The following is a 115,343-nucleotide window of genomic DNA, read 5'->3' on the forward strand; positions in this document are numbered from 1 at the left end:
TGCGCACCATCGAAGACACCGGTGCGCGCCGGGTGATCGCCACCCATGGCAATACCGATGCGTTGATCCAGCACCTGCGCGAGCGCGGCGTTGCGGCGGAAGCCTTCCGTACCGATTTTGGAGCCGAGGAATGAACCCGCTCCCCGCCTGCAGCGATGCGTGCACGCGTGCGCGTCTGCGCTTGAGTGGCGCACTGGCGTTTGGCCGGCATGCACTGGCTTGTCGCGCGCATCGCTGGGCTCCGGCTGCGTCAATCGGCCCACTCCGCCTGCTGCGCCGTGTGCGCACGTTAGGCGCATGTGCTCGCCGTGCGCCGGAGCTGCGCGCTGCAACTCCCGACACAACGTCCCAGGCGCGGCCGTGAAGCGTTTTGCCGCGTTGTACCGCACCCTCGACCGCAGCACCGGCACGCTCGACAAGCGCGCTGCGCTGGTGGCGTATTTTCGCCAAGCGCCAGCGCTGGATGCGGCCTGGGCGCTGTATCTGCTGGCCGGCGGCAAGGTCGCCGGCACACGCATGCGCATCGCCAGCAGCGGCGAGCTGCGCGAGTGGATCACCGACACCGCCGGCATTGCCGATTGGTTGGTCGCCGACAGCTACGACCATGTCGGCGATCTGGCCGAAACGCTGGCGTTGTTGCTCGACGACCCGATCACCGAAGCGGCTGATCTGCCGCTGGCGGAATGGATCGAACAGCGCTTGCTGCCGGTCGCCAACCAGGACGTTGCGGTGCGCAAGGCATGCATCGTGCAGGCCTGGCGCAGCCTGGCCTTCGATGAGCGGCTGGTGTTCAACAAACTGTTGACCGGCGCATTGCGCGTGGGCGTTTCGCAGCGGCTGGTGCAACAAGCGCTGGCCGAACTATCGGGCGTGGACATCGCACGCATCGCCCAACGCATGCTCGGCAATTGGCGACCGCATCCGACCTATCTTGCCGATCTGCTGACCAGCGAAGAACTGCCGGGCGATCGTCAGCAGCCCTACCCGTTCTTTCTCGCCTCGCCGCTCGAAGCCGAGGTCGACACACTGGGCGCCATCGACGACTGGCTGCTGGAATGGAAATGGGACGGCATCCGCCTGCAGCTGATTCGACGCGCCGGCGAAGCGGCGCTGTGGTCGCGCGGCGAAGAACGCCTGGATGGCCGTTTCCCGGAAATCGAACATGCCGCGCTGCAGTTGCCCGACGGCACCGTCATCGACGGCGAGCTGCTGGCCTGGCAACCGGAGCAACCGGTGCCGATGCCGTTCACCGCCTTGCAAACGCGCATCCAGCGGCTCAAGCCCGGCCCCAAGACATTGGCGGCCGCGCCCGCGCGCGTGGTGGCCTACGACCTGCTCGAACTGGACGGCGTGGATCTGCGCGAGCGCCCCCTGCACGAGCGGCGTGCGCTGCTGGAGAGCGTGCTCACCGCGCTCGACGATCCGCGCATCGTCGCCTCGCCACGGGTGCAAGCCGGCGATTGGCACGCCGCCGCACAGCTGCGCGTACAAGCACGCGAACGCGGCGTGGAAGGGCTGATGCTCAAGCGCGCCAACTCGGTGTATCAAGCCGGCCGCCGACGGGGCGATTGGTGGAAATGGAAGATCGACCCGCTCACCATCGATGCGGTGCTGCTGTATGCGCAGGCCGGCCATGGCCGCCGCAGCACGCTGTATACCGACTACACCTTCGGGCTGTGGCACGAGGGGCAACTGGTGCCGATCGCCAAGGCGTATTCGGGGCTGGACGACAAGGAGATTTTGCAACTGGACCGCTGGATTCGCGCCAACACCACCGAACGTTTCGGTCCGGTGCGCGCGGTCAGCCCGCAGCATGTGTTCGAGCTGGGCTTTGAAGCGGTCAACCGTAGCGCGCGGCACAAATCCGGCATTGCGGTGCGGTTTCCGCGCATCCTGCGCTGGCGGCACGACAAGCCGTTTGCCGAGGCCGATCACCTGAGCAGTCTGCAGGCATTGGCGCGGTGACGGCGACGCAGCAGGCACGCGGCACGCCATTGCAGCAGTGGCGCGACTGGTTCGCACAGCGCGGCTGGGCGCCGTTGCCGTTTCAACGCGATGTGTGGAAGCGCTATCTCGCTGGCGAATCCGGCTTGCTGCATACGCCGACCGGGAGCGGCAAGACGCTGGCAGCATTCGGCGGCCCATTACTGGACGCCCTGGCCGCGCGTGGCCGCACGCTGCCGGTTACATCGGCCAAGCCTGCCGCTGCCGCACGCCGACAGCAACAACGCAACTTGCAGGTGCTGTGGATCACGCCCTTGCGTGCGCTGGCCGCAGACACCGCACGCGCACTGCGCGAACCGGTGGACGCGCTGGGACTGGATTGGCAGGTGGGTTTGCGCACCGGCGATGCCAGCGCGCGCGACAAGCGGCTGGCACGCAGCGGCAAGCTCGATGTGCTGGTCACCACCCCCGAATCGCTGGCCTTGTTGCTGTCGTATCCGGACACTGCACCGCAGCTATCCGCGCTGCGCTGCGTGATCGTCGACGAGTGGCACGAACTGCTCGGCAACAAACGTGGTGTGCTGCTGCAGCTGTGTCTGGCGCGGCTGCGCGGTTGGGCGCCTGCGCTGCGCATCTGGGGCCTGTCGGCCACGCTGGGCAATCTGGCGCAGGCACGCGATGTGCTGCTGCCGCATCGCCCCGATGCGGCGCTGGTGTCGGGGGTCAAACCGCGCGCCATGACGCTGGAGACGCTGTTACCCGACAGCGGCGAACGCTTTCCGTGGGCCGGCCATCTGGGTTTGGCGCAGTTGGCGCGCGTGCTGCAAAAAGTCATGCAGCAGCGCACCAGCCTGGTCTTCACCAATACGCGCGCACAGGCCGAGTTGTGGCACCAAGCGTTGAGTGCGGTATGGCCGGACGATCTCGCCACGCTTGCGCTGCATCATGGCTCGCTGGACCCCAGCCTGCGCGCCGCCGCCGAACAGGGGCTACGCGACGGCAGCCTGCGTTGCGTGGTCGCCACCTCCAGCCTGGATCTGGGCGTGGATTTCCCGGCGGTGGATCAGGTGCTGCAAGTCGGCAGCCCCAAGGGCATCGCGCGCCTGCTGCAACGCGCCGGCCGCGCGCGGCACCGCCCCGGCGAATCCGGGCATGTGGTGTGCGTGCCCTCGCACGCCTTGGAACTGGTCGAATACGCCGCGGCACGTCGCGCAATCGCGCACGGCCATATCGAAGCGCGGCCGCCACCGCGTTTATCGCTGGATGTGCTGGCCCAGCACTGCGTCACCCTCGCATTGGGCGGCGGCTTCGATGCCGCTGCGTTGTTCGAGGAAGTGCGCGGCACCGATGCCTTCGCTGCGCTGGACACACCCACCTGGAACGCGGTGCTCGACTTCATCGTGCAAGGCGGCAGCGCATTGGCGCATTACCCGGATTTCCACAAGGTGGTGCACGACGAGAACGGCGTGTATCGCGTCACCGATCGCCGCGTTGCGCTGCGCCATCGTTTGTCCATCGGCACCATCAGCAGCGATGGCAGCGTGCGCGTGCAGTTCCTGCGCGGCGGCCGACTCGGTGCGGTGGAAGAACAATTCGTCGGCCGCCTGCGCCGCGGCGATCGCTTTCAATTTGCCGGGCGTTTGCTGGAACTGGTGCGTCTGGAAGACATGACCGCCTACGTGCGCGTGGCAAAGGGTGGCAGCGGTGTGGTGCCCAAATGGATGGGCGGGCGCATGCCGTTGTCGTCGGCATTGGGCCGCGAAGTGGAAGCGCTGTTCGCCGCGCCCGGCGATGCGCCTGAAATGCAGGCGCTGGCGCCATTGCTGCACTTGCAGGCATCGCTCTCGGCGCTGCCCGGCCCGGATCATCTGCTGGTGGAAAGCATCAAGGCGCGCGATGGCCGGCACGTGTTTGTGTATCCATTCGCCGGGCGGCAGGTCAACGAAGGGCTGGCCGCGCTGCTGGCGGCGCGCTGGGGCCGACGTCAGCGCAATACCTTCAGCTTCGCTGCCAACGACTACGGCTTTGTGCTCTCGCCCGCGCAGGATGTGGAGATCGACGCCGACGTGCTACGCGCCTTGCTGTCGCCTGCCGGGTTGTTGGACGATCTGCGCGACAGTCTCAACCTGGGCGAGCTGGCACGCCGGCAGTTCCGCGAAATCGCGCGCGTGGCCGGGTTGCTGTCGCCGTCCCTGCCCGGCCGTGCGCCACGCAGCCTGCGCCAGCTGCAGGCCTCCAGCGGACTGCTCTACGACGTGTTGCAGCGCTTCGATCCGGAGCATCTGTTGCTGGCCCAGGCCGAGCGCGAAGTCTTTGAAGGCCAACTCGAACTGGCACGCCTGGCGCATGCGTTGGAGGACTGCGCACGCCGCGCACTGCGCCTGTGTACGCCACGCAGCCTCACCCCGTTGTCGTTCCCGCTGTGGGCCGAACGCATGCGTGGTCAATTGAGTACCGAGGACTGGAAGGCGCGTGTGTTGCGCGCCGCAGAGCAACTGGAGCGCAAGCATGGGCGATAGCGTGCAGCTGCAGTTGGCCGGCGAAACGGTGGAACTGCTCGGCGAACGTGCGTTGTATCGACCAGCACAGCGCGCCTTGCTGATCGCCGACCTGCATCTGGGCAAGGCCGATGTGTTCCGACGCGCCGGTATCGGCCTGCCCGCAGGCGGCACCGCGCACGATCTCGAGCGCCTCGATGCACTGCTTGCGCAGCGCCAGGTCGAGGCACTGTGGATACTCGGCGACCTGTTGCATGGTCCTGCGCCGCGCGCAGCCTGGCATCGCCGTTGGAGCGCGTGGCGCGAGCAGCATGCCGACCTGCGCGTGATTGCCATCCGCGGCAACCACGACCGCGCCGTGGCCGGTGCCGATCTGCAGATCGAAGCGGCCGGCGAACAGGTCGAAGACGGGCCGTTCGTACTGCGCCACGACCCGTTGCCACATCCCACCGGCCACGTGCTGTGCGGGCATCTGCATCCATTGGCGGCACTGCCGGGCCTGTCGCGGCGCTGGCCGGCGTTCTGGTTGCGCGACCGCGTCACCATCCTGCCGGCGTTCTCGCATTTCACCGCGGGCGTGGTGCCGACACTGCTCGAAGGTGAGCGTCTGGTGGCCTGTGTGGAAGGCGATGCGGTGGCCTTGCCGGTGCGTTAGCCACTGCGCCGCTGGGAGCCGCCAGCAAAAGGACTGCGCACTGCCAGGCGGGCGCAGCCGGCGCTCTGTGCGGTATGGATTCCTCGCGCACTCCTACTCGCGCACTCCGGTGCTGAGTGCGCCGTCTACACCCGGCGACTGCGCGCCAGGCTTTTTAGCTGCTCCTGGCAGCCGTGCGTACACCCGCTACGTTAGCGTTGCTACGACACGTAATGGCATCACGTACACACACAGCCCCGAAGCATCGTCGAGCGGTGTGGCCGATACGCTCGACACCGAAGCATCCAACGATACCTACCCCTTCCAACTACCCGCCACGCGCGGCGAGCACCTGCGTGCGCTCAGCCGCTGTTGGCAACGCTCTGCGGCCGTGGCAGCGCTTGCGGTAATGGTTGCGACAACGCGTCCACGAACTCCGGCGCCAGCGCCAACTTGCCGAACCAGCCGTGCTGGGTGCCGCTGAGTACGCGCAGCATGTGGCCACGACCGCCCGGTACGCGCCCCATCGGCTGCAGCAACAGATCGCGCCCGCGTGCCCATACATCGCGCTCGGATTGAAACAGCGGCGTGAGCCAGCGGCTCCAGCGGTGATAGATCGCCACATGCGCCTGGCGCTCGCGCTGATAGCGCTGCAAGGCGTCATCGATATCCTCGCCCGCGCGCAAGGCATCGCGCATGGCCAATGCGTCCAGCAATGCCATGTTGACGCCCTGGCCCAACTGCGGGCTCATTGCATGTGCGGCGTCGCCGGCCAGCACGAAACGGCCACGGTGCCAGCGCGTCATCACCGCATCGCGGTAGCTGGCGCGTGCCAGCGCGGTGTGCACCTGCACGCTGTCCAGACGCAGATGTGCGTCCGGCCACATCTGCGCCACCTCATCGCGCCACGCGCCGATGCCGCGCTGCTCCCAGGCAGCAAAATCGCTGCATGGCAGGCTCCAGAAAAAACTCAGGCGCGGGGTGTCGTCGCCAGGCCGCGTGCCTACCGGCAGCAGCCCGATCATCTTGCGCGCACCGATATAACGCTGGCGCAGTTCGTCGACAAACGGCCAATCCTCGCGCGGCAACAGACACCACAGCGCGCCCCACGGATACACCCGATCCAGCCGGGTGCCCTGCACCTGCGCGCGCAGCGTGGAAGCCGAGCCATCGGCGGCGATGATCAGATCGTAAGGACCATGCCATTGCCCGCGCTGATCCTGCACGCGCCTGCCATCGTGATCGATGGCGGTGATCTGGGTATCGGTCTGCAGCTGCGCGTACTCGGGCCAGGCATCGCACAACAGCGAGAACAACGCACCGCGCTGCATGCCCAGACCCATCAGGCGGGCATCCAGATCGCGGTATTGCATGTCCATCACCGCGCGCCCGCATGGCGTTTCGCCGTATAGGCGGCGCACCGGCGCGCCATGCATCAGGGCCTGCGACAACAAACCCATCTTCCACAACACCTGCAGGCCGCTGGGCTGCAGCAGGAAGCCGGCACCGACCGGCCCCGGCTTGGCGGCGCGCTCGAAGACGTCCAGTCGATGGCCATCGGCGCCCAGCAAGACCGCCAGCGCCTGCCCTGCCGTTCCATAGCCCACTACCGCAATCCGTAATGCTTGTTGCATCGTCCCTGCTCTGGTTCGCGAACACCGTCCTGCGTGGACCGGTGCAAAAAAAACCCCGCCGTGGCGGGGTTCTTCAACCGCACAATCGAGTCAGATTACTCGACCGGCGTGATGTTCGAAGCCTGGGCACCCTTGGGACCCTGGGTCACGTCATAACTGACGCGCTGGCCTTCCTGCAGGCTGCGGAAGCCCTTGGAATTGATCGCGGAGAAGTGCGCGAAGACATCGGCGCTGCCGTCCTCCGGTGAGATGAAGCCAAATCCCTTGGCGTCGTTGAACCACTTGACGGTACCGTTCGGCATGGTGATGCGAGACCTTTGCAATAATTAATGGGTGGTGTACGGCGGTGCGTACGCGCCGAGTATGCAAAGCTTATTCCCCAATGACAATCACCCGCGTGCAAGTTCGCCAATCAGTTCGGGCAACCCGGACGAGGCGGCATCCACGTTGGCCAACACCTCGGCCATGGTGATTTCCTGCGCGTCGCCGCAACCGGCCGCCCAGTTCGCCACGATCGCCAAACACGCATATTCCAGGCCTTTTTCGCGCGCAAGCCCGGCTTCGGGCATGCCGGTCATGCCGACCAGATCGCAGCCGTCGCGACGCATGCGGGCGATCTCTGCAATCGTTTCCAAACGCGGCCCTTGCGTCGCGCCGTAGCACCCGCCGGCCACCATCGTGACGCCGGTCACCTTGGCCGCAGCGATGACCTTGCTGCGAAACATCGGCGAATACGGATGACCGAAATCCACGTGCTGCACCTCGCTACCCGGCTCCTCGCAGAAGGTGGACACGCGCCCCCAGGTGTAATCGATCAGCTGATCGGGGCATGCCAGCACGCGCGGGCCGAACTTGTCGGTAATGCCGCCGACCGTGTTGAGCGCAAGCACGCGCGAGGCGCCGATTTGCTGCAACGCAGCGATGTTTGCGCGGTAATTGACCTTGTGCGGCGGCAGCGAATGGCCTTCGCCATGCCGGGCCAGGAACGCCACCCGATGGCCGAGCAGCATGCCGACGCGGATCGGCCCCGACGGCGCGCCGTAGGGCGTGTCCAGCTCGTGGGCCTGCACGTCATCGAGCTGCGCGAGCTTGTAGACACCAGTGCCGCCGATGACGGCCAATGCGATGGAATTGGAAGACACAACCGACCTCTGCAACGTAACGGACGTGGAAGCGCGCAAGCGCGCACGAGTGCCCGCGCAGTGGCGGGCCAGTGATTCAAAAGCGACCAGTAAAGCGTAGCGAGCGATCGTCCGGCGGCGATGGGCGCCAAGGCAACACCGGGTGACACAAACCGTGCACACCGATTGCGCGCAGCGGCCGCGTCCGCCTGACGGCTACGCCGCCGCGTTGCTGATCACCGCGCGCGCTTTACTGCTTCATCGCATAGATGGCAGGAATACCGCGCAGCTGTTCGTTGACGTCCATGCCGAAGCCGAACACATAGCGGTCGGCCACTTCGACGCCCACGTAATCGGCGGTGACGCCCGGCACGCAGCGGTCGTGACGCTTGACGGTCAACACTGCCACGCGCACGTCTGTGGCGCCCTGCTCCAGGCACCACTGGCGCACGCCCTGCAGCGTGTAGCCCTCATCGAGGATGTCGTCGACCAGGATCACCCGGCGGCCGAACAGCGCGGTAGCCGGGCGGTGCTTCCAGACCAGCTCGCCGCCAACGGTTTCGCCACGGTAGCGGGTGGCATGCAGGTAATCGAACTGCAGATCCTGCCCACGTGCGCCCAACTCCAGCGCCAATTGGCCGGAGAACGGCAGCGCGCCGTGCATGATGGTGAGATACACCGGCACTTCGCCGGCGTAGTCGCGCGCGATGGCATCGGCAATGGTGCCGACGGCGGCATCGATGGCCGGGCGGTCGACCAGCAGATCGGCTTGGGCCAGGGCCTGGGAAATAGTGAGCGTGGACATCAGGCAATTGATCCGAAAGGGGCGGAAGGAGTGTTGAAAGAGGCATCGGTGCCGGCAAGCAGGCCGTCCCAGCCGAGCGCGCCGCGACCGATCAAGCCGATCAGCGCTGCGGTATTGAGGCTGCGGCCTTGCACGGCCTGCAGCGATTCGTCGACCAGTTCCGGATGGCAGACCAGCACCACGTCGCAGCCGGCATCCAGGTGCGCATGCACCCGGCCCGCCACGCCGCCAGCGCTGAACGAAGCGGCCATGCCGATGTCGTCGGAAAACACCACGCCGCGGAAGCCCATCTGGCCGCGCAGGATCTGCTCGATCCAGCGCTGCGAATAACCAGCCGGTTCCGGCGCGACCTGCGGGTAGACCACGTGCGCCATCATCACTGCGTCGGCACCGGCCTCGATGCCGGCCCCGAATGGCAGCAGATCGTCGGCCTGCAATTGCTCCAGCGAACGCGGGTCGCTGGCGTGATCCACATGGGTGTCTTCGAGCACCGTGCCGTGGCCGGGGAAATGCTTCAGCGTGGCGGCCATGCCGGCGCCGTGCAGCGCCTGCACATAGGCGCGGGTGAAGGTGGCCACGATCTGCGGGTCGTCGCTGAAGGCGCGATCGCCGATCGCGCGGTTGCCGCGGCCCAGGTCCACAACCGGCGCAAAGCTCAGGTCCACGCCGCTGGCGCGCACTTCAGTGGCCATCAGCTGCGCGTGCGCGCGCGCTGCGGCGAGCGCGCCTTGCGGATCCTGCAGATACTGCGTACCGAAGCTTTGCAACGGCGCCAGCGCGCTGAAGCCGTCACGAAACCGCTGCACGCGCCCGCCTTCCTGATCCACGCACAGCAACACCGGGCGCGGCGCGGCAGCGCGGATGGATGCCGACAGCTCGGCCACCTGGGTGCGCGAGGCGAAGTTGCGCTTGAACAGCACCACGCCGGCAACGGCATCGTGCTGCAGCCAGTCGCGTTCCTGTGCGCTGAGTTCGGTACCGGCAACGCCGATCAGAAGCATGTTGGGGGACTCCCGGGCCAGGCGCCACGAGGGCGCAGCGCGGCATTGTCGCAGATGCGCGTTGCAGCGTCAGATCGCGCATTCAGGCCGGGGCTGACGTCCACTGACCGAAGCACCTTGCGGCCAGGCGTTGCGGCGCCCGCGCACCGATACCGCCAAGCCACGTGATCGCCTTGGAGCTCGGGTCCCTGCGCTGGCAGCGCCGGTGCCGTCATTCGCACCGCAAACGCAACAGCCTGCTTCCCCGGGCAGACACCACGGCTGTACTGCCCGGCTCGCCACCGGCGTACGGCATGCGGCGGTCTGCAGCGGAGACGCATGCGGCAGGTTCAAGACCGCGCTGGCCGTCCAGCAGACGACTTCGGTCTTCGCCGCCTCAAAGACGGTCCAGATTCGCCCGCCAATGTGCGGCCTGGATCCGGATGCCCTCCAGCACCTCGGGCGCCATGTCATCGAGCTGCCGATACGGCATCGCCAGGCGTTCGTTCGTGCCCAGCAGCGGGCGCTGCCGTGCAAGGAAATCCCAGTACAGCGCGTTGTACGGGCAGGCCCGCGCACCGATGCGCGCCTTGCGCTGATAGCGGCAGCCGCTGCAGTAATCGCTCATGCGATCGATGTAGGCCGCACCGCTGATATACGGCTTGCTGCCGAGCAGGCCACCGTCGGCAAACTGACTCATGCCCACCGTGTTGGGCAACTCCACCCACTCGAACGCATCGATGTAGACACCCAGATACCAGCGATGCAGCGCCTGCGGGTCCAGCCCCGCCAGCAGCGCAAAATTGCCGATCACCATCAGCCGCTGGATGTGGTGAGCATGCGCATTGGCCAGCGAGTTACCGACGGCGTCGGCCAGGCACCGCATGCCGATCTGCCCGTCCCAGAACCACTGCGGCAGCGGCGCATGCTGATCGAGCTGATTGGACTGCGCATAGCCGGGCATCTGCGACCAGTACACGCCGCGCACGTATTCGCGCCAGCCCAGGATCTGCCGGATAAAACCTTCCACCGAGGCCAGCGGCGCGTGTCCTTGCCGCCACGCCGTTTCGGCACGCGCAATCACTTCGGCCGGGTGCAGCATCTTGACGTTGAGCGCGAACGACAGCAGCGAATGGAATAGCCGCGGGCTGCGCGTGCTCATCGCATCTTCGTAGCGGCCGAAATCCGGCAACGCAGTGGCGATGAAGGCATCCAGATGCTGCAAGGCTTCATCGCGGTCTAGCGGCCATGGCAGCGCCTGCGCATTTGGCATACCGAAACTGCGCACGCCGGCAGCTTCGATGCGTTGCCACAACGCGCCATGGTCGTGCGCGGCACGCCACTCCTGCGGCGCTGGCGGATCGCCGGGCCACGGTGCGCGATTGTCGTGATCGAAATTCCAGCGCCCGCCTTCCGGCTGACCGGAGGCATCGAGCAGGATGCGATGGCGCGTGCGCATCCGTCGATAAAAGACCTCCATGCGCCACTGACTTCCGGCGCGGAAACACGCCGCCACCTCATCGCGTTCGGTCAGGAAATGCTCGCTATCGAACATGTGCGTGGCAAACGCGCAGCCCGCGCTCCACTGGCGCAGCGCCTCATCCAGGCGCCATTCGTCCGGCGCCTGATACTGCAGATGCTCGGCGCGGTAATGCGCCATCAAGGCCTCAAGATTGGCCGGAATGGATTGCCGATTACTGGGGGCATCGATCGCGACATAGCGCACGCGGTGCCCGTGCTGCCGCAAGCGCGCGGCAAACGCGCGCATTGCCGCAAAGATCGCCAGGATCTTCTGCGCGTGATGCAGCACGTAATCGGTTTCCTCGCGCACCTCCATCAGCACGTAGACCACGCCGGGGTCGTGCGTCGCAAACCAGCTGTGCTGCAGGTTGAGCTGATCGCCCAGGATCAGGCGCAGCGTGTGTGCAGGCGTTTGCGAGGCGCTGGTGATCGTATCGGAGTCACGCATTGGTGCTGAGCTCACGCATGCAGACAGGGCGCGCTTGCATCAGTCACGCGCTCGGGCAGGCATTCGGCAGCGCTGCGCACGACATCTGTGCATCTGCGCGTTCTGCAACGCAAAAACCGCTCTGCCATTGCGCGACATTAAGGCTCAAACACCACGACTGCACCACAGGCTTATGCATCCGCATGGTGCGTGACACCGTCGGCACACACCCGCTGCGCCAAGGCGGTTCCGCTTTGCCACGCGCCCTCGACCTTGCCGCCCGCCAGCCAATCGCCGCACAGGCCAAGGCCATGCGGCGCATCCCAGACACAGCCGATCTGCAACGGCGGATCGGTGCTGGCCACCTCCCATCGATAGGCGTCGCAGGCCTGCGGCGGCGGCAGGCCGAGCGCGGCCAATTCAGGCAGCAGCATGGCGATGACGTCCTCGGGCATGGCATCGAAGTGCAGCTGGCTCCAGTCGGCGGTGGCATGCAGCAGCCAGGTCTCGGCGCCGTGCCGTGCCGGTTTGCTGGCGTCACGCGCCACCCAGCGCACTGGTCCTGCATTGACGAACAACGCGTCATAGCCAGGATCGATGCGCGCATCGAACCGCAACACCACCGCCCAGGCGGGTTGCATGCTTGCATCGCGCGCGATGTTTGAAAGTGCAGGCGCGTTCTCTGCCAACAGCGCGGCCGCATCCGGCGCAGCAAGCGCGAGCAACACCGTATCGACCACATGCAGCGCGGGCGCGCCGTGCACGCTCAACGCCCAGCCCTGACCACTGCGTTGCAAGCTGCGGACAGACGCCTGCAACCGGACATCCAGTCCTGCCGCCAGCGCACACGCGGGAGCGGCCATCTCCGGTATGCCCACAAAACGCGTCAGCGCGGTGTGCGAAGCGCGCAGTGCACGTCCATCCCAGCTTGCGATGCGCGCAGGCCAACGCGCCGCGACGCCGGCGGCGACCCAGCTGTTCACCACTGCGGCAAAATCCGGATCGCGTGCGGTGAAATACTGCGCGCCCACATCGCACTGCCAGCCGGCGCCCATGCGAGCACGCATTCGCCCACCCACCGCATCGCTCTGCTCGTACACCGTCACTACCGCGCCGGCCGCCTGCAGCGTTTTGGCACACGCGAGCCCGGCAAGGCCGGCGCCGATCACCGCAACCGTTCGCGGGCGGTGTGGCTGCATCGCCCGGTCAGTCGCCGGCACGGGCATGACGCAGGCGATCTGTCACACCGCACATCCATCGGGCCCGCACGCATCGGCGCCGCCAATCGGCACCGATTCGGCCGCCAATTGCAGCAGCGCCTGCGCAAACGTCTCCGGCGGCTGCGCGCCCTGGATCAGGCTACGCCCGTCGATCACGAAGCTGGGCACTGCACGGATGCCCAGCGCGCTGGCCTGTGCCAACTGTGCCTGTACCTCCACAATGCCTTCGTCGGAGTCGAGCATCGCCTGCACGCGCGAGGCAGCAAGCCCGCCGGCCTCACCCGCACGCAGCAGCGTGTCGGTGGCAGCCACGTTCTGGCCTTGCGCAAAATGCGCATGAAACAAGGCTTCCATCACCGCACCGACATCGCCCTCGTGCGTGGCCAGCCAGAGCAAGCGATGCGCCCGCAACGTGCTGACCTGTACCTGGCCACGCCCGAAGTCGAATGGCAAGCCTTCCGCGCGTGCGGTGTCCTGGGTCTGCGCAAGCATCTGATCCACGCGCGCGGCACCGCCGAACTTGCGCGCCAACGCATCGCGCAATGGCACCGGCTCGGCACCGGCATCCGGGTCGAGCTCAAACGCGTGGTAATGGATGTCCAATGCCGGCAGCTGCGTCCCAAGCGCAGCGACCGCCTGTTCAAAACGGCGCTTGCCGATCCAGCACCAGGGGCAGACCACGTCGGACCAGATGTCGATGCGCATGAGCGGGGATTCGTCGGTGGGGATTTAGGATTCGCAAAGCATAAGCCCAATACCGAGACAGGGATTGGGGAATCGTGATTGGTGATGCGCAAGGCATCGCCCAGGGCCGACGCATCAGCCTTGCTTTCACGAATCCCGAATGCCCAATTCCGACTCCCGGCTCTCCACCCATTGCGAGAACGGATGCGAAGCCAGTGCCAGGTTGTAATAGCGCACGTCGTCGGTGACTTCCGCACCGATCCATTGCGGCTTGGCGAACGCCTCGTCAGCACTGCCAAGCTCGATCTCGGCCACCACCAACCCTGCGTTATCGCCAAGGAATTCATCCACTTCCCACACATGCCCCTGGTGCTCGACCAGATGCCGACGCTTGTGGATCAAGCCGCCCACGCACAACGCCAGCAGCGCGCGCGCATCGGCGAGGGGGACCGGGTACTCGAATTCCTGGCGGGTATGCCCGACCTCGCGCGACTTCAGATTGAGAAACGCACTCTCGCCCTGGATGCGCACGCGCACCGACGCGTTCTGCGCGCCACTGCGCAACGACGCCTGATCGTTGATGTATCCCTGCGCCATCGGGATCACCGCATGCGCAGCGCTACGCCAGCCGTCGCCGGTGACAAGAAACTTGCGTTCGATTTCTAGGGGCATGGGAATCGGGAATCGGGAATCGGGAATCGCAACAGCATACGGCGAACCGCCTTCACCATTCCCGATTCCCTATTCACCATTCATCGCCGTTCAAACACCGCAATGCTTTCCACATGCGCGGTGTGCGGGAACATATCCATCGCACCGGCCGACACCAGCGTAAAGCGCTGCTCGTTGACCAGATAGCCGGCGTCGCGCGCCAGCGAGCCCGGGTGGCAGCTGACATACACGATGCGCTCGAATTTCTTCAGCGGTAGTTGCTGCAGCACTTCCAATGCGCCCGAACGCGGCGGGTCCAGCAGCAGCTTGTCGAAGCCCTGACGCATCCAGGGCGTATTGCGCTGATCCTGGGTCAGATCGGCCGCATAAAACTGCGCGTTGTCCAGGCCATTGCGTTGCGCGTTTTCCTTGGCGCGCGCCACCAAGCCGGCATCGCCTTCCACGCCGACCACCTCACGCACCGTTCTTGCCAGCGGCAGGGTGAAATTGCCCAGACCGCAAAACAGATCCAGCACGCGGTCATCGGGTTTGGCATCGAGCAGCGTCAGCGCGTGCGCAATCATCTTCTGGTTGAGCGAGGCATTGACCTGGATGAAGTCCAGCGGACGGAACGCAAGCTCGACGTCCCATTGCGGCAGGCGGAACGACAGCGGCACGTCCTGTGGCCATAACGGATGCACGCTGTCCACGCCGCCGGGCTGCAAGAAGATCGCAAACCCGTGGGTCTGCGCAAATTCCACCCAGGCCTGCCGATCGCGCTCGCTGAGCGGCTGCATGTGGCGGATGGTCAACGCCACCGCATCGTCGCCGGCGATGAACTCGATCTGCGGGATGTCGCGCTTGCCATCCATGTTTTCGATCAGAGCCGCCAGCAGCGGGATCTTTTCGCCGATTTCCGGGATCACCGTGTAGCAGACCGACAGGTCGGCCACGAAGCGCGGGTCGAGTTCGCGGAAACCGACCAGGGTCTTGTCCTTCTTCTCCACCCGCCGCACCGAGAAGCGACCTTTACGCCGGTAGCCCCAGGTGTCGCCGACCAGCGCCGGCAGCACCGTCTGCGGGCTGACGTGGCCGATGCGCTCCAGGTTGTCCATCAGCACGCGCTGCTTGGCCACGATCTGCTGCGACTCCTCCAGATGCTGCAACACGCACCCGGCGCACACGCCGAAATGCGGGCAGCGCGGGGTGACCCGCTGCGGCGAGGCCTCCAGCACGTCCACCGTCTTGGCTTCATCAAAATGGCGGCTGCGCGCGGTGGGCTCGGCACGCACCAGTTCACCGGGCAAGGCGCCACTGATGAAGGTGACCTTGCCGCCCTCGCCGTCGCGGCGCGCCACCCCGCGGCCGTCATGGCTCAGGTCGGTGATGGCGGTCTGGAAGGGGGTACGGTCGAAACGGTTTCGGGTTCTGGCCACGTGGCGACAAGCTGCGGGCAAAAAGGGTGCGTATTGTCGCAGATGCGATCGACCGAGGCCGCCTTGCGTGGCGTGGCAATTGTCGTGCCCCGCAAACACAGGCAAACTTCGCCTGCGCGCGGCAGCTCAGGACGCGGCATCGCTGACAAGGAGGCAGCAATGAATATGGCGACACGTCAGGAACCCCATCCACGACTCTTGTTGGTGGAAGACGACCCGATCAGCCGCGGCTTTCTGCAGGCTGCCCTGGAAAGCCTTCCGGCCCAGGTGGATTGCGCAGATTCGTTGTCGTCGGCGCTGGACCGCGCGCGCGAACGTCGCCACGACCTGTGGCTGATCGACGTCAACCTCCCCGATGGCACCGGCAGCGGCCTGCTGCGCGCGTTACGTCTGCTGCACCCGGACGTGCCTGCGCTGGCGCATACCGCCGATGGCGACATGGCGATGCAGCGTGGTCTGCAGTCCGATGGCTTTCTGGAAATGCTGGTCAAGCCGCTGACCACCGAACGCCTGCTGCAGGCGGTGCGTCGCGGTCTGGCGCGTGGCCGCTACAGCGTGGCGCCGGTCGGTGTGGTCGACATCGCCGCCAGCGATTGGGACGAGGCGGCAGCGCTGAGCGCGCTCAACGGCCAGCAGCATCACCTCAACGCACTGCGCGAACTGTTCCTGGCAGAGCTGCCGGGCACACGCGACGCGGTCACCTCGGCACTGAACATCAGCGATGAGCAGGCGCTGCGCAATCATCTGCATCGGTTGCAGGCCAGTTGCGGTTTCGTCGGCGCCGCCCGGCTAGCCGGCGCGGTCCGCCTGCTGCGTGGCGACCCGCAATCGCACACCGCACAGACCCAGTTTCATGCGGCGGTGGCGGCGTTATTGCACTGAACTGAGGGTGTCATCGTCGGCGGCGGCGCCGGTGGGATCAGGCGCTGGCTGGGTGTCGACAGGATCGGATACGCGATTCGTCAAATGACACGCGGCACTGCACTTGGTCGCGTCGTGCAGATCAACGCCGCCGCGCCAGATCCTCCAGCATTTCCCAGGATTTCAGTCCGCGTCCGTTCAGATGATGCAACAGCACGCTACGCATGCTGCGGCGCAAGCCGGGCATGTCATCGGTAGCCGGCATAGTGTCCTCCCCCAGCGCCAGCAACGCCGCGCCGGTGACAGTCTCACGCCGATCCTGCGCCAGACGCTCGCTCAGTACCCGCATGGCACCTTCCTGCGGATCGAGTCGATAACGCGCCGCCGGGTCGATCGGCTGCCCGTCGCTGTCGTGCTGCAGATCGAAGGCAAACCCCAGCCCCTCCAGCACATCACGCTCGAACTGGCGCAACCCCCACGCCAGCGACAACTCCGAAGCCAGATGCGCACGTGCCTGCGCGTAGCACGCATAAAGCTCGGGGACCGCATCATTGCGTGGGGCCAGACGCAGCAACAGCTCGCTGATATAGAAGCCGGCGAGCATGCGTTCGCCGACCAATCGCGGCGCGGTATCCAGCGCTTCGGCCTGGCGCAGTTGCGCAAGTTCTCCGCGCTGCACGGCCGTGAACTGAATCAGTTGCAGCGGCTGCAGCGCCGCCCGCAGCGCCTGCTTGCGCGGGCCTTGTACGCCACGCGCCAGCAACCCCACCCGGCCATGCTGCTCGGTCAGCACTTCCACCAGCAAGCTGGTCTCGCGCCAGGCGCGCACATGCAGGACGAAGCCGTGTTCGTGCTCGATCAGCATCTCAGGCTAGCGCTCACCAGCACACTTCCAGCCCAGGCCATGCGGTCATCATGCGTTCGGTAGTGCAGGTCCCAGTGCCCCTTGCGGCATTTTCCGTACGTTCCTGAGGACGACAGACAGGGCACATATAACGCTGCAATCGGCTACGAGGCGCTGCCTGCGGCAATACACCGCCTCAATTCATCTCTGGCCTTGTGGCCGTCGTGCCACTCGATCTCGAATACCTGCTTATTGTCGATGAGTAATCTGTAACGCGCCTTGTCGTCTATCCCGTCAAGCATTGCCTCCGCGCTGGGGACCGCGAAGGCGATCGTGACCAAGTCAGTACCTGGAGTGAGATAGTGAAAGGCGCGTACGGTCGCCGGCTTTCCATCGCCATCATCCAAGGTCACCTTGATCAAGCCGTCTTTCTTGGGCCGCGGCAATCCGGGGCCGGTGAACGCAATCAGCGCACGGCGATAGTCGCCTGCAGGGCCGGCCAGGGTCACAATGCCTTGCAGATTACCGTAGGCCGCAACGCAGTTATCGCCAGGCTTCGCGTCGGCACTAGGGTCGAAGTGTTGCCAGAAGCCCTTGCTGAAACGCTGATAATTTGGATCACTCGCAAGCTTGGCTTTCTCGCTCAGGAGCATCTGCGCCATGCCCAGGGCGGCGGTCGCGCGCGCCTTGAGCGGGTCGTATTCTGGCTGCGCCGCACCAGTGGACGCAGCACCATCACGGACACACAGCGGTGTAGGTGCAAGGCCGGGACCACCGGGCGCCGTCCCTACCATGCGCTCACCTGGTCCGGGTGTATTGGAACATGGGAAGGTCTGCGCACTCACTGCAAATGGCAGCAACCCCAGCACCAGCGCGCTAGCCACCATCCTGCCGACACCACAAGACCTTAGACCACTAAAGTTCGCTTTCTTGAGCCACATCGTGCACCTCCCTGTTGATTCCAAGATTAGTCGCCGTACCCAAATGCCTTGAGCGCGCTCTCGTCATCCGACCAGCCTTCGCGCACGCGCACCCAGGTTTCCAGGAACACTTTTGCACCGAACAACCGTTCCATCTGCAGACGCGCCTTGCCGCCGATTTCCTTCAGACGGGTGCCGCCCTTGCCGATCACGATCGCCTTCTGGCCTTCGCGCTCGACCCAGATCACCGCACCGATCCGCAGCAGCGCGCCGTCTTCGGCAAAGCGCTCGATTTCCACGGTGGTGGCATACGGCAGTTCTTCGCCCAATTGACGCATCAGCTGCTCGCGCACCAGCTCGCCTGCCAGAAAGCGCTGGCTGCGGTCGGTGATTTCGTCTTCGCCGTACATCGCCTCGGCTTCGGGCACCAGCTTGAGCAGATCGCTCACCAACGCTTCCAGCCCCTTGCGCTTAAGCGCGGACACCGGGTGCACGGCAGCAAACGTACGGCCCTCGCTGACCTGCGCTAGAAACGGGAACAACGCAGTCTTGTCCTTGAGCCGGTCGACCTTGTTGACGACTAGCACCACCGGCACCCCCGCGTCGCTGAGCACGCGAAACGCCAGGGTGTCTTCTTCGTCCCAACGGCCCGCCTCGATCACCAGCACCGCGGCGTCCACGCCTTCGAGCGAACCGCGCGCGGCGCGATTCATCACCCGGTTCATCGCGCGCTTTTGCTCGCGGTGCAGCCCGGGCGTATCGACCAGCGCCAGCTGCCCTTCCGGGAAGGTAGCGATACCCAGCAGCCGATGCCGCGTGGTCTGCGGCCGATTGGACACGATGCTGACCTTGGCGCCCACCAGGGCATTGGTCAGAGTGGATTTGCCGACATTCGGCCGGCCGATGATGGCAACGCTGCCGCTACGGTGGGGAGTGGTTTCGCTCACGTGTTTACATCCAGTTGTGCGATGACGGTAGCCGCCGCCTGTTGCTCGGCAAGACGGCGCGACGTGCCCTGGCCCTCGGCGCGGGCGATGGGCTGCTCCAGAATGCAGGCGACGTGGAACTGCTTGGCATGTTCGTCGCCGCTCTCGCTGATCAGAGCGTAATTGGGCAGCGGCAGCTGCCGTGCCTGCAGCCATTCCTGCAGCCGCGTCTTGGGATCTTTTTCGGCCTTGCCGACCGGTAACGCCGCAAGCGATGACTCGAACCACGGAAGCACCACCGCGCGACAGCGCTCGAATCCGCAGTCCAGATAGATGGCCGCAACGATCGCCTCGACCGCATCGGCCAGGATCGAATCGCGCCGATGACCACCGGACTTGAGTTCGCCCGGGCCCAGGGTCAACCGCTCGCCCAGATTGAGCGTGCGTCCAATCACCGCCAGTGCGCCTTCGCGCACCAGCTCGGCGCGCGCGCGCGTCAGCGCGCCTTCGTCGGCCTTGGGCCAGCGCTGATACAACGCCTCGGCGATCAGCAGATTGACGATGCCGTCACCGAGAAACTCCAGCCGCTCGTTATGCGGCGTCCCGGCGCTGCGATGCCGCAGCGCCTGGGCGAGCAGACCCGGATCGGCGAATGCATGACCGATCGGATCGCCACGTTGAAAGGTTCTATTCGACACCGCGTTTCGTCATGTCCTGCGAGGTATCGAACTTGCCGACAATATCCAGATTGCCGATCAGCTCGCGACGCACTTCGTAGTTGACCTTCATCCGCCAGCCGCCTTCAACACGCTCGAACTTGACGTCTTCTTTTTTGACGTTCTCCGAGTAATTGATGTACAGCCGACGAAAGAACAGATCCTGCAGCTTTGACGGATCCATGTCGGCACTGCCGGGCTCATTGGCCAGGCCCTTCATTGCGGTGCGGACGGAGTAATACTCCTGATACATCGGAAACAGCTTCATCCCGATGTACAGGCCAAATCCGACCACCGCCAGCACCACCACGAACGACGTCAACGTCATACCGCTTTGCTTGCGCTTCATTGTGCTATCCCCGGCACGCCGTGCGTGCATTTACTGGATTCCAGTCCCGATCCGCGACGGATCGAAACTCCCCTTACAGAACCACCCTTCGCAATTGAGCCAGATCAGAAACGCCTTGCCGCGCAGATTGGCTTCCGGCAAGAAATGCGTTTGGGTCCAGAACCGACTGTCTTCACTATTGTCGCGATTGTCCCCCATCACGAAATAGCTGTCTGCCGGCACCGTCCAGTCGCCCTGGCCGGCCGGCATGTTGCGGTCCACCCACTCCAGCACGGTATGCGTACGGCCCGGTAGGTCCTCGACCAGCAAGGTGGTGCCGGTCATCTCGGCGCCCTTGCCCTTGCCGATGTACTCGCCTTTGACCGTATAGCGCATCGGCTTGTCGTTGATATACAGCGTGTCGCCGTGGAAGCCGATCTTGTCGCCCGGCAGGCCGACCACGCGCTTGATCCAGTTCTGATCCGGCGCATGCGGCGGCTTGAACACCACCACATCGCCGCGCTTGGGCTCGCTGGTCGGAATGAATTTGGTATTGGTGATCGGCAGGCGGAAACCGTAGGCGAACTTGTTGACCAGGATGAAATCGCCGATCAGCAGGTTGGGCATCATCGAACTGGATGGAATCTTGTACGGCTCGGCCACGAAGCTGCGCAGGATCAGTACCACCGCCAGCACCGGGAAGAACGCGCGCGAGTAATCGATGATCGCCGGCTCACTGTCCAGCAGCCCGGCACGCGCGGCACGGCGCTTGGCCAGGAACAGCTTGTCCAGCAGCCAGATAAAGCCGGTGCCCAGCGTCAGCACAACCAGGATGATTTCAAACCATTTCATTGATGTTCCTTTCGGAAAGGGAATCGAGAATCGAGAATGGGGAATTGGAACAGCGGGAGCACGTGCGCCCTTACGATTCCCGATTCCCGATTTACCATTCCCTGCTACTTATCCATCTGCAGCACGGCCAGGAAGGCCTCCTGCGGAATCTCCACGCGGCCAACCTGCTTCATGCGCTTCTTGCCTTCTTTCTGCTTTTCCAGCAGCTTTTTCTTGCGCGAAACGTCGCCACCATAGCACTTGGCCAACACGTTCTTGCGCATCGCCTTGACCGTGGAACGCGAGATGATCTGCGAGCCGACGGCGGCCTGAATTGCGACGTCGAACATCTGCCGCGGAATCAGTTCCTTCATCTTTTCGCACAGCTCGCGGCCGCGCCGATCGGCATGGCTGCGGTGCACGATCAGCGACAACGCATCGACCTTGTCGCCGTTGATCAGCACGTCCACTCGCACGAACGGGCCGGCATCGAAACGCACGAAGTGATAATCCAGCGAGGCATAGCCACGGCTCACCGACTTGAGCTTGTCGAAAAAGTCCAGCACCACTTCGGCCATCGGCAGCTCATAGCTGATCTGCACCTGGCTGCCCAGATAATTGATGCTGATCTGGGTGCCGCGCTTTTCTTCGCACAACTTGATGATGTTGCCGATGTATTCCTCGGGCGTCAGCACGTTGGCGCGAATGATCGGCTCGCGAATCTCCTCCACCAGGTTCAACTGCGGCAGCTTGGCCGGGTTGTCCATGTTGATGATGGAGCCGTCGGTCTTGAGGACTTCGTACACCACTGTCGGCGCGGTGCTGATCAGGTCCAGGTTGTACTCGCGCTCCAGACGCTCCTGCACGATTTCCATGTGCAGCATGCCCAGGAAGCCGCAACGGAAACCAAAGCCCATCGCTTCGGAGCTTTCCGGCTCGAAACGCAGCGCGGCATCGTTCAGACGCAGCTTGTCCAAAGCCTCGCGCAGATCCGGATAGTCCTCGGCATCCACCGGAAACAGGCCGGCGAACACGCGCGGCTGCATTTCCTGAAAACCCGGCAACGCGTACGGCGCGGGATCGGCAGCCAGGGTCAAGGTGTCGCCGACCGGCGCGCCATGCACGTCCTTGATCGAAGCATTGATCCAGCCCACCTCGCCAGCACCCAGCGAAGGCAGATCCTTGCGCTTGGGGGTGAACACGCCGACCTTGTCGACCAGGTGCGTGCGCCCGGTCGACATCACCAGAATCTTGCTGCCCGGCTTGATCTGGCCCTGCATCACGCGCACCAGCGACACCACGCCCAGGTAATTGTCGAACCAGGAATCGATGATCAGCGCCTGCAGCTTGTCGGTATCGCGCGGCTTGGGCGGCGGGATGCGATGCACGATCGCTTCCAGCACCAGGTCGATGTTGAGACCGGTCTTGGCACTGACCGCCACCGCGTCTTCGGCATCGATGCCGATCACCGCCTCGATCTCGGCCTTGGCACGGGCGATGTCGGCAGTCGGCAGGTCGATCTTGTTGAGCACCGGCACCACTTCCAGCCCCTGCTCCACCGCGGTGTAGCAGTTGGCTACCGACTGAGCTTCCACGCCCTGGGCGGCATCGACCACCAGCAGCGCGCCTTCGCAGGCGGCCAGCGAGCGACTGACTTCATAGGAGAAATCGACATGCCCGGGGGTGTCGATGAAGTTCAGCTGATAGACCTGCCCGTCCTTGGCCGTATACGGCAAGGACACCGACTGTGCCTTGATCGTGATGCCGCGTTCGCGTTCGATCGGGTTGGAGTCGAGAACCTGGGCCTCCATCTCGCGCGCCTGAAGGCCGCCGCACAGCTGGATGATCCGGTCGGCCAGGGTGGATTTCCCGTGATCGACGTGGGCAATGATGGAGAAGTTGCGGATGTACCGCATTGAATCAGAGGACATTGAGGTGGGCGCCGGCGGGGCCGTCGTCAGGGTAACGCAGCATTATCGCACGGCCGGCCCCATTGGGGCCGGGGGAATTGGGAATCGGGAGTAGGGAATCGTGAAAGCCAAGGCAGGCCGCGCTCTTACGATTCCCGATTCCCGATTCCCGGCCTCGATCACCCGCCGGCCTTCAGCGCCACATAGCTGGTGGCCTTGCCGTCGGTGACCAGCAGCATGACCACGTCGCCCTTCTTGTAGCTGGACAGCGCGCGGTTGAGTTCGGCGACGCTGCCGACTTTGGTCCGGCCGACGCGGGCGATGAGCAGGCCCGGCGACAGCGGCGGTTGGGTGCTACGCGCTGCTGCGCCGGTGACTGCGGCAATCCGCACGCCCTCGCCCGCCTCCAGGCCCAGCCGACTGCGCTCGGCGGCGGTCAGGTCGGCTACCTGCAGGCCGAGCAAGGCCACACTGGCCGGAGCCTCCGGCTTGGCGTCAGCCGCTGCGGTGCGCGGCGCGGTGTCCTCGCTGCCATCCTGCAAGGGCGCCAGCACGACCGACACCTGACGCGGCTTGCCATCGCGCAGAATGTCCAGGTTGACCTTGGCGCCCGGCGGCATCAGGCCAATCATCGGCGGCAGATCGCTGGCCACCTCGATCGGCTTGCCATTGACCGCACGGATCACATCGCCCACCTCGACACCGGCCTTTGCGGCCGGGCTGCCAGCGGGAATGTCGTTGACCAGCGCGCCGCGGCTATCCGGCAGGCCCAGCCCTTGCGCCTTGAGCGTATCAATCGCTCCCACCGCTACGCCCAGCATGCCGCGGCTGACCCGGCCGGTGGCCTTGATCTGCTCGGCCGCACTGAAGGCCAAGTCGATCGGGATCGCAAAACTAATCCCCATGTAACCGCCCGACGCGGAGAAGATCTGCGAATTGATGCCGACCACTTCGCCGCGGGTGTTGAGCAGCGGGCCACCGGAGTTGCCCTGGTTGATCGCCACGTCGGTCTGGATGAAGGGCACATAGCGTTGGTCGGCGTACGGATTGCTGCGGCCGGTGGCGCTGACGATGCCGGCGGTGACCGAGTGATCCAGCCCGAACGGCGAGCCGATCGCCACCACCCACTGGCCCGGCTTGAGCGTATTGGAATCGCCCAGACGCACGGTCGGCAGCCCCTTGGCCTCGATCTTCAGCAGCGCCACGTCGAACTGTTCGTCGCTGCCCACCACCTTGGCCTTGAACTCGCGGCGGTCGGTGAGCTTGACGGTGACTTCGCTGGCGCCATCGACCACGTGGTGATTGGTCAGCACATAGCCGTCGGCGGAAATGATGAAGCCCGAGCCCATCGACTTGCCGGCAATGCCGCCATCGTCATCGCCACCACCCTGGCCCGGCCCCTGCCGCGGGCCGCCCGGCATCTGAAAATCCGGGCCGAAGAAGCGCTTGAAGAACTCCGGCATCTGCTCGTCGTCCGGCATCCCACCCTGACCGGGCATCCCACCTTGCCCACCGCGCCCGCCACGCGCCGAACGCGCCATCGCATCCTTGCGGGTGATGGTGGTTTCGATATTGACCACACCCGGGCCGACCTGTTCGACCAGATTGGTGAAGTCCGGCAGGCCGGCGACCAACTGCGGCGCCGGGGTGGTGCTGCGGTTGGCGGCAATCGGCGCACTGGCCTTGGCGGCCGGCGCTGGCGCGGTTTGCTGAGCACAGGCTGCCAGCGGCAACGTCATGGCGATCAGGCCAAACATCTGGGTACGCATGCGGTGATTCATCGAGTTGCCTCCGATGGCAGGGCGACAGGGGCCGTAACCCGCGAGATGACACGGGCCCGGGAAGTTAACGGGAGGGAGCGCGCCGACTGGATGAAGATCGGCGGCCGGATCAGTTCTGCGGGACCTGCACCGGCAGCGGCCGGCTCTGCGCAGGGTTGCCGGTCGCCTGGGGCGCAGGCTCGAACGGATAGAACGCCGGACCCTGGCGGCTCTGGCTGAAACTGGCATTGAGCGGGCTATCGCCGGCGCCGGACAACGCCGCGCGTGGCCACGGGCGCGCCTGCAGTGTCGTGTCCGGATGGGTAAATGGATTGGAAGTTGCTGCCGGACTCACCGCTGCCGCAGGAGCCGGGGTAGCCGACGCCACCATCCGGGCAGGCACCTGTTGCTGCCGTGCCGCTGCACTGCGCGCTACCTGCTGATTGCGGGTAGCGGCACCGCGGCGCGTGGACGCCAGCGCAGCGGCCGGCACCGCCGCGACAAGCGCGCCGCCATCGCCGGGGTTGGCCGGGGCGGGCATTACCGGTGCTTTCGGTGCAACCGGTGGCGAGGCCGCGGGCGGCAGCTGCGCCGCAGTCGCATACACCGGCACAGCGGAGGCTGGCTGTGCCGTGTCCGGCAAGCGCTCGCGCGCCATGAACAAGGCGATTGCGGCAACCGACGCAGCAATCGCTGCACCGCCACCCCAACGCCAGCGTGCGGCCGAGCGCGGTGCCGGCTGCGCCTGCGGCGCTGGCTCATCGGCAATGGCACTGCGCACACGCGCAGCAAAATCCAGTGGCGCCGGCGCGCTGGCCGCACCGCGCAGCACATCGCCGCACAGCTGCCAACGCTCGTGGCAGCCGGCCAGCTCCTCATCGTGCGCCAGACGGCGCAGCAAGAAGCGCGACTCGTCGGCGTTCAACTCTCCGTCAACCAGCGCAGACAACTGCTGCCGGTAGTGACGTTCGAATTTGTCGGTGGTGGACATGGCAGGGTTATCGCTCATACACGGTGTCGCTCACGGGTAGCGCTTTCGGTCTCCAGCAGAGGCCGTAGCTCGATGTCGATGGCCTCGCGCGCCCGGAAGATGCGCGAGCGCACCGTTCCGATCGGGCAATCCATCTTTCGCGCGATGTCCTCGTAACTCAGCCCCTCCACCTCGCGCAGGGTGATGGCCGACCGAAGTTCTTCCGGCAGTGCTTGGACCGCACGCATCACCGTTTGTTCCAGCTCCTGTCGCATCAATTCGCGCTCCGGGGTGTCGTTGTCGCGCAACCGGGTCGCTCCATCGAACTGCTCGGCATCGCTAATCTCGATGTCGTCGGTGGGCGGGCGGCGGTTGTGCGCAACCAGATGGTTCTTGGCAGTGTTGACGGCAATGCGGTGCAGCCATGTGTAGAACTGGGAGTCGCCGCGGAAACTGTTGATCGCGCGGTATGCGCGCACAAACGTATCCTGGGCCACGTCCTGACATTCGCTCCAGTCGGCGATGTAGCGCCCGATCAATGCAACGATCCGGTGCTGGTATTTGCGCACCAGCACGTCGAACGCTGCGCTCTCGCCGCGCTGCACACGCCGGACCAGTTCCAGGTCCAGCTCCTGAGGTGTATCGACTTCGGCCATGTTGGGCCGCACTCCTGTCAGCCCACCGAAGTCGGGCAATGAGACCGCCGTTGAAGAGGAAAGTTCATACCGATCGGTTCGATCGTCACGTAGCAGGGTAGCGGCTCCACTGCGCCGCTGGCGACGCCTCCCGCGAAGCGCATGCCGTCCTGTCGACTGGTATGGGTATTTGACGTGATGGAAACAACCTCTGGATGATAACGGCCTTTCCTTATATCGCCGGACGGCCAGACGCATGCTTCCAGGTTTCGACGGGCTCCGATTCAGCCATTGGCAGGCCGACCTGCGCGAGGACGGCGTGGTCGTCCTCAGCCTTGATCGACAAGGCGCACCGGTCAACGCGTTTTCGCAGGAGGTGCTGCTCGAACTAGGCGCGCTGGTCGAGCGGCTGGCACTGGACCCGCCCAAGGGCGTGGTGCTGCGCTCGGCCAAGGCCAACGGCTTCATTGCCGGCGCCGACCTGAAGGAGTTCCAGGACTTCGACCGCAAGGGCACGGTCAACGATGCGATCCATCGCGGCCAACAGGTGTTCCAGAAACTGGCCGAACTGCCCTGCCCTACGGTGGCGGCGATCCACGGCTTCTGCATGGGCGGCGGCACCGAAATCGCGCTGGCATGCCGGTATCGGGTGGCATCGGACGATGCCAGCACACGCATCGGCCTGCCGGAAACCAAGCTAGGCATCTTCCCCGGATGGGGCGGCAGCGCCCGCTTGCCGCGTCTGATCGGCGCACCGGCGGCGATGGATCTGATGCTGACCGGGCGCACCGTCTCGGCCAAGGCTGCGCGGGCGATGGGGCTGATCGACAAGGTCGCCGCGCCTGCCGTGCTGGTGGATGCCGCCGCCGCATTGGCCTTGAACGGCACCACGCGCCCTTTCAAGCAACGCGCGACCGCCTGGGCCACCAACACGTTGCTGGCACGCAAGCTGCTCGCGCCGCAGATGCGCAAGCAGGTCGCACGCAAGGCGCGCAAGGAGCATTACCCGGCGCCGTATGCCTTGATCAACGTGTGGGAGCGCGCGGGCGGCAGCGGCATCCAGGCGCGGCTTGCGGCCGAGCGCAAGGCGGTGGTCAAGCTCGCCAGCACGCCGACCGCGCGCAACCTGATCCGCATCTTCTTTCTGACCGAGCGTTTGAAGGCGCTGGGCGGCAAGGATGCAGGCGCGGCCGCGTTGCCGCCTATTCGCCATGTGCATGTGATCGGTGCCGGCGTGATGGGCGGCGATATCGCCGCGTGGGCCGCCTACAAGGGCTTCGAGGTCACCCTGCAGGACCGCGAGCAGCGCTTTATCGATACGGCACTGACGCGCGGCGGCGAGCTGTTTACCAAGCGGGTGAAGGATGAGGCCAAGCGGCCGGCGGTGGCAGCGCGCCTGCGTGGCGATTTGGCTGGCGCAGGCGTGGCGCAGGCGGATCTGGTGATCGAGGCGATCATCGAAAATCCGCAGGCCAAGCGCGACCTGTATCAGTCCATCGAGCCGCAACTCAAGCCCGATGCAGTGCTGACCACCAATACTTCGTCGATTCCGCTGACCGAGCTGCGTGGTCACATCCAGCGCCCCGCGCAATTTGCCGGCCTGCACTATTTCAACCCGGTGGCGATGATGCCGCTGGTGGAAATCGTGCAGCACGATGGCCTGGATCCGGCCAACGTGGCGCGCCTGGCGGCGTTCTGCAAGGCACTGGACAAGTTCCCGGTGCCGGTGGCGGGCACGCCCGGATTCCTGGTCAATCGCGTGCTGTTCCCGTATCTGCTCGAAGCGGCCACCGCTTATGCCGAGGGCATTCCGGGACCGGTGCTGGACAAGACTGCGGTGAAGTTCGGCATGCCGATGGGGCCGATCGAGTTGATCGACACGGTGGGGCTGGACGTCGCTGCCGGCGTTGGCGCCGAGCTGGCGCCGTTCCTGCACCTGCCGATTCCTGCCGCGCTTGCCACGGTGGACGCCGGCAAGCGCGGCAAGAAGGACGGCCAGGGCCTGTACAAATGGGAGAACGGCCGCGCGGTCAAACCCGAAGTGGCCAGCGGCTATGCCGTGCCCGCAGATCTGGAAGACCGCCTGATCCTGCCGCTGCTCAACGAAGCGGTCGCCTGCCTGCACGACGGCGTGGTGGCCGATGCGGACCTGCTCGATGCCGGCGTCATCTTCGGTACCGGCTTCGCCCCGTTCCGCGGCGGCCCGATCCAGCACATCCGCAGCGTCGGTGCGGATGCCTTGCTCGAACGTCTGCAGGCACTGCACGCCCGTTATGGCGAACGCTTCGCCCCGCGCCCGGGCTGGGATTCGCCGGTGTTGCGGGAGGCGGTGGCCTAAGCACCGCTACGGTACGACGACAACGCCACCGCAAGGTGGCGTTTTTCTTTGCCTAGCAGCTGCGCGATCGCTTCGTCAGTGGTTCTAGTGCGAGTGCTTGTGCGCGCAATGCCCGTGTGCGTGATCATGTCCATCGTCGGCAGCAACCTGCATGGACGGCGTACCGCAGGGTTCGGTACCGCAATCGCCGCTCTCTACTTGCAAGGTGACGTGGGCGATGTCGAAGCGGTCATGCAGCAAGGTGCCGAGGGCGTCGCGCAGGCGATCGCGGTCGATGGTGTCGCCGACCACCACGTGCGCGGTGAGTGCGGGCGTGCTGGAGGCTAGGGCCCAGACGTGCAGGTCGTGCACGTCGTCGACGCCGGGGTAGCTGGTCAAGGCCTGACGCACCTGCGCCAGGTCGATGCCTTTGGGGACGCCTTCGAGCAGGACGTTGATCGCTTCGCGCAGCAGCACCCAGGTGCGTGGTAATACCCACAGGCCGATCAGCACCGCCAGCACCGGGTCGATCCATTGCCAGTCGGTCCACCGAATCAGCAAGGCGCCGATGATCACCGCCACCGAGCCGAGCATGTCGCTCCAGACTTCCAGATAGGCGCCCTTGACGTTGAGACTTTCGCCGCTGCCGGCATGCAGCAGTTTCATCGCGATCAGGTTGATCACCAGGCCCAGGCCGGCAATCAGCAGCATGCCGTTGGAGGAAATATCCTGCGGCGCGCGGAAGCGTTGCGCGGCTTCCCAGAGGATGTAGGCGCCGACACCGAATAGCAGCGCGCCATTGACCAATGCCCCCAACGCTTCGAGACGGACATAGCCGTAGGTGCGGCGCGCGTCCGCCGGGCGTCGGCTCAAACGTACCGCAAGCAGGGCGATCATCAGACCGAGCGTGTCGGTGGCCATATGCGCCGCATCCGACAATAACGCCAGGCTGTTGGACACGAACGCGCCGATGACTTCGGCCACCAGAAAGGTGGCGGTGAGGCCAAGCGCCCACCACAACGGTGTTTCGTGGCGGATTTCGCTGGGTGCGTGGTTGTGATCGTGTCCCATGGGTGCGGTGGCCTTGTGCGATGCGCGCACCTTAGGCGCGTGCGATGGCGGAGACTATTACACCTGGGCGTGATGACATCACATCACGTGAGCGCGGCGCGACGCCTGATTGTCCAGGCCAAGTAGCGACTCGGAGCGGCTGACAAACGCTCTCGAACGCCACAGCAATAGCGGCAATGTGCCGACCCCACTGCCTTCATTGGCGGGTGGAGTGATGTCGTCTTGGTAGTGACGTTGCTCAGATGGAAAGAAGCCGACCAGACCGCACCTCATCAGACGGCCGCGCTGCTTGCCCTGCTTGCACTGCTTGCACTGCTTGCACTGCTTGCAAGCATGCGTACCGACCCTCCCGACTGGTCCTTGCCCGCTCACCGTCGCGGGACCTTACGCGGCATGGATGCCGCGTAAGAGCCTACACGGACGTACTTGCGGCGTGTCCCGTGATGGTGGGCGGGCAAGGGCCTCGCAGCCAAGCCGCAGATCATTCGCTCTGCACCCGACGAATACCCTGTTCGATCACCTATCAAGACCGATGCGCATTACAACGCCGGCGACGCCCGCGTGGCGGTGGGCGTCGCTTTATTAGTCTTTCTCAAACCTTGGCCACCAGCTTGATCACGCTGGAGAAATCCAGCGCGCCGTTGCCGGCCGTGCTGTTCATCGCGTAGAGGTTGCGGGCCAGTTCGCCCAGCGGGATCGACACGCCGGCCTGCACCGCAGATTCGGCCACCAGGCCCAGGTCCTTGAGCATCAGATCGTTGCCGAAGCCGCCGCTGTAGCCGCGCGAGGCCGGTGCATTGGGCAGCACGCCGGGCCATGGATTGCAGACTTCGGTGGCCCAGCTACGTCCGGTGCTGACCGCCATCATTTGCGACAGCACCGCCGGGTCCAACCCCTGCGCGACGCCAAGCGCCAGCGCTTCGCCGGTGGCGGCCATGATCACGCCCAGCGCCATGTTGTTGCATAACTTGGCGACCTGGCCGGCGCCGTTGTCGCCGACGTGGAAAATGTTCTTGCCCATGGCTTCCAGCACCGGACGGGCGCGTTCCAGCACATTGGCGTCACCACCGACGATAAAGGTCAGCGTGCCGGCGGCGGCACCAGCGGTGCCACCGGACACCGGCGCGTCCAGCATCGCCAGCCCGCGCGCGCGCGCGGCATCGGCCACCTTGCGTGCGGACACCGGCGCAATGGTGCTGCAGTCGATCACCAGCGCACCACCAGGAATCTGCGTCAGAATGCCGCCATCGCCCAGATACAGCCCTTCCACATGCCGGCTGGCCGGCAGCATCGAGATGACGATCTCGGCATCAGCCAGGGTGTCGTGCGCCGAGGTTGCTGCATGGGCGCCAGCGGCCGATGCCGCATCCAGTGCGCCCTGCACCAGATCGAAAACGCGTAGCTGGTGCCCGGCCTTGATCAGGTTGGCGGCCATCGGGCCGCCCATGTTGCCCAGGCCGATAAAAGCGATCTTGCTCATCGTGTCGATCTCCAGAGTGGAGCAGGTATCAAAAGGGTCGGGAGGCGCTCAGCGCGCAATGCCGCGCAGCGCCGCAAACAGCGTTACGCGCGCAGCATTACGCACTAAATCTGCGCGGTGGTTGCATGATTGCGCCAGACCTGCGGGGCACGCGATTGTCATGCCTGGTGCGCGCCGAGATCTGCCAACGGATGCTGCGCGGCCGGCCATGGCGCATTGAAAAAGTCAGCCGCCCATTGCGTATTGGCGTTGCTCAGCGATGCCGGCTGCCACTTCGGCTGGCGATCCTTGTCGATCAGCAACGCACGGATGCCTTCGGCAAAATCGCCGTGGGCGGCGGCGTGCAGCGCCACCACATATTCGGTACGGAAGGTATCGGCCAGCGCCGCAGTGCCGGGATGACGTTGCAGCTCCCATGCCAGCCGTGCCGAGCCGGGCGCGCCAGCGGCCAGGGTCGTGCGCGCGGCTTGCAGCCAGCTGTCCTCGCTTTGCAGGGCCTGGATCGCATCCACCACCTGCTCCAGCGTGTCGCCGGACACCAGTTGCTCGATCAAGGCCGCATGCAGCTGCAGCGGGCCCGGTTCCAGCGGCTGCGCGATTCCATGCAAAAACGCACCGAGTTGCTCACGATCGTTGCCGGCATCGCCGGTCCACGCATGCGCGCTCAAGGCATCCAGCACGGCGCTGTATTGCGCGTGCTCCAACCGCACATCGGCCAGACCGGCGTAGATGGCATCGCTGGCATTGAGCGGTGCGCCGGTCAAGGCGAGAAACACACCAGCGCCGTGCGGCACGCGCCGCAGCAACCAGCTGCCGCCTACATCGGGGAACAAGCCGACGCTGATCTCGGGCATCGCCAGGCGCGAACGCTCGGTGACCACGCGATGGCTGGCGCCGGACATCAGGCCGATTCCGCCCCCCATCACGATGCCATGGCCCCAGCACAGCAGCGGCTTGGCATAGGTATGGATGCGGTAATCCAGCCGATATTCTTCTTCGAAAAATGCGGCGGCATGCGGATTGTCTTGTGGCCGTGCACGGCGCTGGGCCGCGTCGGGTACCGCATCGCGATGCGCGCGCATGCTCTGGTACAACCCATGCAGATCGCCGCCAGCGCACAAGGCTTTGTCGCCGGCACCACGCAGCACTACGCAGGCAATCTGCGCATCGTCGGCCCATGCACTTAGCTGCGCATCCAGCAGCCGGGTCATCTGCAGCGACAGGCCATTGAGCGTCTTGGGCGCATTCAAGGTTGCAATGCCGATGCGATGCCCGTACGCACAATCGCGCTGCTCGAACAGCACCGGCGCCTCGTCGGTTGCGCTGACGTCCGTCATCAGCGGTTGCTCCACTGCGGCGCGCGCTTTTCCAAAAATGCGGCAACCCCTTCGACCTGATCGGCCTGCTCGAACAGGTCGACGAAGGCTTCGCGCTCGGCAACCAAGGCTGCGGCGTGCGTGCCATGGCGGGTGGATTGCACCAGCCGCTTGCAAGCGGCCACGCTCACCGGACTCTGCTTGCCGGCACGCTGCGCCCACGCAATTGCCAGCGCGCGCGACTCGCCCTTGCCCACCACCTCTTCAATCAGACCGATACGGTGTGCGGTGGCGGCATCGATACGCTCGCCCAGCAGGATCATGCGCTTGGCCCAGCCTTCGCCGACCAAACGCGGCAGGTTCTGCGTGCCGCCAGCGCACGGCAGCAACCCGACGCTGGCTTCCGGCAGCGCCAGATGCGCCTGCTGCTCGGCAATGCGCAGGTCGCAGGCCAACGCGCATTCCAGACCGCCGCCCATGGCATAGCCGTTGATCGCGGCGATCGACACGCCGCGGAAAGCGCTCAATGCCTCGAACGCTTCGCCGAAGCGACGCGCGGCTTCGCGTGCAGCGGCCTTGTCGCCGTCGGCAAACTGTTTGAGGTCGGCGCCGGCACTGAAGAACTTTTCGCCTTCGCCGGTGATCACCAGCGCGTACACGCTGCGGTCGGCGTCCAATGCATGCACCAGGTCGCGCAAGGCGGCCAGGCTCTGCACGGTCCAGGTGTTGGCCGGCGGGTTGCTCAAGGTGACGATGGCGACATGCCCATCGCGCTCGACCTGCAGGCCGGTATGCACACGTCCTTCCCACGCGCTCATCGCAGTTCCTCCTCGCCGTTGAGCAGATGCCGCGCAATGATCATGCGCATCACTTCGTTGGTGCCTTCCAGGATGCGATGGACGCGGCTGTCGCGCAGCAGGCGTTCGATCGGGTACTCGCGGATATAGCCGTAACCGCCGTGGATCTGCAGTGCGTCGTCGCAGATGGCAAAGCCGGCATCGGTGGCAAAACGCTTGGCCATTGCGCACCACACGGTGGCGTCGTGGCTGCCGGCATCGAGCTTGCGTGCGGCGGTGTGCACCATCTGCCGCGCGGCCACCAGTTGGGTCGCCATATCGGCCAGCTTGAATTGCAGCGCCTGGAAATCTGCCAATTTTTTGCCGAACTGACGGCGCTCGCCCATGTAGCGACGTGCGGCATCCAGTGCGCCCTGCGCGGCCCCCAGCGAGCAGGCGGCAATATTGATGCGGCCGCCATCCAGCGCCTTCATCGCCATCTTGAAGCCCTCGCCTTCCTTGCCGAGCAGATTGCCGGCCGGGATGCGCACATCGGTGAATGTCACCCCGCGCGTGGGCTGACTGTTCCAGCCCATCTTTTCTTCCTTGCGGCCGTAGCTGATGCCTGGCGCATCGGCCGGCACCGCAAAGGCGCTGATGCCGCGTGCGCCATCGTCGCCGGTGCGTGCCATCACCACCAGCACATCGGTAGCGCCGGCACCTGAAATAAAGGCCTTGCTGCCGTTGAGCACATACGCATCGCCATCGCGCTGGGCGCGGGTTTTCAACGATGCCGCATCCGAGCCGGCACCCGGCTCGGTCAGGCAATACGAGCCCAGCTTGGCGCCGCTGGTCATCGCCTCGCCCCATTGCGCACGCACGCCGTCGTTGCCGTAGCTGGCAATCAACCATGTCGCCATGTTGTGGATGCTGATGAAGGCCGAGGTGGACGGATCGACGGTCGCCAATTCTTCGACCACCACCGCCGCATCGAGCCGACGCATGCCCAGGCCGCCCACGCCTTCGTCGGTGTACAGGCCGCAGAAACCGAGTTCGGCGGCCTTGGCAATCGCCTCGCGCGGGAAGTAGCTTTCTGCGTCCCACTGCGCCGCGTATGGGGCGAGTTCCTTGTCGGCGAAGTCGCGCGCGGCGGCGCGGAACGCTTCCTGCTCGTCGTTCAGATCGGCCGCGTTGGCGTGTAGCTGGATGGCTGCATTCATGGCGTTGGGGTCACTTGAGAGAGATGGTGGTGTTGACGCCATGGCCCAGCGTCTGGTCGTCGAACCAGCGCGCGGTAACGGTCTTGGTCTGGGTGTAGAACATCACCACCTGCTTGCCGTAAGGGCCCAGGTCGCCGAGCTTGGAGGCGCGCGAGCCGGTGAACGAAAACAGCGGCACCGGCACCGGAATCGGCACGTTGATGCCAACCTGGCCCACGTCGATGTCTTCCTGAAAACGCCGCGCGGCGGCGCCGGACTGGGTGAACAACGCGGTGCCGTTACCGTTGGGATTGGCGTTGACCAGCGCGATCGCATCGTCCAGCGTGTCTGCGCCCAGGATCACCAGCACCGGCCCGAAGATTTCTTCGTCGTAGATGCGCATGCCCGGCGTGACGCCGGAGAAGATCGTCGGGCCGACGAAGTTGCCCTGTTCGAACCCGGTCACGGTGGGGCTGCGACCATCCAGTTCCAGCGTGGCGCCCTGCTCCACGCCGGAGGCGATCAAGCCCTCCACACGCTCGCGCGCCGCACAGGAAATCAGCGGACCGACGTCGGTGCCCTGGGCGTTGCCCGCGCCCAGCTTCAAGGTCTTGGCCTTGGCGACCAGGGCGGGGATCCACTGCTGCGCTTCGCCCACCAACACCAGCGTGGAGGCAGCCATGCAGCGCTGGCCGGCCGCACCGAATGCGGCGCCGACCATCGCATTGAGGGTCTGTTCCTGATTGGCGTCCGGCAGCACCACGGCGTGATTCTTGGCGCCCATCATGCATTGCACGCGCTTGCCGGCCAGCGATGCGCGGCGATAGACGTGCGTGCCCACCTTGGTGGAGCCGACGAACGACAGCGCCTTGATGTCCGGGTGGTCGCACAGTGCGTTGACCACGTCTTCGCCGCCATGCACCACGTTGAGCACGCCCTTGGGAATGCCCGCTTCCAGGGCAAGTTCGACCAGCCGCATGGTGACCATCGGGTCCTGCTCGGACGGCTTGAGCACGAAGGTATTGCCAGTGGCAATCGCCATCGGGAACATCCACAACGGAATCATTGCCGGGAAGTTGAACGGCGTAATACCCGCGCACACGCCCAGCGGTTGCAGCAGGCTGTAGGTGTCCACGCCGTTGGCGACGTTGTTGGCCAGCTCGCCCAACTGCAGATTGCCGATCGCCGCAGCGTGCTCCACCACTTCCAGCCCGCGGAACACATCGCCTTCGGCATCGGCCAGGGTCTTGCCCTGCTCGGCGCTGAGCAGCGCGGCCAGCTCGGGCATGTGCTCGCGGATCAGCTGCTGATACTTGAGGAAGACGCGTGCGCGGGTGCCGATCGGCGTCTTGCGCCAGCTGACGAAGGCACGGCTGGCGGCGGCCACTGCGGCGTCGACTTCGGCCGTGGTGGCGAACGGCACCTGGGCCAGCACCGACTGGTCGGCCGGGTTGACCACGTCCTGCCACTGGTCGCTGGCGGAGACCAGCATTTGTCCATCGATCAACAGGGACACGCGGGGGACGGATTCGCTCATCACAGGGTTCGCTCGCAGAAGACATCGGGCCGGCTGGCCCAGTACTTCGCATTGTTCGCAGCCCAACCTGCCATTCCCAGCCCACATCTGCTTAATCGCGCTAAGCTGGCCGCACAATTTTGCGAATATTGCGAATGCCCCAGTCCTCGCCGCTCGTCCTCCGCCATCAGCTCGGCCTGCGCCTGCAGCGGCTGCGGCAGCGCCACGGCCTGACCCAGGCCGAGCTGGCGCGCCGGCTGGCGTTATCGCCCAGCTATCTCAACCAGATCGAGCGCAACCAGCGCCCGCTGACGCTGGCGATCCAGCAACGGCTCAAGGCCACGCTGGGCGATCTGGACGGACTGCTGGATCTGGACGACCCGGCCGCCCTGGCCGACCCGCTGGACGAATCACTGCGCAGCCTGGGCCACACGCTGTCGCCGGCCGAGCTGCGCGCGCTCACCGGCAACCTGCCGCAGGTGGCGCAGGCGCTGCTGGATCTGCACCGCGCCCATCAGCATCTGCTGGAGCGCAATGCCGCGCTGCAAATGCAGATCGGTATTGAGCATGCGGCGATGCCGTCGCTGTCGCCGGGCGAGCAGGTGCGCGATTACTTCAACCGTGCGCACAACTACCTGCCCGAACTGGATGAGCGCGCCGAGGCGTTGTATGCCGAACTCGGCCTGACCCCGGAAAACCTGCCGCTGCGGCTGCGCCAGCGCCTGGCCGATCGCCACGGCCTGCTGGTGCAGGAGGCGCCCGATCTGCACAGCGACAAACGCAGCGTGGACGCGCAGGCACGCGTGTTGTGGCTGCCCGCCCATCTGCGGCCCGGCCAGCAGGCGTTCCAGATGGCCGCGCACCTGGCCCTGCTGGAATGCGCACCGTTGCTGGACGCGCGCATCGCCGATGCCGGGTTCGAAGATGCCGAGCGCATCGCGCTGTCGCGGATCGGGCTGTCGAATTATTTCGCCGGCGCGCTGGTGATGCCGTACAGCGATTTCCTGCACAGCGCGCAGCGCTCGCGCTACGACATCGAATGGCTGGCGGACCGCTTCGGGGTGGGCTTCGAGGCGGTCTGCCATCGTTTGAGCACCCTGCAACGACGCGGTGCCGCCGGGCTGCCGATCTTCTTCATGCGGGTGGATCGCGCCGGCAATGTCTCCAAACGCCACTCGTCCACCGACTTCCACTTTTCGCACGTGGGCGGCGCCTGCCCGTTGTGGATCGTGTACGAGGCGTTCAACCAACCCGACCGCATCCTCACCCAGATCGCGCGCATGCCCGATGGCCGCCGCTATTTCTGGCTGGCCCGCCAGGTCAGCAGCGGCGCCCCCGGTTACGGCCGCCCGCGCAAGACCTTTGCGCTGGCGATGGGCTGCGACCTGCGTCATGCCGACCAGCTGGTCTATGCGCGCGGCTGGGACCTGGGCGCGGTGGACGATGCCGTGCCGATCGGGCCGGGCTGCCTGACCTGCGAGCGCAGCGACTGCGTGCAGCGCGCATTCCCTGCCCTGCCCCGGTTGCCGGTCAGCACGCGCTAGCGAGACCACACCACGCAATTGCGACCTGGGCAACGTTTGATTGCCTGGCACGCACCCACGCCAGACTGTGACGAAGCAAACGCTAGCGCTGCACTGCAGCATTCCAAGCCGAGATAGCTCACGCAAAATGCTTCATTGGAATGGAATGACTCGCGCTTCTACCCTGAAGCGGACACATGCAGGACAGGGGGACGCCAGCGCGATTGTCGATTGTCGATTGTCGATTGTCGATCGTGACAGCGCCGCAGCAACGCACTTACCGCAACCGCACCACCGCACCACGCCATGTCCGCTCGATCGCGCCAGACCTACATCGGTGCCGGCGGGCCGCACCAGCCGCCATCACCTTATTCGGTCACTTAGTCCTGGGAGGGATCAACCGATGCCTGTTCACCACACCGGTCACTCGGCCAGCCGGCGCCTGCGCCGCACGCCGGTCCGCGACGTCCTCTGCACCACCATCGCCTTCGTGCTGGCCACCGCGTTCAGTGCGCAGGCACAGGACACCGCGCCCGCCGCGCCGCCGGCCAACGCCACCAGCAGCAGCGCCGCCAACGCGCAGGCACCGGTGACGCTGGACAACATCACCGTGATCGGCCAGCGCGCCAGCCTGAATCAGGCCGTGCAAGCCAAGCAGATGTCCGATCACGTCATGGAAGTGATCTCCGCAGACAACATGGGCCAGATGCCCAACGTCACCGTGGCCGAAGCGCTGGTGCGCCTGCCCGGCGTCAACGGCACCCGCGACCGCGGCAACGAGAGCCTGGCCACCGTGCGCGGCCTGGGCCCGCGCATGACCATGGGCACCGTCAACGGGCGCGAGATCGCCTCGTCCGAACCCAATCGCGCAGTGCGCTGGGAAGTGTTTCCCACCGAGATCGTCTCCACCGTCAAGGTCTACAAGACCCAGTCGGCCGACCTGGTCGCCGGCGGCCTGGCGGCGACCGTGGACATCTCCACCATCAGCCCGCTGGACTACACCGGCCCCGGCTTTGTCGGCACCGCCGGGCCGGTGTTCTACGACCACGCCAAAGACGTGGATGGCTACACCCCGTGGGGCAGCCGCTTCGGCGCCAGCTGGGTGCACAAGTTCAACGACAATCTGGCCGTGGCCTTCGGCGCCACCTATCAGAAGCAGAAGAACGCCAGCTCGTCGATCGGCAGCTGGGGCTATACCGATGCCACCACCTCGCGCGACGTCGATGGCGATGGCACCGTGGATCCCACCCCATGGGGCGCGGCCGACCAGCTCAAGCTGATCGAGCAGACCCGCACCGGCGCGATGGGCACTGTGCAGTGGCGCTCGGGCAATTTCGAGTTGAAGTTCGACGGCCTGTATTCGCGCATCGAGATCGACGAAGACCAATTGCAGAACTGGTTCAACGGCCTGGCCTTCAGCACCTTTTCCGGCGCGACCAATCCGTACACCACGCCGGGCTCGTCCTACACCATCGTCGATGGCGATGTGGTGGCCGCCACCTTGGCCAATTCCAACCTGCAGGTCGACCATGTGGTCAGCCACTACAACGAGGTCAAGACGCTCACCGCCGGTGGTTTGAACGCCAAGTGGAACGGCGATGTGTGGACCTTGGGCAGCGACCTGTCGTTCTCGCAGGCCAAGCGCGACAACGTTTGGCAGGCAGTGCGCTTCGGCAGCAACCCGGACACGGTGTCGTTCGATTTCCGCCGCAGCGTCACCCCCACCATCAGCACCAGCTCGGACACGCCCGAATATGGCATCGCCGGGCAGACCCAACCGCAGGCACTGCGCGACAAGATCGCCGCGCTGGCGCTCAATGCCAGCCGTGCGGTGGACGCAGGCCCGTTCACCTCGCTGGAATTCGGCGCACGCGCCGCACGCCGCGAAAAGCAGAACCGCAATTTCATCGGCAACCAGTCCGGCTACGACCAGCCGATCTCGGCGTATCAGGGCTTGATCTACCCGGTCACCATGCCGGACTTGAATGTGCCCACGCTCACCGGCGGCAACATGGCCGAGATCGCACGCATTGGCTTTGGCGGCTTCGATCCGGCCGCGCTTAATGAGCAGATGCTCGACCACTGGAACGTCAAGGAAGACGTGCGCGAAGCCTTCGCCAAGGCGGTCTTCAGCTCGCAGCTGTTCGGCACCGATGTCACCGGCAATATCGGCGTGCGCCTGGTCAACACCAAGACCACCAGCGACGGCTTCGATTCGGTCGGCGGCACCGTGCAGGCCAGCAGCGACAGCAAGGAGTACACCGACGTGCTGCCCAGCGCGACGCTCAACTTCCTGATCGACGATCAACGCATCCTGCGCTTTGCGGTGGCCAAGGTCATCGCACGCCCGCCGCTGGACGAGCTGCGCACCGGCCGTCGCCTGGACGACCCCACCGTGACCGTCGGTCAGCTGACCGGCAGCGGCGGCAACCCGCAGCTGGACCCGTTCAAGGCCACCCAGGTCGACGTGTCGTACGAGTGGTACTTCCACAAGGAAGCGCTGGCGGCGTTGGCGGTGTATCGCAAAGAAGTGGATTCCAGCATCGGCTACCGCACCGACCGCGAAGTGATCAACGGCCTGGATTACCTGGTCAGCGCGCCGTTCAATGGCGGCGGCGGCTACATCAATGGTGTGGAACTCACCTTCCAGACGCCGTTCTTCTTTATTCCGCACATGGAAAACTTCGGCGTCTATTCCAACTATTCGTTGGTCGATTCCAACCTCAAGGAATTCTCGCCGGAAAACAACCCGCTGCCGCTGAGCGGCCTGGCCCGCAAGACCGGCACCTTCGACCTGTGGTACAGCAACGGCACCTTCGAAGCGCGCGTGGGCTACAAGTACCACAGCCCCTACACGGTGGTGTACGGCTGGAATGCCGCGCGTCTGGCACGCCTGCAGAGCGAAGGCACCGTGGATCTGAGCTTGAACTGGCAGTACAGCAAGCAGCTGGGCTTCCGCTTCCAGGCCGGCAATCTCACCAACGAGCCGCTGCGTGCCTACACCGACAACAAGCCCAACCGTCTGGCCAATCAGGACGATGGCGGCTACCAGCTGTTCGGCCGTCGCTACCAGCTGGAAGCGACGTACCGCTTCTAAGAGCAGCGAACAAACCTACTGTGCTCACCGCCAGGTGGGCGCGGCCGGCGCTCGGTGCGGCTTGTACCACTCGTACACTCCGACTCCTCCGCGCCGTCCATACCCACCTGACGACTGCCCGCTACGTTTTTTAGCCGCTCCAAGCATGGTGGCGAACGCATGACGCGCTGTCGGCGGCACTGCATGGACGGCACGCAGGAACCGGCAGATACGCGTGGTAGCTGCCAGTTCCATGCAGACCGCTATGCCCCTGGCGCCTGCACCGTCGTGTTCGATCGCCACCCCACAGACACATCCGGCGCCTGCTGCGCCGGGCAGCAGGCGAGTGACGTCGATGCGCGGGAACGCACTGCGACTCTGGTTGCGATTCCGCACACCGCCTGCGCTGCACGATGGCCACATGCAGCATGCTGTTGGCCGCTCCATGGTTGATTTGTCGAGGAATTACATGCGCTCTACACGCCGCTTCTGGACGCCGACGCTGCTGGCGTTGGCATTATCCGTTTCCGCACACGCCGCCCAGCCTCCCGCCACGTTGTATCTCGGCGCGGACCTGTCCTACGTCAACGAGATGGAGGAATGCGGCGTGCAATATCGTGAGAACGGTGTGGTCACCGATCCGTTCGAACTGTTCCATGCGCATGGCGCCAACCTGGTGCGTGTGCGGCTGTGGAACGATGCGCGCTGGACCAAGTACAGCGACCTGACCGACGTCAAAAAGACCATTGCGCGCGCGCGCGCACAAGGCATGCAGGTGCTGCTGGACCTGCACTATTCCGACGATTGGGCCGACGGCGAAAAACAGCTGATTCCCAAAGCCTGGGCCAGCATCACCGATACCGATGAACTGGCACGCACGCTCTACGGCTTCACCTACGACACGCTGAGCGCGCTTGATCGCGCCGGGCTGATGCCGGAGCTGGTGCAGGTGGGCAACGAAAGCAACTCCGACCTGATGGACAGCCAGCCCTGGGACAAGAAGCGCCCCATCGACTGGCAGCGCAACGCCAAACTGTTCAACGCCGGCATCAAGGCGGTGCGCGACATCAGCGCGCGCTCCACGATCAAACCGCGGGTGATGCTGCATATCGCCCAGCCGGAAAATGTGGAGCCGTGGTTCGCCGCCGCCACCAAGGCCGGCGTCACCGACTTCGACCTGATCGGCATCAGCTACTACCGCAAGTGGTCCACCCAGTCGATGGCGCAGTTGGGCAAGACCATCCAGCGCTTGCGTGGCCGCTTTGATGCCGACGTGGTGGTGGTGGAAACCGCCTACCCGTGGACCCTGGAGTCCGGCGACACCTCGCACAATCTGCTCGGCGAAGACTCGCTGATTGCCGGCTACCCGGCCACGCCGCAAGGCCAATCCAAGTACATGATCGATCTCACCCAGCTGGTGATCGATACCGGCGGTGCCGGCGTCGTGTACTGGGAACCGGCATGGACCAGTAGCAGCTGCAAGACGCGCTGGGGCACCGGTTCGTCTTGGGAAAACGCCAGCTTCTTCGATTTCAAGCATGGCAATGACGTGCTGCCGGCGATCGATTTCATGCACCATCCATACACCGGCGCGCCGCCCTCGTACACGCCCGCAGCGCACACGCCTGCACCGGCACACCCAGCAGGCGCCAGCACGAGGACACAACCATGACCGGCATCAATCGTCGCGAGTTGCTGCGCGGCATGCTTGCAAGCAGTGTGAGCGCCGCACTTCCTGTCGGCGCGGGTGCCGCCCTGGTGCCAGGCATTGCCGGCGCCGCATCGGCGACTGCCAAAAACACACCACCGGCTGGCCCATTAGGTGACGCAACGTTGGCGCCACGCGAGCGACTGCTGTTCGACTTCGGCTGGCGCTTTCATCTAGGCCATGCCAGCGACCCGTCGCGCGATTTCGAATTCGGCACCTTCCAGCGCACCTTCGCCAAGGCCGGCAAGGACACCGCCACCGCTGCGCAACTGAGCTTCGACGACAGCAACTGGCAACAGGTAGATCTGCCGCACGACTGGGCCGTGACCCTGCCCTTTCGCCCGGAGCCGATCTCCGCTTCGATGACCGAGGAAGACCCGGCGGCCGCACACGGCTATAAGGCGCTGGGAACGAGCTTTCCCGAAAACAGCGTGGGCTGGTATCGGCGCACGCTGCAGATTCCAGCCAGCGATCTGGGCAAGCGCATCTGCCTGGTGTTCGACGGCGTGTTCCGCGATTGCGTGGTGTTCTGCAATGGTCACATCGTCGGGCGCAATGCCAGCGGCTATTGCGGCTTCGAGGTCGACCTGAGCGAAGTGCTCGACTACGGCAAGCCCAACCTGATTACCGTCCGCGTGGATGCCACGCTGGGCGAAGGCTGGTTTTACGAAGGCGCCGGCATCTATCGCCATCTGTGGCTGCAGAAGACCGACCCCTTGCATCTGCCGCAGCACGGCGTGTTCGTGCGCAGCACCCTGCAGGGCGACAGCGCCACTGCGCAGGTCTCTGCCGAAGTGCGCAACGACGGCACCGCCCCGCGCCAATGCAGCGTGCAGGCCCGCATCACCGCGCCGGATGGACGCGTGGTTGCGCAGGCGGTGAGTGCTTCCATCACGGTGGCGCCAGGCCAGGTGCAACAGCTCGAACACACCCTCCCGCTGGGTCAGGCGGCCTTGTGGTCGATCGACACCCCACAGCTGTACACCCTGACCACCAGCGTGCACAGCGACGGCAAGGCCACCGACGCCGTGGTCACCGCCTTCGGCGTACGCAGCATCGCCTTCGACGCGCAGCGCGGTTTTCTGTTGAACGGCGCGCCACTCAAACTGCACGGCACCAACAATCATCAGGACCATGCCGGCGTCGGCACCGCCATCCCGGACGCCCTGCACGAGTGGCGCCTGCGCCAGCTCAAGTCGATGGGATGCAACGCCTATCGCAGCTCGCACAATCCGGCTACCCCCGAATTGCTCGCCCTGTGCGACCGGCTCGGCATGTTCGTGATCGAAGAAACCCGCCGCATGTCCACCGACCCCGAAGCGATGGGCGAACTGGAGACGATGGTGCGGCGCGGGCGCAATCATCCCAGCGTGATCCTGTGGTCGCTCGGCAATGAAGAACCACAGCAGGTCACCGAGCGCGGTGCGCGCATCGTGTCGCGCATGCAGCAGCGCGTGCGCCAGCTCGATCCCACCCGCCCCACCACCTTTGCCATGGATAAAGGCTTCGGCGACGGCGTGGGCCAGGTGGTGGATGTGGTCGGCTTCAATTACCGCACCAGCCAGATGGACGGCTTCCACGCGCAATACCCCAACATCCCCATCTACGGCAGCGAAACCGGCAGTACCGTGTCGGTGCGCGGCAATTACCAACGCGACGACGCACGCGGCTATACCCGCGCCTACGACCTGGACCACCCCTGGTGGGCGAGCACCGCCGAAGCCTGGTGGAGCTACGTCGCCCAACGCCCCTATATCGCCGGCGGTTTCATCTGGACTGGCTTCGACTACCGCGGCGAACCAACCCCGTACAACCGTTGGCCCAATGTGGCCTCGCAATTCGGCGTACTCGATAGCTGCGGCTTCCCCAAGGACAACTACTGGTACTACCGCGCGCAATGGACCAGCGAACCGGTGCTGCATCTGTTCCCGCACTGGAACTGGGACGGTCTGCTGCAACCCGAAGACAACGGCCACCTCGCCGTCTGGTGCCATAGCAATCTCGACGCGGTGGAGCTGCTGGTCAATGGCGTCAGCCAGGGCCTGCAGCAGGTGCCGGCCTACGGCCATGTCGAATGGCGGGTGAAATACGTCCCCGGCGTCATCGAAGCGCGCGGCTATCGTGGGGGCAAATTGGTGCTCAGCGAACGCCGTGAGACCGTTGGCAAGCCCGCCGCGATCCGCCTGAGTTGCGACCGCAACGCACTACGTGCCGATGCAGAAGATGTGGCAGTCGTGAAAGTGGAGATCGTCGATGCGCAAGGCCGCTTGGTACCCAACGCCAACAACCAGGTGAACTTCGCCCTGCGCGGCCCCGCGCGTCTGATCGGCGTCGGCAACGGCGACCCCAGCAGTCAAGAAGACGACAAGGCGCCGCAGCGCAAGGCCTTCAACGGACTGTGTGCTGCGCTGTTGCAGACCACCAGAAGCAGCGGCGATATCGTGCTGCAGGCCAGCACGCCCGGATTGCGCCCGGCTACGCTGCGCCTGCAGGCTGCCAAATCGCCCTTACGGCCGTCGGTGGGCTAAGCGCGGCTACCAAGACGTCGCGAGCAGTCGTCAGGTGGGCGTGGACGGCGCGGAGGAACCGGCGTGTACGCGTGGTACATGCCGCACCTAGCACCGGCCGTGCCCGCCTGGCGGTGAGCACAGTCCTGTTATCAGCTGCTCTAAACCCCGGCCATCAAGTGCAGTTCGCAGCTGCACAGGCCCGCGCCTCGAATCGGAGCGGGCACTGGAGTGCTAGCTCGCCACGGAAACGATAGGGCACGGCAGTACAGCGTTGCACGGCTTGTGTATGGCTTTCCTGCAAACCGAATGGACTTCCGTGCCGCACGGAAATGCACTCGCCCGACATCCAGCAACCGCGCCTGACCATCGCGCATGAAATTTTCTGCCTGAGTCGGCTGCAATCCTCTCCAGGCACACCACCGGTCATCGCTCCATGCCGGCAGCAGCCCATGCCCGACGGCCAGTCTCGAAGCAATACCGCCGACAGACATACCTGCCGAGAGACAACCCCGCCGCAAAGCGGTATCAGGCCGTTCTTGCTCGTCTCTTCGCTCTGACAACCAACCGAGCAGACGACCGCCGGGTTTCTCTCGCTGAGTTCGCACAAGGTCACGTCTCGCGTTCTGGACGTCAGCGCACATGGCGTTGGCCAGCTCGCGCGTAACGCCGCCAAACCAGCCAAGTCACCTGGTCATTCGAGAACGGGGCGATCCAGTCGTCATTGCGTCTGTCTCCCGGCGTACGGTGGCACTGACGTTACGGAGAGAGGCCGGGCAGAGAGGTGGCCTAGCTTGGCCGAAAGCAAGACGAGAAAAATTTATTTTCTTGACTGCTGCAACTCGCTTGACGCGCCGCCCTATCAACGCCGGATCATCCGCCGCTATTCCACAGCCATACAAAACCCATCCATTTTCATCATGGCAGCGAGAAAACTTGCATCAACCATCAGCTACTGCATCGCTTAAATAAAACCAGCTTCGCAATTTTGCATTATTTTTCAATGCAAAGATTTGGTTATCTTTTGAGATTAACGAACACCTTTTAACACCTGTGAATCCCATGCTTTTCGCTTGAAGTAAATTACCCAAAGATAGTAACCAACTTTATCGCAGCAACTGACGATTCGTGGCAATAACTGACATAGATAACGCTACTTGAACATGTACGTTTATCGAAAGCAGCAATAGTTCGAACCTGATTCGGGAGGTCATAAAGACCCATCCGAATTAGATAAAGTCTCGAAACCGCACTACTGAGATCATGACTTAGAAACAAAAAAAGACCTAGTCACAGACCCCGCGCCGGCAAATGCATACCCCATTAGCCAGAGCAACTAGCATTCACGCATACCGCAATGTTATGCCCCGTCAATTTCAAATTTATTGAATATCCAGCTAATTATACGCCCGAGAAAAATCAATGACTGACAACATTAGATATACCCATACGGGAAAGCCGGCCGCGCCATTCGTCATCGGAGGACTCGTGGCGGTCATTGGAGTGTGCTCATTGGCTTATCTTGGAGTTCAATCAAGCAGCGACAACAACGTTGACGCAAGCCGCGTACCCCAGACGCTCAACCCTGTCGGAGGTCGCCACGCTCCGCAGACGGCGCATGCAAAGATGAGCGGGAGCGAATTCAGCGATTTCATAGATGCTGACAGCGACAAGCCCTTTGGCCCGAGCGAAGTCCAGCACCGCTTACAGGATTTTTTTGATCGTTGGGATCAAGGTCATGCCATGTCCCAGGCGCAACAAAAAATCTTCATGGCCCGCTTACTCAACACAATCGACTCCAGCCCGGAAGCACGCAAGGCGGTGGCTGATTATTATGCAAAAATACCCGCAAAAGACGCTGCCAATCGCGAAATTATTCAAAACATGATTGTTCGCAGCGAGTCCGGCAGAAAAATGATGGTAGACGAGGCGAGTCGCATCTGGAAAAGCAAGGACTCCAGCCTCTACACTGCGATGTACAAAACGTATTCAAACTTTCCTGGCACAGCTTCCAGGGAAACGCTGTCCGAAGCGATGTCCACTCTCAATAGCCACGCCAGCGACGTACCTACATCGGTCGCTGCGTTGAACTTTATTGGCACGATCGAAGAAGACACATCCAAGGATGCGATGTCCCTCAGAAGAAACGCGATTTCCCAGCTGAATTCGGTTGCCACTGGAAACGGCGACGATGTGGTGAAGGCATTGGCGGCCCAGAAGGTTTACCGACTCTCCGCCCCCGATGCCGCAGCAGATGCTGCGGTCGACTACCTGAGAGGCGGTGCAACCGAACCGCTGGTGAGACAGACGCTCAATGCGATCGCAAGTGGAGAGGTTGAACTCACTCCTCCACTAAAGTCGACCCTGCTGACCGCAGTAGCACGCCCCTCTGCGTCGCCTCAAGAACGGGAAATGCTGGAGTCTTTGCTGCAGGGTCACAGCTGAGAGCACTCGTCCAACTCCAACCAGCACGCACATGCATAACCTAGCCAGCTGTGCTGCGGGCCATGCAAGAAATAATCTTAAACACCAAGAAATTACCCGCCGTTTTTTTAAATCACATTGATACGGACCAACCGGATCAATTGATAGAGCAGCAATGCACGTAACGCTTGAAAAAACCCACATACAAAAAATAAAAAACACCCATCACCTATTGCGCACCTGCAGATTATTGATATCCAGCGAAACTTAACCCGCATTGGGCCAAGCCACACCAGAAATACCCCCCCTAAAAATTTAAACAACCGCACAGAGATGATCATGATCAAAAAAATAAGTAAGTACCTATTCCCCGTTCTATTGGCGTTGACTTTGGTGGGAACCGCCCAAGCGGCAAGACCACCGGACAAACACATGTTCACCACCTTCGGAGGATGGATAGGAAAAAATCAAAAGTCTTTCTACGAAGATCACGGAACCCTTTCGGTATGCTACGGGGACGAAGCACATTGCCCGACCTCCACGGAGTCCACAACGCGCGGCGCATGCCGAGACCAAAGCTTCGACATGGGCGGAAGCTGGGAACTGCCGCTCAAGATTCCCGGATTATCCCTTTCGGGGAACTTCAGTAATAGCTGGACAGAATGCAATGAAAAGGCTGAAGAGAACTCCTGCCCTCCGAAAGCGCACTCGGCATACGCTCCAGCGATCTTGGTCGGCGAACGGTGGGGCCGCACCCATGTCACACATGTCAATACCGGGTGGTTCCAGAATGGCAGTTGCGAAGCTGGCTATAAGAAGACCTGGATGGGTGGCGCTAACTTTCGCTGCGAATATGACGGCGCTCCGTACGACAAGGATGGCTACCTCCCTGAATTTCGCTACAAAAGTTGCGAATACATCCCGACCTGACAGAAAATATTGAGCAGCAATCAGCTCGTTCACTCAAAGTAACGGTCGCGTCCGTGTCTGCTCTGTTGAGCAGGCACGGACGTCATAGGAAGCGTGGCAGAAGGCAAACGCCAATGCTTCGCGCCGAGCTGGTGACGGAGCAATTTAACCACTGACTGACTGCAGCGCCGAGGATGGCGAATGATTGCACAGCAAATGCGTCGTTGGCATCTTGCCGCAGAATCATTGCGATGGTCATGCAGGATGCACGCAGATGTGTCATGCAATGATGTCTGCGATCTCGCGAAGATGGTGTAGCCCCCCAGCTGCCCACTATTGACGCATCAGGATCGCGCTAAAAATAGCGGAGAAATCCATATCCCCCCCTGAAATCGCTCCAGCGTGCAGCCATCAAGATGGTCTTCGTTATCGAAATGAAGGCACTACCGCTTCCGGGCTGATTTGGGAAGCCTGCACCTGCCGGCGATGCGAGTTGGCTAACCCGCCAGGCTATCTTCGGGCAACACTCAGCTCGTCAGTACTGTGTTGATTGCTATTGGTCGCGATGCGGCGCTCGATACCACTGACAAACACTGCTCTATTCCGCCGAGTCTGATCCAGCTAGCAACGACGGCACACAATGGCATTGCCGCTGAAAGCCTGGCGCATGCATCCCAGCCACCGACAGTGAATGACAATCGGTGCCTTGCGACGATGCCAGCTCGAATGAGACCCGCAACCGACGTCCTGTACCAGTTGCACACCGTGCTCAGGTCAGGCGATTCAATCTTGCTTATCGCTCATGTCCAGACACCGGGGGAAACAACGATTGAGCGTCTCATCCCATGCCAGGAACTACGCAAGCGTGTGATGTACCCCTCCATGGGACGTGGATCGTCGGCCACCGTTTTTTGCTTGGCCACGTAAGCGATGCGTTGCGACGACAGCTCGTCCCACGCTCTGCGGCGCATGACCGGATCCGGATGCGACACCGGCATCACTTCGAACAACGGTCGTGGCCACGCGCGCGTCCAGCAGATCGCCAGGCGCTTCGGTCGCGGCCTGCATCCGCTCATGCTGTTTCTGTTCCATACCCACCAGGTTGCCTGCGTAATGCGCCACGCACCATCGCGCGTCGTCCGGGAGGCACAGCTTCACCGCCGCTCGCGCCTTCTCACGCCTGTGAAACTGCCTCGCTCCAGCGATGCACTCCCTCGCAGCGCTTGGCCGCGAGGGAGGCAAGCGTTTATCGCAAGCGCGAAAACGCACCGATACCCGCGATCGCCAGCCGCTCGGCGGGCACCGCCGTTTCAGCGAACGACAGCCGCAGGTAGCGGATCTGGCGGACCTCGGGGAAATTCAGGCGCTGGGTCGAGAGCGCGTAGGCGATATTGGATAGCTCGCCGGCGCCGGCCGGCTGCCAGCGTTGACCATCTTCGCTGGTTTCGGCGCGATAGCCCTTCGGTGGCGCCGCACCGTTCATCACCGTGCGCGAGGGCGTGAGGCTGAAACCGGCCACCTGATGCAGCGCACCGAGGTCCATGGTCACCTGCGCGGGATGGCCCGGCGTGGGAGCGGGCGTGATCCAGATCGTGCTGGCATTGTCGTCCAGCAACGTGTCCGCCCCTGGCGCGCTCGCCTCGACGATGCGCCAACCGGCGGTGGACAGCACGTCCGGCGCGTTTGCCGTGGGGCGTGCCACCGGCACCGGCGCCACGGCGCGGAACAGCGCGAATTCGCTGATCGCCGGGCACACCGGCGCCTCAAGCACGACCAGGCGCACCCGGCGCGCGGCAACCGGGCGCTCCAGCCGCACGATGCGCTGTGCACCGATACATTGCGCTTCGGCCAGCCGCTGCCATTGCCCATCGACCTCGGCTTCGACCGCAAAGCGGGTGACGCGCACGCCCAGCGGCAGGTACTCGCGCAACCGGATCAAATCGAAGCTGTGCACCGCCGACAGGTCGAGCGTCAGCGTCGGCGTGGTGACGTAATCCGGTGTGGACCAGTAGCTGTCCGGCTGCCGATCAAGCACGCGCGCCGGCTCGAACCCAGCACCACGCGACGCGCTGGCGCTGGCCTTGGCGCCCTTGGCCAGATCGATGGCGAAGCTGGCGCGGATTGCGTCGCCGAAACTCTGCAGCACCGCCACGTCGTGGTCGGCGATGCGGCCGCGTCGGTCGGGCGGGAGATTGAGGTTCATGTTGGTGCCGCGCGCCACCGAGGTGTCGAAATAGCGCACCAGATTCTCCGGGCTGCGCACCTTGCCGTCTTCATCGGCATGGTAGAACCAGCCCGGGCGGATCGAGGTGTTGGTTTCGGCCGGCCACCACAGCGCCCCTCCGCGCACCCCGGAATTGCCGTTTTCCTGTGTGTAGGGCGCATTGGGCATGGTGGGCCAGGACGGATCGCCGGCGACACCGTCCTCGTTGCCGCCCCACCGGATATCGGCGCCGAGCGGGTCGAAGGTGCAGGCCATCGGCTGGTGCCGATGCACCAGCTCGATCATGCGTGGCCAGTTGTAGTAAGCGGGCGCATCGATCTTGCGCGCTTCGCGCGCTCCACCGTAATAGCCGTCGCCACCATTGGCGCCATCGAACCAGAACTCGAACAGGTCGCCATAGCCCGTGCAGAGTTCGACGATCTGCTTGCGGAAATAGTCGAGATAGCCGGGCCGCCCATACTCGGCGTGGTTGCGATCCCAGGGCGAGAGATAGAGGCCGAACGCCAGGCCAGCGCGTCGACACGCCGCAGCCATCTCACCAACGATGTCGCCTTTGCCGTTCTTGTACGGCGAGTTCCGGATGCAATGCTCAGTCAAGCGCGTCGGCCAGAGACAGAACCCATCGTGGTGCTTGGCCGTAAAAATGAGCCCTTTCAGATTGCCAGCCTTGGCAGCAGCGACGATCTGATCGGCTGAAAAATCGCTGGGATCGAATTTGCGCGGATCCTCGTCGCCGTAGCCCCATTCCTTGTCAGTGAAGGTATTCATCGCAAAATGCACGAAGGCGTATTGCTCCCACCGATGCCACCGTAGCTGTCGCTTGCTGGGCAGCGCACCCCACGGTGCCGGCCCGTTTGCGCGCGGCGTCTGTGTGATCCGCGCCGCCGGGGAACTGAAGCTGGCGGCAGCGGCCACCACACCCGTGGCAAGAAAAGTACGACGATCGATCATTGGCACCTCCGACTTTGCACAAGTTTCGATCTTAGCTTTTCCAAAGGCGAAAGAGTCCTACCCCCGAAGCAACAGGCGGTGATGCAAGGCACCGCGCACAGACCGCTGCGCGGCTGGCCTTGAACCGCGTGCGACGCACGCTGCGCGGAAGTCTGGTTTGGCGGCCGATTGTCTTTCCACACTGCGCTGTTGGCGCTTGCATGGCGACTGATCTTCCGCACGCGAAGCGAGCTGCGTGAACAGCGACAACAATGACTGACTGATGACACCCAACAAAGACCGTACGACAGCCTGGGCGAGCCAACATCTGCCATTTTTTGTCATCACGATTGACCGCAGGCGCCCTATTTTGGCTGCACTGAAGTGCGCGGGCCACAGAGACGTTGCGTCACAGCAGTTGCTTGGGCTGCTTGTGCAGCCCCCTCGATGCCAGGACGCCCTGGTCGTCAGCCGTACGCACTAATGAGGATGCTGCGGATTGATCTGCTGCAGTATTGGGACGCCTTGAGCGACCCGCAGTGGACGAAACGCTGCACGCGCACCAATCCCGCGGCATTGTGCCAAGCTCAAGCCCACGACGCGCGTCATCTCGGCCGTGGCATTTGAACTTCAAGCATCCCGCAGGTTGTGCGGAGCTTTCTGTATCGGGGCAAGCAAGCAGGCGTCACGGAGATACACCGCTCTCCGTCTGTTGCTTTGCGTTTTCTACGGCTGCGAGAACGCTCGACCGCGGATCTATTGCCTATCCACATCGCGCGGAAAATAGCGACGAAACTTTTCTTCCCAGGCCTGGAATTGTTCCAGCGTGTACTCATCCATTGGCCGTTCCACCGAGGCGACTGCCTTGTTCTGTGCAACGATCGCGATCCGCTGAGACGACAGTTCGTCCCAGGCCTTCCGCAAGGCCGCCGGATCGGGATGCGACACCAGCATGGCTTCCAGCAGCGTGGCCTGCGCAACACGCGCGGCCAGCAGGTCGCTGAGCGCATCGGTCACTGCGCGCATCCATTCCTCGTTACGAGTGTCCATTCCAAGCGTACCGCGAGCATTGAGAGTGCCGCAGCGTAGCGCCTGTACGTCAACGGCAATGTGCAGTGCGCCTGATCAGTCACCGGCCGCGCAATGGCATGGGCGATGAACACCAGAAATCCAGCGCATTGTCAGTCGGTTTTTCCCTGACAGCGCGGGGCAAATACCGGCTAAACGCGAGCTCGGCCGCAGGATTTCAGTTCTGTGGTGGTTGGTCGCTAACCCGTTGCCGAGCCATCACGCGTACTTCACGCGCCCGCGGGTCGGTGCCTTCTTTATGGACACCAGGACCACCCACATGACTGCTTATTTGCAACGCTATAACGTCGGCCGCCGCCTAGGCGCTGCATTTGGAATCCTGATCTTGCTGTCGAGCCTGCTCGTGGCGATCGGCCTGGTCACCATGGCCAACGCCAAGCAGCAATTGGACTTTATCGTTCTGGATCGCATGGCCAAGATCCAGATCGGCAACGGCATGCTGGACGCGAACTCCACAATTTTGATCGCGCTGGGCACGTACGCGATGGCAACCAGCGCGGAGCTCGACGCCGAAGCGCTGGCGACCATCAAGGAGCAACGCCAGCGCTACAGCGACCTGCGCGCCAAGCTCGACACGCTGCCCAGCTCGGAGGAAGGCCGCAAGATTCGCGCAGTGCTGGACGAGCGGCGCACGATCTCGGCCAAGATCAACGACGAGGTCATGAAACTGGCGGCCGCAGACGACAATGCACCGGCGCAGGCGCTACTGAGTGCGAAGGCACGCCCTGCCACCATGGCGTGGCAGGACAAGATCCGCGAGCTGGTCACCCGCCAGGAAGATCAGAGCCATCAGGCCTACACCGAAGCGGTTGCGTCGATGAAACGCGGCAAGCTGCTGATCAGCCTGGGCGGCATCGCTGTTGTGGCGATCAGCAGCCTGCTGGCCTGGCTCATCACCCGCAGCCTGACCCAGCCGCTCGCGCGTGCGACCAAGGCAGCCGAGGCCATCGCCAATGGTCAGTTGGATAACAACGTCCAGACCGATGCAAAAGACGAAACCGGCCGCCTGCTGCGCGCCATGAGCGGCATGCAGACACAGCTGCAAGCCTTGCTCAGCGCCCAGGGCGACATGGCCAAGCGCCACAACGATGGGCAGATCAGCTTCCGTATCGATGCCAACGCATTTCCCGGCGACTACGGCCGCATGGCGCAGGACACCAATACCCTGGTTGCCTCGCATCTGGCCGTGCAGACCACGCTCGCGCGCATCATGGGCCGCTATGCCATCGGCGACCTGAGCGAGAGCATGGACGCGCTGCCCGGCGAAAAAGCCGTACTCACCCAGACCATGAACGAGGTCAAGGCCAACCTGTCGGCGATGAATACCGAGATCAAGCAGCTGGCGCAGTCGGCGGCCAACGGCGATTTCAGCGCGCGCGGCGATGCCGACCGCTTCCAGTACGACTTCCACATCATGGTCGACAGCCTCAACCAGCTGATGGCTACCGCCGATGGCAATCTGCAATCGCTGTCGTCGCTGCTGCAATCCATCGCCGCAGGCGATCTGACCGCACGCATGAGCGGCGACTTCAAGGGGGTGTTCGCACAGATGCGCGACGACGCCAACGCTACCGCCACACAGCTGGCCGAAATTGTCGGGCGCATCCAGCACTCGGCGGTGTCGATCAATTCGGCGGCCAGCGAAATTGCCGCCGGCAATCAGGATCTGTCGCAACGTACCGAGCAGCAGGCCGCTAACCTGGAAGAAACCGCCGCATCGATGGAAGAACTCACCTCCACCGTGCGCCAGAACGCCGAACATGCGCGCCAGGCCAATCAGCTGGCGATCGGTGCTGCTAGCGTCGCCTCACAGGGCGGCGACATCGTCAGCAAGGTCGTGGGCACCATGACCGGCATCGAAGCCTCGTCCAAGAAGATCGCCGACATCATCAGCGTCATCGACGGCATCTCCTTCCAGACCAATATCCTGGCACTCAACGCAGCGGTCGAAGCCGCACGCGCCGGCGAACAAGGCCGCGGTTTTGCGGTGGTCGCCAGCGAAGTGCGCACCCTCGCCCAGCGCTCCACCGCTGCGGCCAAGGAGATCAAGAGCCTGATCGACGATTCGGTCGAGCGTGTGGCCGAAGGGTCGGCACTGGTGCACAGCGCCGGCACCACGATGGCCGAGATCGTGGCCAGCGTGCAGCGCGTCACCGACATCATGGGCGAGATTTCCGCCGCCTCGCAGGAGCAGTCGGCCGGTATCGAACAGGTCAACCTCACTGTCACCCAGATGGACGAAACCACGCAGCAAAATGCCGCGCTGGTGGAAGAAGCCACCGCCGCCGCTCGCTCGATGGAAGAGCAGGCCGTGCAGCTCAGGCAGGCGGTGTCGATCTTCAAGATCGAAGCCGAACGCCCGTCGGTTGTGCGCGCAGCTGCACCGACCGTGTTGCATCCCAAGAAGCCGGCCGGCGTTGCCGCAGCAAACCCACGCGTTGCCGCGACATCGATCAAGCGTCCGGCCAGACCGGCGGTGGTCGCCAGCGCGTCCAGCAATGGCGCGGATTGGCAAGAGTTCTAAGCCGGCGTTTTTAGCAAGAAATGGCGCAATACGAAGGCCGGCTGCGTGAGCAGCCGGCCTTCTGCATTGCACCCGATTACCCTCCAATCAATAATGACGAGACAAAGATCAGCTCCATTCGGCCAGCAACTGCGCCATCCGCGCCAGACCCAGCTCCAGTTCCGCAGGCGACACACCGCCCGCCCCCAACCGCAGGTGCTGCGGGCATGCATACGCACCACCGGACATCACAAATGTCTTGAACGGCGGCGCAAGCAACCGGCGACTGAAGGCATCGGCGTCGATCGGCAAGTCGAGATGTGCAAGACCGAGCAGGCCTGCCTGCGGCCGCTGCCATGTCAGTGCCGGCTGCTCGGCGACAAAGCGATCCAGTAGATCGATCCGCGCGCGCCCCATCGCACGCGAGTGCTCGACCGTCGCATCGAAATGTTCCGGTCGCAGCGCGACCTCGGCAATGCGCTCCCCCAGCACGTTCATGATCTCGCTGGTGTTTTCGCGCAGTACCATCGCCGCATTGAGCAAGGCTTGGTCGCGCGTCACCATCCAGCCGGTCCGCAAGCCCTGCAGGCCGAGCAGCTTCGACACGCTGCCGGTACTCACTCCGCGGTCGTAAAGGGTTGCGATGCGTGGGGTCTCTTGCCGATCCCACTCCAGACCGCGATAGACCTCGTCGGAAAGGATGTAGGCCCCCACGCGCTCTGCCGCAGCCACAATGCGCTGCAGCGTCGCCAGGTTCTCCACGCGTCCAGTCGGATTGTTGGGATTGCACAGGAAGATGAGCTTGGTCTTGGGCGTGACCAACGCTTCGAGCTGGTCGATATCCAACGCCCAGTTGGATGCCTCCGAACGCGTCACCAACTTGGGCACCGCACCGATTTGCTGTGCCAGCACCAGCGGTTGCTGCCACCCCGGCGCATCGATGACGAACTCATCGCCAGCAGCGAGCAACTGCGTCAGCACCAAATAATTCGCCTCCTGCGCGCCGGCGGTGATCAGCACATCCTGCAACCCGCACGTGCTGGCATACCCATACTGCGCCAGCACCCGTTCGCGCAGCAGTGGCAAGCCTTGATAGTCCTCGCCGGTCCAATCCAGCGACTGCGCAGGATCCAGCTGCGCCAGATAGCGCTGCAATGGCGGCGAAGGCGACAACGAATAGGTGATGCAGGCATCGGGCTTGGCACGATGCGCGGTGAGCCATTGCTCCCAAAAACTGTTCGACGGCACAGGCATGCGTAAGACTCCCTTATCCCATGACGGCCGGGCACACGCCCAGCCCAAGCGAAGCATCGATCACCGCGCCACGTAAAATGCGTGCCTCATCGCGGCACAGGTAAAAGCACAGGTCGGCAATCTCCCGCGGCGCGATCAACCGCCCGCCGGGCAGCGATGCTTCAAGCGCCTGGCGTTGTTCGGCCGACAATGCATTCAAGGTACTGGCCTGAAACATCGGCGTATCGGTGGCGCCAGGACAGACAGTGAAGACATCGATACCTGTGCAGGCGTAGGTGGCCGCAAGTTGCCGCCCCAGAAACGCCACCGCCGCCTTGCTCATGCCATCGGCAGCGCGAAAGCGCGGAAAGTGCGTGATTCCGCCGTCCACCGAACTCATGAACACGATCTTGCCGTGTCCGCGCGCCAGCATGCTCGGGATAACATCCTCGCTGAGCCACAGCGGCCCCAGCGTATTGACCCGGAAAAACACCTCGTCCTGTTCCTTGTAGCTGGCCGCCGCACGTTCAACGGTCTTGGTGCCGACGCCAGCGTTATGGATCACGATGTCCAGCGGCAAAGACAGTACCTGCATCAGTTGCGCGTGGCTCTGCTGGTCGCCCACATCCAGCTCCAATGCGTGCACGTACTCATCGCCGACCTCATCGAGCAGCGCCTGCGCCCGTTGCCGGCTCTCCTCCCCCGGGCGGTAGGTAAAGCTCACCCTGTAACCGGCCTGCGCAAAAACATGCACCAGCTCGATGCCGATGCCTCCTGCACCGCCGGTAATCAGCACATGTTGACGATCGATCCCGATTACATTCATCGCGCAACTCCCGCAGTGACGGCCTGCATCAGCGCATCTCGTTCGTCCAGCGCAGCAAAGGCGCCTTGCAACGCATCGCCCAGTCGGACCACATCCTCCATCGCGGCATAGACCTGCATGGAAACGCGCAGCACGTAGCTCGCGTTGTCTGGCCACGCGTTCACTGCCACGTCGATGGCATGGGTGTCGTACAGCCAGTCCTGTAGCGCAGCCGCATCGGGATACGCCGCGCAGATGCGAGGTGGCAGCGAGAACGCCACCATGCTCCCCAGGTGTCCGTCGGAGGCCAGGCGTTTCAGCGGCAATCGCGCCGTCAGGTAGTGCGCACAGCGCAGCGCCAACGCATGGTGATGTGCGAACACTGCAGGCAGGCCGCCAGGCAGCACGTTCTGCAGGAAAACGATCGCTTCGGGAATGCACAGCAGCGGCGTCGGGTCGGAGGTACCCAGCCAGTCGAATTCCAGATGAAGGCGCGGGCGAGCGCTGCTGCTGTCGCCGTAGCCGCGACTGATCACCGGCGGATGCACGCCCGCCTGACGATCGCGACGCACATGCAAAAATCCCGCACCACGCGGGCTGCATAGCCATTTATGGCAATCGCCCGCGTAATACGCCGCTCCGATCGCCTGCACATCCAACGGCAACATGCCTGGTGCATGCGCACCATCGACCACTGTATCGATGCCACGTTCGGCCAGCGCCGCGACCAGGGCTTCGATCGGAAATACGATCCCGGTCGGGCTGGTGACGTGATCCAACACGGCAAGCCGCGTGCGCGGCGTGACTCGTTCCAGCACGGCCTGCACGACATGCTGCAAGTCCGACACCGGCACGGCGACCTGCGCAACCACCACGGTGGCCCCGGTGTTGCCGGAGACAAAGTCGAGCAAGTTGCGTGCAGACAAATACGCATGGTTGGTGGTCAGAATCTCGTCGTCGGGCCCAAAAGAACGCGAGCGCAGCACCGCGCTCAATGCGGTGGTCACATTGGGCAGCAACACCAGATCGACTGGATCGGCGCCGATGACCCCAGCCAGCGCCTCGCGTGAGGCATCCAGTAAGCGCGGTAAATCGCGCAGGATGAACACAGACGGCAGCCGCTCGATCTGCGCACGAAACGCCGTCTGGCGTTCCAGTACAGCGTTGGGGCATGCCCCCAGCATGCCGTGATTGAGACAGGCGACGCCTGGATCGAGCGAAAAACGCTGCTTCATCCGCACAGCCGGTGCGTCGGATTCCCACGGTGATTGCATCAGACACGTCCTCTCGGCAACGGCAGATCAGGAAACAAGGGTGGGCTCGGCCGCGACTCGGTGCTGAGCGATCAGCTGCAGCAGCGCCTCTCGCGAAGGTGCGGCCGGCGGTGGCACGGGAGGTGTCGCGGCAAGACTGCGCACCCGCATTACGACGTCATGCCGATTAAAAATTGCAGAAGGGTCTTCAAGCATTCCCGTGCGCCGCGCCAATGCATGCCAGACCACTGCATCATGGCGCGCAGCGGCAGCGATGTGCGGCAAACCGATCGCATCCAGGTGATGAAATGCAGGCGGTTCGCCGGCCCACAGCGCGCTGCGTGTGCGGTCTTGTGCCACGCTATCGACGTACCAGGGCCGCACAAGACGCTCTGCAAGCGCGTCGGCATCGGTGGCAAACCGCAGCGGGTCATCCAGTCCTTCGCGACGCGCAAGATCGGCGACGGCATATGCGTAGCGCATCGCCAAGGACATACCGCGCGTATAGGTCGGATTGGTGGTGCACAACGCATCGCCGACCGCGATGGTCGCAGCCACTGTCGGCGTGCCACTCGCCACCGCAGACCGATAGCGGTTTTCGCACACTGGCCAGCGCAGCACCTCCGATACCGGCTCGCAGACGCCAGCGTCGAGCCAGGGCGCGATACCGGCGTGTGCGCATGCGGCTGCAGTGAACACCGCTGGCTCAACCATGGCATGCCATGCGCTATCGCCATGCGGTGCCATCAGCGTGATGGAGACATAGCCGTTATCGGCGGGACACACGATGCAGCCACTGGACGCGGCATAGCCACCCACCGAAAAACCCGCAGTGAGTTGCACGTTAGGCCGCTGCCGGCAGCGATACCACCGCGTGAAATATGCGAGCCCGCAGTTGTCCACCAAGGTATCGGGCGTCTGCACACCGGCCTGTCGCAACCATTTGCCGAACGCCGAGCCACGACCCAGCGCATCGATGGTCAGCGCCGCGCGCAGCTCACCGCGCGAGCTGCACACCCCTTCCACCAGTGGACTGTCGTCGGCGCGAACCAGCAGCCCGTGAACGCTGGTCGCGTCGTGCAGCGTGATGTTCGGCTCTGCCAGCACCACCGCACGAACGACGTCCTCGATCAACGAGCGGCGCGTCGACAGACCGAACAACTCGGGATCATCGTTGCGAGGCACAGCGCCACCTGGCGCAAGCGTTGCGCCGAACGGCATCTCGACCGCGCCGGCATCCAGCAACGCCTGCCAGATATCCGGCGCGCGTTCGCGCAACACCTGCCGCCCCAGCGCGGCCAGCGCATGCGTATGACGCGCGTGCGGCACGCCTTTGCGCCACCAGCGCTGCGTGGGCAGATGGGCATCGCGCGCCAGCGATGACCCGCCGACGACCCCGTCGCGTTCAAGCACGGTCACTTGGTAGCCGTGTCTGGCAAACGCCAGTGCGCTCATCAAGCCGGCGATGCTGCCGCCGACCACCAGCACCTGCGACGTATCGGTCATGGCGCACACCCTGCGTCCGCATTGATCAGGCATGGCGACAGGTCGTACGCAAACGGCAAACGGGTGGCGACAGCAAATCCCGGCATCATCGGCCGCCCTCCATCGCGAATCCATACCTGTCCGGGTTGTCGAGCACAGGCACGCTGGAGGTGCGCAGCAACAACGAGCGCGCCGTCCACAGTTCGGCAAAAATTCGGTAGCGCAGCGCGGTCTGATCCAGGTAGTCCACACCGGCGGAACCGCCCGTACCAACGCGACGGCCGATGAAGCGCTCCACCATGCGCGCATGCCGCTGCCGCCAGATCAACATCGCCTGTTCCAGCTCGACCACGCTTTCCAGCAGTTCGCGCGGCCACGCAAGCTGCGGCAGCTCACGATGACTTTCGACAAACACCAAGGCCACACGTACTGCACGGTGTGCGTCGTGGGCGGGCGCGTCGAGCTGCGCGTGCTCGTCTGCCAGCAGGAAGGCCTGGGCGCTCTCGTCTTCCGCCGCATGCCGCGCACGCAGCCGCTGCAGCTCTTCCATGCTGCTGCCACGCTCGGCGGCCAGACGCCAGCGACGCTCGCTGTCGGCGCGCATCGCCTGGATGTAGCGACGTGCGAAGCGCTCCTTCGCTGTCGGCGTCGTGGCGCCATCGATCGGTAGCCGAGCCAGCCATGCATACAGACACTGCTTGAGGGATGGGCCGGCCTTGGCGCGTGCTTCGACACGTTGCGCAGCAGTCGAGGGACTGCCATCCGGCAGTTTGAGCGCATCGCGATAGGAGCCCGCGCCGATGGAAATACGTTGTGCATCTTCAAGACCCAACAGGATCTCGATCTCGCGCAGTTGCGCCGATTGAAACCCGCTGGCTGGCGTCAACCGCTCGCGAAACTCCAGAAAGTCGCGCGCCGTCATCGTCTCCATCAGTCGAAAATGCTGATTCGCCTGCTCGAATACCGTGATTGCACGACGGAGCGAACGCACCCCGGCAACCACCTGATGCCCGGCCACGTCCGGTGCATTGAGCATGTCACGGGTCAAGGTCAACTCGCGCAGCACCAGCTTGAACCACAGCTCGTGGACCTGGTGCACGCTGATGAACAAGGCCTCGTCGTTGCTGACCGCCGACTCATCGTCGTCAAGTCCTCCCTGCAGGGCCAGCAGCTGCTCGACCTTGATGTAGTCCCAGTAGTTCGCCGTGACCGCCCGCGCGCCTTTTTGGTGCTGCGATGCCAGGTCGGGCTCTGCACTCAACCGGCCAGCATCATCCAAGCAAATGCTCCCTTTTCAATTGCGTCCACGCGGCGAGATTGGCGTAAGCCATCTTCTCCAGATCGTCCCAGATGGCCGTTTGCGCCACCTCCGGCTTGACGATCAGCTCCAGGCGATGCCCATTCGGGTCGCGGAAGTACCACGACTTGGCCAATTCGGCATGCCGTCCATCTCCGGCCACGTCATGGATCACCGGCCCCTCCACCTCGACGCCGCTGTCGCGCAAGCGGGCGCAGAGTGCGTCGGCCCGCTCGCTGTCGCGTACTTCAAGGGCAAGATGCTGCGCCCAGTCCTCCTCGACCGGCACCAGCGGCAGCGCACTACCAAGCACCTCGAAGAAACAGATATAGCTGCCATCTTCCATTTCAAAGAAGACATTATTGTTGGTGGCCTTCAGACCACTGGAAGGAACGTGGTCAATCAATGCCGCCGCAAACTTCAAACCCAGGGTATCGACATAGAAACCCACTGTTTCTGCCGCATCCCGGCAGCGATAACCTACATGATGAAGTTTACTCAACATACCGCACTCCCATATTCCGCCCATAGAAATTCGACTTCCAATTAAATGAAAGGTCTTCAATACATATTTTCTAGCCAGCGACAACACGCAGCCACGCTTGCGCACAGCTTGATATAGCGACTGCAGCTATCGGACGCAGTTACCCCTTACAGCCCATCCACCGGCGATGCTGGCGAAGAGCCGACTGGCTGCAAGCGTTCTCATCCACAACGAGATGGAACTTAACACTTATAGCGGGAGATTTTTAGTAATACCTAAACGATTTTTCGAAGGCATTTGCAATCGATCGCGAGTTTTTCCGAGGGCGCCGTAGATCGCTACCGATGGGAAAATTCAATTTTTCACGAGAGTTGCAGGTGAGCACGCAGATCCGTCGAGACATGCATCACAAAGTGGTCCTCTGCAGATCTTCCGAAGATCATCGGAGGTACCTGCAAAAACTTCGAGATTTACATCAATTTCTCGAGACAGATCTCATTCCAGCATAATCACCACATGGTTACTTAAGCGGAACCATTATCTATCCCAGATTTCGCGGCAGCCATAAAGAGGCGTGGACTGTCACTGAGATGACATCCTGGAAGCGGATGCATGGCTACTTCACCAGACGACCTCCGCACAAGAATCGACTACGCGTGGCCACGACACCCCGCACGACCATCGCAAGCGGCGCTGGCTCGATTTGCAGCGGATGTCCCACACGGAGCCCGGGCACCCAACCCGCGGCTCTGACCCCATCGGCAACGCTCCGCTTGTGCGTCTGCCCAAGCGTCCAGCGCTGCACCCTGGATCGCGGTTCCGGCCCGCTCGGCTTAAACTTGTCGTCCCCCCGGTCGACCCGACCGCCGCAACCGCCGTACGCGGCGCACCGCAGGCCATTGCCGCACGCCCTGCACGCCATCGCCTGCCCGCCCCTCACCGCGCCCAGATTTCGGAAGACGTTTCTTGCAAAGCACTGACACCAAAGACAAATCCAAGCCCAGCAGCGGGGCTCCCGAGCACACCCCGCTGATGCGCCATCACGGGCGTATGTTTTCATCTATATGTTTTTATAGGGTATTTTCCGAAGAATTACCCACTGAGGGCCAACATCGCTACATCAGCGCTACATGACCCGTTGAACCCTGACGCGACTCAGAAGCCTGGCCTTGGGGTCTTGTCCCGACGTCGTCAGGACACCCAAGTAGCAATCGCTGGACGCGTTAGGGAGTGAATCCGTTTCATGCTGAGCATCCGCTCGGGCTGACCAAGATCCTGACAACGGCGCCGGCGCTCGGCCCCCGGGCACTCTGCCTCGACTCACATCATCGCCCGCCCCTCGATCTTCATGGCCGAGAAGCGCTGCACGCGCTTTTTCCAGTGACCGAACTTCCGATCTCTTTCAATGCGACTCCAAGGACCGACACTACGGCGGCTTTGGTTAGAATCCGGTTCGAGGGGCCGATTGTTGATCGAGCCCTGACGCCAAGAGACAGACGGGTTAGGCAGCCCATACAGGGGAAAACATGGATTTCAGCGTTCCACGAAACCGGCCATTGGCCGAGCTTCTTTCTCAAGCCGGCAGTGAAGATCTGGACGTCCTGGCTGACTTGATCACCGACAAGGGCAAGGGACGGCTAGCGCTCGACTCTGGCATCAAGGCGCTCATCGTCAAGCGAAAGGCCGAAGGGGCCCTTCAGTCGATTGCTGATGTCCTGGAAAAGGAGATCTGCGACTTCGGCGGCAACACCCTGATGAACACCTACCGATCCTCCGGGGTCGAATACCCGGAGCTAGCCAAAGACGTTGCTAAAAAGCTGGGTAGCAAGATCCCAGAGGGCGCCGACGTCTATGCTCTCGAAGAGTTGGCCCTTGCGGGAGCCATCGGGAAATATTCGCCCGAGGATGCAACTGCAGAGGGCGCTGGCGAGACCACGCCAAACTCGGTCATCGACAAGGTGGTGCAACAACTAGTTCAGAACGCAGGGACGGCAGCAGGCTTGGCCTCCGCTGGCGGGGCCGCAGGCTTTGCATCCGCTTTGGGCGCTCGTGCGGCATCGTTTGTCGCGGGCCCTGTCGCTGTTGGGGCCGCGGGATACTCGCTCTATGAAGCAACAGGCCCAGCATTCCGCATCACAGTCCCGGCTGTTCTCCAGATCGCCAAGATTCGTCGCAAGCGGATTGACGCCGATTTCCAACACTATTCTGAGAGGCTGAAAGCATGTCTGTGATCAATGCAGAGCTGGCGCGTGATCTGCCCAAGCTCCAAGACATCCTTGCGCGTGTCGCCTCTGGAGAGCTGAACGTTTTTGGCGGCGTGGTGCGACACGCCGCGGGAACTGGAAAGGGGGGCCAGATCGCCGCGCACCTTGTATTCCCAAGCGACCCGCAGCAGGCCCAACAGAGCATTTCCCAGCTGCAGGCCGCCATGCAACAAAGCATGGGCAACCTTCAAGGCGGCATTGATGCCCTCCAGCAGAGCATGGGTTCACTTCAAGCACTACAGATGGCCAACCTCGCCATGGCTGGCCTGAATCTGGCTGTCACGACCGCTGGCTTCGTCATCGTCTGTAAGAAGCTCAACAAGATCAGCGGCCAGATCGAAGCCCAGTCTGCCGGCATTGCCAAGACACTTCAGTTGGTCAGCGAGGCTCATGAGCGCAGCTTGCTGATGGATGAGGCAAAATTCCGTGGCTTGGTGCTCGCGTGCCAACAGCACTTTGAGGAGGGCGACACCGAGCTGCTCAAGCACAAGCTTCAGGACTTCCATGAGCAATACCAGTTCACCAAGCTAGTGTTGCAACGCCACGCCGTCAAAGCAGCAAGCAACGTGGACCGCCTGATTGACATCCAAGTGCTCCAAGACCGCCTGGTAAACCTTGGCTTATTCCTCGCCCATGTTCAAACCAAGGTGGGTGCTCGTAAGCGCGGCCAAGAAACTCTTCAGAACCTTGCTCAAGACCTGGGTGAGCTCAATGGGAATCGCGTCAAGGCCCTGACCTCTGATCGCGATCTTTCGTTCCGCATCACCGAAGACCAGCTGAGCAACGTGGTTTCGTTCATTAAAAATGGAACGCAGGCCATCCCAGCCCTGACGTATCAAGCCGATCTCCTCGCGATCGAACACTTCGATACCGATGCCGTAAACGAGGCCTCCATGGCAGGCGAGATCGTGGTGATCGCGGCATAACTTCCTGGATTGACTTTCAATCTTTGCATGCTAATGGTTGAGCGAGGCCGGGTTTCTGACTCTTTCCCCGCCTCACTAAGCCCACGGCGACAGGTCTCCTCCCCCGGTTTGCCGGGGGCTTTTTGTATTCAGGCGCTTGCGCTTTCCTGAAAACCCACTACCCCTGAAAGCATCGATTGATCTTTTCTGGGAGGAAAGCATGCGCTTTGGTTTTAGAACCCTTTTCACCTTGGCGGCCCTACTGACATTATTGCTGACCGGTTGTTCAACCATCCAAAGCACTTCTGCCCCACCACCGAATAACCCTCAGACTCGGACCACCCCCACCCACCGCGGCGCCGTTTATCGCTTTTTCCACCCCAAGCAGGAACGGGTCTGGAAAGGGGTTTCGCCATCGTTGCGTGAGAAAGTAGAAGCCGTTCGGGACCAACTGGCGAAGGAAGGATTTGACGTGCGGCCGGTGGAGGGGTATCGAAGCCCCGAGCGCCAAGCCGCTTTGCTGGCCGAGGCCAGCGGTGTGACAAGCGTGGGTGCGTGGTCCTCCTGCCACAACTACGGCCTGGCTTTGGACGCAGCCGTTTTCGTCGACAACGAACCCAGCTGGAACCTTGAAAATCCGCACGTCATGGCCGGCTACTTGCGCTTCGGGGAGCTATCAGAAATCGTGGGGTTGAACTGGGGTGGGCGATGGACCAGCCCCAAGGACTACCCGCACGTGGAACTGAAAGCCGAATGCGGGCAAGCAAAGTGGGCCTATCGCCAGGGCCGAAAGCTTCCCACTTTCGAAGTGGTGGACGAGGAACCCTCTTCGTATCTGCTTGCCCAAGCATTGACACCGAGCTGGTGCCCTCCCGGCGCGGGTTGGGCGTGTGCGGCTTGGGGACTCGACAAGCCTTTGGCATGGAATTGGACCACGCCTGCTCGGGTTTGTCTGGCAACCTTTCCTAACAACTCAAAAAATATCAGCTGATCATCTTGCGCAAATGAAATCGCCTGCTATGGATTTAAGTATTAATCCATAACTCGGGAGGGTTTTCATGCCTGCATGCCGTTTTTCTATTTTAACCGCAGTGGTCAGCGCTGCTTTGTTTGCGTCCTCGCTCTATGCGCAAACCGCCACCGGCTCGGGAGCCACGGCTTCCGGGCCGAACGCTACGGCCACAGGGGAACAATCCCAAGCTTCTGGCCCCAACTCCACCGCGACGGGGGCTTACGCCACCGCAACTGGTAATGGAGCCGTGGCGACCGGTGTCCAAGCCAATACCTCCGGTGACAACGCGCAAGCCTCCGGCACCAATGCCCAGGCTTCGGGCCAGAACTCGGTGGCCATTGGTCAGGCCGCGAATGCGGCGGCAGTGAGCACTATTGCCATCGGCACTTCGAGCTTTGCTGGTGGCGAAGACGCGGTAGCAGTTGGAGCACAAGCCGTCGCGACCGGTGTTAAATCTTTGGCTCAAGGGGTTCAAGCGCAAGCCAGCGGCGACTTATCTATGTCTCTGGGCTACTTCAGCCGATCACGGGGCAATGCATCGATTGCTCAAGGCAGCTCGGCAGAGGCAAATGCTGACCATGCCGTCGCCATTGGCACTTCTGCCGTTGCAGATGCATTTCAGTCGCTAGCATTGGGCGTTGGGGCTGAGGCCCGCGCTCAGGATTGTGTCGCCCTGGGCTCTCATAGCCGTTGCTGGGCGACTGATGAGGTCAGCCTGGGCGACGTCTCGTCGACGGGGCAAAGCACCCGCCGGGTCACCAATCTTCGAGCAGGAACGTCGGACACGGATGCGGCAAACCTGGGCCAGGTGAGGACGGCGGTTCAATCCCTCGGCGGGGGCGCTACCTTCGTTAACGGCAACTTCGTGGCGCCGATCTACCAGTTTCGCAGCGGTGCGACTCACCAAACGGTTGGCGCCGCGCTCGATGATCTCGATGGTCGAGTCACTGCTATTGAACAAACCCCGGGTAGCGGCTCTGGCACTCCCGGGCCACGCGGCGCAGACGGTCTGAGCGCTTACGAGGTCGCGTTGACCAACGGCTTCCAAGGCAACGAAAGCGATTGGCTGGCGAGCCTGAAGGGCGAGTCCGGCGCGCAGGGGCCGGCCGGCAACGATGGCGTGGACGGAACCGCAGGCACCGGTTCCGGCTCGGTGGCCAAGGCGGGCAAAAACGTTGAGGTCACCACCAACGCGGACGGTAGCCAAACCGTTTCAGTCAGCGACAACGTGCAGCTTTCGGACGCTGGATCTGTCCAGGTCGGCGCGACCACGGTCAACGCCCAAGGCGTCTCCATTCAAGGGGGCCCCTCGGTCACCAATGCGGGGATCAATGCAGGCAATCAACGCATGAGCAACGTTCAAGCAGGCCGGGTCGAGCGTGGCTCGACGGACGCGGTCAACGGCGGTCAACTCTGGGACGCGCAGCAAGCCTGGAACGACCGCTGGACGGACACCGACCGCCGCGTGCGTCATCAGGACCGTCGCATCAATGCGTTGGGAGCACAGCTCGGCGCAATGAGCCAAATGGCGACAGCTGCAGCGCAGAACGGCGGAACGGCGGTGGGCCAAGTCAACCTCAACATGGGCGTCGGCTTCTCTGGGGGCGAGGCGGCAGTGAGCATTGGCTGGGGGGCCCGTATCTCCGAGCGCACCAGCGTTTCTGCCGGCCTGTCTTTCGGCTCAGGGAACAAGCCGGTGGCCGGGTTTGGGGTGAGCATCAACTTGGGGCGTTAAAGCATTCCGTAGCAGCGAGAGGAGGTGGTCTGTATCTCGGCAAGGGCCCTTCGGGGCCCTTGTTCGTCGGTGGACCTTGACGAACTGAGTTTCTCTTCTATGGGTATATAGGAATACTCATTTATGGAGGACCCTTGATCTGGAAACGCAATCAAAAATACCTGCCCCGCCCTCGGCACCTCTACGGCCTGTTCTTTAACAATGGGTGTTGCTACGTGGGGCAAACCGTGGACTTGAATCAACGGGAGCAGCAGCACCGGAGCCCCCGTGGGGGATGGCAAGGCAAACCGTTCTCCTTTGTCCCCCTGGGCGTCACGACGGGCACCCAAGCCGACGCCGAGTTGCACGAATACGCGTGGCGCTACAAGGCGTTTCATAAAGGCTGGCGGATCTACGCCAAGCCCCCGGGCGTCCTCATCCGGGATCCCCGTCGGCGGACGACATGGGAAATGAAAAACCTGGCACATGGATTTGTCTGGCCAGCAAACGCTCCAGCGGCTGGAAGGCATGTGGCTACCAACGGCGGCCTCCTCTGGGCTGGATTCAAATGGCTGTTTCTCTACCCAACGTTCGTGATGCTGGTTGTGCTGGCCACGCGATCGTCGCTTTAGGCACCCAGGAGGGCACAACCCGCGTGCCTGATGGAGGAGCCGGCTAACCGGCTCTAGGGACTGCACTTGCGGACTGAGCTGGCGCGGAGTAGGATTTTAAGTAGGCGCCCGCCTAAGCTTTGGACCGCTTGAAGAAGGCAGCTGTTGAGACATGTAGTTCCGCTTTTGATCTCCCTATCCTTCCCGGCATGCCGGCTGCTCGATAGGCGACAAAAGGTCCAGCGCACCGAGCAGTTACGAGAGCATACCGATGAAATCCTTTATCAGTTCTGCCGCTTTTGCGGCTTCCCAGAGCATGTCTCACGCGGGCCACGTGATCAAACGCTCCCACCTCGTGGAAGTGATCTCGGCCATGTTGGGCTACCGTAGCTTTGCCGCGCTTTGCGTCGAAGAGTCGGACAGTTCTCTCGAGAATCACTTGGCCGACGCAGAGCTTTACGTGCTCAACATGCCGTTGGCCGAGGACCGTGCGAACAAGCTGGGTGTGCCGCGGTCGCTGGATGCGTGTAAGGCCGCTGTTATGTCGACCTTCCCCGTTCCCGTCTATGACGGCATCGATGAGTTCTGGGATAGCCACGCACGCGAGCTGCTCGAAGGGGAAATCGCAGATGGCGAAAACACGGCCGCCGCCATGGCCGGTTGCAATGCAGCTTTCCCCGACTCCCCCGACCTTGAACCGCCAGAAGACAGCGGCGACCTTTGGGCAAGCACTGATAGGTGGGCCATCGAGGCGAGTGGCACCATGAGTGGCGAGTATGACCCTGACGGTGACCGGATGTTCAACGGGCACACGTTGGAGGTGTGGGGTGAGCTCTCCTACATAAAAGCGGGTCGATCCGGGCTAATTTTTGAAGAAAGCAAGGAGGACGCAGCGTTGGACGACGATTGGCGTGATGACGATTCTGACGATCTAGACGTGCAGTTCGCCGAGCGTATGGAAAGGAACGCCTAGCCGTTTCACACCAGCTTGGCCGTTCACGGCCAAGCTGGCTATTCGAGTTGGGCTGGTGACTGAGTTGGTGGCGTCGTTAACGCACCATGCCCTGCTGGGAACGTTTGCTTGAATGCACATAGTCCACAGGCAGCGCCCGTGACGTCGCTCGGCGTCCCGCCAGATCCAATACCTCCAGCACTCGGCGTGCCTTTCGCTCGCCGTCACTCTTTGCCCGTCGTGTTTCTGGCCCTTCTTTGTGCTCGTGGAATAGCGCATCGAGCTTGCTTTGAAGCACCCCGACCTGTGCCCCGGGACGCTGGGCTGGCGGGATGGCCGCCGGCCGCTCCTTGACCCCGGCATCGAGCACGGTTGCCTTCAATCGCTCCAACCCCAACCGGGTATTGAGCTGCTCCACGTCGTCGTAGGTGCCATACAGCTTGTAGCTGCCTTTCGTTAGCCTGGTGAAGGCCACCAACGACGACGCGTTGTCCATCATCCCCAGGTTCATGAGGTGGAACACCTCTCGCTTCCCGGCACCCTGCGATTTATGGATGGTCATCGCATAATCGTGGACCAGAGCCTTGTGCTCGTGAGTGTTCCACACCACCTTGCGCCCATTCTCCTTCGGGTTTTCTGACCGCAGCATGCCGGTGATGTCGTAGCCACCCCTTCGTGACGGCTTGATGGACTGAATCGTGGCTTGGGTTCCGTTGACCACCCCCATCTGCTTGCTTTTCGAGGTGAACATGATCCGATCCCCCTTCACCAGGGCCAAGTCGAACTTGCGACCATTGACGCGCCCCTCGACCACCACCTCGTCTGTGCCGATCTCGCCACGCTCCTTCAAGCCTTGGCGAATGCCTGCGTTGAGAGCGCTCACCTCGGCCCGACTGTGCGCCAGCACCAGCTTGTCGTCCGGCGCGGCGGGGTTCTTGAAGAAGTCGTTCACCAGGCGCTCGATGGACTTCTCTTGGGAGTGCGCTTCCACGATGGAGTCCAACAACCGCTCCTTCTGCTTATCGCCCATCTCCAAGGTTTCGCGCCGGCTGCGGGTGCCCTGCTTCAGATCTATCACCTTGCCGTTCTCGTCCCGAGCATAGAATCCCATCGCCGTCTCGCGGTCCTCCTGCCGCGCCTGCCGGCGAATCTCGGTCAACTTCACGTCGCCCACCGCCTGCTTGGTGAGCTGAAAGCCGGACCCGGCCCCGATGGGCTGCAGCTGCTCTGCGTCGCCCTGGAGGATGACCTTGGCCTTCGCTTTCTCGGCATGGGCCAACAAGGCCCGAGTGTCGCGGGTATCCACCATGCCCGCTTCATCGATCACGATCACGTCGTTGGGCTGAAGCAAGCGCTTCCCCTCATCCAAATCGAACAGCATCTGGGCCATAGACGTGGAGGGCATCCCCGATTCCGCCTCAAGCTTCTGGGCGGCCTTGTTCGACACACACACCCCCAGGAGCACCATGCCTTCGGATTCCAGGGCCTCCTTGTAGAGCTCCGAAATCGTGGTCTTGCCCGTGCCTGCCAGGCCGCTCAAGTTCGCTACTCCACCACTGCCGCGGCAGATGTGGTTCACGGCCACTCGCTGCTCTTGCGACAGTTGGAAGCCCTTGGCCTGTTCGTAGTCCGCGATGACACGCTTCACGGTCTCCGGGCTGGCGTGGTGCTGGGTCTCATTGGCACGGCGGTTGGCAATGCCCACCACCGCCTGCTCCGCTTCCAGCATCCGTGGGGCGCAGAACCGATCCTCGGTGTGCTTGCGGGCCAGCGTCAGCCCCCGGTCTTCGTCTGCCAGGCGCTCGGCGTTGACCAGCACCAGGCCATTGTCTTGCTTGAACCGTTCAATGCGGGCATCGAGCCCGGCCGCGTCCAACTTGCCCGCGTATTCCATCCCCAGCACCCGCACCAGATCAATGCCGTTGAACACCGCCTCGTTCTGATGCAGCAGCTCCAGCAACTCGGCGTCGCTCTTGTGCTCCACTGCGTCCAGATTGCCCTGCGCTGCTTTCAACGTTTCCGGGGTCAGCTCAAAGCCCTTCAACGTCTCCTGCCAGTGCTCCACCAGCTCGGCATACGTGGGCTCGTGCTTGTGCTTGCGGGTGGCCTTGTTCGCCTGCTGGTTGGTGACCCCATGCTGTTCTGCGTATTCGAGCAGGGCCTTCCGGCGCTTGCTGAAGTGGTCGATGACGTCCTGGTCGATGCCGGCCAGGCGTGCGTAGGATCGGTTGGTTTCCTTGCCGTCGTCGTCCAGCTCCCGGACGTGCTCGACCTGGTAGCCCAAGTCCTGAAGGTTCTTGTAGAGCTCCAGCTTGTAGATTTCGTCCATGGCCCGGGCATGCCGGTAGATTTCGACGGCATCGAAGGTCGATTCCTTGCCGTCCTCGCCCAACGCCACCCCGTAGACCAGGTGGTGGGTGTGGAGATCCATGTCCAGGTCTCGCCCGGCAAAGTGCTGGTGGCTGGACCACACCAAGCCGCTGACGCCGATCACGTCTTTGCCGCCTTTCCCGCGGCGGGTCTCGACCATCGATTCCAGCCGGTTCATCACCGTTGCAGAAGCGGCCTGGTGCGCCTTGAGCACGGCATCGCGCTTTTCGGGCGACTCCATCGCAAACAGGATCCCCACGTCCTTGGGCGCCGACACCGTGACGTCGTAGCCGACCCGGTGACCACCGACGACAACAACCTCGGGCTTGCCCTGGGCATCCATGACGGGATCCCCGTTCTTGTCCACCTTTGGCCGCACCCTCCCCTTGTGCCCTGCGTTCTGGCAAAGCGCCCTTCCCGTCACTGGGTCGAAGCCCGCGGCCAGCTTGGTCATGCGCTCGCGTGTCACCGTCGAAGAGAGAAGATTGAGGTGAGCCGCCATCTTGCCGCCCCACGCCATGGCCTCCTTCGCATGGCCATCCTTGTTGAGGTAATACTCGGTGGCCATCAGGTATTCGACGACGGCTGCGCCGGACTTGCTGTCCTTGCCTTGGGCGGTCAATGGGGTGACGTTGATCATGGGGGCCTCCTGTCGGGTTGCTTATAAACCCATAACAGAAGGTCAGCGCTTGGCAAGGGCAACATTTAACGTCTGTCCATCGAGCCAAAGAAAGTCCCCTTGAAAGCACGCTCCCCAAGCCGCATAGACATCTAGCACCGAACAGCCGGGCATCCACTTAGCGCGGGGGAAAACATGACTGACTATTGCATCACCGCAGTAAGGCGTGCAAATAAGGACGACAACCGAGTTTCGCATGTAAACCTCTGGGAGTTGACGTTCGACAAGGAAAAAAATAGAAACGTCTGGCGCTCCTGCGGAGCGAAATCCACGGCAGACGTGGTCAAGCTTCTTGCGGATGGACACCGCGTCCGCTCAGGGAAAGAAAACGAAACAACCATCACGCCAGGCGCCGATATCGAGTTCGTCCTGCGAATTGCTCAGAACGATGATCGGGTCAAGATTGGGGAGATGCCCGAATTTTGAATCCCGGCCTATCTGCAACTTCCCCGATCTGTGGAAGGATCGGGGCATCTTTTACTTCTTGAAGATGGCTTCGAGCTCTTCCTCAGAAACCGCACGCAACCGTGGCGGCGCGCGCCCTCGCCTCCCCAGTTCAGCCGTGGCTTGGTCCGCAGTCATCTTGAGCACGCGCTGGACCTCTGCTGCGCTCTCCGCGTTGCTGGGTGGCATAGGCTTCTGCTCCACTGGCTGGGCGCCCTGCTTCGTCCACCGAGCCCGCTTTTGTCCCTCCCGCACCTTCGGGTAACTGACACCCGGCCAATCCAGCATGAGTAGATCCAGGTTTGTCTGAACGAGGGCCCGAATGCCCCAGCGCTCCTTGCCGAATGCCTTCCCTTTGCGAAAGCCCAGATCGTCGGTGAGCCGCCCTGGCGCAACGATGGCTTTGCTTTCCTCGTGAACGGTGGCCTTGTCGTCGTGGGTGCGCCACGCCACGGTGCGCTTGCCCAGGTTCCTGGAAATCTTATCCCGCGTCTCGCCCACCTGTAGTTGGCAGATAATGTGTGTGCCAACCAACCCAGAAAAAGCTTGGGCAGTCTTATCGCCGTAGACTTTTTCAACTTGGCTCCAGTCCTGAACCGCCATGGCTGCAACCACGCCTTTGCTTCGGCCCAGGGCTAGCAGCGGCTCGATGTTGAGCTTGCCTGCAGAGGTCAACTCATCAAAGAAGAAGCCCAGGAAGCGGCCAGATTCGTCGTCCGGCAGGCTTGGCCCAATGATCTCCGGCACCGTGACATTGATCATGGCGGAGATGTAGCTGCGCGCCAGAACTTCATCCGGGCCAGATTGAACAATGACCTGCTTGCGCCCGGTGTAGTCGTCGCGGATCCAATCCAGCATGGAGAACATGCGATCTGGGTTGCGCTCCGGCCACGCCAGCGCCAGGCGCTCGATGATCGCTGTTCCGTTCGCGACACATGCCATCACACTGCTCGTCGTGCCGCTTTCGACATTAGAAATCAAGACAGCGGCGCGGGGGTAAGCGATAGAGAGCGCGGCGTGCATGGTTATCGCGTCTCGTGCCAGTCGATCTGCCAGTTCGCTCCACCCCCATGCCTGCCCTCGCGTCGCTTGAAGCTCTCGGACGCAGCCTTCAACGATTGCCTGAGCGGCAGACGCCCAGAATGCTCCTGCCCCTTCTTCGGGCGGGATGATGGTTTGCGCGAAGGCAGCGGCTTGAGTGACGGTTGCCACGTCGCGTCCCACGTCCCAGACATAGCTGCGTTTGTCGAACGGGCACACGATGATCGGACGCTTGAAGGTGCTGCTAAAGTCTCCTTTGATGTCGAAAATAAAGGCTTTCTTGTCCTGTTCAACGACCTGCGCCAGCAGGTGCTTGAGGATCACGGATTTCCCGCTTCCAACGCTACCGTAAAGAAACGCATGGCGAGCTAACAGCTTCTTAGAGACCACCCAGTCCGGGTGCAACGACAACGCATGCAGCTCGTTTGCCTGCTCCCGCTTCTTGAGCGACCGGCGGCGCGCCTCAGTCAACGCCTCTTTGCCTTGAAGCAACTGCGCCCCAGAAACGTGCCAAGTGTTGGACCGGGGAATCAGGCCGCGACGCGTCACCCAGGCAGCCGCCGAGCAAGCCACTCCAGCCGCGATGCCCACCCGGGCCAGGGTTCCGACGGTCGCCTGCTCGCGTGCCAGGTCCCACCAGGCTGCGGCTGGCTCACGCAGGGACATGGTGGCCGTGGCGGCGTTGACCAGCGCTGCGACGCTACCAGTGAGCGCCTGGCCGAAATTCATCAACGTATGAGTGCTGGGGATTTGCCAGACCAGCCACAGCGACGCGGCATAGGACAGACTGGCGATGCAGGCAGCCGACAGAAGCGCCTGAGGCCAGTAACGCACCTTCTGGCTGGGCGGAACGTGGCTTGGAACCTGCCACGACCAGCAGTCATAGATCGATGACACGTCTTTTCTCCTTGTTCTGTTCCCTGTGGATCTCGCCCGGCTTGCGGCCGCCGCTGTCCCGCTGATTGGGATCAGCTCCCCCGGCCATCAGCTCCAGGCAGGCCCGCCCATGCTTGTGCTGAGCGGCCAAGTGAAGCGGGGACTCGCCAACGGCATTGGTGAGCGAAGGATCAGCCTGAATCTCGATCAGCCGGCGAACGATGGCGTGGGCGCCCATGCGAGCAGCCTGGTGAAGAGGACGATCTCCCGACTCATTCGCAAGGTTTGGATTCGCCCCCAAGAAAAGCGCAGCGTCGATAACCTCCGGTGACTCCAGCAAAATTCCTTCCTCCAACCAGCGCTGGAGGGGCGCTCGGATCGGCAGATAGGTTCGAAGCGCGAGCGCCGATGCAAGAACCTCGGCTTCGTGGAAGCGAGCAAGCTGGACGCCATGAGAAGCGATTAGCCGCTGTTCCAGCTCAGCGGCTTGCACGGGGTCTACCCCGTAGCGCTCCAGTTCTTCAGCAGGGAAGTGCCTCACGCGTTTTGCCAAGCCCAGCGCGACGTAGGTCTGGGCCACCAACTGACCGGCTGCCATATCGAGCGTCCTCGTCCCGGAGGGCCCTTCAATCGCGGGATCAGCACCGCGCTCGAGCAAACGCCGGACGATGGCGCCCTCACCTTGCCGTGCGGCCAAGTGGATGGGCATCAACCCACGGGCACTGGGGCAGTTCGGATCGGCGCCCATGCCCAAGCACGCGTCCACCGCGGCCAGGTTTCCCAGCGTGGCGTTTTCGCACAGCCAGGTCTGCCACGGCGCCCCGAACAGCCCAGAGTGCTGGCAGTGCTGAAAAGCAGCAGCCAGCACCTCGCTCCCGTGCATCGTGGTCAGCGCGCCGCCGTGGGTCTGGATGAGGTGCTGCTCGGTGGCCTTGGCTTGGTCCTCTGGGACTTCGTAGCGCTGAAGCAGCCCGACGATGTCCAGGGGTGGTAGGGGTAGCGAGGGGAGCTCAGGCTGGGCCCGCATGGCCTGAAGCCGGTGGGCGGCGGTGCGGTTGGCCTGAACCTGATCGATCGATTCGCGGAGCTCCGACAGCAGTCCGGCGCGTTGGTCGTCGAGTAGATTCGTGTAAGCATGGGCCAATACCGGGTGCTGCAAAGCGCTCCTATCGAGCGCCTGCTCGAGCGTTGCGGGCTCGGTGACGTGGATAAGTTTTACGGATGCACCTTTCCACAACTCCAAATCCATCCCCCCGAACCGGTGGTTGGATCGAATGACCCAGTCGAAACCCGCCGGTGTTGAGGTATCCAAGCCTGCCACTTGGTCCTCGCGGCAGAACTGCTCGGCCAAGGCGAGCGCCTGCCAAGCATCAGCGGTGACGAGCGCTTCGTGGTGCTTGCCGTAGAACCGGGCCAGGGTCAGCGGGTGAAGGATGGGGTGGAGCAACGACTCATGGGGACGATTCAAAAAATCGCCCCCGCTCAGGTTTGCTTGATTGTTGATGTGGGGTTCCATCCCCATTGCATACCGTTTTTTTTCAGTTTGGCAATCAGCTACAAATCTCGATGCTCTAGGCCATGCCGATTAGAAGTCCTGCCTGAAGGACAAACAAGACGATGTGCAGATCTATTTGCTCCAAGTCCTCCCGGAGCCAGGCCGTCATGCAAGCCAACCTGCGACGTTGGCGACCACGTAGCTCACCACGGAAAATCCGCCCAGCGTGAGCAACAGATTTCCCACGTTATCCACGGAATATTCGTAAGCATCAGCGAAAATATACATAGGGACCTCCCCCGATTGTGTTTTGTGTAACCCCAGTCAAACACAAATGCACACATTGGCAAGCGCAAAAATGCGAAATTCCCGGCAGTTTTTCTGTTTAGTCAACTCGTTGGTTGTTGCTTGATGAGATGGGCTTTGATCAGCCGGGAGAGAGCGTCTGCCAGGGAATAACCGTGTTTGCGCGCATACGCCTCCAGGGCTTCGCGGCACTCGGGCTCCACCCGTGCATTGAGCACTGCGGTTCGTTTGGGCCTGACAAATCGCTTGGGGTTGTTGTTGTTCATTGTTTCAGCATGCGTCCGCTTTTTCCTTTGTCAAACCCCATCCATGCTGTTGCTTTGAGCCGCTTTTGACGTTGCTTTTATGGGTAGATCGGGCCACTCATGATTCGACGCTTCATACAGAAAGGGCCCCGAAGAGCTCTTTATGGGAAGCGTCGGTCTTCACTGACGGAAGACGTTGGGCTGGCGCTCGCGATCCTGCTTCTGCCAGTCGAACTCGTTCTCGTATTTGCGCATCTTTTCCTGCTCGGCCTTGGCGGTGGCAGCGAAGGTGGCAAACCCGAACTTGCCATGACCGTATTGGGGCACGTCGGCATGCGTTCCCTGCTCCTGATGGGCCTTCTGACGGCTCTTCCGCCACTCGTCCACCCGCATCATCGGCGTCTCAACCCCACCATCGACGCGCTGTTCCTGCTTTTTCTCTTCCGAGGGCAGCATGCCCAGTCCCTGGCGCTGCTTGACGGTCTCGTTGAGCTCGTCTTGCTTGCCTTGCATCCGTGCCTGGTGCTTGGCGACCACCTCCGGCTCTGATTGCCGGGACCATTCCCGGATGTCGTGACGGGCCTTTTTCAGGCCGGTCTCGATGCTCTTCAGCCTCTCATCGTATTCGGCCCGCTGCTTACGAAGGAAGAGCCCGGGGCGCCCAGCCACCTCCATCTCGTGGCGTTGAAGGCCCAGGCTCTGAACCTGCTCCTCCAACTGGGTGATGCGCTCCGGATCAAGGCGCTTGTCCAGCGAGCGTTGCATCTTGTCTACGCCCCGTTGCTCACTCTCGGCTTTCCGGTCGAGGGAGGTCCATTGCTTGGCGTCGTCGCTGGTGGAAGCGGCCATGCGATTACGGAAGTGCTGGTCTTTTTCGATATTGTTCATGTTGATTGGCTCCTACGGTGGGGGATGGCTGGGAGGGAGGCTTACGCCGCCCTTGATGCTTTGATGGCCTTGACCACATCGTCGACCTGGTCCAAGGGCAAGAACGGGGTCTTGCAGATGTCGGCACGCCGAACCCCGGCGCGGTTGAACCAGAGGATGGCCCGGCCCTGCTGGTTCAGCAGGCCATTGAACTCGGACTTGGAGAACAGCGGCTGGGACTCGCGACGCCCGCTTGCTGGGATCTCGAGGTCTTTTGTGGCCTGGATGCCTGTGAACTTCTGTCCCACCCATCGAGCCTTGCTGACGGGGTCGATGTGAGTAGCCACTACGCGACCAGCACCGGCCTTGCGCAGCTGCTTCATGCCGGCTGCATTGGGGTGGTTGGGATCGAACAAGGCGTTGTCCAAGACCATGTCAAGCCCGCCGTCGTAATCCAGACCGACACTTTTGCTCCGAAAAGTTGTCATTTCTTCTACCCCGAAGCGCAGCTCCATGTATTCGTAGCTCTGAGGCGAGGTGCGATACAGGGCCCAGTTCTGGAAGCTGTTGCAGAACTGCTGGGCAGCGGCTTCCGGCAGCTTGGCCAAGATCCCTTCGTAACCTTGCGTGGCGTAGATACACGCCATTTTGGTTGAGCGCGAGATTGGCAGGATGCGCTGCTCTTCCCGGCCGATGAGGTTCTGGCATTCGTCCATGATCTGGATGACGGGCAGCTCACCGCGTGCGCGCCACTCGGCCTCGCTGACTTCGTTACGAAGCTTGATGCCGGTGTAGAGCCGTTGGCTGATGAGGTTTTGGACCAAGATGCCGGCCGTCCCGTGCCGGGTATCTGGGACGTTGACGCCCATGGACGTCCCCTTCAGCACGTCCCCAACGTTGACCGACCCGTGCTCAATGCTGTGCCACGGCACCCCTTGATCGTCCACCAGGTATTTGCCGCGCATGAGCGGCACCAGCCGGTTCTGAACGTTGGCCATGAAGCTGCCACGGGTCTCTGCGGCAAAGGCCGGCCACGTCTTCAACACCCAGCCGAACGACTGCTGAAGCAGCGAGCCGGGCTGTAGCAGATCCGGATGGATGGTCTGCGGGGCCCTGGCCAGTCGCTCCGCCCATTCGGCTTTGCGCGCAATGAAATCTTCGTCGTTGCCTAGGTGGATGGGCTGAACACCGATGTAGCGGGCCGCAGCCAACAAGCCCTCGCCGGGAATGTTGCTGTTGGTGCGAACGTCTCCAATGGCTTGAATGAGCTTGTCGAAGCGCTCCAGCGTCCACTTCCACTCGCGCTCTTCAGCAAGCGCGTGAATGCGCTCATCCAATTCCTTGCCAAGCCTGGTCAATGCTTCATCAATGTCAGCAACGTCTCTGCCATTGGCTTCTTCGCGATCCCTGACCTGGAGCAATCCTTCAATTTCAGTCTCCAACTCAAGCTTCTTCGCCGCGTCCAGCGCACGCAGCTTGAGCTCATGGTGATGAAGCGCTTCGAGGATCACGGCGGCGTGGTCAATGACCAAGCTCGAAATGCCGGTCCAGATGTCCGCGTTGTCGTCTTCCATCTTGGTGTTGGTCAGCGCGGCTTTCAGCCCCTGCGCGTCCAAGCCTTCAATCAGCCCCAGGTGGACGCCGGTCTCGATCACCATGTCCAGCATGCCGCGGACCTCGCCCGCCAAGGCGCCCTTGCCGCAGAAGACGGCGAACGCACACGGATAGCCAGATTTCAGGATTTCGGCCATCAACCAGCGGATGTAAGCCGACTTGCCCATGCCGGTTTCGGCCCAGATCATGGCGTGCATGAAGAGGTCTTCAACGGAGATACCGGCCGGCGAGTTGGTGTCGTAGGATTTCTTGACGCCCTTCTTCCGCAGGTGGCCCAACGCCACGCCCCACTGGATGAAGGGGCTGGGGTCGGCCAGCGCTTTGCGGACCTGGGTCTCCAGCGCCTGGCTGTTGAAGTTCTCCATGAGGCCTTGCTTGCCCAGGTTGAAGCGCGCGCTTTGGGATTGAAGGACCAAGGTCCGTTCTTTGTAATCCCGGGCGTAATAGACGAAGCCATAAGCTCCCGCCATCACGAACCAGAGGAAGCCGCCGATGACCGGCGGGAAGAGCATCGTCATGGCAATGGCGCCCAAGCCGGCGGTGTTCCACAACGCAAACCCTTTGATCCGCGTCCACCGACCGCCCCAGGCTTCCTGTTCCTGCTCAACGGGTGCAATCAGGCAATAGAGCAGTCCGAGAAAGAGGTAGACGTTGAGAATCGTTGCAAACACGCCAAAGACAAGGTCGTTGGATCCAGCCGCCAGGAGGAACCCTTTGGCTGCTGCAAGGGGAAGGATGAAGGTCAGCACGGTTGCCCTGAATGCCTCGGGCGCTTTCTCGCTGCGCGCGATCGCGCGAATGTAGGGCACCACCGCCGGGAGCAACACCCAACCCAACCAACCCACAAAGGGGATCGAAGTCACGGCGGCGATCACGGCAGCGATGATCGGCAGGGCCGCATACATCAGGAATAGCGCGGTGCTGTCCCCACCTTGCAAGCGGTCGTGCGGATGGACAAGGCTTTCAATGACCTGGCCGTCCCTCGACAACTCGGCACGTCCTTCCTGGTTCTGCAGGTCCCGCGGAGCAGAGGGCCAGAACGGTGCGAACTTCGCGTCATTCTCATCCAACGCATCAGGGACGACGTAGGTGTTGGTTGTTGCGTCGTAGACGGCACCCAGTGCCTCCGCCTTGGGCCCGTAACCGGCGGGCACCACCAACGTGCGGCTCGACACCCTGTTATGGGCGTTCACTTGCCCGCGAACGTTGGCAAAGCGTGCGGCGACGTTGAACCACATGCGATCGGCCACCGGTCTGGCTGGTGGTCGCAGCAGCACGCGGTGTTTGAACTGGACAGCGATGTCCAACAGCGAATAGATGTTCATGATCATTGTCCCCCCTTAGCCCTCAACTCGTCCCATACGCTCGAGCACAACACAATGTCACTCTGTGCAAAGCGATCCGCTCGATATTTGTTCTCGCAATTCGCTCTGACCTTTGGGTCATCGATCGCCTTCGCCTCTTGAGGCGATGTATCTAAGCCGAGCAAGGCTCCTAGCGCCTTGCTGCCCTTCTTTACGTCCCACGTGCTGAGCAGCGAAGCGCCCTGACCAATGGGAGAGCCCTTCCAATCAGCGAAAGGAGCAGAGGCCAATGCACAGACCACGCTGACAGCGGCAACGGCCAAGAACGTTGCTTTCGGAATCTCCGCCTTGCTCACCAGTCGGGCCTCCTCCGCGTGCTGCTGGTCGATCTGCCATGTTTTGAAATCGTGTTTGTGCTCTTGAACCGGACGGTCCACAGCCAAGTAGTAGTAACTATCAAGGACATCCTGAAGTGTGCCCCGAAGACCCAAGCCCTCAGGGCGACCGAGGAATCTCTCGCCATGCCAGCGCATGAAGCGGGAGGTAAACGAAACCCCCGTTCTTTTGTATGGAAGAAACAACCAACCCAACATAACGCCTCCCTTTTGTGTAAATACCCACTACTTGTAATGGATCATTTGGTTTCGGCAAGGGGATCAGTTGATCCCGGCCTTTTTTGCCCATGCATCCATGTCGCCATCGGCTTTTTCCTGCCATCCGTTTGTTCCATCGGGTTTTGGCTGGAGCTCGGGGACGACGGAGGCCTTCGGTTTTGCCGCTTGCCGGACCGGGGGCATCGAAACCTTGGGTGCGGGCTTGGCATTGGGTGTGATCGCTGGGACAGGCTTTGTGGCCGGCGCTTCAACCGGGAGGATCGCGACCGGTAGGGGCGTAGCCTTTGCGTCTACGGTTGACGCAGGCCCGCGCTCCACCGGCACGGCCACCGGCAGCGGATCAACGACGGGAGCCGGGCCCGGAGTGGCAACAACCGGGGGCACTGCCACTGCGGTTGGCGTGGACGCAGGCACGGCCGACGTTTCGGAATCGTGGCGAGTGACCCACCATGCCGTAGCGCCAGCAAGCACCAGGCCAACAAGCGCAGCCCCGGCCAAGGTTTGCCAGCCCTTCGCCCGGCTCGGCACGTTGTTGGGAGCATGGTCTGGCGTTGCTGATACGGCGGGCGCCCCCTGGGGAATACTCTCGGGCACGGATGGGGATTGCTGATCAGCGGTGACAGGGTCCACCACTTCATCGGGCAGGTCGCGCAACTGCGGGAGCGTGCCCATCCCGTCGTAGATCAATGCAGCGACTGCGGGGTTCTCACGAAGCGCCTTGGCTTCCATTGGAACCAGTCGCTCAAGCAGCGCTGTCTCGTCCTCCGACTCGACCGTGGCTTCCGTCACAACCGGTGGTGAAATCGTCTCGGGCTCAACCAGCAGGAGCCCGGCAGGCGCAGCGGATGGAATCGCGGCGGCGGCGTTTTGCGCTCGCTCTGCTTCCTTCTTCCCCTTGGCCTCTGCTGCCCGGCGTGCGATGGCGTCTTGGGCCTCCTTGGATTTTTCGACCGCCTTCTCTGAGATCTCTTTGGCCTTGTTCCCGAACACGCGGCCCCAATGCTTGGCAGCGTTCATGACCTCGCTTGCGCCTGGCGAAGGAGCGGACCGCTCAGGGCTCGGCGTCCCTGGCATTGCCGGGCCGTCGTCAAACATTTCAGCCAACTCTTGGAGGCGGCGGAGCTCTTCAGGGGATGGGTTGTTGCTCATGGTTCCTCCAGGAGATTGAGAGAGATTTGGACCAGGGGCTCACGCCCCCGGTCCACGGCTGGCATCAACGAACGTCGGGAATCGGCGTGACACGGATCAGGAACGGCTCGCCGTTCTCTCCGCATGCCACTTCGGCCTTGTGGCCTTTCAGGGCACCGCGGCTCTGCAGCTCATCAAAAGGAATCGGACAGACAGCCAGGTCACCGCCTTCGAACCGAACCGTCAGTTGAATGTTCGAACGCTTGATCAGGGCGGCCAGCTTGTCCAAAGTTGCGGACGTCTTCTGGTTGACCGGCGCCATGTCCTCGGGCTTGTAGCGAATGGTCAGTGCGTCCAACGCCTCTGCTTGCCCGTCCTGGGTCTGGATGGTCTTAACGCGGATCTGAGCATCCAAGCCAGCAGCCTTCGCTGCATCTGCCACTTCTTGGGCTTCCTTGACCTGGGCGCGATAGCTGGCAATGCCACCCACTACGGCGGCGGCAGCACATGCCACTGCCGCCTTGTCTTTCTTTCCGGTCAGATAGGCCAAGCCACCGCCGGCCAGGCATCCGATGCCGCCGGCCTTGAACAAGCGCAGCTTGTCCGTCGTCTTCTGCGGTTCGGGCGCGGTGTCTTGGCCAAACGACAGACCCGGGGCGAGCAATGCGGCAATGGTGAGAGCGAGTGCAAAACGTTTCATGGATAGATCTCCTTTGAGGCAGTGGGGGAAGCGTTAAGAGCCGCTGGCGTAGCGCTGCCAGTCGGTCGAGGTGGGGTTGGAGGGCGCCGTCGCCGCTTCTGGCCGGGACTTGCGCGGGCTTTCTTTGGATGGCTCGGATGGCGACAGGAACTGGGAGAACGCCTTTAGGGTGTCCACCACCAAATCTCTGTTCTCGTGATTCGACGCGCTCTGCTCGGCTCGCAGGTCCGCCATGAAGCTTTCAAGTGCCAGGGCACTGCGGCTTTCCGAATCGCGAACGGTGGCTCTGATCTGGCTCAACGTTTTTGAAGTTTCCAATCCCAGCGCTTCGCCGCGGTTCTTTTCGAGAACAGCCAGGCGCAGATACTTATTGAGCGAAATTCCCATCTCTCGCGCGCAATGCCGTGCGTTCTCCAGCTCATCACTGGCGATGTTGAAAGACTTAGTTAATAGCGACTGGCGAACCACTTATCCCCCTGCAATAAATATCCATACCCAATGGATTAGCAGAGGATTTAAGAAGCGCAAGTGGGCTAAGCCGGGAATCTTTTGATTCCCAGTGGTTTCCTTAACTTTTCATCGCAACGCTTGGCTAGGTTGTTAGCCAAGTCTGAAAACAAGGCGTAGCAAGGCGTTCATGGGTGGAAACGCGCAGCATTTCTAGCCAGGCCGGAAAACACCGGAGGTGCGACTTGTGTATGCCCCACTCCCTTCACCTTTCGGAAAACCTTTAACGGTGACTAGGGAGACAAATCGGTTCCTCGCAATCGCCCCCCAGTTTTCGCTCCACCGCTCTTGCTCTTCCGCTTTTCCCCGGTAGTTGTATGAGAAAGCCCTTCACTCAAGACAACCTGGAGACCCCTATGACCCTGGCCTTTGCTCCACCGCTGCCGCCCAATGCGTTTCGCCTCGCCCCTGCAACCCATCCAGCCCCAGCCCGCGTCACCCTGCTCACCTACGATCAGCGAGGCCCCTCCTTCTGTAACAGAGACCCCGATAGCCCCCATGTCCCCGCCCCACCTGTCACCCCTGTTTCCGTTGAGCGATTCCTTGGGGTCTGGCTGGCGTGTGCTGGAGTTCTGCAGTGCTGCTCGGGTGTTCGGAAAGCCCTGACTCCATCCGTTTTAGTCAACTCTTCATGGGGGTTCGGGTGGACGAGTGCTGGGGTTTCGGCGCTCTGTTTGGGTGCCCTAAAAGCGTTGACACAAGCCGCTTTAGTCAAGCGGCTTGTCCTTGCTTCCGTTCGCTGCACCTCGGCCTTCGATCAGCGTGTTGAGGTCCAGTGCTGGCCTGGGACCGGATCAGCGAAGCGGGCTCTTGGTTTTTTGTTGGGCGGTTGCTGGGGGCGTTCGACAGGCTCGGAAAAGCGTTTTAGTCAAATCTTTTTCAGGCTCCTGCAGTGCACCTCTGCCCCTGTTCTGCGTTCTGCGTTCTGCGTTCTGGGTGCTGGGTGCTGGGTCTGCGTTGAACGGATTGGGGGCTTCCCATGCTTGAGTTGACCCCGTTCTTGAATGCCATCGCCCGAGCCGATGCCCCGCTGGAAGGCAAGGCCAATGGGTGGCAACGCAAAGCGGGCTTGGCGGAGTTCGGCGACGCCTGCGCCTTCTGCTCCGCTGCGCTGGACCTGTCCTCTTCCAAGTCCTGGACTGCTACGCCGCTCGTCACCGCGCAACTGGGCGGCCCCGCTGGCGTGGTGGAGAACTGGGTGCCTGCCTGCCGTCCCTGCGCCGCGGCCAAGGGCATGCGAGATATCGTGGGGTGGTCCGAGTGGCAGGCGTCAGCACACCCTGACCGGGTTGCCTTGCTGCTGGAGCGGCGGCGTGCTGCATTGCTGTATGCCGAAAATCACTTCACCCCATTGAGCCGTCACGCCAACCGTGAGCGGCTGCTGGCCCACCTGTCCGCTCGTTTCGACGAGCCCCGGTTCCGGGTCTATGCGTGGTCCGGTGAGGTGGATGGGGAGCGCGCGTGCTTGGTGGGCTGGAGCACCCGAGCCGGGGATGACCAGGCAGTGGGTGAGAGCAAGCTGGCGTTACGGATGAGGGACGGTGCAGAGGTATTGGCAGAGGGCCAGGTGACCCTTCTGCGGGTTCCGGTGAGCGGGTTCTTGCCTGCCGTATGGGCGCTCATCGAGGCGCATGGGATCGTCGTGGAGCTGGATGTGCCAGGCGATGGCCCGGTGGACGTAGACGACTGGCGGGAGTGCTGGCGTCACCGAGTGCAGGATCCTGTCAGCAACCACAAGCGGGTTCCGATGACCGGCGGCCCGGCGCTGCCGTATGCTCCCCGTGTGCTGTCCACGAACCCGGATTCCGTTCGCCGGCTAGCCCAACTGCAAGCCGCGAAACGGGCCGACAGGCTGGAGGAAGCGGAGCTGCTGTATCGCGAAGCGGTGGCCCGAAAGGCCAAATACCTGGAGCGTGTGAAGCGTGGCTTGGAGGCCCCTATGCCGCTGGACGAATACGGGGCTTGGGCCGATGAGGTTAGATCTCTACAGACTGCCTGGGCGCGTTTGGTAAACGAGAGCCCGGGCTAACGCTCGGCGCGGAATGCGGGCCTATGCACCAATGACGTATTCGTTGCCCTTGATCTTCTGCAAGTAGGCCCATGTGCCAGACAGCGCCAGGTTCGAAGGCGTTGTTTGCAAGCGGAAGGCGCGATCACGGTAGGCATCGCCCGAGTCGCAGTAGGCGGTAATGAAGTCGTAGCCCTCCTTCCCGTGGAAGCGGAACCGATCCCCTTCTACACACTTCAGCAAGGCCTCTGGGAAGCATTCCAGCACCTTGCGCCTCCCGAACTTGACGGTGAGCGTCTGCGGCCCGTCCTCGTCGAACACCACCTCGTATGAGCTGGCCTCAATCTTCAGGAGCTCGGACAGGTGATGGATGGTTCCATAGCCGTCGTTCTCCACCTGCCCGCACATGATCGCCATGCGAGCCTCGGCCGGGAAATGCTCCCAGCGCCAGTTCTGTATACGGTGAGGATAGGGGAACCAGTGCTTCTCCAGGCACTCGGGCACGAGCGTGTGAAGTTTTTTAGCGTTGAACCGTGGGCTGCGGGACACGATTGAGCCGGCTTGGGCGACCAGACCGCGGATCTGCTCCACGTCGAGGCTCTCGCCTTTCAGCCGCTCATCTGGGATGCCGTGTGCCTTGAAGGCCTCTTCCGAAGATGGCCTGGCCACCTCCTGGTAGCCGGTATACATGGCAGCAGGATGCGCCTTGCCGTCCTCCCCCTTCTCGACCAGCACGCACATGACGTGGATGATCGGATCGTCTCGGGTCACACCGGTAGTGTCTGCCTCCACCAGCAGCACGGGGAAGTCGATGGGCTTGTTCCTTGCCATGGCTATAGCATCCCTGACGCATGAGGCGGAAGTCCGTGTAAGCCCACATCTTACAGTTCGCTGGCCTCGGCCTCGCCATTGGCTTGTTGGTTGAACCACCCCGCATAGGGGGAGTTCTTCACCAGGCGCCGGTTCCAATCCGGATCCCCATCCGCCCACCACACCGGGCACCGTTCGCCTAATGCCCTCTTCGCGCTGTCCACGGCACGCCGGGCGGCGGCCAGTGCCTCCTCGTCCCCGTTGGACTTCGCTGACTTCACGGCCCGCCGCGCGTCCATCAACTCGTGGACCAGGCGTTCCCTCTCCGGCCCGCTTAGGCCAGGGTTCGTGGCTCGCAGAGCCCCCCCCCTCACGATGAGGTAGCCAACCGTGTAGTGTTGGCAACGCCACCTAAAAATTCGGAATACAGCGTTCGCTGATGGGACTAGAGCCTACGCGTGTTGATGTTTCGGATTTCCGTAAGCGCATCATTCCAGCCATCCGAATAGCCACCTTGAGCCCGCTGGTTCGCGCTAGAAATGTCAGGCTTTCCTGGGAACTTGATCGCATCAATTGGACGCTCCTCAGAACTAACGTGTTGCGTATGCTCTTCAAGTTGAATGCGCTCTATAAGAGCTCTGAAACGCTCCCATACAGCTATAGGAATGAATGCTCTTTCCGCAGGAATCGAGTTCCCTGATTTATAAAAAGGGTCGATCTCGTTAAGCAGCTTAATCAACTCGTCGTATATAACCTGATTACTCATCTACCGCTCCATGATGATCCGTCACCTGAGATTATCAGATCGTCAAGTGGCTTCCCCAAGCGCATGTGCGCCGGCCCTAGCCGCTGGATCGCATCGAAGCGGAGCTTGTAGTCCTCTACCTCCCAGAGCCAGGCCTCCTGGACCTCGTAGGCAGGGTTGTAGAGGATCCAGATCAACCGGTCCCAGTCGTAGTTTCTCGGCTTCGGCACCCAGGTCACCGCGCTCCCACGCTTCCCACTAGGCCGGTTTCCCTTCACTTGGTAGCGCAGGCCTCGGTAGACGAAGTCGTAGCCCCGTTGGACTGCCGTTGCAGCCCTCATGCTTGTGGAGTAATCGGCCAGGGGACAGCCCAGGAGCACGGCAGCATCATGCTCGGACAGAGCCGATGTGATGGATGGGGCATTGCCGAATGCCCTTTCCCAGGTCAAGGTAATTTCTACCAACTGTCGTCGAAGATCTTCCAAGATTGATGCTCCTTTCGAATATTCTAAACGTGCTTTGCCAAGCACATTGAAGCAATAGCTCAGCATTCCAATCGCACATGAGCGCGCTTCGACCGTTCACCTATTCTGGTCCAGGCACCGGTCCACCAACTGCCGTAGGGCCTAGGTGAGCGAGATCCCCGCTGCCCAGGCATCGGAAACGAACGGCTCACCCACCTCATCAAGCACACGGAGATCCAACTATGCGGCGGTGTGGCGCTCGCCATGGCCGCCATTCCGCGTCGGCCTAGAGCTGGCTTTAATCGGCGGCCCGGCCCTGCCTCGCGCTCCCCCTCGGCCGTTGAAATACCTCGTCCCGATGGAGTTGGAGGTAGTGCTTCAACACATCACCGGGCAAGCTTCTCAGACGCGCCTGTGCAGGAATGAGCCTTTTTGCAATGAGTTCTTCTTCTATGAAAGCGTCAGCAAAAAGCGCACGACCATCGTCGTCGAAGGTCATCAAGCCCGAATCGAACAGCGCATCAAGGGTCGCCACAAGCGGCAGCCCATTGTCAGGATCCAGACGTGGATCCGGCGCGCCCGGTAGCGACTGATTGGCTTTCACCACGTATGCCCAAGGCTGAACATGCGAGGCGCGAAGCAATGGCTCCACTGTGCACCCAGTGACGGCACAGCGCCGGCCCCAGCGATCAAGCACCTCCTGCCGAAAATTTCCTTGACCTAACCGCGCATCGATCAGTTGCTTTCGCGTGGTAATGGAAGGTTCTGAAGAAAGCTGCTGAAGTTCCCGCAGTAGAAGAGAGCCTTGCTCATTGTGGCCATCATCCGACAGGTAGTCAGATGGCATCAACGACTCGCCTTTGATCCAGATTTCGTAAAGATTCCCGTGTTCTTTCTTTAACCAGCTGCCAAGCCGTTTCATTTTTGATGCGAATACTGAGCTCGTTTTTGCAAGAGTTTCCAGAGGGTAGACCTCTTGCTTGACTAAATCGTTCCAGCTTCCGGTCTCAAAAAACCCCTGGAGCACTTGACGGCCACTCTTCTGAGACTTTGCGAACCCCAGCACATGGCTGTTACGCACTCTTCTAACTACCAGCAGCGGATTTCCTTTCCACGCGTCAACGGCTTTCCTGCCCAGAATCAGCGTGGGATTTCGCATGCCTGCATACGTGGCCATATAGGCATCCAACGGGCCCAGCACCCGCCTCACCTCAGCCAATGCCCTATCGAGCCCAGCCGCCTCTTCGGGTGACATTCCCAGTGCAACAACCGCAGGTTCATTGCTGATGAGCATCTTCCATTGCCTCTGCTAAATTTAAAAACACCCCCATCTGAGGGGCTCGATCGCCTACTACGGCCATTGCGTGGAGGGATCAGCGAGTTTTTCGACTTTTTGCGACGATGGCCTTCCGGACCTGCTTGCGCACCGGATCCAAGTCATCGGCCGCTGTTGTGACCACCAAGCGCCGCTTGCTCTTTTTGAGCTCCTGGCAGGCCCAGGAAGCCAACGCGATGATCGCTGTGGTAACGATAGGCTGCTCTTCCCCGGTGACGTCCTGAATCTGCTCACGGAGCTTCGGCGGCACGGTGACCATCGTTCGCTCCACACGCGTCCCGTTCTCGTCGCGGTAGTCAAACATCGTTGAATCGCGGCCCACCTCCAGGTAGATCCTCTGCCCGGATCGGGTGTAGGGCGCCTCTTCGCTGTAGTCGAAATACGTTCTGCGACCCGAAGCATCGCCGGCGGCCACCATCAGCTCGGCCAGCTCCTCTTCGGAGAACTGCCTTAGGTTGATGAGTGGCGCGTATTCCCGCTTCGGCTTGGAGTGCACCACCTTGGCGGCGGTTGCCAGGTTCTTGCGGGCCGGCAACTTCTTGGGCGTGGATTTCTGTGTGGGGGACTTCTTGGCAGCCATGAGGTCAGGCAGGGGTAGCAACGGGGCCTCCATCATGCAGTCCCCCGCGCGTCGGTCAACCTTTTTTGGATAGCTCCACCCACCCTCAAAATGTCCTCCCGCGCCTTTTCTACGCCTGCGCCTCTCATGCTGAAGACCGTTTCGCCCAGCTCGTAGTAGCTCGCCAAGGCCGCACGCTCGGGGATGACGATGGCCCCGGCCAGGCTCGGGTCTGCCAGCCGGCGGCGGTGTTCTGCACGCTTCATGTTGACCCGATTGGCCACTGGCAGGAAGGCCTTGCCCTGTCGCTGCAGGGTGTCAATCGTGCGTAGATACACCACAAAACTGCCACCATCGAGCAGAGTCGGGACGATGTAGAGATCCGCGTCTGGAAGCTGATCTTTCACCGGGGCGCTGGGCGGCAGGTCCTGAATCTCCAGGTCAAACCCTGGGGAGGAGGAACGACCGACGGTGAACGGCGTTTCGTCAGAGAGAGCGGCCCATGCGACGGAACCGCATTGCGGATCGCGATCGTTGACCAGGACGCGGGACTGGCTGGCAAAGGCGGCCGCCAGATTGAGTGAAAGCGTGGTGCGTCCCACGCCCCCTTTGAAGCAGCAAACAACCAGTCGCATCGCGCGGAATCCTTTTATGAGTAGGTTATGCAACACACTACGATGCAAACCTATTCCCGCAAGCCCTGTGCAGCTAGTGGAGCGTTGTCATGCAGACGTCTGGGGTTCAGCGCCACCATGGCCCGGCGGGAGCCGCGGCCCACCCCGCCTTTTCTTCCCCAACGCTTTTCGGCGGCGAGCAGCCGCCGACTCTGGCTTCATGCGACTTCCGCGATGTGCCGTGGGGATTGAACGAACGCCGGGTGGTGGCGGTGAAGTTCGGTGTTCATCCGGTCCGCGGTGTGGCGCGCAAACCAGGCGTGCATGGCGGGGGCAAGGACGCCCTCGCAGACTTCAGCCAACGTCTTACCATCGGCTACACGGCGCTGTTCCAGCTTTCCAAGGTGGTTCCTCTTAACGACGAACCGCTCACCGGTCCGCACCAAGGGATTGGCTCCCGCATCCAGAAGCGCTGCAACCATGGCCGCATACCGGCCTGCTCGGTGGCGGTCTGATTTGAGCACGTTGGCATACATGACCGCGGCCACCGCCAAAGGGGTAATACCCGGGTCACCGACCACGCCGGCATCCAGGTCCGGGGTTCCTTGGAGCGCGCGCAACCAGCCGTAGAAGGCCAACGAATCGTTCGTTTGGATGGCCCGGATGAGGTTCTCGGTTGAGGCGCTCATGCGAACCGCTCCCGTTCGTTCTTCCAGCGGCGCTCGGCGCGGGCTTTGGCGGCCAAACGGACGACGCGCTGCCGCTTGTTGACCAGACGGTCCAAGCCGTTTGAACGATCGCACGTCAGGCTGGGGGTCAGGAGCTGAAACGACGCCACATCAGTGATCGCGTCGATCGAGCTCATCGTAAATACCTTCATGGCGCATCCTTTTATGAGTTGGTCGATTTACCCATTAAACCGACTCAACCCATGCAACCATGCACACAACGATTGTCAACCCACTGATTTGAAAGATATTTGACTAAAAACATCCAATCGCGGGAGGGACTTGCCAAATCCGTCTCCTGTCACATGCTGGACAGCATGAACACAGTCTCTTTCCAGCGCCGTCGCCCCTTCCTTCCCCACGGTTTTGCCCTGGTAGAACTGCTCATCGCGCTGGGCGCAAGCGCAGCCATAGGAGCGGCAGCTCTGATCTTCTATCCCCGGGTTCAGACGCGCGTGTTTGTAGCAACGGACGTGGAGAACTTGCGCGCCTTGTCCAGCGCGATAGACCGGTCCTACGGCGTCATTGGCACCTATCGAAACGTCAGTGCGTCAAGCGTGGTGGAGGACAACCTGGCCCCCAGTGATTTCCGGAAAGCGTCGTCTGTGTCGGCGCTGACCAACGCTTGGGGCGGGCCCATCGCCATCACACCGACTACCGTTCGACGCTTTGGAGACAGCTACACAGTGGCATTCACCGGCGTGCCTCGCCGCGCCTGCGCGCCCTTCCTTTCGACGATGGCCGGTGATCCCAACGTGCTGGACGTGATCGTGGACAACACCAGTGCGAAGCGAAACACGGGCGGGCAGCTGGACGTGCCAACGCTGGCGGCCGCGTGTGAGGAAGGAGGCCAGCGACTGGAGGTGCTTTATTATTCCGGCCTGGCCGGCGGTGGCTCTGTGGCCGCCCTTATTGATCTACCCGTTCCACCGGCCCGTTCTTCCCTTGATCCCCCGCAGGCGATGCCGGTTGGTCCGATTGGCTCGGCGCCAGACGTGGGCGATGCGTTGCCAGGCGCACCCGGCACTCCTTTGCCCGGCATGTCGCATCCGGCTCCTCCTGCAGTCCCAGCCCCGCCCCCGGCCGCGTCGATCCCGCTGGTGCCGCAGCCCTCGCTCATTGGCCTTCCTTACCCGTTGCCACCGGCCTTGGTGCCTTGCAAGCAGGCAGAGGCACAAACGCAGACGAGCACGTGCCCGGCGGGAACGTGGGGGACGGAAACGCTACGGACCCGGACCGTTTGTCCGGACGAAGGCGTTGATCCCAACACCGACGCGGCGTGGGCGCATCCGGAGGCGTGGGCCAGGCCTGTTGTGGTGACGGCAACGATTGCCAGCAGCTGCCAGGCATGCCCTACCAACGAGCGGCAAACGCAGGCCCAGTGGGTCACTCGCACGGGGTCATGCCCTTCCGGGATGACCGGGAACGTGTCTCAGGAATGGGAGCAGGTCCATTCTCGGGACATCACCTACGCCTGCCCTGCTGGACGCACCACGGCTCCATTGCCCAACGTCGGGGGATGGTCCGCCTGGTCGGATACGGGCAACCGGCGCAATCCGGTCAATACGTGCGTGCCCACGGCCCCGCGGTGCAGCGATGGCAGCTTGCAGGTGGCGGCGTGGTATTCCTCAGATTATGTGGATCTTCCACCTGCGTCGGGGTCTTCAGCGAACCAATACTGGTATCCAGACGCAGTGGTTCGTTTGACTCCAGCGGAGAGTGCACGGCTGCAATGGGCATTGAACAACGTTCCGGTGACCCGCGTGGAGACCCCTGCCCCGATACCAGGGAACTGGCCGGCGAACGTCAGCGAGTCAGCGAGCTACGCAGAGCAGTGCAACGCGTTGGGAGACGTTGGAAACATCACCTACGCCTATTCCTACGACTTCGAGTGCGTATCCAACATGGGCATGCACTACTGCGACTACAACTCGACCGGCGGGGGCACTTCCATGGCGGTTTGTCGTCAGGCCTGCGCCTCAGACTTGGTTGGGAAAACGAACAATCCCTACCACTGGGAGTGGCCGAGCACCGCGACGGTTACGTCCATCCCCTCCGTTACCTGCACGGGTCAGCCCGGGTGCTCGCCCAACGGCGGGTATGGGAGCCAAGCTGGATTGCCTGCATGCACTGAGAGCAACGTGGGCCAAGCCATCGCTTACCGCTGGTATCGGCAGTTCTACAGCCCAGTGAGGGTGGACTACCAGGCGCTTACGCTAACTTGCCGAGGGCCCGTATGAGCTACAGGTAGGATCGGGTGTTCAGTTGTGGCACTCATTGGCAGACCAGTGAAGCTACTCAGTCGGCGGCACAAACGATGCCTGGCTTGGCGTCCCCATGACCTTCTGGACAAGCTCGTAACCTGAAACCTCCTCATATCGGGAGGGGATTCTTGCCTTGAGCCCATGGAGGCGACGATTCGCCGTCAATGCGAGCTGGTTGTAAGTAGTCGCCGTCACGCGACCGCGCCGCGAACCGTTGTATTCCCGGTCAGTTCCCGTCGAGATGTTGGATGCCACCGAATGACCGACAACGAACGCATGGAAGAACGGAACCCCTTCAATGCCGCCACTCGAGACAAGCTCATCGACATACTCAGCTGCCTGATTCATCTCAGGCCGGCCTATTTCAGAGCGCCCCTTCTTTAACTCGATGAGCAAGACATCGCGCATCATCACGAGATGGTCTCTCGCGCTATCGAAGCTCTCTGTCCCCACCATCGAGATGGTGGCATCAGCGAGGACGACGATATCCGGGCGTTTCGCAGCATTGGCGAAGAATTGATCTACCTTTCTCGCTTTAAATAGGCTGGTGGCGACCGTGCGCAGAGTGTTGTTCGACGCATACTCCGAGCTATCGAACTCCGGTCCGAACAGCCAACGCGCCTGTGTCACAAGCGGGTGGAGGGTATGCAGTTCGTCCGCTTCCGGGTCGCCGCTGAGCTTCTCCATGGCGGCGATGATGGACAGACGACTGTCGATCTCATCCAGAACGGTAAGCGCATCCTCCACAGTCCACTGCCCAAGCAGTCGATCCAGCCCGTCGATGTCATGCTCATCCAGCTGCATCAGCTTGTCGAGGAAACTTGCACCGCTGCGCCCCTTCTGAATCTTGATCACCGCCTTGACCACTTTACTGAGGGTCTCCGGCGATATGCCTGGTTGGTCCTGCACTACGGTTTTTGTGAACTGGGCCACTTCAAGCATGGAACGTCGTGGGAGCGTCCGCAGATCTTCTCGATTCTTGTAGAGAGCGTCCTCGGAGTTTTCCTCGATCAGGTTGGCGGACAGCTTTTCGACCATTTCCTGGGCATAGTCATTGATCGCTTTGAAAAGGTGCTCAGTGCGCTCCGTGGCCTTGAACTTCGACCAGTCCGGTTCGACTTCTGATAGCCACTCCGCTCCGCACTCAATCACAATGGCGTAGCGCTTCGCGAAGCGCACCCGCCCGTCCAAAACGGCCCTTGGCCCAACTGTCCAACTCGGCAGACCCACCAACCGATTGCTCACCCAGAACGCTACGCCCTGGTAGCGCGTGGATTTGGCCGTGCGTGTCGTGTCCACCACATAGGCGGTGACGCTGAATCCGCGTTCGACCTGAATGTTGCGCTCTTCCAGAAGGCCTTCATGCTGGGACAGAGGAACTGACTGGCCGTTCACCGAGACGATGAACTGCGGGTCGTGCAGGAAGCGACCCGACAGAACCGTCCTGATCCGATCTGGATCGGGGCGGTGTTGTTCAACTTCCACCAACAACCGGGTGCCGTGGCCCAACCGCCTGCCCACGTGATGACTATGAATGTAGAACGGCGACGGCTGATTTCTGGTCCCAATCACGAAGGTCGAGAGAACGCCGTTCGTCCAGGTTTCGACTGTGTAGTGATCAGAAAAGCACAACAGACCGTGGCGACCTATGCCGTTGCGCCCAAAGGCCATGCGCACCCAATCGTCGCGTTCAGAGGGAAACTGGACGTTCTCCCCCTGGGTTCTTTGCCGGTTGTATCCCAAGGTCATCCAGCGCTTACGAAACTGGTCCTCGGTCATTCCATGGCCATCGTCCTCAACCGACAGCAACCCACCCGTCTCCGCCGGGATGATCACACCTACTTTGGCCGCCCCCGCATCCCACGTGTTAGCTACCAGCTCAGTGAGGGCCATGTCTGGGTCATAGCCAATCCGCCCCAGCGACCGCAGCACGTAGTCTTCTTCAAAGAGAGCTTCGTTGGCTGCCGTGCCCTTCTTGGCCATGGGGATGCCCGCTAAATGCTTGATTGTGAATGTGTGCAAGACTATGCAGCCTTCCGCCGACTTTGGCAAAAAGCTACGCCTTGCCCATCTCACCCGCCGCGACGCCAGCGGGCATGAGTTATCTGGGGAGCGCGGTGCGATCCCACGCCCGCTTCGCCCAGCCGGCCACCACGGCCATCACAACCAACACCGGCAATCCGTAGAGGAAGGCTCCGTAAAAAGCGTAGTTGGCAAACGTCCCGTAGAGCGGGTCGTCCATCAACCGCAAACCGAGCCACGCCGCCGACATCACCAAGCCGCCGCCCAGCAACGTGCCAACCGCCGCCCCCTTCAGGAAGCCGTGCGGGCGGAACGTCGGCACACGGCCGGTTTGGACGTGCCAGCCCCAAAGCCGCTGGGCTCGAACATGGAGGGCGAAGCAGAAGGCCAAGAACGCAAAGACGAGCACACCGGGCACACAGCAGACCAGGCCAATGAAGAAATCGCGCTTCATGATTTCCAATCCCGCTGCCAGTGCGACAAGCCCCAACGGGCCCAAGATCACGAGCGACAGAATCATCTGAGACGGCCCAGGTGGGGCCATCATGCGGGGCTGCGGTGCGTAAGCAGTCATCATCTTCTCTCCCTGGTAATCTTGGCTGCACGCTTGATCGGAACCCGTGTGCAGTCAAGACGATGGCGTGCAGGCGTTTAGCCTGCGGACGTCCCTTCGTCTTTCACTTCCACCGGCTGCCACCCCTCGCCTTGCGGTCGGAAGGTGACGTGCATCTTCACCTTCATTTCTTTTCCTTCCTGGCTTGTGGGCTGCCCTCCCAAGTGCCCCAAGCCGATGACGATTCCCGACACGTCGCAAGCGTGGTCGCCATTTGGCTTCTTCTCGCATTTCAGCGACAGATCACCTGCGTCGGTCACCTCAAAGCGCCATGTCCGCTGAAGCGTCGCTTCCTTGCCTTGCTGGGTGAAGTAAGCCTCCACCGCTTTGACGGCGTCTTGGTTCGTTGGTCCCTTGTCTCCCGAACACCCCGCCAAGGCCAACACGGTGAGCGCTACGGCAAGCTTCATTTTTCGGCTCATTTCATGCGTCCTTGTTTTTGGAGGGGGTGATGCCGATGACCTGGCTCTTGTAGCCGATCTCCAGGCGGTCGATCTGCAACACAATGTCTGGCAAGCCGTTGGGCTGAAGGCCACCCTTCAGCACTTTGAAAAAGATTCGGTCCCCGGTGGCGTCACGCCCGACGCGGTTCAGTTCAGCCACGTCTTCAGGCTTCAGGCGCAAGGCAGCGTGGTAACGGCCTCCGTGCTCCACCCCAACCACCGCGGCCCCCTTTCCCAGCGGGGATGCACCCACCACTGCCGTGGGCAAAAACCCCGGGGAGTGGGGATACCAGGCGTTGTCGAAGATCTTCGCGTAGGCATGCAGGATCCCGGTCTTCGAGTCGATCTCCACGTCCATGGGAGGCCGCAGGTAGAAAAGGTCCGTGGCAGCGAACTGCCGCGCCTTTGCCTCGAAGGCGGCCGCCGGGTCTCCGGCCTGCCCCAACCGTTGAAAGAGGTGCTGCCAGCTGCCAATACACAGGGTGCGCGTTGAAGACGTTATGGCGTAGCCCGCCTTGACCTGCGCAAACAGGTTGCCTTCGCAGAGATCGAACCCTCCAGAGGCCGTGGCCGCAAGGCCCCACCGAACGCGGATGTATCCGTCCACGACCGGCGGGTCGCCATCGTCCCAGTAAGTGCCCGCGGGCTCCAGGTAGCGCTTCGTCGCCGGCGCGGAAGCCGCGTCTTTGCCCGCCTGCATCAGCCCTTTGCCGATCCGACCCAAAATGCCGTCTTGGGCTCCAGCGGTCCCGCTGGCCAACACCATCACTACCGCCATGGCTGCAATCGTCTGTTTCATGCGTCCCCCTGATACCGGTCACTCCGGTTTATTTGCAATTTTGGCAAATGCAGTGCAGCATTGGAAGCGGCAGACTGTGGGGTCGTTACTGATCCGTTGATCTCCCATGCCTGCTCCTCTAGCCCCTGCTCACACGTTCGGCCGTCGCTTGCGCGAGGCCCGGCTTGCCAAGGGCCTGACACAAGCGGATTTGGGGGCCGTGCTTGGGTTGGATGAGGAGAATTCCGCGGCTCCCAGGATTAGTCGTTACGAGCGAGGCGATCGAATGCCTGACTTGGAGAGCATGGAAAAGCTGGGCGAAGCGCTCGGGCTGCCAGTGGCGTATTTCCATGCGACCAACGATCTGATTGCCGAAACCCTGCTGGTGATGTCCAGGCTGGATCCTGAGCAGCAGCGAGAGTTGTTGGCGAAGGTTCGGCAATACGCGAAGAGCAAAGGGGTCGCCACCGAGCCCCCAGGGTCCTAGTTTCTGGAGCTCATGGAGGAGCAGCGATGTTGAAGCGATTGAAAAAGTGGTTAGGAAAAGGGGTTGAATCACCACGCGCTGTCCCCGTGCAGATGCAGGCCCTCATCGAAGTCAACTTGGTTGAACTCAATCTCGCATCCCTCGACGCCCTCCATGCTGCCGCCGGAGACGGTGAACCTCTTCCCATCCGTCTCAGCGCCCAAACCTGGCTCGGCGGGCTTAAGGAGCGAGCGAATGCGGACGAGCGAGCATGGGAGACCGTGGCGCTAGAAGCCCGTGCGTTCAACCGCCAGCTGGCATCGATCCTCGCTGCGCATCAGCATCCAGCCCCCTGATCCCATCCCAGATTGGGCACATCCCCCCGTTCGATATGGCTCGTTCGAGCCTACGACCACCGCCGACTTGCCCCCAAAGGTGACCCGCATCACTATTGAAGAAGGGGACGGAGCCTTCCTGGCTCACCGCCAAACACAGGGGATGTGATCCATGGCGCAGAAGGATGGGGTTGTTTCGCCCGTGACGTTGGAGAGCTGGCTGGACACCCGGCCCAGTTGGCTGCGAATGGCCGCAGACTGCTTGGTGCGAGACCGGCGCAATCCGAACGAACAGGAAATCGACGCACTCGCCGACCATTGCATGCAAGAGGCGGCCAAAACCCTTGCCGCCAAGCATCCCGCTCTGGCCCCTGGCGTCATCTTGGGAACCCCCAGCGCCGGGACTTTGCGCGTAGATTCGATGTCCGATATCCGTGGCGTGAACGCGATTGGAGCGGACGCGGTGCTGGGCCTGTCGAAAGGGCACATGACCGTCGTTTACGGTCCCAATGGGTCGGGCAAGTCCGGTTACGCGCGCCTGATGAAACACATGTGCGGTGCACGCGCCAAGGGAATGATCCACGGCAACGTGTTCCGCGATGCACAGCAATCCGCTTCTGCTCAAGTGACCATCACCACGTCCAGTGCGATCGACGGGACTTCTACAACCACCGACCTATCATGGGCAGCGGCTTCAGGCCCTCACCCCAAGCTCGCCGCGGTGCCGGTATTCGACTCAGCAACCGCGATGGAGCTTGGCGACACCCCAAGCGAGGCCACTTACCTCCCCCGCTCCATGCGTTTCGTTGGTGCGCTCATCACCATTGCTGACCGGGTTGGAAAACGCCTGGAAGACCGAGCATCCCAGCTCCACAGCCATCTTCAGGCGCCTGTAGAGCACGCCCAGACCACAGCCGGGCGCTTTCTCCAGTCGCTCAAGCCTACTCTTGACCACGACGCGATAACCAAGGCATGCGCGTTCCCTGATGCCTTGCTCCAAGAGCGGCTGGCATTGGAAACGGCGCTTGCGCAAGCCAATCCTGCTGATGCACACGCAAAGGCCATTGCCAACTTGGGTAGACTGGCTGTATCTGCCGAGAGCATGGCTGAGCTGGCGGAAGCCTTGAGCGATGAGAAAGCGGCTTGCCTGATCGGGGCGCGCAAGATCGCAGCGGACAAGCGGCAGGCCGCCACTGCATACGCAACGTCCTTCATCCAAGGCATGCCCTTGAAGGGCTTGGGAGACACGGTTTGGGAGACGCTTTGGGAGGCCGCCAAAGCCTACTCAACGGGGCATGCCTATCCTGAGCATGCCTATCCCCATGTGGAGGATGACGCACGCTGTGTCCTTTGCCAACAGCCACTTGAGGCGGAGGGAAAGGCACGGCTCAAGAGCTTTGAGGAATACCTCAACGCCACCCTTCAAACCGAAGCCAAGGCCGCCGAGGTCACCCTCGCGACCCTGACCCTTCCCGTTCCGAAGGACGCGACAACTCCTGCTTGGCAGGCGCAGTGCGCAGCCGTCGGCCTGGACAACGAGCAAGCCACGTCCCTGGCCCAGGGCATCAACGCCAGAATCAAAGCCATGGGCGATGCGATCGCCCTGTCAGACGTTCCTGCGATTGGCTGGTCCCTATGGGCAGACGCGCTCGCATCCACCATTGCCATAACAACGGGCCAACGCGACGCGCTGGCTACCCTATTGGACCCCGCTGGCCGCGCTCAGAAAGAAGCACGGTTGCGTGAGCTCAAGGCGCAGGAATGGCTTGCGAGTCAAATTGAGGCGGTGAAAGTTGAAATAGAGCGCCTCAAGGAATTGGCAATCTTGACGAAAGCCCTGCCTTTGACGAAAACCGGGCCCCTGACGACAAAGAGCAATGAAATTGGAAGGCTGGAGCTGGCTCAAGGGTATTGCGACCGATTCAATGCAGAGCTTCAAGGCCTGGGCGGCGGCAACCTTCCGGTGCGAATGAGTCACAAGTCGTCCGGGAAAGGCATCTACAGCTTTTACATCGAGCTGAAGGACTCCACCTCACCGGTGAAAAACAGGGACGTGCTCAGCGAAGGGGAGCAGCGGATCGTTGCATTGGCCGCGTTCTTTGCCGATGCCACCGGTGCCGACCGCGGCTTGCCCGTCATATTTGATGACCCGATTTCATCGCTGGATCAACGATACGAGGAGACGGCGGCCAAACGCCTGGTGGACTTGGCCGAGCATCGGCAGGTGATCGTGCTCACTCATCGGCTTTCACTGATGGTCCTCCTTCAGAACGCCGCCGAGCAACGGGCCAAGCTCGATCAGTCCGCGGTCAAAGTCGTGGTGGAATCGATCGCACGCGATGGCAGCAGAACCGGCATGCCGGCGCAGATCAATAGCTTTTCGCTGAAGCCTAAGGAGGGATTTGGCAACATGGTCAACGATATCGGGCAACTCAAGAAGTTGGATGCCCCCTTGAAAGAGCTGGCCCTGAAGGCCGCCTGCAGCAACTTCCGAATCCTGGTTGAGCGGTCCGTGGAAGACGACCTCTGTTCCGGCATCGTCAACCGCTACCGCCGAGAGATCAAAACGCTCAACAAGCTCAAGCGACTGAACGCGATCACGCCTGCTGATTGTGCCTTGATCGACGGAATGATGACCAAATACTCCGCGTTTGAGCATTCGCAACCCACGGACACCCCCAGTTGGCTCCCAGAGCCAGACGATCTGCTGACGGACGTGCAAGCCATGCTTGACTGGACGAAGGAGTTCAACAAACGCGCCGAAGCGGCGGCCAAGCCCGCTAGCTAGTTTTGCGTATTCGCATTCCGCCTATCGGACTAGCGGATCGTCGGGCATCAGAAGCGTCGCTCGCCCTTGTGCAGGCGGCACTCAGCGCCGGAGGAGGGTCTTGCTGCAACTCGTTGGCCCTGAGCAACGTAGAGCCAGGCGACTCAACACGGGCTTCGACTGCGAAACAAAGATCCATGCCAACCGATGAAAGGAGCCATATCTTGAAGATCACGATCCGAGGTTCAGCCGGAGGCAACGACTGCCTCTTTGCACACAAACTACTGCTTTCAGAAGTCAGGAGCGGACACTTTGAGCCAGGTTTGTTAGATCCGCGCGCCCAGGCCGGCCTCATGGCCAATCTGGAAAGCATTCACTTAAAGGGCAGCCGCCAGGACTCGAACGGAAAAGTGTTCCCCGCCCAGATGACCATCGCAGAAATCAATGGCTCACCAGTAGGCTTTATTGTGACCAGCGTGCTTGAGATCGATACGGCTAGAGTGAATGAGATCTGGCTTGCAGCGGTATCGCCGGAGCATCGTAAAAATGGAGTTATGACAGAACTTCTTCGCTTTTTCTGTAGTCACCTGGATGCCCAGGGTAAGAAGATATTTGCCCGTTTACTCCCAGCCTCAAACGAGATGAGAAGACTTCTATCAGCGCATGGATTTCAGCATATTGAGACGCTTGAAAATGGCTACGCGCTCTTAGAGAGAAAGGCAAGGACGCAATCCAACTGAGCAATCGGAGTGCAATTAATTTCGATTTCTTTAAATCAACCCTCATCCACGTTCTCGCAGACAAGCGGTTGAAAAAGATCTGTCCTAACCTCGACCCAGCGCTTGTTGCCCACCAGCTCGCAGGTGTGTTTGCGCGGTTGTCCTACGCCTTAGCGAACTCGACCGGGCGTTTGTGGGTGAGGATCCCAATCAACTGCCTGACCCGGAACGCTAACTTCAACGCCGGCATATCCAGCCTCTCTACTAGCGAAAAATTGAAGATGTAATCCTCCATTTGAGCGCTTACCAGTCGATGTCGTCAGGCATCCCATTGGGAATCCCAGCCATGGGCCCCGAATAACCGACCTGCTGGGTCAAGCCCCGGGTGATTTGCCCCATGCGGACCAAGCGTTCGCTGGCCTTGTCGAAAGCGAAGATTGCGAGTCCAAAGATGGCGATGTTGAAGAGCTTGTTGATGATCTTGCGCATGACTGTTTTCCTCCCGGATCAGGTGTTCGATTTCAGTTGAGTTGGACGTGCTGGGCGATGCCGAAGAGGCAGAGCGACCCAACGGCGATGACCACGACCGGCACCAGGCTGAGCAGCAGGCCGGCGGGGGCTGGGGAATCTTTTTCAAGTGGCTGGCGGTGGTGCTCATGCATTCCCTCCAGCGCTTTTCAGCTCCAACAGTGCTTCCAGCTGGAGATTCAGCACTTGCTCCCGAAGCTCGTTGTAAGCGAAGTTATAAAGCTGGTAGTCCGCAAAGCCGATCTCGTCTTGGCGCGCACTCGCCTCGCGAATCTTTTCAACGAAATGGTCTTCAAGGGGAGCAAGGAAATCTCGGACGTTACTGCAGGCCTCGTCTCCTGCGGCCCCTTGAGCCAACTTGAGAGCCTCAACCTGGGCTTCGAGCTTTTTATTGAGCCGATTGCGTTCTGCTTCGTATGCAGTGGCTGCGGCAATGCCTTCTTGGTGCAGGAACTGAAGTTTCATTAGGATTTCCTTAGTTGAAATAGGGGTTGGATTCGATGCAATCAGCGATGGCGAGGCCAGCAACAAGGCCAATGAGCAGGCTTGCGGTGTAAACAGCGAGAGTGATAGTGAGCATTCCTTGGTTTCTTTTTACTAGCAGGAAAAAATTTCCCTTCCCTGACTTCAGGGTATTAGAAAAAAGAATTTTGGCAATACGTTTATAGATTCTTTTTAAGACTAAATATTTAAATTGACGAACCAAAAGAAGTTCCACCAAACCTTTGCACCGTCTCACATTTTCTACCAAACCGCATGCAAGGCGGAATCTGCCGCTTTTCTCCGCCTCTCATCCCAAGACGCTTTTAGCCGCTCTTGCTCTTTGCTCTAAAAGAACGCGGCGTTGCCGCGCTAAACAGCCAAAAGCATTTTGAGAGAGGGAGGCACCGAGCCAGGGCTCCCGCCCCGGCCACCGCTGCACTATCCCTGCCCCACGCTCGCCAGTCCCATCGAAAGGGGCAGCCGCCCCTTTCCTGCAGCAGCGGATCGACAGGCACAAAAAAAGGCGGCCAGCGCCGCCCGGTCCCCGCCAACCCTCAGCCCATCAACCGCCCGCCTGGACACACCTCACGACCAGCTGGCGCACGGCTTCAGTCATGCGGATGCCGGCCCGGTTGGCGTCGATCAACAGAGCCATGCCGTCCTCCGGGGACACTTGAACGGCTGGCAGAACGGCGTTGTAGGCCGTGCGATCTGGCACCGCGTTGATGCGCCACGGACGCGGTGTGCGGGGCTCGAAGGGCTGGCGGAGTCGGGCATGGAGGGTGATCAGCTGCGCCAGCGCTGCACGTGAGCTCAAGCCCTGCGACCGGGCCAGATTGTCAAACGCGATCTTGGTGGCTAAATCCACCTTCACAGGATGGATCGTCTCCACCCGGCGTTGGGGTTTTGGCTGCGGCTTAAGCGTGTAGCGGGGCGTCATGGGGTCCTCCGGCCGGGTCGTGGCAGCCAGGCCTGACGGTTGGCCTCCTCCTGGGTCAGCAGCGAAGAGGTGTGGAGGCACCTGGCCAGGTGGAAGTGAGCCTGGGTGTGCGGGTATCGCTGCAGGTGTTCATGCATGGCTTTATCGAAGTAGCACGTGCTACCCGAGCGGCGTTCGTAGGCGTAGTAACGGCAGCGGCGTTCACTGGTCATTGGTAAATCCTTTAAAAGCGATGCCGCGCCGGACTTGTCTTCACTGCTGCCGGCAATGCGTAGTCCAAGAACTGCGAGCGCTCGGCGCTATGTTCAAGTTGCTGCAGGTAGTCGCACACATGCGACTGCTTCCAGCCGTCTTCATAGAAGCGTGCCCGTTCTGCATCCGACATTTCGGCGCCAGCGGCCAGGAGCGCTTTCACTTGGTTGAGGTTCCCACCAATGGCTGCCTCGTAAAGCACCGAAACCCCAGCAGTATTTCTCAGATTTGGGTCGGCGCCGGCAGCGAGCAGCGCGGAAACTGTGGTCGCGTTGGTATTGCGACGGAGCCGCTTGGCAGCAACATGCATGGGGGTGTCGCCCTGGCCATCCCGTGTGTTGGACTGATGGACGCGCACGGCCCAATGAAGAGGCGTATCGCCTTGAGCGTTCTGCGCGTTCGGATCCGCGCCTTCCGCAAGAAGCTCCCTTAATGCTGCATAGTTTTTTTCAATGTCGAGGATAGACATGTTCAACCTGTTTATGCGGAGGACCCATTTCCTCCTTACAAATCCAGGTTATGGCAGACCCAATAATTCGCAATAGGTCTGTAGATTCATTTTAAGACTAAATATCAAAACTGACGGTCGAAAAGCATAAATTATGACTATCTGCACCACATCCCATTGTCTGCAAAACCGCAGGCAAGGCGGGAGCCGCTGCCGCTCTTTCTGCCTTTTTCTCCCAAGACGCGGCAGCGCCGCCGGCTCTTAGGCTCTTAACCGCTTTTGCTCTTAGCTCTAAAAGAACGCGCCCAGTGGCGCGCCTGAAAAGCCTAGAAGCGTCTTGAGAGGAAAGGCACCAGGCCAAGTTCTCCCGAACCCCAGCCGCCGTTTCACTATCCCACCCGCCCTCGTTTCCCCGCACCAAAAGGCGACCGCCCCTTTTGGCAATCCCCTCCCACAAAAAAGCCCCGGTTTCCCGGGGCTCCATTTCAACCCATCGCCCCGATCAATCCGGCGTGTAAGGGTATGCGGGGTATTTTTCGTTCGGGTGCTTCTTCTGCCAAGCCTTGCCTTCGGCCGTCGCGAGCCAGTTCAAAAACTTGGTCGGATGCTTGCCATTTCCTGCCCAGGTCGTGCCGTCGGCGATCTGATATTTCGGTGCCCGAGTCGCCGTTCCGCCCACCTTCCCGGCTTTCTTCTCGACAAACCCCAGCAGCGCGCCCAGCTCCCGCTTCTGCTGCGTCGTGTAGTGCTCTGCGTAGGTGCTCAAGAACTCCACCACCTCCGGAAAGCGTTTCGTGGCTTCGGCCTTGGCAATGTCTTTGGCCTCTTGCTCCAGCTTTACCAGAAGTGCCTGCGCCTTGGCTTTTTCAGCAGCGATGTCTTTCAGAGTGCGAGCCATGTTTCACCCATGCATTCGTAAATAAGAACGTCGATCCTGCCTGTTCAGCGGGTTGAAAACAAGGCTTACCTTTCCAACCCCTGTTTTCCTTTTCCTACTGCCAGTTCCAAAGGGCTTTTCCCCTGGAAATCACGCAACGAGGGATTCACGCCCGCTGCAATCAACCGCAAACAGCTTTCCGTATCCCTGACCTGGGCCGCCAAGTGCAGGGGCGTTTTGCCATCGTGGTTGAAGCTCTCCCGCCAAGCGCCCGCTTCGAGCAGTGGCGCCACCAGGCCCGGGTGCCTGTTGAGAATCGCCCGGTGCAGCGCGGTGTTCCCACCGAGCCCGGGCGCATTCACCGCGGCCCCCAGGCCCAGAGCTGTCTTGAGCAACCCGACATCGCCCCTCTCCACTGCCTCCTCCATGAATCCTTGGCGCCCACAGGTCTGCTGGATGTGCTGGCCGTGGTGCTGACGTTCGCGAAACACCACCCCATCCATCGCAATGGCCTGGAGCGTGTCGGCGCGGTCCTGCGCGCCCAGCCGCCCATCCAGGTAGTCCAGGAGGATTCCGCTGACCGGTGCCACGTCCCCGTCATGCAAGGCCAGGTCCACGCTCTCGGGAGTGATAGGCCCGAGCATCAGCAACTCTGCTTTTTCGCCGTCGTAGTCCAGCGCCAGCTTCACCCATGGCCACCCTTGCTCGGTGCCCCCTGCGGTCCAAGTCAACGCCCCGGAGCCGTCCACGCCATCTACCGGCTGTTGAAGAAACGCAACGGCGGCATGGAAGATGTGGGCGGGGTGATGATCGCCCTCGCCTAACTGGGATCGGACGTGGTTGGCGATGATCGAGGTCGGGGGCGATGCCGGGTGTTCGAGCGTTTCGAGCAGCTCGGTGATGCCTGGGGATGTTTGCGTGTCCATCCCCAGGTTCTACCGTGCAATCGGCGGATGTAAAGCGGCTACCTGGGCGGCAGCAACGCCCCAGGCATCAGTGCCGCAATCCGGGCATTGAGCCAGTCCAACAGTGTCAGGGCGTGAGCGCAGCAACGAGGTGTCGGCGGTCATCGGCAAAAACAAACCCCGGCTTTCACCAGGGTTTGGTCGTCGGCGCTTGGATGGGGGCTGTTAATCCCCCGACCCCCTTCCCAGCTCACGTGACCTAGGGTTTCGTGAGTGGTTCCGTTCTCATTGGTGCTTCCATTGCTCGGGTGTTGGTGGCCTGGACGGCTTGGATAGATTGAACACTGCCGATCCGCTCCGCTATCGGACTCAAGCACGACAGAGGCTCGGATTTTTCCTAACTTGCGGTCGGATTCGGCTTGCGCTACAAAGCACTTGCCTGCTCGGCTAAAGCCCAGGTGTTGTGCCCGCATGCCAAAAGGCTCCGGGTGCCCGAGGTCCACCCAATGGGGGCGCGGGAATCGTCTTTTGATTCCGGAGCCCTCTATGAGCAACAAGCGCCTCAAATCTCTTCGCACCCATGCCTTCAATGCACAGTCCGGCCGTTGCTACTACTGCGACCGGCCGATGTGGCTATCCTCACCCAGTGAGCTGGGCTTACGCCCCCGCTCTGCACGTCCTTACCAGTGCACGGCTGAGCATCTGGTAGCACAACAGGACGGCGGCTTGGATATTCCTGGAAACGTCGTTGCTGCCTGCTGCCTCTGTAACCTGAGGCGCCACCAGCGCCCCACCCCTGCTCCCTCGGCGGAGGTTTACCGGGTGCAGGTTCAGCGTAGGGTCGCAAAGGGGAAGTGGCATTCTCCAGGTCTAGGGGTTGCAATGACCAAAGCGTCTCGGGGGATTACCATTGGGCATCCAGCGCGGTGACCCGTCTCCGCTGGCGTTTCCAGGGGGCTTGTAGGACAAAGAATGGCAAAGGAATGGGCCCCATCGTGGGTAGGCCAACGCGTAACCGGATCATCGGATTGGCGCTTGCGCTTGGAGGGCCGGGAGCTGGCCTTGGCGCTGGAGGGCAGCACCCACCGGGTCAACGTCGAGGACGAAGCCAGCTACCGCGTCAACGCCGGCACCTTCTGGACCGACATCACGTTCTACCCGGGGCAGAACCGGGAAGTGAAGGCCGATGGGTTGCCCAACGCCCAAGGCGCTGCCTTGGTTCAGGCATTGAGCGTTGCGTTGACGGAGAAGCGCCTGCGCGAGGATGTGGCCTTCCTCAAGGGCGAGCAACGCACGATCGACACGTGGCTGGACCATAAGGCAGAACAAGAACGGGCTTGTCTGGAACAACGTCGCTGGTTCACTCACGAGCAGCAAGCCGACGTCCTGGCGGCCCGCGCTCAGGTTGATCCTGGCGCCCTTCGGGCCCGCTTGAAGAAGCCAGGTGTGGCGGCCCGGCTGGGACCGGCGGCCCAGGCAATCGAGCGCTCGTTGGCTGCGTGGGAAGACGACCACCGCCCAGCCTGGGCCGCGTTCAACGCCGCCCATGTGGAACGCGAGTTGGTAGCCAGCAAGGACTTGCTGGACCGGGTGGAGAGCAAACCGCTCACCCCGGAACAGGCACGGGCCGTGGTGTGCTTCGACAACCGTGTGCAGGTGGTGGCTTCGGCCGGTTCGGGCAAGACCTCCACCATGGTGGCCAAGGCGGCCTACGCGATTCACCGTGGCTTCGTTGATCCCAAACGCGTCGTCTTACTCGCCTTCAATAAGCCAGCTGCGGAGGAACTCAAGGAGCGTGCGACTCAGGCCTTCGGGCGCTTAGGAATGACGGACGTGCAAGTGGAAGCATCTACCTTCCATGCCTTGGGACTAAGCCTCATCGGGAAAGCCACTCGGGAAAAGCCAGACATCCCTGAGTGGGCCACTGAGGCAGCCCAAGGGGTGCGAAAGCTCACCGAGATAGTGGACGACTTGAAAGATCGTTCGCTCACATTCCGCCATCAATGGGACCTATTCCGCTTTGTCTTTGGAAGGGACCTCCCAGCCTTCGGAGCATCGGAGCCGACAGACGTATGGGACGCACAAGGCAAGGGCGCCCTGGTGACCAACCGCGGCGAACGGGTGAAGAGCGTGGAAGAGGTGATGATCGCCAACCTGCTCTTCTTGAACGGGGTCGATTACCGCTACGAGGACCCCTACCCCCATCGCACCGCTGACGAAACACACCGGCAATACAAGCCCGATTTTTACTATCCCGATCTGGACCTGTTCCACGAACACTTCGCGCTCGACGCCGACGGCATGCCGCCAACGCACTTCGAGGGTTACTTGGACGGGGTGATTTGGAAGCGACAGCTCCACGCGGACAAAGGCACCGCGCTGTTTGAGACCACCAGCCACGGGTTGCGCTGCCGCGACGATTTGGACCGCCTGCGTCGCGAACTGACCGCTCGTGGCCTGGTGCTCGATCCCAACCCAGACCGGCAGATCCCCAGCGAGGGCCAGAAGCCAATGGAGGCCATCGAGCTGATCGGGTTGGTGCGCACTTTCATGAGCCACGCCAAGAGCAACGGCTTGAATGCCTCGGATCTACAGACACGGTTGGACGCGATGCCCACCGACACCTTCAAGCTGCGCCATCAGGCGTTCCTGGACATCGCCGTTCCGGTGATGGCGGCGTGGGACCAAGCCTTGGCGGCCGAGGATGGGATCGACTTTGAGGACATGGTCAACCTCGCCGCCGGCCACCTGGAAAGCGGCCGCGTGGAATCGCCCTACGACCTGGTGATGGCCGACGAGTTCCAGGATGCCTCGCGCGCCCGGGCCCGATTGTGCCGCGCATTGGTCCAGGACAAGGGCCGCTTCTTCTTCGCCGTGGGCGACGACTGGCAGTCGATCAACCGGTTTGCCGGCGCGGACGTGTCTGTGATGACCGGCTTTCGCCAGTGGTTTGGCCACGGCCAGGTGCTCAAGCTGGAGCAAACGTTCCGTTGCCCGCAGGCGCTGTGCGACGTCTCCAGCACGTTTGTGTCCAAAAACCCCGGGCAGATCGCCAAGCGCGTGCATTCCGCCACCCCCGCCCAAGGCCCAGTGCTTCAGGCATTCCAAGTGGACAGCAAGGACCAGTTGGCCGATGCAATCGACCGCTTTGTAGTGACACTGGCCGAGGGGGTCCGCGATGGCACGATCCCTCCGGGGCCCAGTGGCAAGGTGTCGGTTTACGTGTTGGGCCGCTACAACACCGACCGGCAGTATGTGCCCATAAGGCAGAACCGGTTTAACCGCTGGGTGGACGTCTCCTTCCTAACCATCCACCGCTCCAAGGGCAGCGAAGCGGACTACGTCATCCTTCCGGAAATGATCAGCGCCCCACGTCGGCGAAGCTTCCCCAACACCCGGGCCGATGATCCGGTGTTGGCTTTGGCGATGCCCGAGGGAGACACGTTCCCGCTGGGCGAAGAGCGCCGACTGTTCTACGTGGCCCTGACCCGCGCCCGGCGTTCCGTGGCCATGTTCACTATTCGGGGCCAATGCTCGACCTTCCTTCGTGAACTGGAAAATGACCGAGCGGTGGTCATTACAGACACCGACGGCCAGGCTATCAAGCAAGCGTCCTGCCCAGCTTGCAAGCAAGGCGTTCTGGTGCTGCGCACGGGTCCGTATGGAGAGTTCCGCTCGTGCTCCAACTTCCCTGCGTGCAACTACAAACCGAAAGCGCGCGGCGAGGAAGTGCCTTCTGTCGCTAAACAGCACACCACCAAGTCCATGCCGGCACGGACCCGGAACGGCTCACGTTCAACAGCGCCAGCCGGACCCAATCTGGCAAACCCGCCACGTATTTCTTCAACCCAGAAAAACCCCAAACGTCCCCGAGGTCGTCCTTGAACAAGATGAACAATGCACTGGAAGGGCTCTCGCAAAAATTTGACAGAGCGCACGCGCTGCATTCGGCGACGATGGACCTATCACGGGAGCTCATGGTCGAGAAGACCGTCTTAGAAGCGGCGCTCCAGGCTGCTCGGCAAGCCGCGGACTTCGAGAAGGAGCTTGCGACTAAGGAACCGATTTATCGAGCACAGTATGAAAAATCGTATGCCCGATTCCAGGCCATCCTTTCCGATTCCTCGACGTCGGACAGGACACCAATGGAGTGTCGCCCGCTGCCGAACTTTGAGAGCAAAAGCAGTCACGCTGATCCTGATATTCGACTGGCTATTGCGGCTAAGGTGAACGAACTACGGAAAGAGCGCGACGCCTTTTTGTCGAAGGCCCATGCTCAGCTGGCAAGCGACCCACTGCTTCTGGCCTCCTTTGAAGACGCCCTTCGTGGACTGAATGGAGAGCACTATTGGGCGACACTGGATCCCAACAGCACCTTGAAACGAAAGGCGTAGTCGATGCGCAACCATGCTCGAGGCGCGATGGAGATGAAGTAAAAGACTGGCGAAGCGACCAAGCCCCTCCATCGACTATTCAAGAGGTGGACGCTGGCCTACCGCAACGCACTGTTCGAACAGGCCACGCAGGGGCGCCAGGAGTTGCTGCCGATCGGCAACCCAAGGGGCAAGCAGTCCCGTTGTCTATGGATGAAACGGGCATCACCGCGCAGCCGATGGTGTGCGTAGGTTGATCGCTCTGTATTGCCTCTGGTTGCCGTAACGCGGTCCGTTCTTCTCAAGCGTGGCGCAAAGCCGGCCTTCGCCGCAGGGAGCCACGTCCGCACGTGACACGCGATCCAGGTAATCGATGGACGCTCGAAGCTGTGCGAGTTCGGTTCGCTTTTCGTTGATGATGCCAACCGAGTAGGCCACCGCCCCTAGGCCCAACACGCCCGCCACGAGCATCGTGGCGGATGCAATGCCCATGCGGCGTGTGATCCGTGTCTCTAAGGACTGCTGGGCCTGCGCGTAACGTCGAGTGGCTTGCTGCAACGTCTCGTCCGCATGGGCCATCTCCTTGTTGAACCGCTTGGCGGCCGGTTCCAGCGTCTGCGTCAACGCCTGATTGGTCAGCTGCGTCAGTCTCGGCAGTGCGTTGTCCAATACCCGATTGACCTTGGCATCGGCGCTGCCGGCCGCGTGCTGGAGCACCTGGAGTTGCTCGGCGACCACCTCGCGCAGCCGTTGTTCGCGCTGCTGCATGGATGCCACGAGGGTCGTCAGCACCTTGACCGTCTCCTGCAACGAGGCATTCGATGCGTTCAACGTGGCCATCATTTCCGCCATTGCGGCGGCGTCTTGCCTGTCCATGAGGTCTCCTAAGCTCGACTAATCACGGAAGCGATTTTGACTAACCACCGCCCCCTCCACCACCACCGCCTCCTCCTCCCCCGCCGCCGCCGTCTCCGCCTCCCCCGCCATCCCCTTGGGGACCGCTCTGCATCGGCCCCTTGGCGAACTCTGGCAGCGTCATCACCATGACGGGCCCGCGGCTGGTGTTGATCTCTGCTGAGACATCCATCCCCAGCGCCTGGCGTGTGGCGACGTTCTCCTGGGCCTCCTGCTGGGCCTGCGCCTCCAGGAACTCGTTGCCTCTTTTAATCAGCGCCTGCGTCGCTGCGCTGTTGGCCACCCGATTCAAGGCCTGCTCGATCGCCAACTCGTTTTTGCTGTCGAGCGCATAGAGCACCTCGTCCACGTCCGGGTCGCCCGTGATGGATTTCCGCTCAGGCTGCGAAGAGTCGTGTGGCGCATCTCTTCCCCCTGATCCGATGGAGCGCTGGGCTAGAGGTGGGAAGGCATCGGTTTGCTCGACCGCTTCACTGGGAGAGCGTCGTGCTTGCTCGTGCTGCGGGAACCCATCAAGGCTTGCGCCTTGCGCGCTTCGTGTGTCGTCGCGAACGAAGGGATAGGGTTCTCCACGGTCGCGATACTCCTTCCACTCCTGGTGGAAGCGTTCGTCTTCCCGATCGGCCGCCTCAATCTCTTGTTGCAGCTGGCGCAGCGAGCGCATGGTCTCTTCCAAGAACAGGGCGCCACCCGGGTCTGCGGCGCTGCGATCCTGGGCCGGGATCGATTGGGCCTGCTGGTTTTCCGCGTCTACTGGCTCATTGGGAAAGCGATTCTCTACGCTACCTCCCAGCGATTGCCCGTGTGCCTGCGCGAGGTATGCAGGCGATAGCGCTGGCGCGTCATGCTCAGCGAGAAACATGTCCGAAGGACGGTTCTGCTCCGACTTCGTTTCTTGCTCAGGATTGCTAGACGCTGCGGACTGCGATGCAATCAACGGCTCTGCTGTCGCAGGCGTTGTTGGGGCCATGACGAGAACCGGCTCCGCACCCTGCTCACGCGCCACGTCTTGCTGACGCACCGACGCTTGCTCCATCTCTGTTTGCTGCGTTCGCATCTGGTGATGCAGTGCTGGCGGCACCGCATCGGCCTCCGCGCTTTGCAAAGGTTGGCTATCCGATTCCGGGCTTTTTGAAGGAGACACTTGAAGGCGCGCGGTGTCGAGCCCCTCCACTGCCTGAGCTTCCAGCGCGTGCTCCGCATCTTGTGCTTGGCGTGGCTGCGCGTCACCCAGACCAGACGTTTGCTTCGATAGCTCGTGGGCGCCAGGAGCCAAGTGTTCGCCGGCCTGTTGGTTCTGTGTTTCTCGCAGTGGGCGCGCATCCTCGTGCTGCGACCCTGGCCGTGGCGTTTGTTGAGCCAACGTGGCATCGGGTGCGTGCAGCTGAGGGTCCAGTTGCTGCGAGGCATGCTGGCGTTGGTCTTGCTGCTGCGCTTGCTGAGCATGAGCTTCTTGGACTTCAACTTGCTGGGCTTCTTGAACCTGGTGGTCTTGCTGCTGCTCCCGCTGTTGGTTGTCCTGAGCTTGGCGTTGCTGGACTTCCCTACCCTCACGCTCCTGCAGCTCTCGTTGCTGGCTGGTCTGCGCTTGGCGCTCCTGCACTTGGCGTTCTTCTAGCTCACGTTGCTGCTCTGCTTGGCGTTGACCTTCCAGCACCGCGTGCGCCTGGACCGCTTGTTCGCTTTGTGACCTGTCTTCGTGCTCAGGCTGTGCCTGCTGGAGGTGCTCGCGCACCTGCGCAGCGTGCTGCTCTTGCGCAACACGATCTTGCTGTTCGCGTTCTTGCCGCGCCTGCGCCGCGACAGAGGCTTGCATGCGGGCCTGGATATCCAGCACTTGCTGCGGATTGGACGACTCGGAGGTCGAGGTGTCCGCGTCTGCCGTTCCCTCAAGCACGCGCCCAACGGTCGGCGATTCTCGCCGATTGCCTTGCGTCTCACTCAGCGCCTGCCGAATGTCATCGCTGCTGGTGACAGCCACCACGCGTGCGATGCCATCGGGCCCTTGCTGCAGGTGTGCAATGGGGCTGTCATAGCCGTATTGCCCGGCCTCGTTGCGCTGCAACTGCTGCATGGTCAGCCCGGTGATGCCGTTGTCGTCCCTGGTCCGCTGCGCGGCCAGCTCCACGGCCTGCTGGGTCTGCGGGTTGACGTTCAAATCAACGCCTGCGGCCCGGTAGCGGTGCAGCAGCTCGTTCTGCTCCATCTGCGCCGCCGTAGGCGCGGGACGCGCTTCAATCGCCGCCAGGGTCTCCTGAGCGCGCTCCAGCGAAGGCTGGCGCATCTGGTTGGTGAGCTCCAGCTCCGCCGCCAGGTTGCCGGTCGCCAGCCCTTCCTTTCCAAGCCACTGCCCAGCCTCGTTGCGCTGGTAGGCCTGACCATCGTGGCCTTGAACCCGGTCCGGCTTGGCCTGGGCAGCTCGCACCGCCGCCGGCACCTCCACTCCATAGTCGCGGGCGCGCTGCGCGGCGTGGTTTTCCAGGTAAGCGGCGGCAATGGCTTCGCGCCCCGTGGAGATGTTGCTCTCGATGCGTGCCAACGCCTCCTGGTTGAGTTGCTGCACGCGTTCCGGGGGCGCGAGTTGGAGTGCGTAACTGCCAATCTCATCGGTGCCGGACGCGGCGGTCCTGACTTGGCGCTCCCAAGTCTGACGCTCGGGATTGCGCTCCCAATTCTGGTTGTCCAATCCCACTTGGTCGCTTGCCCGTGCGGGGAGGTTGAACGGGTTCTGGGGCGGCGGTGCTTTGCCCAACGCCAGCTCCACCGCCTTCGCGTTGGCCAGGGCACCCAGCTCCTGCGATTTCTCATAGCTTGCAACCACGGGCTGCTCGCCCGACGTGCGGCGGCCATCCTGGGCGAGGTCAATGGCGGCTTCGCGCTGGAAGTTGCGACCGTTGAAATTCCACTCCACGTCCGCTTTGTCGGTCTGGTGGTAGATGGCGCGGTTGTCCAGCAAATCGGCGCCTTTGTCGAACGCCTTGCTCATCAACAGCGCGTCGCCGACCACCAAGGCCGCAGGCACGAAGCCGCTGCCGCCCAGCGCTGCTGCGGTGGACGCGCCACCGGCCCAACCGCCGACGTTACGGGCCAAGGCATGGGTGACCTCGGATTGCGCGGCGGTGGCGTTGCCTTGCTCCAACAACGCCGACGCCGTGCGTGCGGTCATGACCGCATCTGCGCCAGTGGTCAGAAGCCCACCCGCACGGGTCAGCCCCCGAGCAGATGCCTCTCCCATCAACAACTCCATGGCGGCTTCGCCACGTTGGCCACGAGGCACGCGCAGGTTATGTGCGGCTTCCTCACCGAGAACCTGCTCGACCTTGAGGATGCCCTGCTCAGACAAGACCACGCGCCCATCGTGGTGAGCATTTGCGATGGCGAGCGACAATCCGCTGCGCTGAAGCTCGATGTCCCCGCCTCGAATGATGGCGGTGTTACTGACCTGTATCTGGCTGAGCGTGGTGACGATGCGCGACTCGGAATGCGCAACAGCTCCCCATCCGTGGTCCACCCCCGTGAAGCCCTTCAAAGCCTCGATTTGCTGGGCGTGGGCTTGGTAGTAAGCAGGGATATCACGAAAGAACTGGCGAACTCTCTGGTTGGTTTGCGCCGGAACCTCACCTAATGGCGTGTTGGTGTTTAAGTCATTGTTGATCAATCCGACCTTGACTGTATCGCGCAGCTGCTCCACGCGCTTAGCAACCCGATCCATCGCCGCCGTGTCGCCTTCCAGAGCTGCCTGACCATCCCGCGTCAATTGAATGCGATTCAACCGTTCAAGCATGCCCCTTTGGTATTCCGCTAAAGGGCCGCCACTGTGCGGCGTCACCCCAAGCGCGTCAGCCAGTTGAGGACTAGCCGGCAGGAACAAACGGTTCTCAGGCGCATGAATATGAAACTTCCCGACCTCTTGCAACCTTGCCAACAACTCGCTGTTCTTCAGCGTCTGCTGTTCGATGTTGTGATGGTCTTGGAAAAGTGTCCGATAGTTCGCCATAGATCAGGCTCCTTCCTTGCTGCCCGTGTTCGCAAATCAGCAGTTCACGACGTCATAAAACCAAAGCCCATTGGATTTTCTAGGCGTGACAATGCCCGCCGCCTCAACGGCCTCCTTGAACGCTCTATCGCAGAAGACGCCGCCATGGAAAGACAACCTAAAAACATGTGCAGAACCCAGCACATCTCGCCGGAAGGCCAGCCGGATATCGCCTGTGAGGTCGTAGTATTTTCCCGCTTCGAAGTCGTCACTGACCTCGATGTTGAGCGCAGAGGCCTCTTCGTCCAAGGCATCCAATGTGCGGACGACATCGCAGAGGAAGACGGTCGGACCTTTGGAACCATCGGCCAAGCGATAGTCAGCGTCAGCGAAGACGAAGGCATCCGCATCCACTGACTCCATCACACGGCGCAGCCGTTCGGAAACCAACCAATAGCCGCTGAAGCCTCCCTCTAGGTCTTCAGGCAATACACCCTCACTCGGGTGGTAAACGAGGCGCGGGGTTTCGCGCAATGGTGGAAACCCGCCCTCCTTTGGCTTCACGATGAGGCGCGGAGGTGTCCGCAGAACCTTCTCGTTTTCAAATACAACCCCATGCCCTTTTCCTCCACGCCGAGCGTCCGGCTGCAGTTGGAAGAATTCACTTTTTTTGGGCTCATTGCTCATCGTCGTATCCCCGCGTTGCGCCCAGTCCTTCAAACTCTTCTACGGCAACAAAATTACTCACAAGCCAACCAAATGTGTCACTGAGGGCGTCGGCAATACCGTCTTCGCTCTCGCATTCGACCGTGGCTTCAGCGGGCAAGACAGGACGCTTGCCGTCGGTCTCCCACACAATCCCACGCACGTGAAACGCCTTCATTCCTGCTCCATGGATGTGGATCTGCCTTCGCAGTCTAGCGTCGGCAGACTGCATAGGTGAAGG

99 protein-coding genes, 2 other RNA genes and 3 pseudogenes (2 of these 104 running past the window's edge) are annotated in these 115,343 nt (G+C 62.2%); 32 read left to right on the top strand and 72 right to left on the bottom strand.

The genetic code is table 11. From position 1 onward, the window contains the following. The 5 genes in view from ABQZ00_RS13165 to pdeM are tightly spaced (each overlapping or abutting the next) and all read left to right on the top strand, a layout consistent with a single transcriptional unit that may run on beyond the window. Positions 1-134: the 3' portion of a ligase-associated DNA damage response exonuclease gene (locus ABQZ00_RS13165; protein ID WP_323538131.1), read on the top strand. It extends 883 nt beyond the left edge of the window; 134 of the gene's 1,017 nt are visible here — the last part of the coding sequence; its start codon lies off the left edge, out of view; the stop codon is at positions 132-134. Next, on the top strand, positions 131-364 hold the full coding sequence (locus tag ABQZ00_RS13170; protein WP_323538130.1) for a hypothetical protein: 234 nt from the start codon (positions 131-133) through the stop codon (positions 362-364). The genes ABQZ00_RS13165 and ABQZ00_RS13170 overlap by 4 nt, the downstream gene beginning before the upstream one ends. After that, the gene (locus tag ABQZ00_RS13175; RefSeq protein WP_323538129.1) at positions 361-1,965 is read left to right on the top strand and encodes an ATP-dependent DNA ligase; all 1,605 of its coding nucleotides are present in this window, start codon (positions 361-363) and stop codon (positions 1,963-1,965) included. Before ABQZ00_RS13170 ends, ABQZ00_RS13175 begins: the two co-directional genes overlap by 4 nt. After that, a complete protein-coding gene (locus ABQZ00_RS13180; protein ID WP_323538128.1) occupies positions 1,962-4,463 on the top strand; it encodes a ligase-associated DNA damage response DEXH box helicase in 2,502 nt (833 codons plus the stop codon). Before ABQZ00_RS13175 ends, ABQZ00_RS13180 begins: the two co-directional genes overlap by 4 nt. Continuing rightward, positions 4,453-5,097: a ligase-associated DNA damage response endonuclease PdeM gene (gene pdeM / locus ABQZ00_RS13185; protein WP_323538127.1), complete on the top strand. Its 645-nt coding sequence runs from the start codon at positions 4,453-4,455 to the stop codon at positions 5,095-5,097. Before ABQZ00_RS13180 ends, pdeM begins: the two co-directional genes overlap by 11 nt. A gap of 341 nt (positions 5,098-5,438) precedes the next feature. On the opposite strand, the gene ABQZ00_RS13190 is transcribed toward pdeM, so the two are convergent. From ABQZ00_RS13190 to rlmD, 10 genes are all read right to left on the bottom strand, one after another. Further along, complete coding sequence (locus ABQZ00_RS13190) at positions 5,439-6,710, bottom strand: FAD-dependent oxidoreductase (RefSeq protein ID WP_323538126.1); 1,272 nt, start codon at positions 6,708-6,710, stop codon at positions 5,439-5,441. 95 nt (positions 6,711-6,805) lie between these two features. Next, a complete protein-coding gene (gene cspE / locus ABQZ00_RS13195) occupies positions 6,806-7,012 on the bottom strand; it encodes a transcription antiterminator/RNA stability regulator CspE (protein WP_003488188.1) in 207 nt (68 codons plus the stop codon). An 87-nt stretch (positions 7,013-7,099) separates the two neighbouring features. Then, a complete protein-coding gene (locus ABQZ00_RS13200) occupies positions 7,100-7,852 on the bottom strand; it encodes an S-methyl-5'-thioinosine phosphorylase (protein WP_323538125.1) in 753 nt (250 codons plus the stop codon). 229 nt (positions 7,853-8,081) lie between these two features. Beyond that, positions 8,082-8,636 (bottom strand): hypoxanthine-guanine phosphoribosyltransferase, encoded by a 555-nt coding sequence (locus tag ABQZ00_RS13205; RefSeq protein WP_055845328.1) that lies wholly within the window; start codon positions 8,634-8,636, stop codon positions 8,082-8,084. Beyond that, positions 8,636-9,637, bottom strand: a complete 1,002-nt coding sequence (gene nagZ, locus ABQZ00_RS13210; RefSeq protein ID WP_323538124.1) for a beta-N-acetylhexosaminidase — start codon at positions 9,635-9,637, stop codon at positions 8,636-8,638. Before nagZ ends, ABQZ00_RS13205 begins: the two co-directional genes overlap by 1 nt. A 376-nt stretch (positions 9,638-10,013) precedes the next feature. After that, complete coding sequence (locus tag ABQZ00_RS13215; protein WP_323538123.1) at positions 10,014-11,585, bottom strand: cryptochrome/photolyase family protein; 1,572 nt, start codon at positions 11,583-11,585, stop codon at positions 10,014-10,016. A gap of 170 nt (positions 11,586-11,755) precedes the next feature. Beyond that, positions 11,756-12,790 carry an NAD(P)/FAD-dependent oxidoreductase gene (locus ABQZ00_RS13220; protein ID WP_503064280.1) on the bottom strand — a complete coding sequence of 345 codons (1,035 nt, stop codon included), beginning with the start codon at positions 12,788-12,790 and terminating at the stop codon, positions 11,756-11,758. Between the two features lie 15 nt (positions 12,791-12,805). Further along, positions 12,806-13,489, bottom strand: a complete 684-nt coding sequence (locus ABQZ00_RS13225; protein ID WP_323538121.1) for a DsbA family oxidoreductase — start codon at positions 13,487-13,489, stop codon at positions 12,806-12,808. A gap of 126 nt (positions 13,490-13,615) precedes the next feature. Continuing rightward, a complete protein-coding gene (locus ABQZ00_RS13230) occupies positions 13,616-14,140 on the bottom strand; it encodes a CYTH domain-containing protein (protein WP_323538120.1) in 525 nt (174 codons plus the stop codon). An 80-nt stretch (positions 14,141-14,220) separates the two neighbouring features. Then, a complete protein-coding gene (rlmD, locus tag ABQZ00_RS13235; protein ID WP_323538119.1) occupies positions 14,221-15,555 on the bottom strand; it encodes a 23S rRNA (uracil(1939)-C(5))-methyltransferase RlmD in 1,335 nt (444 codons plus the stop codon). A gap of 159 nt (positions 15,556-15,714) precedes the next feature. Here rlmD and ABQZ00_RS13240 point away from each other — a divergent pair, with 159 nt between their 5' ends. After that, positions 15,715-16,437: a response regulator gene (locus ABQZ00_RS13240; protein ID WP_115512204.1), complete on the top strand. Its 723-nt coding sequence runs from the start codon at positions 15,715-15,717 to the stop codon at positions 16,435-16,437. 121 nt (positions 16,438-16,558) lie between these two features. Here ABQZ00_RS13240 and recO read toward each other — a convergent pair whose 3' ends face one another. The 10 genes from recO to rpoE form a co-directional block, all read right to left on the bottom strand. Further along, on the bottom strand, positions 16,559-17,281 hold the full coding sequence (recO, locus tag ABQZ00_RS13245; RefSeq protein WP_323514188.1) for a DNA repair protein RecO: 723 nt from the start codon (positions 17,279-17,281) through the stop codon (positions 16,559-16,561). Between the two features lie 143 nt (positions 17,282-17,424). After that, on the bottom strand, positions 17,425-18,201 hold the full coding sequence (locus ABQZ00_RS13250; protein ID WP_323538118.1) for a hypothetical protein: 777 nt from the start codon (positions 18,199-18,201) through the stop codon (positions 17,425-17,427). A gap of 26 nt (positions 18,202-18,227) precedes the next feature. Then, positions 18,228-19,127, bottom strand: a complete 900-nt coding sequence (gene era, locus ABQZ00_RS13255) for a GTPase Era (RefSeq protein ID WP_115512206.1) — start codon at positions 19,125-19,127, stop codon at positions 18,228-18,230. Further along, positions 19,124-19,804, bottom strand: a complete 681-nt coding sequence (rnc, locus tag ABQZ00_RS13260; RefSeq protein ID WP_055845353.1) for a ribonuclease III — start codon at positions 19,802-19,804, stop codon at positions 19,124-19,126. The genes era and rnc overlap by 4 nt, the downstream gene beginning before the upstream one ends. Next, the gene (locus ABQZ00_RS13265) at positions 19,794-20,201 is read right to left on the bottom strand and encodes a DUF4845 domain-containing protein (RefSeq protein WP_115512207.1); all 408 of its coding nucleotides are present in this window, start codon (positions 20,199-20,201) and stop codon (positions 19,794-19,796) included. The genes rnc and ABQZ00_RS13265 overlap by 11 nt, the downstream gene beginning before the upstream one ends. Next, positions 20,202-21,002, bottom strand: coding sequence for a signal peptidase I (gene lepB / locus ABQZ00_RS13270; RefSeq protein ID WP_055845359.1), 801 nt, complete (start codon positions 21,000-21,002; stop codon positions 20,202-20,204). It lies immediately after the preceding gene. A 104-nt stretch (positions 21,003-21,106) separates the two neighbouring features. Continuing rightward, positions 21,107-22,897, bottom strand: a complete 1,791-nt coding sequence (gene lepA / locus ABQZ00_RS13275) for a translation elongation factor 4 (protein WP_055845361.1) — start codon at positions 22,895-22,897, stop codon at positions 21,107-21,109. 173 nt (positions 22,898-23,070) lie between these two features. After that, entirely contained in the window at positions 23,071-24,672 is a 1,602-nt protein-coding gene (locus ABQZ00_RS13280; protein WP_323538117.1) for a DegQ family serine endoprotease, read from the bottom strand. 109 nt (positions 24,673-24,781) lie between these two features. Next, entirely contained in the window at positions 24,782-25,660 is an 879-nt protein-coding gene (locus ABQZ00_RS13285) for a sigma-E factor negative regulatory protein (RefSeq protein WP_323538116.1), read from the bottom strand. Next, complete coding sequence (gene rpoE, locus ABQZ00_RS13290) at positions 25,657-26,277, bottom strand: RNA polymerase sigma factor RpoE (RefSeq protein WP_005991949.1); 621 nt, start codon at positions 26,275-26,277, stop codon at positions 25,657-25,659. Before rpoE ends, ABQZ00_RS13285 begins: the two co-directional genes overlap by 4 nt. Before the next feature lie 235 nt (positions 26,278-26,512). Here rpoE and ABQZ00_RS13295 point away from each other — a divergent pair, with 235 nt between their 5' ends. Beyond that, positions 26,513-28,594, top strand: coding sequence for a 3-hydroxyacyl-CoA dehydrogenase NAD-binding domain-containing protein (locus ABQZ00_RS13295; protein ID WP_323538115.1), 2,082 nt, complete (start codon positions 26,513-26,515; stop codon positions 28,592-28,594). 84 nt (positions 28,595-28,678) lie between these two features. Here ABQZ00_RS13295 and ABQZ00_RS13300 read toward each other — a convergent pair whose 3' ends face one another. The 6 genes from ABQZ00_RS13300 to ABQZ00_RS13325 form a co-directional block, all read right to left on the bottom strand. After that, positions 28,679-29,644 (bottom strand): cation diffusion facilitator family transporter, encoded by a 966-nt coding sequence (locus ABQZ00_RS13300; RefSeq protein WP_323538114.1) that lies wholly within the window; start codon positions 29,642-29,644, stop codon positions 28,679-28,681. Between the two features lie 592 nt (positions 29,645-30,236). Next, positions 30,237-31,139 carry a 3-hydroxyisobutyrate dehydrogenase gene (gene mmsB, locus ABQZ00_RS13305; RefSeq protein WP_193552547.1) on the bottom strand — a complete coding sequence of 301 codons (903 nt, stop codon included), beginning with the start codon at positions 31,137-31,139 and terminating at the stop codon, positions 30,237-30,239. A 143-nt stretch (positions 31,140-31,282) separates the two neighbouring features. Next, positions 31,283-32,476: an enoyl-CoA hydratase/isomerase family protein gene (locus ABQZ00_RS13310; protein WP_323538113.1), complete on the bottom strand. Its 1,194-nt coding sequence runs from the start codon at positions 32,474-32,476 to the stop codon at positions 31,283-31,285. After that, positions 32,461-33,258 carry an enoyl-CoA hydratase gene (locus ABQZ00_RS13315; RefSeq protein ID WP_323538112.1) on the bottom strand — a complete coding sequence of 266 codons (798 nt, stop codon included), beginning with the start codon at positions 33,256-33,258 and terminating at the stop codon, positions 32,461-32,463. The genes ABQZ00_RS13310 and ABQZ00_RS13315 overlap by 16 nt, the downstream gene beginning before the upstream one ends. Then, positions 33,255-34,436 (bottom strand): acyl-CoA dehydrogenase family protein, encoded by a 1,182-nt coding sequence (locus ABQZ00_RS13320; RefSeq protein WP_323538111.1) that lies wholly within the window; start codon positions 34,434-34,436, stop codon positions 33,255-33,257. Before ABQZ00_RS13320 ends, ABQZ00_RS13315 begins: the two co-directional genes overlap by 4 nt. A 10-nt stretch (positions 34,437-34,446) precedes the next feature. Next, a complete protein-coding gene (locus ABQZ00_RS13325) occupies positions 34,447-35,952 on the bottom strand; it encodes a CoA-acylating methylmalonate-semialdehyde dehydrogenase (protein WP_323538110.1) in 1,506 nt (501 codons plus the stop codon). A 134-nt stretch (positions 35,953-36,086) separates the two neighbouring features. Between ABQZ00_RS13325 and ABQZ00_RS13330 the strand changes: the two genes are divergently transcribed. From ABQZ00_RS13330 to galA, 5 genes are all read left to right on the top strand, one after another. Then, positions 36,087-37,475: a helix-turn-helix domain-containing protein gene (locus tag ABQZ00_RS13330; RefSeq protein ID WP_323538109.1), complete on the top strand. Its 1,389-nt coding sequence runs from the start codon at positions 36,087-36,089 to the stop codon at positions 37,473-37,475. A 382-nt stretch (positions 37,476-37,857) separates the two neighbouring features. After that, complete coding sequence (locus ABQZ00_RS13335; RefSeq protein WP_323538108.1) at positions 37,858-40,551, top strand: TonB-dependent receptor; 2,694 nt, start codon at positions 37,858-37,860, stop codon at positions 40,549-40,551. 61 nt (positions 40,552-40,612) lie between these two features. Then, positions 40,613-40,687, top strand: a non-coding RNA gene (locus ABQZ00_RS13340) — sX9 sRNA. 312 nt (positions 40,688-40,999) lie between these two features. Beyond that, the gene (locus ABQZ00_RS13345; protein ID WP_323538107.1) at positions 41,000-42,202 is read left to right on the top strand and encodes a glycoside hydrolase family 53 protein; all 1,203 of its coding nucleotides are present in this window, start codon (positions 41,000-41,002) and stop codon (positions 42,200-42,202) included. Continuing rightward, on the top strand, positions 42,199-44,766 hold the full coding sequence (galA, locus tag ABQZ00_RS13350; RefSeq protein ID WP_323538106.1) for a beta-galactosidase GalA: 2,568 nt from the start codon (positions 42,199-42,201) through the stop codon (positions 44,764-44,766). Before ABQZ00_RS13345 ends, galA begins: the two co-directional genes overlap by 4 nt. A gap of 4 nt (positions 44,767-44,770) precedes the next feature. Here galA and ABQZ00_RS13355 read toward each other — a convergent pair. After that, a non-coding RNA gene (locus tag ABQZ00_RS13355) (sX9 sRNA) lies at positions 44,771-44,846 on the bottom strand. A gap of 1,321 nt (positions 44,847-46,167) precedes the next feature. Here ABQZ00_RS13355 and ABQZ00_RS13360 point away from each other — a divergent pair. Next, positions 46,168-47,190, top strand: a complete 1,023-nt coding sequence (locus ABQZ00_RS13360; RefSeq protein ID WP_323538105.1) for a hypothetical protein — start codon at positions 46,168-46,170, stop codon at positions 47,188-47,190. 411 nt (positions 47,191-47,601) lie between these two features. Next, positions 47,602-48,099: a hypothetical protein gene (locus ABQZ00_RS13365; RefSeq protein WP_323538104.1), complete on the top strand. Its 498-nt coding sequence runs from the start codon at positions 47,602-47,604 to the stop codon at positions 48,097-48,099. Positions 48,100-48,861: 762 nt separating this feature from the next. On the opposite strand, the pseudogene ABQZ00_RS13370 reads toward ABQZ00_RS13365, so the two are convergent. Then, positions 48,862-49,193: pseudogene (locus tag ABQZ00_RS13370) on the bottom strand (hypothetical protein). 131 nt (positions 49,194-49,324) lie between these two features. Beyond that, entirely contained in the window at positions 49,325-51,253 is a 1,929-nt protein-coding gene (locus tag ABQZ00_RS13375; RefSeq protein WP_323538103.1) for an alpha-L-fucosidase, read from the bottom strand. Between the two features lie 432 nt (positions 51,254-51,685). Between ABQZ00_RS13375 and ABQZ00_RS23845 the strand changes: the two are divergent. Then, positions 51,686-51,859, top strand: a pseudogene (locus ABQZ00_RS23845) (transposase); the annotation flags it as partial. A 129-nt stretch (positions 51,860-51,988) separates the two neighbouring features. On the opposite strand, the gene ABQZ00_RS13385 reads toward ABQZ00_RS23845, so the two are convergent. Next, positions 51,989-52,282, bottom strand: a complete 294-nt coding sequence (locus ABQZ00_RS13385; protein ID WP_055845404.1) for a hypothetical protein — start codon at positions 52,280-52,282, stop codon at positions 51,989-51,991. 298 nt (positions 52,283-52,580) lie between these two features. Between ABQZ00_RS13385 and ABQZ00_RS13390 the strand changes: the two genes are divergently transcribed. Next, positions 52,581-54,845, top strand: a complete 2,265-nt coding sequence (locus tag ABQZ00_RS13390) for a methyl-accepting chemotaxis protein (RefSeq protein WP_323538102.1) — start codon at positions 52,581-52,583, stop codon at positions 54,843-54,845. Between the two features lie 108 nt (positions 54,846-54,953). Here the strand turns inward: ABQZ00_RS13390 and ABQZ00_RS13395 are convergent, their stop codons facing one another. From ABQZ00_RS13395 to ABQZ00_RS13420, 6 genes are all read right to left on the bottom strand, one after another. Continuing rightward, the gene (locus ABQZ00_RS13395; protein ID WP_323538101.1) at positions 54,954-56,078 is read right to left on the bottom strand and encodes an aminotransferase class I/II-fold pyridoxal phosphate-dependent enzyme; all 1,125 of its coding nucleotides are present in this window, start codon (positions 56,076-56,078) and stop codon (positions 54,954-54,956) included. Between the two features lie 13 nt (positions 56,079-56,091). Beyond that, a complete protein-coding gene (locus tag ABQZ00_RS13400; RefSeq protein WP_323538100.1) occupies positions 56,092-56,883 on the bottom strand; it encodes an SDR family oxidoreductase in 792 nt (263 codons plus the stop codon). Next, positions 56,880-58,136: an aminotransferase class V-fold PLP-dependent enzyme gene (locus tag ABQZ00_RS13405; protein WP_323538099.1), complete on the bottom strand. Its 1,257-nt coding sequence runs from the start codon at positions 58,134-58,136 to the stop codon at positions 56,880-56,882. Before ABQZ00_RS13405 ends, ABQZ00_RS13400 begins: the two co-directional genes overlap by 4 nt. 27 nt (positions 58,137-58,163) lie before the next feature. Beyond that, positions 58,164-59,621, bottom strand: coding sequence for an FAD-dependent oxidoreductase (locus tag ABQZ00_RS13410; RefSeq protein ID WP_323538098.1), 1,458 nt, complete (start codon positions 59,619-59,621; stop codon positions 58,164-58,166). An 85-nt stretch (positions 59,622-59,706) separates the two neighbouring features. Continuing rightward, entirely contained in the window at positions 59,707-60,879 is a 1,173-nt protein-coding gene (locus tag ABQZ00_RS13415; protein ID WP_323538097.1) for a tryptophan 2,3-dioxygenase family protein, read from the bottom strand. After that, positions 60,872-61,402: a VOC family protein gene (locus tag ABQZ00_RS13420; protein ID WP_115553301.1), complete on the bottom strand. Its 531-nt coding sequence runs from the start codon at positions 61,400-61,402 to the stop codon at positions 60,872-60,874. The genes ABQZ00_RS13415 and ABQZ00_RS13420 overlap by 8 nt, the downstream gene beginning before the upstream one ends. A gap of 1,505 nt (positions 61,403-62,907) precedes the next feature. On the opposite strand from ABQZ00_RS13420, the gene ABQZ00_RS13425 reads away from it, so the two are divergent. From ABQZ00_RS13425 to ABQZ00_RS13450, 6 genes are all read left to right on the top strand, one after another. Further along, positions 62,908-63,612 (top strand): YaaW family protein, encoded by a 705-nt coding sequence (locus ABQZ00_RS13425; protein WP_323536124.1) that lies wholly within the window; start codon positions 62,908-62,910, stop codon positions 63,610-63,612. After that, positions 63,603-64,571 (top strand): flagellar hook assembly protein FlgD, encoded by a 969-nt coding sequence (locus ABQZ00_RS13430; RefSeq protein ID WP_323536125.1) that lies wholly within the window; start codon positions 63,603-63,605, stop codon positions 64,569-64,571. The genes ABQZ00_RS13425 and ABQZ00_RS13430 overlap by 10 nt, the downstream gene beginning before the upstream one ends. Positions 64,572-64,707: 136 nt before the next feature. Next, positions 64,708-65,541, top strand: coding sequence for a M15 family metallopeptidase (locus tag ABQZ00_RS13435; RefSeq protein ID WP_323538096.1), 834 nt, complete (start codon positions 64,708-64,710; stop codon positions 65,539-65,541). Between the two features lie 67 nt (positions 65,542-65,608). Then, entirely contained in the window at positions 65,609-67,297 is a 1,689-nt protein-coding gene (locus tag ABQZ00_RS13440; protein ID WP_323538095.1) for a YadA-like family protein, read from the top strand. A gap of 134 nt (positions 67,298-67,431) precedes the next feature. Next, positions 67,432-67,908, top strand: coding sequence for a GIY-YIG nuclease family protein (locus ABQZ00_RS13445; RefSeq protein WP_323538094.1), 477 nt, complete (start codon positions 67,432-67,434; stop codon positions 67,906-67,908). Positions 67,909-68,158: 250 nt separating this feature from the next. Then, positions 68,159-68,860 (top strand): hypothetical protein, encoded by a 702-nt coding sequence (locus ABQZ00_RS13450; RefSeq protein WP_323538093.1) that lies wholly within the window; start codon positions 68,159-68,161, stop codon positions 68,858-68,860. A gap of 76 nt (positions 68,861-68,936) precedes the next feature. Here ABQZ00_RS13450 and mobF read toward each other — a convergent pair whose 3' ends face one another. After that, positions 68,937-71,849 (bottom strand): MobF family relaxase, encoded by a 2,913-nt coding sequence (gene mobF, locus ABQZ00_RS13455; protein ID WP_323538092.1) that lies wholly within the window; start codon positions 71,847-71,849, stop codon positions 68,937-68,939. Between the two features lie 174 nt (positions 71,850-72,023). On the opposite strand from mobF, the gene ABQZ00_RS13460 reads away from it, so the two are divergent. Beyond that, positions 72,024-72,314, top strand: coding sequence for a hypothetical protein (locus ABQZ00_RS13460; protein WP_323538091.1), 291 nt, complete (start codon positions 72,024-72,026; stop codon positions 72,312-72,314). Positions 72,315-72,365: 51 nt separating this feature from the next. Here the strand turns inward: ABQZ00_RS13460 and ABQZ00_RS13465 are convergent, their stop codons facing one another. From ABQZ00_RS13465 to ABQZ00_RS13510, 10 genes are all read right to left on the bottom strand, one after another. Then, the gene (locus ABQZ00_RS13465; protein WP_323538090.1) at positions 72,366-74,270 is read right to left on the bottom strand and encodes a type IV secretion system DNA-binding domain-containing protein; all 1,905 of its coding nucleotides are present in this window, start codon (positions 74,268-74,270) and stop codon (positions 72,366-72,368) included. Next, a complete protein-coding gene (locus ABQZ00_RS13470) occupies positions 74,254-75,765 on the bottom strand; it encodes an ankyrin repeat domain-containing protein (RefSeq protein WP_323538089.1) in 1,512 nt (503 codons plus the stop codon). The genes ABQZ00_RS13465 and ABQZ00_RS13470 overlap by 17 nt, the downstream gene beginning before the upstream one ends. Positions 75,766-75,909: 144 nt before the next feature. Beyond that, positions 75,910-76,032 (bottom strand): hypothetical protein, encoded by a 123-nt coding sequence (locus ABQZ00_RS13475; RefSeq protein WP_275544259.1) that lies wholly within the window; start codon positions 76,030-76,032, stop codon positions 75,910-75,912. Positions 76,033-76,133: 101 nt separating this feature from the next. Then, positions 76,134-76,316, bottom strand: a complete 183-nt coding sequence (locus tag ABQZ00_RS13480) for a hypothetical protein (RefSeq protein ID WP_316691597.1) — start codon at positions 76,314-76,316, stop codon at positions 76,134-76,136. Between the two features lie 159 nt (positions 76,317-76,475). Continuing rightward, positions 76,476-77,183 carry a hypothetical protein gene (locus ABQZ00_RS13485; protein ID WP_323538088.1) on the bottom strand — a complete coding sequence of 236 codons (708 nt, stop codon included), beginning with the start codon at positions 77,181-77,183 and terminating at the stop codon, positions 76,476-76,478. 41 nt (positions 77,184-77,224) lie between these two features. Then, complete coding sequence (locus ABQZ00_RS13490) at positions 77,225-80,101, bottom strand: hypothetical protein (protein WP_323538087.1); 2,877 nt, start codon at positions 80,099-80,101, stop codon at positions 77,225-77,227. 2 nt (positions 80,102-80,103) lie between these two features. Further along, a complete protein-coding gene (locus ABQZ00_RS13495) occupies positions 80,104-80,673 on the bottom strand; it encodes a hypothetical protein (RefSeq protein WP_323538086.1) in 570 nt (189 codons plus the stop codon). 63 nt (positions 80,674-80,736) lie between these two features. Continuing rightward, a complete protein-coding gene (locus tag ABQZ00_RS13500) occupies positions 80,737-81,843 on the bottom strand; it encodes a hypothetical protein (RefSeq protein WP_323538085.1) in 1,107 nt (368 codons plus the stop codon). A gap of 64 nt (positions 81,844-81,907) precedes the next feature. Continuing rightward, complete coding sequence (locus ABQZ00_RS13505; protein WP_323538084.1) at positions 81,908-82,522, bottom strand: hypothetical protein; 615 nt, start codon at positions 82,520-82,522, stop codon at positions 81,908-81,910. A 33-nt stretch (positions 82,523-82,555) separates the two neighbouring features. Beyond that, positions 82,556-82,990, bottom strand: coding sequence for a hypothetical protein (locus ABQZ00_RS13510; protein ID WP_323538083.1), 435 nt, complete (start codon positions 82,988-82,990; stop codon positions 82,556-82,558). Between the two features lie 1,018 nt (positions 82,991-84,008). Between ABQZ00_RS13510 and ABQZ00_RS13515 the strand changes: the two genes are divergently transcribed. Beyond that, on the top strand, positions 84,009-85,058 hold the full coding sequence (locus ABQZ00_RS13515) for a hypothetical protein (protein WP_323538082.1): 1,050 nt from the start codon (positions 84,009-84,011) through the stop codon (positions 85,056-85,058). A gap of 21 nt (positions 85,059-85,079) precedes the next feature. Here ABQZ00_RS13515 and ABQZ00_RS13520 read toward each other — a convergent pair whose 3' ends face one another. The 9 genes from ABQZ00_RS13520 to ABQZ00_RS13560 form a co-directional block, all read right to left on the bottom strand. After that, positions 85,080-85,868 carry a hypothetical protein gene (locus ABQZ00_RS13520; protein ID WP_323538081.1) on the bottom strand — a complete coding sequence of 263 codons (789 nt, stop codon included), beginning with the start codon at positions 85,866-85,868 and terminating at the stop codon, positions 85,080-85,082. A 50-nt stretch (positions 85,869-85,918) separates the two neighbouring features. Further along, entirely contained in the window at positions 85,919-86,266 is a 348-nt protein-coding gene (locus ABQZ00_RS13525) for a hypothetical protein (protein ID WP_323538350.1), read from the bottom strand. 26 nt (positions 86,267-86,292) lie between these two features. Beyond that, a complete protein-coding gene (locus ABQZ00_RS13530) occupies positions 86,293-86,613 on the bottom strand; it encodes a hypothetical protein (RefSeq protein ID WP_323538080.1) in 321 nt (106 codons plus the stop codon). After that, entirely contained in the window at positions 86,610-87,077 is a 468-nt protein-coding gene (locus ABQZ00_RS13535; protein ID WP_323538079.1) for a hypothetical protein, read from the bottom strand. The genes ABQZ00_RS13530 and ABQZ00_RS13535 overlap by 4 nt, the downstream gene beginning before the upstream one ends. Before the next feature lie 277 nt (positions 87,078-87,354). Then, the gene (locus tag ABQZ00_RS13540) at positions 87,355-88,350 is read right to left on the bottom strand and encodes an HNH endonuclease (protein ID WP_323538078.1); all 996 of its coding nucleotides are present in this window, start codon (positions 88,348-88,350) and stop codon (positions 87,355-87,357) included. Between the two features lie 79 nt (positions 88,351-88,429). Beyond that, complete coding sequence (locus ABQZ00_RS13545) at positions 88,430-88,972, bottom strand: hypothetical protein (RefSeq protein WP_323538077.1); 543 nt, start codon at positions 88,970-88,972, stop codon at positions 88,430-88,432. A 32-nt stretch (positions 88,973-89,004) separates the two neighbouring features. Continuing rightward, positions 89,005-89,586, bottom strand: coding sequence for a ParA family protein (locus tag ABQZ00_RS13550; RefSeq protein WP_323538076.1), 582 nt, complete (start codon positions 89,584-89,586; stop codon positions 89,005-89,007). 197 nt (positions 89,587-89,783) lie between these two features. Further along, positions 89,784-90,254: a hypothetical protein gene (locus ABQZ00_RS13555; RefSeq protein ID WP_323538075.1), complete on the bottom strand. Its 471-nt coding sequence runs from the start codon at positions 90,252-90,254 to the stop codon at positions 89,784-89,786. Beyond that, complete coding sequence (locus ABQZ00_RS13560) at positions 90,251-90,445, bottom strand: hypothetical protein (protein WP_180313345.1); 195 nt, start codon at positions 90,443-90,445, stop codon at positions 90,251-90,253. Before ABQZ00_RS13560 ends, ABQZ00_RS13555 begins: the two co-directional genes overlap by 4 nt. Positions 90,446-90,610: 165 nt before the next feature. Between ABQZ00_RS13560 and ABQZ00_RS23850 the strand changes: the two genes are divergently transcribed. Next, complete coding sequence (locus ABQZ00_RS23850) at positions 90,611-92,533, top strand: type 4 pilus major pilin (RefSeq protein WP_503064291.1); 1,923 nt, start codon at positions 90,611-90,613, stop codon at positions 92,531-92,533. Positions 92,534-92,587: 54 nt separating this feature from the next. Here ABQZ00_RS23850 and ABQZ00_RS13565 read toward each other — a convergent pair whose 3' ends face one another. The 4 genes from ABQZ00_RS13565 to ABQZ00_RS13580 all read right to left on the bottom strand — a co-directional run bounded on the left by ABQZ00_RS13565 (position 92,588) and on the right by ABQZ00_RS13580 (position 96,434). Then, a complete protein-coding gene (locus ABQZ00_RS13565) occupies positions 92,588-94,540 on the bottom strand; it encodes an ATP-binding protein (RefSeq protein WP_323538074.1) in 1,953 nt (650 codons plus the stop codon). Positions 94,541-94,658: 118 nt separating this feature from the next. Next, positions 94,659-95,099, bottom strand: a complete 441-nt coding sequence (locus ABQZ00_RS13570; protein WP_323538073.1) for a hypothetical protein — start codon at positions 95,097-95,099, stop codon at positions 94,659-94,661. Positions 95,100-95,230: 131 nt separating this feature from the next. Continuing rightward, positions 95,231-95,614: a hypothetical protein gene (locus ABQZ00_RS13575; protein WP_323538072.1), complete on the bottom strand. Its 384-nt coding sequence runs from the start codon at positions 95,612-95,614 to the stop codon at positions 95,231-95,233. 1 nt (position 95,615) lies between these two features. Beyond that, the gene (locus tag ABQZ00_RS13580; protein ID WP_323538071.1) at positions 95,616-96,434 is read right to left on the bottom strand and encodes a hypothetical protein; all 819 of its coding nucleotides are present in this window, start codon (positions 96,432-96,434) and stop codon (positions 95,616-95,618) included. A 106-nt stretch (positions 96,435-96,540) separates the two neighbouring features. On the opposite strand from ABQZ00_RS13580, the gene ABQZ00_RS13585 reads away from it, so the two are divergent. From ABQZ00_RS13585 to ABQZ00_RS13600, 4 genes are all read left to right on the top strand, one after another. After that, positions 96,541-96,900, top strand: a complete 360-nt coding sequence (locus ABQZ00_RS13585; protein WP_323538070.1) for a helix-turn-helix domain-containing protein — start codon at positions 96,541-96,543, stop codon at positions 96,898-96,900. Between the two features lie 26 nt (positions 96,901-96,926). Further along, the gene (locus tag ABQZ00_RS13590; protein ID WP_323538069.1) at positions 96,927-97,235 is read left to right on the top strand and encodes a hypothetical protein; all 309 of its coding nucleotides are present in this window, start codon (positions 96,927-96,929) and stop codon (positions 97,233-97,235) included. Positions 97,236-97,386: 151 nt separating this feature from the next. Beyond that, positions 97,387-100,002 (top strand): AAA family ATPase, encoded by a 2,616-nt coding sequence (locus ABQZ00_RS13595; protein ID WP_323538068.1) that lies wholly within the window; start codon positions 97,387-97,389, stop codon positions 100,000-100,002. A 203-nt stretch (positions 100,003-100,205) separates the two neighbouring features. Next, on the top strand, positions 100,206-100,721 hold the full coding sequence (locus tag ABQZ00_RS13600) for a GNAT family N-acetyltransferase (RefSeq protein ID WP_323538067.1): 516 nt from the start codon (positions 100,206-100,208) through the stop codon (positions 100,719-100,721). Positions 100,722-101,003: 282 nt separating this feature from the next. Here the strand turns inward: ABQZ00_RS13600 and ABQZ00_RS13605 are convergent, their stop codons facing one another. The 7 genes from ABQZ00_RS13605 to ABQZ00_RS13635 all read right to left on the bottom strand — a co-directional run bounded on the left by ABQZ00_RS13605 (position 101,004) and on the right by ABQZ00_RS13635 (position 105,154). Then, complete coding sequence (locus ABQZ00_RS13605) at positions 101,004-101,189, bottom strand: hypothetical protein (RefSeq protein WP_323538066.1); 186 nt, start codon at positions 101,187-101,189, stop codon at positions 101,004-101,006. A gap of 165 nt (positions 101,190-101,354) precedes the next feature. Then, positions 101,355-101,693: a hypothetical protein gene (locus tag ABQZ00_RS13610; protein ID WP_323538065.1), complete on the bottom strand. Its 339-nt coding sequence runs from the start codon at positions 101,691-101,693 to the stop codon at positions 101,355-101,357. A 10-nt stretch (positions 101,694-101,703) separates the two neighbouring features. Beyond that, positions 101,704-101,946 carry a hypothetical protein gene (locus ABQZ00_RS13615; RefSeq protein ID WP_323538064.1) on the bottom strand — a complete coding sequence of 81 codons (243 nt, stop codon included), beginning with the start codon at positions 101,944-101,946 and terminating at the stop codon, positions 101,704-101,706. 327 nt (positions 101,947-102,273) lie between these two features. Then, positions 102,274-102,651, bottom strand: coding sequence for a hypothetical protein (locus ABQZ00_RS13620; RefSeq protein ID WP_323538063.1), 378 nt, complete (start codon positions 102,649-102,651; stop codon positions 102,274-102,276). A gap of 223 nt (positions 102,652-102,874) precedes the next feature. Next, entirely contained in the window at positions 102,875-103,372 is a 498-nt protein-coding gene (locus ABQZ00_RS13625; RefSeq protein WP_323538062.1) for an ankyrin repeat domain-containing protein, read from the bottom strand. Positions 103,373-103,853: 481 nt separating this feature from the next. Next, the gene (locus tag ABQZ00_RS13630) at positions 103,854-104,249 is read right to left on the bottom strand and encodes an H-NS family nucleoid-associated regulatory protein (protein ID WP_039810243.1); all 396 of its coding nucleotides are present in this window, start codon (positions 104,247-104,249) and stop codon (positions 103,854-103,856) included. A 65-nt stretch (positions 104,250-104,314) separates the two neighbouring features. Then, a complete protein-coding gene (locus tag ABQZ00_RS13635; protein ID WP_323538061.1) occupies positions 104,315-105,154 on the bottom strand; it encodes an ankyrin repeat domain-containing protein in 840 nt (279 codons plus the stop codon). A 606-nt stretch (positions 105,155-105,760) separates the two neighbouring features. On the opposite strand from ABQZ00_RS13635, the gene ABQZ00_RS13640 reads away from it, so the two are divergent. From ABQZ00_RS13640 to ABQZ00_RS13650, 3 genes are read left to right on the top strand one after another with little or no spacing between them, the layout of a single operon-like run. Beyond that, on the top strand, positions 105,761-106,063 hold the full coding sequence (locus ABQZ00_RS13640) for an HNH endonuclease (protein ID WP_349777722.1): 303 nt from the start codon (positions 105,761-105,763) through the stop codon (positions 106,061-106,063). Between the two features lie 42 nt (positions 106,064-106,105). Beyond that, positions 106,106-109,018: a UvrD-helicase domain-containing protein gene (locus tag ABQZ00_RS13645; RefSeq protein WP_323538059.1), complete on the top strand. Its 2,913-nt coding sequence runs from the start codon at positions 106,106-106,108 to the stop codon at positions 109,016-109,018. Between the two features lie 5 nt (positions 109,019-109,023). Next, positions 109,024-109,527, top strand: coding sequence for a hypothetical protein (locus tag ABQZ00_RS13650; protein ID WP_323538349.1), 504 nt, complete (start codon positions 109,024-109,026; stop codon positions 109,525-109,527). Between the two features lie 204 nt (positions 109,528-109,731). On the opposite strand, the gene ABQZ00_RS13655 is transcribed toward ABQZ00_RS13650, so the two are convergent. The 5 genes and pseudogenes from ABQZ00_RS13655 to ABQZ00_RS13675 all read right to left on the bottom strand — a co-directional run. Beyond that, the gene (locus ABQZ00_RS13655; RefSeq protein ID WP_323538058.1) at positions 109,732-110,382 is read right to left on the bottom strand and encodes a hypothetical protein; all 651 of its coding nucleotides are present in this window, start codon (positions 110,380-110,382) and stop codon (positions 109,732-109,734) included. A gap of 40 nt (positions 110,383-110,422) precedes the next feature. Further along, entirely contained in the window at positions 110,423-114,418 is a 3,996-nt protein-coding gene (locus tag ABQZ00_RS13660) for a coiled-coil domain-containing protein (protein WP_323538057.1), read from the bottom strand. Between the two features lie 36 nt (positions 114,419-114,454). Next, positions 114,455-115,084, bottom strand: a complete 630-nt coding sequence (locus ABQZ00_RS13665; protein ID WP_180313192.1) for a DUF1629 domain-containing protein — start codon at positions 115,082-115,084, stop codon at positions 114,455-114,457. Beyond that, on the bottom strand, positions 115,074-115,280 hold the full coding sequence (locus tag ABQZ00_RS13670) for a hypothetical protein (protein ID WP_180313190.1): 207 nt from the start codon (positions 115,278-115,280) through the stop codon (positions 115,074-115,076). The genes ABQZ00_RS13665 and ABQZ00_RS13670 overlap by 11 nt, the downstream gene beginning before the upstream one ends. A 34-nt stretch (positions 115,281-115,314) precedes the next feature. Further along, a pseudogene (locus tag ABQZ00_RS13675) lies at positions 115,315-115,343 on the bottom strand (JAB domain-containing protein) (its annotated part continues 223 nt past the right edge of the window); the annotation flags it as partial.

Source organism: Xanthomonas sp. WHRI 10204 (genome assembly GCF_040202875.1).
Lineage (GTDB): Bacteria > Pseudomonadota > Gammaproteobacteria > Xanthomonadales > Xanthomonadaceae > Xanthomonas.

What these genes read in the sequence shown, in the direction of transcription:
- ABQZ00_RS13170 (WP_323538130.1), top strand. Translation starts at nt 131, where the DNA reads ATGAACCCGCTCCCCGCCTGCAGCGATGCGTGCACGCGTGCGCGTCTG.
- pdeM (WP_323538127.1), top strand. Translation starts at nt 4,453, where the DNA reads ATGGGCGATAGCGTGCAGCTGCAGTTGGCCGGCGAAACGGTGGAACTG.
- ABQZ00_RS13190 (WP_323538126.1), bottom strand. Translation starts at nt 6,710, where the DNA reads ATGCAACAAGCATTACGGATTGCGGTAGTGGGCTATGGAACGGCAGGG.
- cspE (WP_003488188.1), bottom strand. Translation starts at nt 7,012, where the DNA reads ATGCCGAACGGTACCGTCAAGTGGTTCAACGACGCCAAGGGATTTGGC.
- ABQZ00_RS13205 (WP_055845328.1), bottom strand. Translation starts at nt 8,636, where the DNA reads ATGTCCACGCTCACTATTTCCCAGGCCCTGGCCCAAGCCGATCTGCTG.
- nagZ (WP_323538124.1), bottom strand. Translation starts at nt 9,637, where the DNA reads ATGCTTCTGATCGGCGTTGCCGGTACCGAACTCAGCGCACAGGAACGC.
- ABQZ00_RS13215 (WP_323538123.1), bottom strand. Translation starts at nt 11,585, where the DNA reads ATGCGTGACTCCGATACGATCACCAGCGCCTCGCAAACGCCTGCACAC.
- ABQZ00_RS13220 (WP_503064280.1), bottom strand. Translation starts at nt 12,790, where the DNA reads ATGCCCGTGCCGGCGACTGACCGGGCGATGCAGCCACACCGCCCGCGA.
- ABQZ00_RS13225 (WP_323538121.1), bottom strand. Translation starts at nt 13,489, where the DNA reads ATGCGCATCGACATCTGGTCCGACGTGGTCTGCCCCTGGTGCTGGATC.
- ABQZ00_RS13230 (WP_323538120.1), bottom strand. Translation starts at nt 14,140, where the DNA reads ATGCCCCTAGAAATCGAACGCAAGTTTCTTGTCACCGGCGACGGCTGG.
- ABQZ00_RS13240 (WP_115512204.1), top strand. Translation starts at nt 15,715, where the DNA reads ATGAATATGGCGACACGTCAGGAACCCCATCCACGACTCTTGTTGGTG.
- recO (WP_323514188.1), bottom strand. Translation starts at nt 17,281, where the DNA reads ATGCTGATCGAGCACGAACACGGCTTCGTCCTGCATGTGCGCGCCTGG.
- ABQZ00_RS13250 (WP_323538118.1), bottom strand. Translation starts at nt 18,201, where the DNA reads ATGTGGCTCAAGAAAGCGAACTTTAGTGGTCTAAGGTCTTGTGGTGTC.
- ABQZ00_RS13265 (WP_115512207.1), bottom strand. Translation starts at nt 20,201, where the DNA reads ATGCACGCACGGCGTGCCGGGGATAGCACAATGAAGCGCAAGCAAAGC.
- lepB (WP_055845359.1), bottom strand. Translation starts at nt 21,002, where the DNA reads ATGAAATGGTTTGAAATCATCCTGGTTGTGCTGACGCTGGGCACCGGC.
- lepA (WP_055845361.1), bottom strand. Translation starts at nt 22,897, where the DNA reads ATGCGGTACATCCGCAACTTCTCCATCATTGCCCACGTCGATCACGGG.
- ABQZ00_RS13280 (WP_323538117.1), bottom strand. Translation starts at nt 24,672, where the DNA reads ATGAATCACCGCATGCGTACCCAGATGTTTGGCCTGATCGCCATGACG.
- ABQZ00_RS13285 (WP_323538116.1), bottom strand. Translation starts at nt 25,660, where the DNA reads ATGAGCGATAACCCTGCCATGTCCACCACCGACAAATTCGAACGTCAC.
- rpoE (WP_005991949.1), bottom strand. Translation starts at nt 26,277, where the DNA reads ATGGCCGAAGTCGATACACCTCAGGAGCTGGACCTGGAACTGGTCCGG.
- ABQZ00_RS13295 (WP_323538115.1), top strand. Translation starts at nt 26,513, where the DNA reads ATGCTTCCAGGTTTCGACGGGCTCCGATTCAGCCATTGGCAGGCCGAC.
- ABQZ00_RS13300 (WP_323538114.1), bottom strand. Translation starts at nt 29,644, where the DNA reads ATGGGACACGATCACAACCACGCACCCAGCGAAATCCGCCACGAAACA.
- ABQZ00_RS13315 (WP_323538112.1), bottom strand. Translation starts at nt 33,258, where the DNA reads ATGAGCGCGTGGGAAGGACGTGTGCATACCGGCCTGCAGGTCGAGCGC.
- ABQZ00_RS13320 (WP_323538111.1), bottom strand. Translation starts at nt 34,436, where the DNA reads ATGAATGCAGCCATCCAGCTACACGCCAACGCGGCCGATCTGAACGAC.
- ABQZ00_RS13325 (WP_323538110.1), bottom strand. Translation starts at nt 35,952, where the DNA reads ATGAGCGAATCCGTCCCCCGCGTGTCCCTGTTGATCGATGGACAAATG.
- ABQZ00_RS13330 (WP_323538109.1), top strand. Translation starts at nt 36,087, where the DNA reads ATGCCCCAGTCCTCGCCGCTCGTCCTCCGCCATCAGCTCGGCCTGCGC.
- ABQZ00_RS13335 (WP_323538108.1), top strand. Translation starts at nt 37,858, where the DNA reads ATGCCTGTTCACCACACCGGTCACTCGGCCAGCCGGCGCCTGCGCCGC.
- ABQZ00_RS13345 (WP_323538107.1), top strand. Translation starts at nt 41,000, where the DNA reads ATGCGCTCTACACGCCGCTTCTGGACGCCGACGCTGCTGGCGTTGGCA.
- galA (WP_323538106.1), top strand. Translation starts at nt 42,199, where the DNA reads ATGACCGGCATCAATCGTCGCGAGTTGCTGCGCGGCATGCTTGCAAGC.
- ABQZ00_RS13360 (WP_323538105.1), top strand. Translation starts at nt 46,168, where the DNA reads ATGACTGACAACATTAGATATACCCATACGGGAAAGCCGGCCGCGCCA.
- ABQZ00_RS13365 (WP_323538104.1), top strand. Translation starts at nt 47,602, where the DNA reads ATGTTCACCACCTTCGGAGGATGGATAGGAAAAAATCAAAAGTCTTTC.
- ABQZ00_RS13375 (WP_323538103.1), bottom strand. Translation starts at nt 51,253, where the DNA reads ATGATCGATCGTCGTACTTTTCTTGCCACGGGTGTGGTGGCCGCTGCC.
- ABQZ00_RS13385 (WP_055845404.1), bottom strand. Translation starts at nt 52,282, where the DNA reads ATGGACACTCGTAACGAGGAATGGATGCGCGCAGTGACCGATGCGCTC.
- ABQZ00_RS13390 (WP_323538102.1), top strand. Translation starts at nt 52,581, where the DNA reads ATGACTGCTTATTTGCAACGCTATAACGTCGGCCGCCGCCTAGGCGCT.
- ABQZ00_RS13395 (WP_323538101.1), bottom strand. Translation starts at nt 56,078, where the DNA reads ATGCCTGTGCCGTCGAACAGTTTTTGGGAGCAATGGCTCACCGCGCAT.
- ABQZ00_RS13400 (WP_323538100.1), bottom strand. Translation starts at nt 56,883, where the DNA reads ATGAATGTAATCGGGATCGATCGTCAACATGTGCTGATTACCGGCGGT.
- ABQZ00_RS13405 (WP_323538099.1), bottom strand. Translation starts at nt 58,136, where the DNA reads ATGCAATCACCGTGGGAATCCGACGCACCGGCTGTGCGGATGAAGCAG.
- ABQZ00_RS13410 (WP_323538098.1), bottom strand. Translation starts at nt 59,621, where the DNA reads ATGACCGATACGTCGCAGGTGCTGGTGGTCGGCGGCAGCATCGCCGGC.
- ABQZ00_RS13420 (WP_115553301.1), bottom strand. Translation starts at nt 61,402, where the DNA reads ATGTTGAGTAAACTTCATCATGTAGGTTATCGCTGCCGGGATGCGGCA.
- ABQZ00_RS13425 (WP_323536124.1), top strand. Translation starts at nt 62,908, where the DNA reads ATGGATTTCAGCGTTCCACGAAACCGGCCATTGGCCGAGCTTCTTTCT.
- ABQZ00_RS13430 (WP_323536125.1), top strand. Translation starts at nt 63,603, where the DNA reads ATGTCTGTGATCAATGCAGAGCTGGCGCGTGATCTGCCCAAGCTCCAA.
- ABQZ00_RS13440 (WP_323538095.1), top strand. Translation starts at nt 65,609, where the DNA reads ATGCCTGCATGCCGTTTTTCTATTTTAACCGCAGTGGTCAGCGCTGCT.
- ABQZ00_RS13450 (WP_323538093.1), top strand. Translation starts at nt 68,159, where the DNA reads ATGAAATCCTTTATCAGTTCTGCCGCTTTTGCGGCTTCCCAGAGCATG.
- mobF (WP_323538092.1), bottom strand. Translation starts at nt 71,849, where the DNA reads ATGATCAACGTCACCCCATTGACCGCCCAAGGCAAGGACAGCAAGTCC.
- ABQZ00_RS13460 (WP_323538091.1), top strand. Translation starts at nt 72,024, where the DNA reads ATGACTGACTATTGCATCACCGCAGTAAGGCGTGCAAATAAGGACGAC.
- ABQZ00_RS13470 (WP_323538089.1), bottom strand. Translation starts at nt 75,765, where the DNA reads ATGGAACCCCACATCAACAATCAAGCAAACCTGAGCGGGGGCGATTTT.
- ABQZ00_RS13475 (WP_275544259.1), bottom strand. Translation starts at nt 76,032, where the DNA reads ATGTATATTTTCGCTGATGCTTACGAATATTCCGTGGATAACGTGGGA.
- ABQZ00_RS13480 (WP_316691597.1), bottom strand. Translation starts at nt 76,316, where the DNA reads ATGAACAACAACAACCCCAAGCGATTTGTCAGGCCCAAACGAACCGCA.
- ABQZ00_RS13485 (WP_323538088.1), bottom strand. Translation starts at nt 77,183, where the DNA reads ATGAACAATATCGAAAAAGACCAGCACTTCCGTAATCGCATGGCCGCT.
- ABQZ00_RS13490 (WP_323538087.1), bottom strand. Translation starts at nt 80,101, where the DNA reads ATGAACATCTATTCGCTGTTGGACATCGCTGTCCAGTTCAAACACCGC.
- ABQZ00_RS13495 (WP_323538086.1), bottom strand. Translation starts at nt 80,673, where the DNA reads ATGTTGGGTTGGTTGTTTCTTCCATACAAAAGAACGGGGGTTTCGTTT.
- ABQZ00_RS13500 (WP_323538085.1), bottom strand. Translation starts at nt 81,843, where the DNA reads ATGAGCAACAACCCATCCCCTGAAGAGCTCCGCCGCCTCCAAGAGTTG.
- ABQZ00_RS13505 (WP_323538084.1), bottom strand. Translation starts at nt 82,522, where the DNA reads ATGAAACGTTTTGCACTCGCTCTCACCATTGCCGCATTGCTCGCCCCG.
- ABQZ00_RS13515 (WP_323538082.1), top strand. Translation starts at nt 84,009, where the DNA reads ATGCTTGAGTTGACCCCGTTCTTGAATGCCATCGCCCGAGCCGATGCC.
- ABQZ00_RS13520 (WP_323538081.1), bottom strand. Translation starts at nt 85,868, where the DNA reads ATGGCAAGGAACAAGCCCATCGACTTCCCCGTGCTGCTGGTGGAGGCA.
- ABQZ00_RS13530 (WP_323538080.1), bottom strand. Translation starts at nt 86,613, where the DNA reads ATGAGTAATCAGGTTATATACGACGAGTTGATTAAGCTGCTTAACGAG.
- ABQZ00_RS13540 (WP_323538078.1), bottom strand. Translation starts at nt 88,350, where the DNA reads ATGCTCATCAGCAATGAACCTGCGGTTGTTGCACTGGGAATGTCACCC.
- ABQZ00_RS13545 (WP_323538077.1), bottom strand. Translation starts at nt 88,972, where the DNA reads ATGGCTGCCAAGAAGTCCCCCACACAGAAATCCACGCCCAAGAAGTTG.
- ABQZ00_RS13550 (WP_323538076.1), bottom strand. Translation starts at nt 89,586, where the DNA reads ATGCGACTGGTTGTTTGCTGCTTCAAAGGGGGCGTGGGACGCACCACG.
- ABQZ00_RS13555 (WP_323538075.1), bottom strand. Translation starts at nt 90,254, where the DNA reads ATGAGCGCCTCAACCGAGAACCTCATCCGGGCCATCCAAACGAACGAT.
- ABQZ00_RS13560 (WP_180313345.1), bottom strand. Translation starts at nt 90,445, where the DNA reads ATGAAGGTATTTACGATGAGCTCGATCGACGCGATCACTGATGTGGCG.
- ABQZ00_RS23850 (WP_503064291.1), top strand. Translation starts at nt 90,611, where the DNA reads ATGAACACAGTCTCTTTCCAGCGCCGTCGCCCCTTCCTTCCCCACGGT.
- ABQZ00_RS13565 (WP_323538074.1), bottom strand. Translation starts at nt 94,540, where the DNA reads ATGGCCAAGAAGGGCACGGCAGCCAACGAAGCTCTCTTTGAAGAAGAC.
- ABQZ00_RS13570 (WP_323538073.1), bottom strand. Translation starts at nt 95,099, where the DNA reads ATGATTCTGTCGCTCGTGATCTTGGGCCCGTTGGGGCTTGTCGCACTG.
- ABQZ00_RS13575 (WP_323538072.1), bottom strand. Translation starts at nt 95,614, where the DNA reads ATGAGCCGAAAAATGAAGCTTGCCGTAGCGCTCACCGTGTTGGCCTTG.
- ABQZ00_RS13580 (WP_323538071.1), bottom strand. Translation starts at nt 96,434, where the DNA reads ATGAAACAGACGATTGCAGCCATGGCGGTAGTGATGGTGTTGGCCAGC.
- ABQZ00_RS13585 (WP_323538070.1), top strand. Translation starts at nt 96,541, where the DNA reads ATGCCTGCTCCTCTAGCCCCTGCTCACACGTTCGGCCGTCGCTTGCGC.
- ABQZ00_RS13590 (WP_323538069.1), top strand. Translation starts at nt 96,927, where the DNA reads ATGTTGAAGCGATTGAAAAAGTGGTTAGGAAAAGGGGTTGAATCACCA.
- ABQZ00_RS13595 (WP_323538068.1), top strand. Translation starts at nt 97,387, where the DNA reads ATGGCGCAGAAGGATGGGGTTGTTTCGCCCGTGACGTTGGAGAGCTGG.
- ABQZ00_RS13605 (WP_323538066.1), bottom strand. Translation starts at nt 101,189, where the DNA reads ATGCGCAAGATCATCAACAAGCTCTTCAACATCGCCATCTTTGGACTC.
- ABQZ00_RS13610 (WP_323538065.1), bottom strand. Translation starts at nt 101,693, where the DNA reads ATGAAACTTCAGTTCCTGCACCAAGAAGGCATTGCCGCAGCCACTGCA.
- ABQZ00_RS13620 (WP_323538063.1), bottom strand. Translation starts at nt 102,651, where the DNA reads ATGACGCCCCGCTACACGCTTAAGCCGCAGCCAAAACCCCAACGCCGG.
- ABQZ00_RS13625 (WP_323538062.1), bottom strand. Translation starts at nt 103,372, where the DNA reads ATGTCTATCCTCGACATTGAAAAAAACTATGCAGCATTAAGGGAGCTT.
- ABQZ00_RS13630 (WP_039810243.1), bottom strand. Translation starts at nt 104,249, where the DNA reads ATGGCTCGCACTCTGAAAGACATCGCTGCTGAAAAAGCCAAGGCGCAG.
- ABQZ00_RS13635 (WP_323538061.1), bottom strand. Translation starts at nt 105,154, where the DNA reads ATGGACACGCAAACATCCCCAGGCATCACCGAGCTGCTCGAAACGCTC.
- ABQZ00_RS13640 (WP_349777722.1), top strand. Translation starts at nt 105,761, where the DNA reads ATGTGGCTATCCTCACCCAGTGAGCTGGGCTTACGCCCCCGCTCTGCA.
- ABQZ00_RS13645 (WP_323538059.1), top strand. Translation starts at nt 106,106, where the DNA reads ATGGCAAAGGAATGGGCCCCATCGTGGGTAGGCCAACGCGTAACCGGA.
- ABQZ00_RS13650 (WP_323538349.1), top strand. Translation starts at nt 109,024, where the DNA reads ATGAACAATGCACTGGAAGGGCTCTCGCAAAAATTTGACAGAGCGCAC.
- ABQZ00_RS13655 (WP_323538058.1), bottom strand. Translation starts at nt 110,382, where the DNA reads ATGGACAGGCAAGACGCCGCCGCAATGGCGGAAATGATGGCCACGTTG.
- ABQZ00_RS13660 (WP_323538057.1), bottom strand. Translation starts at nt 114,418, where the DNA reads ATGGCGAACTATCGGACACTTTTCCAAGACCATCACAACATCGAACAG.
- ABQZ00_RS13665 (WP_180313192.1), bottom strand. Translation starts at nt 115,084, where the DNA reads ATGAGCAATGAGCCCAAAAAAAGTGAATTCTTCCAACTGCAGCCGGAC.
- ABQZ00_RS13670 (WP_180313190.1), bottom strand. Translation starts at nt 115,280, where the DNA reads ATGAAGGCGTTTCACGTGCGTGGGATTGTGTGGGAGACCGACGGCAAG.